This window comes from Janthinobacterium aestuarii, assembly GCF_046113285.1.
GTDB lineage: Bacteria > Pseudomonadota > Gammaproteobacteria > Burkholderiales > Burkholderiaceae_D > Janthinobacterium.
On sequence record NZ_CP142524.1, the window covers coordinates 4,524,121 to 4,639,463 of the forward strand.

Consider the following 115,343-nt stretch of genomic DNA (forward strand, 5'->3'; position numbering starts at 1 on the left):
GGACGGCTTCGGCGATGCCACCCTGTCTTCCCTGCTGCAGCGCGCCGCCGGCGCCAACCTCGACGTGCGGGCGGCCGGCAGCCGGCTGGAACAAAGCCGCGCCGCGCGCGGCGTGGCGGGCGCCGCGCAAGGCCCGTCCCTGGGCGCAAATGGCAGCTACGGCCGCGCGCGCAACAGCGAGCAGGGTTTGAGCGACCCGTCGCGCAACAACGGCCAGTCAGCCTACAACCTGTGGCAAGGCAACCTCGACGCCGCCTGGGAGCTGGACCTGTGGGGCCGCGTGCGCCGTGAAGTGGAAGCGGCTGACGCGCGCGTCGACGTGGCGCTGGAAACGCAGCGCGGCGTGCTGCTGGCCGTGCTGGCCGAGACGGCGCGCGACTACATCGAGCTGCGCGGCGCGCAGCAGACGCTGGCCATCACGCAACAGCTGCTCGATATCGCCCGCCATACCCTGGACCTGACCCGCATCCGCCTGCGCGAAGGCGTGGCGACGCAACTCGACGAAGCCGAGGCGGCGGCCCACGTGGCCGCCATCGAAGCACGCCTGCCGCCGCTGCAGCAGCGCGAAGCGCGCCTGGGCAACGCCCTCGCCCTCTTGCTGGCGCTGCCGCCGCAAGCCTTGCAGGCGGAACTGGCGGCGGGCAAGGACATTCCGGCCGTGGCCATGCAGGTGCAACTGGGCGTGCCGAGCGGCCTGGCCGAGCGCCGTCCCGACATCCGCCGTGCCGAAGCGCAGCTGCACGCGGCCACGGCCGCCATCGGCGTAGCGCAAGGCGATTTTTATCCGCGCATCACGCTGTCGGGCAGCATCGGCCTGCAAGCGATGCAGCTGTCCGACATCGGCTGGGACGCCAAACGCTTTGCCTTCGGCCCCGGTTTCAGCGTGCCCCTGTTCGATGGCGGTCGCCTGCGCGGCAAACTGCAATTGCGCGAGGCGCAGCAGCAGGAAGCGGCCATCGCCTACCGCCAGACGGTGCTGGCCGCCTGGCACGAAGTGGAAGACGCGCTCTCTGGCTACCAGGCCAACGCCCGCCGCCAGGCCAGCCTCGATGAAGCCGTCAGGCAGGGACGGCGGGCGCTGGGCAGCGCGGAACTGCAGTACCGCCAGGGCGGCACGGACTTGATCAACGTGCTGCACGTGCAAAACACCTTATTGAACAACGAAGCGGCGCTGGTCGACAGCCGCGCCACCGCCTCGCTGTCGCTGGTCCAGGTCTACAAGGCGCTGGGCGGCGGCTGGCAAGCATTTTCAACCACCTCGCAAGGAAGCGCTCCATGAAACCGAATCCCGCCCATTTCTCCATCCACGACGTCAGCGACTTTCCCATCGTGCGCTTTCGCCCTGAAACGGCCGTCACCGGCTATGCCCCGCTGTGGGAAAACGACATGGACGCCCTGCTGCGCCACGGCGAACCGTTCGTCATGCTGTTCGAAGCAGAGCGCAGCGACGAAGCGCACATCGACCGCAAGCGGCGCGGCCTGTGGCTCAAGCATAACAAGGTGACGCTGGCCGCCCTTTGCCGCGGCCTCGTATCGGTCGAGGCGGACGCGGAGCAGCGTGCGCGTCTGCAGGCGCTGGCGGCCGGCGCCATGAAAGCCTTCGGCATCGTGCAGGAAGTGGCGGCCACGCGCGAACAGGCCGAAGCGCTGATGGTGTGGCTGCTGGGCAGCGGCCAGATGGCGCGGCCGCGCGCGGCGGACGTGTGGTAAGTGATTGATTGAATGAGTGAGTCAGGCGGCCCTGCGTACCGCGCTTCTGGCGGGGATGACGCACACGTCGCCGTCGCTGCTGGTCGCCGTCGTCAGGGCGATGCCGTACAGCGCGGCCAGCGCGGGCACGGCGCCGGCATCGCTGGCGATATCCGCCACCAGCTGGCCCGAACGCACCAGCAGCAAGCGCTCGAAGCCCAGCAAGGCGTGGTTGATGTCGTGCAGGATGGCGACGACGGCGTGGCCGCGCGCGGCGCAAAACTGCCGCAGGCTGTCGAGCAAATCGAATTGCAGGCCGGGATCGAGCGCCGCCAGCGGTTCGTCGACGAGTATCAAGCCATCCTGCACATCCCACATCTGCGCGAAGATGCGCGCCAGCTGCACCCTGGCCTGCTCGCCGCCGGACAGGGTGTCCAGGCGCCGCCCCAGCAGATGCGCGGCATGCGCCAGGGCGGCCGCGTCCTGCACGATCCGTCCCAGCTGCGGGTCGGCCAGGCGCGCCACCCGCCCCAGGCCGATCACCAGTTCGCACGGCAAGCCGAAGGCCACGTTCGAACCTTGCGGCAGGACGGCGCGGCGCAGCGCCAGTTCCGCCAGCGGCCACTGCGCCAGCGGCCGGCCGGCGAAGACCACCTGGCCCGACTGCGGATGCAGTTCACGCGCCATCAGTTTCAACAGGGTCGACTTGCCCGCGCCGCTGGGGCCGAGGAGGGCGACGCGCTCGCCGGGTGCCACCTGCAGATTGAACGGGCCGAAATACTGCTGGCCCAGTTGCGTGGTGGCGAAAGAGAGTTCCAGCAGGGGCGTCATGCGCATCCTTTCAGGCGGTGCCGTGGCGGAAGCGCCGCAACAGCATCAGGAAAAATGGCCCGCCCAGCAAGGCCGTGAAAATGCCGACGGGGACTTCCGCGGGAATGGCGACCGTGCGCGCCAGGGTGTCGGCCGACAGCAGCAGCAAGGCGCCCATCAGCATCGCCAGCGGCAGCACCTTGCGCTGGTCGGCGCCCAGCCAGGTGCGCACCAGGTGCGGCGCGATCAGGCCGATGAAGCCGATGCCGCCGCACCAGGCGACGGCAAACCCGGTCAGCACGGCCACCAGCACGATCACCTGCGTGCGCAGGCGGCCCACGTCGACGCCCACGTGCAGCGCCTGCGCCTCGCCCAGCGCCAGCGCGTTCAGGGGCCGCATCAGGAAGCGCGTGGTCCACAGCGCGCCCGCCAGCACCAGCAGCAGGGCAGCCACCTGGCGCCAGCTGCCGGCCGACAGCGAGCCGAGCGTCCAGAAAGTCAGGGTGCGCAACTGGTCGTCGCTGGCCAGGTAGATGCACAGGCCCATGACGGCCACCGTGATGGCGTTCAGCGCCACGCCCGTCAGCAGCAGGCCGACGATGGAACCGGGCGTGGCCCAGCGGGCGACCCGGTCGAGCAGCACGCAAATGAGCATGGCGCCGGCAAACGCGGCGGCAGGCAGCAGCCACACGCGCAGTTCGGGCGCCACGTGCAGGCTGGCCGTGAAAACGATGGTGGCCGCGCCCGCGCAGGCGGCGCCGCTGCTCACGCCCAGCAGTCCCGGGTCGGCCAGCGGATTGCGGAACAGCCCTTGCGTCAGGCCGCCGGCCAGCGCCAGCGCGGCGCCGATCAGGGCGGCGAACAGCGCGCGCGGCAAACGGATATGCCACAGCACGTACGCGCCGCCGGACAGCCCCTCGTCGCCCGCTTGAAACGGCGCCAGCCAGTCGGCCAGGGTCACGGGCACGGCGCCCGCCTGCACGGCGACGAGCAAGCCGCCAGCGAGTGCGGCGGCCAGCAGCCCGCCGGCGCCCCAGCGTGGCCAGCACCAGGGCGCGGCGGAGACCAGGGAGGCCACGTTCATGCGGCCATGGCTTTGGCGAAAGCGGCGTCGAGTTCCGCCAGCGCCTGCGGCATGCGCGGGCCAAAGCCCAGCAGCAGCATGGCTTCCTGCGAGACGATGCGGTGCTTGCGCCCGGCCGGCGTCTGCGCCAGGCCTGGCAGTTTCAGGATGCCGTCCACGCCGCCCGAAGCCTTCAAGCCCTGGTCGGTGACGAGCACGATGTCGGGCCGCGCGGCGATCACGGCTTCCGGCGTCAGCGGCTTGTAGCCGGCGAATCCGCCCTGCCCGCCCATCACGTTGACGGCGCCCGCATACGCGAGCATGGCGTCGGCGCCCGTCTCGCGCCCGCCCACCATCACCTGGTTCGGCGCATGGGCGAGGATGAACAGCACGCGCACGGGCGCATGCTGGCGCTGCTGCACCTTGGCCAGGGCGCCGCTCCACTGCTGCTGCAGGCTTTGCGCCAGGCGCGCGGCGGGTTCGGGGCGGCCCGTGATCCGGCCCACCTGCTTTACCCGTTCGAGCAAGCCTTCGAATTGGTTGTTCGCGCTGAGCACCGCCACCGGCACGCCCGCCTCGCGCACCTGGCGCAGCACCGCTTGCGGCCCCGCTTCCTCGGTGGCGATCAGCTGCGTGGGCGCCAGCGACAGCACGCCCTCGGCCGACAGGGTGCGCGCATAGCCGACCTGCGGCAGCTGCTGCGCCACGGCCGGATACAGCGACGTCGTATCGACGCCCACCAGTTCGCCCTGCGCCTCGAGCGCGTAGACGATTTCCGTCAGCGCGCCGCCCACGCTGACGATGCGCCGCGCCTTGGCCAGCGGCTTGGCCGCATCGGTCACTGCCGCCAGCACCTGCATCGGCGCGGCCAGGGCCAGCGCTCCCGCCCCCATTTTTTTCAGCGCGATGCGGCGCGCCACGCTGGCGGCGATCATGCGGCGCATAGTTCGCCCTCCCGCGCCACCCTGTCGACGATATGGCGCCATTCACACAATTCATGCACGCCTGGCTTGCGTTCGCCGAAGAACATGACGATGGTGTCGCCCTTCGCGTCGAACAGTTCCACGGACGTCACCAGACCGTCAACGGTCGGCTTTTTCACCACCCAGGCGCTGGCGATATGGTCTTCGCGCAAATGCAGGTTGAAGCGCTGGTCGAGCACATTGATCCACGGCCCCATCACGGCGATCTTGTGCACGGGACCCGAGTGGATCTGGATCATGCCCGCATTGCCGACGAAGGCCATGATGGACACTTTTTCCAGCGCGGCATCGTTGAGCAGGTCGAGCACGCAGGATTTGTCGATCTGCTGCACGAAGCGCGCTTCGGCCAGGCGCAGGCCCTGCAGACGCGAGACCGCATATTTTTTCAGCAAGGTGAAAAATTCATGCGTGTCGCGCAAGTCGGCCCAGGCGGCGCGAAAGCCGGCCACGTCGATCTGCGCATCGGGCAGTTCCGCCGGCGCCGGCGGCGGCGCCGTCACGGCGATGCCGGCCGCCTGGTCCGCGTCGGCAAACTGCGTCACCAGCGCGTCGTAGGCGGCCAGGTCGCTTTGCGGCTTGAGGAAAATCTTGTGCACGGCGTGGCCGGCCGCATCGAAAAATTGCAGGCTGCGCTGCACCTCGTGCTCGCCCATCTCGCGAACGGCAAAGCCATGCGCCCACTGGCGGTAAAACACGCGCAGGTCGATGTCGCCACCGAGCACCAGGCCCACATGGTTGTTGTGACTGGCTTTTCGGTAGACGCCCGTCTTTTCATGCACGCACGAGGCGTTGCGCGTCAGCGCCATGACTTCGCCCAGCGGCTCCAGCGCGGCGACGATGGCGGGCCAGTCGGCCTGCAGGCGCTCGGCGCCCAGCAAGGCGCCATCTGCCAGCGACAGGCCCGCATGCGCGGCGATCAGCTCGCCTTCGGCTATGCCCAGTTCCTCGGCGATGTCGCGGTGGCGGGCCTTCTTTTCGCGGCGCAGGCGGGCAAATTCACTGGTGACCAGCTCGATATTGCAAATGGGGAACGTGCTCGACACGGTGTCTCCTTTCAAGGCGAACACTGGCTGGCATGGGCTGGCTGGTGGTGGGGAAATTGACGTTAATTATAAATGAGAATCATTCGCAATCAAGTCTTATTTGTGTGCGCATAAAAAAAGCGCCGCGACAGGAAACCCGTCGCGGCGCCAAAGGAGACCGATCGAGACAACCGATCAGTTCGGGAAAAACAGGATCAGGCGCTGGCCTGCACGCCCGGCATGGAAACCGGCTTGGCAGCGGGCCGCTGCGCCAGCAAGACCACGGCGGCCAGCACCATGGCGCCGCCCAGCAATTGCGTGCCGCTGACGGATTCCTTCAGCAAGGTCACGCCGAACGCCATTGTGATGACGGGTTCAAACGTGGAAATGATCGACGCCTTGGCCGCGCCGATCTGCGCCACGCCGGCAAAGAAGGCGGCGATCGCGATGGCCGTCGAGAACAGGGCGATGGCGCTGACGGCCAGCCAGCCCGTCGCCGTGCCCGGCAAGGACACGCCCTGCCACAAGGCAATCGCGCTGTTCGACAGGCCCGCCGTGCCCAGAATCACGACGCAAGCGGCCAATGGGTGAATATTCTCGCGGCTTTTCGACAGACTGTTGCCAAACAGGATGTACACGGCGTACACGCCGGCCGCCATCAAGGCCAGGGCGATGCCGATGGGCTGGCCCTGCAGCTTGCCGCCCAGGGTGATGGCCATGCCGGCAATGGCCAGCGCCATCAGCACCAGCATGCGCCGGTCCAGCTTTTCCCAGCCCAGCGCCAGCGCGAGGATGGTGACCAGCACGGGATACACGTACAGCAGCATGCCGCACAGGCCGCTGCTGGCATACATGAGGGCATTGAAATAGCCTTGCGACTGGGCCGTGTACATCAGGCCCATCAGCATGTAGCCGGCCAGCAGGCGGCCACGCGGCAAGCGCCAGCCGCCCAGCCACACGAGCGGCAGCAAGAGCATGGCGGCGATGACGAAACGCAAGGCCAGCATGGTCGACGGGTTGACCCCGGACGCATAGGCCGCCTTGGCAAACACTGCGGAACTGCCGAAACCGGCGGCCGACAGCAACACCAGCGCAACGGCGCGGCGATCAGACATGACTAAACCTCTTTGAGTACGCCAGGGCAAACCTGCTGCGCGTCGCGCTTTGCGGCCGGCGATGCTCACCGTACTGAAGTACGGTTGCGCTTCTCAGCCACAAATCACTGCCGCTCGCGACGGTTTTCCCAGGCGTTGTAAATATTAATGCCAAGCAAGGCTGGAAGATGATGCATGCGTGAATCCTGTTGCGGGTCGTTTCACGCATGAGCGGCATCATATTCGCTTGCGCAAAATGAAACAAACCAATATTCTTCACGGATAGGCCGAATATTACTGAGGCTCAATTCTATTAAGAACGCCATGTCACGTCCCTTGCCACCGCTCGCCGCCCTGCACGCCTTCGAGGCGGCCGCCCGCCATGAAGGTTTCCAGCGCGCGGGCGAAGAATTGCACGTCTCGGCCGGCGCCATCGGCCACCACGTCAAACAGCTGGAAGCGTGGCTCGGCATCGTGCTGTTCCAGCGTCTGCCGCGCGGCGTGGTGCTCACCAGCGCCGGCCAGCGCTATGCGGCTTCGCTGGGGCCGATACTCAACCAGCTGGCCGACGTCTCCGAGCAGGCGCGGCGCCAGGGCGACGACAAGGTCGTCACGGTGACGGCCACCAGCTCGCTCGTCTCGCGCTGGCTGATGCCGCGCCTGGGCCGGCTGCGCGACCGCTACCCGCAGATCGAACTGCGCGTGCTGGCGTCCATGCACCCGGTCGACCTGGCGCGCGATGGCGTGGACGTGGCCATCCGCCTGGGACCAGGCCGCTATCCGGGCCTCAAAGTGGATTTATTGATGGAAGAATGGTTTTCCGCCGTCTGCAGCCCCGGTTTCCGCGCCAACGCGGCCAGCCTGCGCCAGCCGGCCGACCTGCTGCGCTATCCGCTGCTGCACGACGAGCCGGAAGTGCACCTGCCCGGCGAAATCGACTGGACGCGCTGGCTGCACAGCTGCGGCGTGCATTACAGCGGCAATAGCGGCAACAGCGGCGCGCGCTTTTCGCACACGTATCTATGCCTGGACGCAGCCGCCAGCGGCCAGGGCGTGGCCATTGCCGCCAGTCCCCTGATCGGCGACGACCTGCGCTCGGGCCGCCTGGTGCGCGTGTTCGAACACGCGGTGCGCGGCCCCCACTGCTATTATCTGCTGCGTTCGCCCCAGGCGGAAACGCGGCCCCTCGTGCACGCGTTTTGCGAATGGCTGATCGCCGAAGCGCGCGCCGACCAGGAAACCGTCTGGCCTACCGTGGAGACAGCATGACGACACACGAACTGGCGCGCAGCGCCGACTATATTGTCCAGCACGAATACGAACATGCCAGGGTGACGGCCGCCGATGGGCGTCACGCCAGCCTGGGCGAATTCTATGGCGACCCGGCCGTGGCCTTGATCGATGACCATGAGCAATGGTGCGCCGTGGCGGGCGAAGGATTGGTGATTTGCCGGCTGGAACAGGGGTTCGGCCAGTGCGCGGAATACTACCGCCAGCCTGGCGAAGTGCGCTGGATTACGGACTTGCGGCAAACGGGAGCGTTTGCGCTGGAGTGGCGGGGTGAGGATGGGGTTTGGCACAGCCTTGCCTTTGAGGCGGCTGTGTCGGGTTACGCGCCAAGGCGCTAACCCGACCTACGCCGACCTGCGCCAGCGGTTGCAATGCCCCGTAGCTGTGTCGGGTTACGCGCCAAGGCGCTAACCCGACCTACGCCAGAGGTTGCAATGCCCCGTAGGTCGGCTTAGCGCGCAGCGCCTAAGCCGACAACCCCATTACAATTTAATGAAATGCTCGCGGTAGTACTTCAATTCTTCGATCGACTCGAGGATATCGGCCAGCGCCGTGTGCTTCTGGTGTTTCTTGAAACCGGTGGCGATTTCCGGCTTCCAGCGCTTGCACAGCTCTTTCAATGTCGATACGTCAACATTGCGATAGTGGAAGAACGCTTCCAGCTTCGGCATGCCGCGCACCATGAAACGGCGGTCCTGGCCGATGGTGTTGCCGCACATGGGCGACTTGCCAGCAGGCACGTATTTCTTCAGGAATGCGATCAGTTCCGCTTCCGCCTGGGCTTCCGTCACGGTCGACGCCTTGACCTTGTCGATCAGGCCCGAGCGGCCGTGCGTGCCCTTGTTCCAGGCATCCATCTTGTTCAGGGTTTCATCCGACTGGTGAATCACGAACACGGGGCCTTCGGCCAGCAGGTTCAAGTGCATGTCCGTCACCACCACCGCCACCTCGATGATGCGGTCGGTATCAGGCTCCAGGCCCGTCATTTCCATGTCGACCCAGACCAGGTTCATCTCGTTGGGACGTGCTGGCACGACGGGTGCGGGGGTGGATGCGGTTAAGTCGGTCGCTTGTGACATAATTCTCTCTTGGCCTAATCAAACTAAATAATCAGCCATTTTCTCACAGGCACAGAATGTATTCACTCGCGTTTTCGATTTTGTTTGTATCCATCCTCGTTTTGACCCTGGCCGTGCGCTTCTGGCTCGCTTCGCGGCAGATCCGCCACGTGCTGGCGCACCGCGCGGCAGTCCCGCCCGAATTCGCGGAAAAAATCCCCTTGGCGGCGCACCAGAAGGCGGCCGACTATACTGTGGCGAAGACCAAGTTCGGCCTGCTGACCCTGCTGGTCAACTATGCCGTGCTGATCGGTTTTACCCTGCTGGGCGGCCTGCAATGGCTGGCGCTGCACCTGAATGACTGGATGGGTGCGGGTTCGCCCATGCTGTACCAGATCGGCCTGATCGCCGCCTTTGCCGTCATTTCGGGCCTGATCGACCTGCCCTTCGATTACTACCGCCAGTTTGTGCTGGAACAACGCTTCGGCTTCAATACCATGGCGCGCAAGCTGTTCTTCACGGACATGCTCAAGGGCGTGGGCCTGGGCGCGGCCATCGGCTTGCCGCTGATCTGGGTCGTGCTGACCCTGATGGCCAAGTCGGGCGGCCTGTGGTGGCTGTACGCGTGGTTCGTCTGGAGCGGCTTCCAGCTGCTGATGATGGTGCTGTTTCCCACCGTCATCGCGCCCCTGTTCAACAAATTCACGCCGCTGGCCGACGAAGCGCTGAAAAGCCGCATCGAAGGCTTGATGCAACGCGTCGGTTTCGCTTCGAAAGGCTTGTTCGTCATGGACGGCTCGAAGCGCAGCGCCCACGGCAATGCGTATTTCTCGGGCTTTGGCGCCAACAAGCGCATCGTCTTCTTCGACACACTGCTGTCGCGCCTGGCGCCGCAGGAGATCGAAGCCGTGCTGGCGCATGAACTGGGCCACTTCAAGCTCAAGCACATCGTCAAGCGCATCGCCATGATGTTCGTCATCTCGCTGGGCTTTCTGGCGCTGCTGGGCTTCCTGAAAACGCAGCCATGGTTCTATGCGGGCCTGGGCGTCGACCCTGTCGCGCTGGCCTTGACGGGCCAGCCGACGGACGCGCTGGCCCTGCTGCTGTTCATGCTGGCCTTGCCCGTCTTCACCTTCCTGCTGGGACCGTTGACCTCGCTCAGCTCGCGCAAGCACGAATTCGAAGCCGACGCCTTTGCCGCCACGCACACGCAGGCGGACGACCTGGTCTCGGCCCTCGTGAAAATGTATGAAGACAATGCGTCGACCCTGACGCCCGACCCGCTGCACTCGGCCTTTTACGATAGCCACCCGCCGGCCAGCGTGCGCATCCGCCACCTGAAAGGGGCTACGACATGAATACGCCATCCACACTGCAAGAGCTGGCCCAACTGTCCTGCGCGCCGCGCCAGCACGCGCTGGGCGACACCGGCGTCGCCACCCTGCACGCGCTGCTGCCGCAATGGACAGTACAAAATGGCAAGCTGTGCCGCGACTTCGGCTTCAAGAATTACTACCAGACCCTGGCGTTCGTGAACGCCCTGGCCTATATGACCCATACGCAAGACCACCATCCGGAGCTCATCATTACTTACAAAACCTGCGCCGTGCGCTACGACACGCACTCGGTCAACCAGGGCGCCGGCGGCCTGTCCGAAAACGACTTCATCTGCGCCGCCAAGGCCGACCTCATTTACCAGAGCAGCCAGGTGGCCCCATGAGCGAAGGCAAGTTGACGGGCGTCATCATTGCCGCCCACGGCCGCCATTACCTGGCCGACGTGGACGGCGCCAAGCTGCAATGCGTAACGCGCGGCAAGAAAACCAATGTGGCCGTGGGCGACATCGTGCACCTGACGCGCACCTCGAACGACCAGGCCGTCATCGACCGCATCGAGGAACGCAAGACCCTGCTGTACCGCTCGGATCAGTACAAATCGAAGCTGCTGGCCGCCAATTTGACGCAGCTGTTCATCGTCGTGGCGACGGAACCGGGCTTTGCCGATGACCTGATCTCGCGCTCGCTGGTGGCGGCCGACGCGGCCGGCATCGAGGCGCGCATCATCCTGAATAAAACGGACGTGACCGCTTCGCTGGAACGGGCCCGCGAGCGCCTGCTGCCGTATTCCTCGATGGGCTATCCCGTCGATGAAGTGTCGGCGCGCGCCGAGCCCGAGCACGCCGTGGCCACCCTGGCGCCGCTGCTGGCGGGCCAGTCGTCGATCCTGATCGGCCAGTCGGGCATGGGCAAGTCATCCTTGATCAACCTGCTGGTGCCGGACGCGGACATCGCCGTGCGCGAAATCTCGGCCGCGCTCGACACGGGCAAACACACGACGACCTTTACGCGGCTGTACAAGCTCGATGAACTGGGCGCCAACAGTTCCATCATCGACTCGCCCGGCTTCCAGGAATTCGGTCTGTATCACCTGTCCGAAGGCATGCTCGAGCGGGCTTTCCGCGAGTTCCAGCCCTACCTGGGCGGCTGCAAGTTCTATAACTGCCGCCACCTGATCGAGCCGCAATGCGCCATCCTGCAAGCCTTGTCGGAAGGCAAGATCGCCAAGATGCGCCATACCCTGTATGGCCAGCTGCTGCACGAATCGGCGCAGACACTGTATTAAGAAAATGCCGCAGCACGAATAAAGCCACAACAAAACCTCGGCCGGCAAAATTTAATTTTGCGGCCGAGCTTGCTTTTCGACTTTAATCCCAAAACCGTTCATCCGCCGTTTTAGGCATTTCAGCGCGTCAAACCTGCCGCCCGTCGCCTGCCGCTGGCGATGGCCAGGCGCGTTTGCTAACTTGACACCAGTCGCTGCCGGAAACCCGTCAGCGACCACACGATCTAACTACTCTCCATCCTGCCATCCTGATCGAAGGTGAATGTCATGCTGACCAAACGCTTACTCCCCCTCCTCGTCGCTATCTTTGCCCTTGCCGGCGGCACGGCCCAGGCCCAAACCGCGATGACGCCGCAAGCCGCAGACAGCGTGCGCGTCACCTCTGGCACCTACTATCACGTCACGGCACAGGAAGCCTTAGACATCGAGCAGCAATACCGCCTGTCGAATGGACAACGGCTGGAAGTCCAGCAGCAGGACACCCATTTCTTTGGCCGCCTGATCGACGACAGGGAATTGCATGCAAAGCCCAGCGTGGAAATCTATCCCACCGGGCCGGGCCAGTTTGTCAGCAAAAAGGGCTCGACCTTCGTTTTCAGCAATACGGGCGAGCGCGTGGTGATCGACGACGCCCAGTTCCTGCCCGGCTTGCGCATGCCTGCCGACATGCGCAGCGCCAGCACCATGGACGGCAGCGCCCGCATCCGCCTCGTGTCACGCTAGACGCCTGCGGCCGGCCGTAGCACGGCCGGGGAAACGCCCTGCCGTGGCGGCCGGGCGGGACGCACAATTCTGCCCTGCGGACTGAACAATTCCCCTGAATGCAGCTTACAATGCGATGACGCATGGCCTGTGCGGTCGCAGGCTGGCGCCACTGTTTGCGGGGAGAATGCTTGAATGGAAATGTTCGCGCTCGAACATGACGTAGCGCAGTGGGAAAGCGCATTGCTGCCGTTGCGCGGTGCCGGGCGCGTACCGCTGCTGCTGTTGCTGGCATGGCATTTGCGCCAGCGCAACTGCGCACAGGCTCTGCACCATGCAGCCGAAGCGGCAGCCTTGTTGCCCCACGCCCAACTGCCGCCCCCCGCCTTGGCCAGCGCCCAAGCGCGTCTGCAACTGGTGCAGGCGGAAGTGGCATGGCTGCAAGGCGCACTCGATGCGGCCGAAAGCCTGGCCATGGCGGCGCACGCCATCCTGTGCGCGCATGGCGACGGCGCCGGCTGCGCCGACGCCCACTGGCTGCTGTCCTCGATCGCCGTCGACCGGGGCGACCATGCCCGCTGCGACGCCGAACTGCTGGCCGCGGCGCAGCAAGCGCGTAGCGCCGGCGATGCGATGCGCGCCGGCCTGGCCGACGCGGCCACGGCGCGCTGGGCCGTCTTGCACGACGCGCCGGCCGCCCAGGTCCGATGGGGCGGCCACTTCCAGACCGACGGCGCCAGCGGCAAGCTGCCCGCGCCGCTGGCCGCCTGGGTGCACGACTTTCGCGGCTTGCTGGCGCACACCTCGCGCGACCTGGGCACGGCCGCCGGCCACTACATGCAAAGCTATGAGGCGGCCCTGGAAAGCGGCCAGCTGCGCGGCGCGATCACGGCCGCCATCAATATCGGCGACTGTTTCTCCAGCCTCAACGACAACGAATCGGCCCTCGAATGGATGCAGTGCGCGCTGGACCTGGCGCGCCCCACCGGCTGGCCGCGCAGCATCGGCGCCTGCCAGACGCATACGGCCGAAACCATGCGCAAGCTGGGGCGCCTGGCCGACGCCGAAACACTGCTGCGCGAAGCGCTGCACATCCTGGCCCCCGTGGCGGGCGCGCGCACCTATGCCAACGCCCTGTTCCACCTGGGCGAACTGAGCCTGGACAAGGGCGACTACGACACGGCGCTCGACGCCTTCAGCCGGCTGGCGCAGCGCGCCGAAGCGCTGGGCCAGGCCGATTTCCGCAGCATGGCGCAGCGCGGCAGCGCCCACGCGCTGTCCTACCTGGACCGTCCGGACGAGGCGCTGCAGGCGGCCGAACGGGCTTGCCAGCTTGCCACCGCGCAGGGCGACGCCATGCACCAGGTGGCGGCGCTGCGCGTTTTGTCCATGCTGCATGCGCGCCACGACTTGCCGCCGCCCGCAGGCATGCAGGAACGCAATCCCGCCCTGCATTTCCTGCACCAGGCACTGCAGGTGGCCGACTCCATCGAAGGCTATGTGCCGCCGGGCGAACTGCTCGATGCGCTGGCGCGCGAGTACGCGCATGCGGGCGACTATGCGCGCGCCTACGATATCGCCCTCGATGCGGGCGTGGCGCGCGAAAAAAGCCACACCCAGCAGGCGAGCAACCGCGCCACCGCCATGCAGGTTTACCACCAGACGGAACATGCGCGCTCGGAAGGCTATCACCACCGCGAACTGGCCGCCTCCGAAGCGCGCCGCGCCGAAGTATTGCAGCAGACCAGCGAGACCCTGGAGCGGCTGTCGGCCATCGGCCAGGAAATCACCACCCACCTCGACGCCAGCGCCGTGTTCCAGGTACTGGATCGACACGTGCATGCCTTGCTGCCAGTCAACACCTTCGCCGTCTACATGCTCGATGCGGCGGGCACGGCGCTGCGCCGCGCGCACGGCATGGAAGCGGGCCGCCCCCTGTCCGACAACGCCATTCCACTGAGCAACCCACGCGCCTATTCCGTGCGCTGCCTGCTGGGCCGGCGCGAAGTGTATATCGACCAGGTACCGCCCAAGCGCCACGCCTACACCGTGCCCGGCACGCTGCATAACCAGAGCGTGCTGTACGTGCCCTTGACGGTGGGCGAACGCGTGCTGGGCGTGATGACGGTGCAGGCTTGCCATGCCCATGCCTACGGCGAACGCGAACGCCTGATCTTCCGCACCCTGTGCGCGTATGGCGCCATCGCGCTCGACAATGCCAGCGCCTACCGGCAACTGCAAGACGCCCAGGCGCAACTGGTATCGCAGGAAAAACTGGCCGCCCTCGGTTCGCTGATGGCCGGCGTGGCGCATGAACTCAACACCCCGATCGGCAACAGCCTGCTGATCGCCAGCACCATGCTGCAAAAGACGGAAGACGTGGAACGCCTGATGAACGGTCCCGGCCTGCGACGCTCGGACCTGGCCGCCTACATCGACGATGCGGGCAAGGCATCGGCGCTGGTCATGCGCGGCCTGCACAGCGCGGCCGACCTGGTCAACAGCTTCAAGCAGGTGGCCGTCGACCGCACCACCGAACAACGGCGCCAGTTCGACCTGCAGCAGGTGAGCAATGAAATCATCGCCACCGTCATGAACCGCATCCGCAGCTCGGGCCACCGCATCGAGACGGATATCGCGTTCGGCATCTCGCTGGACAGCTATCCGGGCCCCTTCGGCCAGGTGATCACCAATCTGATCAACAACGCCCTGCTGCACGCCTTCGCTCCCGCGCCCAATGACGGCGCCGCCGGCAAGGGCTGCATGCGTTTGTCCGCCACGCCCGATGGCGCGCGCGTGCGGATCGTCTTCGCCGACAATGGCGGCGGCATCGCCGAACAGCATTTGTCGCGCATCTTCGACCCGTTCTTTACCACCAAGCTGGGCCAGGGCGGCAGCGGCCTCGGTTTGTCGATCAGCTACAACATCGTCACGGCCCTGCTGGGCGGCACCATCCAGGTGGCCAGCAGCCCCGCCGGCACGCATTTCACGCTGGACTTGCCCCTGGTGGCGCCGCAGATCGATGCGGCCAGTCCGGCCAGCATCTATTGATGCCGGCAAGACCATGGCTGGACGCGGATACTTGTCTACACAAGTACCCGTCCGGCCAGTCTTTCCAATCTAAAAGCAAAACCCTTATAATTGAATGGCTGAAGTCCCTGCCATTGCATGATTTACAACTTGGCAAACCGCATCGACCCGCGCGACAAACAGGCGCGGGCACCGATCAACACAGCAGCGCGCCGGGCGAGGCAGTCATCAGACGAGATGTTGTACGCTGATGCAACCCGGCGGGAAAGGCACGCCGCCGGCGGCCTGCGCATCTTCAAGTGGTCATTATGTCGACAAAAAAACCGATCAAGCACTACCTCCAGTTCTCCGATTTCACGTTGGAAGAGTATGAATATGTGATCGAACGCGCCCATCTGATCAAGCGCAAGTTCAAGAATTACGAAATCTACCATCCACTGATCGACCGCACCCTGGTGATGGTCTTTGAAAAGAACTCCACCCGCACGCGATTGTCGTTCGAAGCCGGCATGCACCAGCTGGGCGGCGCCGCCATCTACCTGAACACGCGCGACTCCCAGCTGGGCCGCGGCGAGCCGGTGGAAGACGCGGGCCAGGTCATGTCGCGCATGTGCGACATCATCATGGTGCGCACCTTCGGCCAGGAAATCATCGAGCGTTTCGCCGCCAATTCGCGCGTGCCGGTGATCAATGGCCTGACCAATGAACACCACCCGTGCCAGGTCTTTGCCGACATCTTTACCTACATCGAACACCGCGGCTCGATCGCCGGCAAGGTCGTCGCCTGGATCGGCGACGCCAACAACATGCTGTACTCGTGGCTGCAGGCGGCCGAAGTGTTCGGCTTCCACGTCAACGTATCGACGCCGAAGGGCTACGACATCGACCTGTCGCAAGTCAAGACGGAGCGCTACACCTTCTTCGCCAACCCGTCCGACGCTTGCGAAGGCGCGCACCTGGTCAACACGGACGTGTGGACCAGCATGGGTTACGAAGCGGAAAACGCGGCCCGTATCGCCGCCTTCGACGGCTGGATCGTCGATGGCGCGAAGATGGCCCGCGCCGCGCCCGACGCGCTGTTCATGCACTGCCTGCCCGCCCACCGCGGTGAGGAAGTGGCCGCCGAAGTGATCGACGGCCCGCAATCGGTGGTGTGGGACGAGGCGGAAAACCGCTTGCACGTGCAAAAAGCGCTGATCGAATACCTGTTACTCGGTAAAATCCAATAATTCGCCCGGCACTGCATAAAAAAAACCTGGCAGCATCGCAATACATACATCGACAACGACAACTGGAAGCAATATGAGCGACATTAAAAAAGTAGTCCTGGCCTATTCCGGCGGACTCGACACCTCCGTCATCCTGAAATGGCTGCAAGATAACTACCAGTGCGAAATCGTCACCTTCACGGCCGACCTGGGCCAGGGCGAAGAACTGGAACCGGCGCGCGCCAAGGCCATCAAATTCGGCATCAAGCCGGAAAACATCCATATCGAAGACGTGCGCGAAGAATTCGTGCGCGATTTCGTCTTCCCGATGTTCCGCGCCAACACCGTGTATGAAGGCGAATACCTGCTGGGCACCTCGATCGCCCGTCCGCTGATCGCCAAGCGCCTGATCGAAATCGCCAACGCCACGGGCGCCGACGCCATCTCGCACGGCGCGACCGGCAAGGGCAATGACCAGGTGCGTTTCGAACTGGGCGCCTACGCCCTGAAGCCAGGCGTGAAGATCATCGCCCCATGGCGCGAGTGGGATCTGCTGTCGCGCGAAAAACTGCTGAAGTACGCGGAAGACGCCGGCATCGAAATCGACATGAAGCACAAGAACGGCGGCGCGCCGTACTCGATGGATGCCAACTTGCTGCACATCAGCTTTGAAGGCCGCCACCTGGAAAACCCGAGCGCCGAAGCGGAAGAAACCATGTGGCGCTGGACCGTCAGCCCTGAAAAGGCGCCGGACGAAGCGGAATACCTGGACATCGAATACGAAAAAGGCGACATCGTCGCCATCAACGGCGTGCGCATGTCGCCGGCGACCGTGCTGGCCGAACTGAACAAGGTTGGCGGCAAGCATGGCGTGGGACGCCTGGACCTGGTGGAAAACCGCTACGTCGGCATGAAGTCGCGCGGCTGCTATGAAACCCCGGGCGGCACCATCATGCTCAAGGCCCACCGCGCCATCGAATCGATCACCCTGGACCGCGAAGTGGCCCACCTGAAAGATGACCTGATGCCGCGCTACGCGTCGATGATCTACAACGGCTACTGGTGGGCGCCCGAGCGCGTTGCCCTGCAAACCCTGATCGACCACACGCAGGAAACCGTGAACGGCTGGGTACGCATCAAGCTGTACAAGGGCAATGTCATCGTTGTGTCCCGCGATTCGAAGACGGATTCGCTGTTCGACATGAACATCGCCACCTTCGACGAAGACGGCGGCGCCTACAACCAGGCCGATGCCGGCGGCTTCATCAAGCTGAACGCCTTGCGCATGCGCATCGCCGCCATCGCCCGCGAAAAACGGGGCCAGAAGTAATTAGTTAGCCAGGGGGCACCTGCTCCCGCGCCAGCTCAAGCCGCCCACGGGCGGCTTTTTTGCGTTTGAAACGCACTCGTCCGCGATTTACGGCCCTGCGCGCACCCGGATCACCCCCATTTTGCTGTCCCCGTGGCAAAATGCTACAGTGCAATTTAGAGCACCTAACATAACCTACTGCGCGGCGCGATTTGCGGCCTGCGATGCTCACTGTGCATGCGCACAGTTGCGCTTCTCAGCCGCAACTCGCTGCCGCTCGCTACGGTTCTGTTAGGCGACTCTTAGTCGAAAACTTCCCGCTTCCGGAGCCACCATGTTCAAAGACCTGAGTATCAAGAATAAACTGTACCTGGGCTTCGGCTCCATCGTGGCCATCATCCTGATCCTGCTGGGCGTGGCCTACAACAGCTTTTCGCGGCTGTCCGAGGCTAATGCATGGGACCGCCATACGATGGAAGTGCTGGTCGAGATCGACAAGATCCACAATTCCATCCTGCAAATCCAGGTGGAAGCGCGCGGTTTCATCCTGACCGGCAACGAAGCCTCGCTGACGCCGGAAACCGATGAAACGGCAATGCTGAGCCAACACACGCAAAAAGCCATCGCCATGACGGTCGACAACAAGCTGCAGTCGGAACGCTTCCGCAAGATCGACCAGCTGACCACCACCTGGGTCAAGGAATGGATCACTCCGCTGATCGAGAAGCGCCGCGCGCTGGGCAATGCGCCGGGCGCCACGGAAGCGGTGGCGCGCTCCATGCCGCCAAGCGGCTACCCGGCTGTCGCGCAAGCGAACAAGCTGCTCGACGAAGTGGCCGCCGAGGAAACCCGCTTGCTGGCCGAACGCACGGCCACCACGGCAAAATTGCAGGAAACCATGATGTTGACCCTGGCCCTGGGCGGCCTGCTGTGCGTGGTGCTGGCGCTGGGCATTTCCTACCTGCTGGGCCGTGCCATCCTCGGCCCGCTGAACAGCCTGACGGACGCCGTCGGGCGCATCGCCGGCGGCGAGCAAGGCGCGCGCGCCGCCATCCTCTCGCGCGACGAACTGGGCAAGGTAACGGAAGAGTTCAACCGCATGGCGCAAACCATCCAGGACAACCAGGCCAACGAATTGGCCGCCACCAACACTTTGCGGGCCAAGGTCGATTCCCTGCTGGAAGTGGTGTCCAAGGCAGCCTCGGGCGACCTGACGGGCAAGGTCGGCATCACGGGCAGCGATGCCATCGGCCAGCTGGGCAATGGCCTGGCGAAGATGTTCGAAAACCTGCGCAGCCTGCTCAACAATGTGCAAAAGGCCGGCATCCAGGTGACGACATCCGCCACCGAAATCGCCGCCTCGGCGCGCCAGCAGGAAGCCACGGGGATTGAACAAGCGCAAACGAGCGTGGAAATTCTCAGCACCACCAAGGAAATCTCGGCCAACACGAGCCAGTTGCTCAAAACCATGGAAGACGCTACCGCCGTGGCCGACTACACGACGAATGCGACGGCCGAAGCGCAGAACAACCTCAAACGCATGGATTCGACCATGCAGCACATGGTCTCGGCCACCGATTCCATCAACGCCAAGCTGGCCGCCCTGTCGGAAAAAGCCAGCAATATCAATAGCGTGCTGATCACCATCACGAAGGTGGCCGACCAGACCAACATCCTGTCGCTGAACGCCGCCATCGAGGCGGAAAAGGCGGGCGAGGCGGGCCGCGGCTTTTCCGTGGTGGCGACGGAAATCCGCCGCCTGGCCGACCAGACCTCGGTGTCCACCTGGGATATCGAGCAAATGCTCAAGGAAATGCAGTCGGCCGTGTCCGCCAGCGTGATGGGCATGGATAAATTCTCGGAAGAAATTCGCCGCAGCGTGGGCGAAGTGCGGCAAGTGGCCGAGCAGCTGTCGTCCGTCATGGACCAGGTGCAGAAACTCACGCCGCAGTTCGACGCCGTGCTGCAAGGCATGCAGTCGCAGGCGATCGGCGCGTCGCAGATTTCCGACACCATGATGCAGCTCAACGACGCCACCCAGCAAACGGTGGAGTCATTAAAAGCCACCAGCGAGGCGGTGCACCAGTTGCAATATGCGGCGGGCGACCTGCAGTCGAGCGTGTCGACCTTCGCCGTCACCATCTGATCCCATGAAAGTGCTGCTCTTTCACATCGGACGCGACCGCTACGGCCTGCCCCTGGCCGGCATCGTGCGCGTGCTGCCGCTGCTGGAGCTGAAGCAGTTGCCGCTCACGCCAGACTACGTGGCCGGCCTGATGGACTTGCACGGCACGCCCGTGCCCGTGATCGACCTGTCGCGCCTGGCCGGGCTGCCGCCCGCCGCCGCGCAGTTCGACACGCGCATCGTCATCGTCGACTACCGCGCGCCGGACGGCGCCATGCATGCGCTGGGCCTGCTGGCCTCGCAGGTGCGCGGCATCGCCGATATCGACCCGCAAGGGCTTGAGGACAGCGGCGTGGCGACGGCGCCCTTCCTGGGCCAGGTGGCCAGCGACGCCGACGGCATCGTGCAGCTGGTCGAGCTGGAACACCTGCTGCCGCCGGACATGCGCGCGCTGCTGTTTCAAGACGCGAGCGCGGCATGACGGCGCAAGCCCTGCTGCGCCGCGCGACCGGCCTGTCGGTGTCCAAATCCGTGGCCGAGCGGGCCGTCAATCAGCGCATGGAGCGGACGGGCTTTGCCGATAGCCAGGCTTACCTGCAGGCGCTCACGCCGGCCGAAATGACGCAATTGATCGAACTGGTGGTGGTGCCCGAATCGTGGCTGTTCCGCGATCCGCAAGCGTTCTACGCCACCGTCGAACTGGTGCAGGAGCGCTGGGCGCGCGGACGCGCCACGCGCATCCTGTCGATCCCGTGCGCGGGCGGCGAGGAACCGTATTCGATGGCCATGGCGCTGCGCGACGGCGGTGTGCCGAAACAGGCGTTCAGCATCGACGCGTATGACTTGAGCCCCGGCTGCATCGAGCGGGCGCAGGCCGGCGTGTATGGCCGCAACGCCTTCCGCGCGCAGGACGTGGCCTTCCGAGAACGCTATTTCACGCACGTGGCCGACGACGCCTACCGCATCATCGACGCCCTGCGCGACCAGGTGACCTTCAGGCAGGGCAATCTGCTGCAGTTCGATACCGCCAGCTGCAACAAACATTACGACGTCATCTTCTGCCGCAACCTGCTGATTTACTTCGACAAACCGACCACGCGCGCCGCCATCGCCAACCTGTCCGCCCTGCTGGCCGACGACGGCATGCTGCTGGCCGGTTATGCGGAAGTGCCGTCGTTCTGCCAGAACGGCTTTGCGCCGCTGCAGTTCCGCCAGGCTTTCGCCCTGAAGAAGGAAACAGCGGCGCCGGCCAGCCCCGTGCTAGTGGCGCCGCTGCCTGTCGCGCGTCCCCTGCGCAGCGTGCCGCCCGCGCCAGGGCGCGCTGCAGTAGCAGCCCCCTCTTCCGCCGCGTCGGCGGTGCCGCGCACGCGCCCCGTGTCCGTGCCATCGCCCGCGCCGGCAGCGCAAGCCGATTTGCTGGCAGAGGCGCGCCTGCTGGCCGACCGCGGCCAGTTGCGCGAGGCCGGCGACAAATGCCACGCGCACCTGGCGAAAGTGCCCGAGGCGGCGGAAGCGTATTTCATGCTGGGCATCATCAACGAACTGGCCGGCAAGATGGACCTGGCCGACGACTACTGGCGCCGCTGCATCTACCTGCAGCCCGACCATTACGAGGCGCTGTGCCATCTGGCCCTGCTGGCCGAACGCAATGGCAACCAAACGGCCGCCGCCACCCTGAAGGCGCGCGCGGCACGCATTTACGAGCGCCGCCAGGCGTCCAACTAAGGGGCAAGCATGACAAATCTCATCGCCACCGAGTCCCCCGCCACCATCGACGACTGCTGGAACCATATCGGCGTGGTCGGCGACCAGAGCTGCCCCAAGCTGCCAGCCAACGTGCATTGCCGCAACTGCGACGTGTACGCGGGCGCCGCCCGGCGCAACCTGCAGCGGCCCGTGGACGAACACTACCGGCGCGACTGGGCCAGCCACTTCCGCCAGATCGATACGGGCGGCGAAGTGCGCGACAGTTCCGCGCTGGTGTTTCGCATCGGCCGCGAATGGCTGGCGCTGCCCACGCGCGTGTTCGACGCCGTGGCGCCGCAGGCCAAGCCGCATGTGCTGCCGCACCGCAGCGGGCGCGGTCTGGCGGGCATCGTCAATATCGGCGGCAAGCTGTATCCGTGCATGTCGCTGGCCAGTTTGCTGGGCATCGACGAACAGGGTGCGCCAGCGGCCCGCGGCCGCCACACGTTTGCACGCCTGCTGCTGCTGCGCTGGGAAGAGCAGGCTTACGCGCTGCCCGTGGCCGACCTGCACGGCATCGTGCGCTATGCGTCGGGCGCCGTGCAGGCGCCGGCGGCGACCATCAACAAGGGCCTGTCGCGCTTTTTGTCCGGCGTCATCACCGAGGGCGACATGCGCATCGGCTGCCTCGACACGGCGCTGATCGGCTTTCAACTTGCGAGACTATTACGATGAGCCAGGACCAGCACGGCGACCTGAGTGCCTTTTCCATGCTGGACCTGTTCCGCATGGAGGCGGACAGCCAGACCCAGATTCTCACCGACGGCTTGCTGGCCATGGAGCGCCATGCGGGCGACGCGGCGGCCGTCGAGGCGATGATGCGCGCGGCGCACTCGATCAAGGGTGCCGCCGCCATCGTCGGGCTGCAGGTGGTGGTGCAGCTGGCGCACGGCATGGAAGACAGCTTTGTCGCCGCCCAGCACGGCCGCTTGAAGCTGACGCCGGAACGGGTCGACGTGCTGCTGTCGGGCGTCGACCTGATCGTGCAGCTGTCGCGACTGGACGACGCGGGCGCCGAAGCGTGGCTGGCCGCGAATGCGGCGCAAATCGACCAGACCCTGAACGCCATCGCCGGCATCGCCGACCTGCCCGAATTGCCGGCCCTGCCCTCGTTGCCTGCCTCCGCTCCCGCCCCCTTGCCGCAGGAAACGCCCAACCCGACCGAACTGCAGGCTCCCGTGGCCAGCGGCCTGGCAGGCGAAGAGCCTGAATCGGCGGCCGCGCCTGCCCCGCGTGCGGGTGCCGCACCGGCCAAGGCTGTGGCGCAAAACTTCGACAAGCTGCTGTCGCTGGCCAGCGAATCGCGCATCAATGCGCACCAGATGCACCCGTTCGTCGGTGCCCTGCAGCGTTTCAAGCGCAACCAGAGCAGCCTGTTTTCCGCCATCGAGCACCTGCACGAAGCCATTGCCCGCTTGGCCGACCCGGGCCTGATGGAAAAGTCCCTGCTGGCGCTGCAAAAGACGCAACCGCTGAAGCAGTTCATGCTCGAGCACATCGCCGACATCGAAACCTATGAGCGGCGCCTGCTGGCCGTCTCGCAAGGCATGGTCGACGAAGTGCTGGCCCTGCGCATGCGCCCTTTCCGCGACGGCATCCATGCGTTTCCGCGCATGGTGCGCGACCTGGCGCGCAGCCTGGGCAAGGAAGTGCAGCTGGAGATCGAAGGGGAAGACACCCTGGTCGACCGCGACATCCTGGCGAAGATCGAAAGCCCGCTGAACCACATGCTCAGGAATGCCATCGACCATGGCATGGAAGGCCCGTACGAGCGCATCGACGCGGGCAAGGAAGCGATGGGCACGATACGCATGGAAGCGCGCCACCGCGCCGGCATGCTGAGCATCGAGATCAGCGACGACGGGCGCGGCGTCGACCTGGAAAAAATCCGCCAGTCCGTCATCGAGCGCAAGATGGCCAGCCCCGCCATGGCCGCCGCGCTGTCGCCGGGCGAGCTGCTGGAGTTTTTGTTCCTGCCCGCCTTCAGCCTGAAGGCGACGGCCAATCAATTGTCCGGACGCGGCGTGGGCCTCGACATCGTGCACGAGACGATACGCCAGCAAAACGGCACGGTGCGCCTGGAATCGGAGCCGGGCCGCGGCTTCCGCGCCCTGATCACCCTGCCGCTGACGCAATCGATCGTGCGCGCGCTGGTGGTCGACGTGCACGGCGAAGCCTATGCCATCCCCATCGTCAAGGTGGAAAGCGTGGTGCGCGTGCCGCAAGCGGCCATCCATACCCTGGAAAACAAGCAGTTCTTCGAACTCAAGGGCGAGCATCTGGGCCTGGTGTCGGCCGCGCAGGTGCTGGAACTGGGCGAAGCGGCCAGCCAGGCCGAGGACTTGCCGGTGGTGGTAATCGGCCGCGGCAAGCAAAGCTATGCGCTGGTGGTCGACGCCATCCGCGGCGAGCAAAGTCTGGCGGTGCAGGCCATCGATCCGATCTTCGGCAAGATGCGCGACATTTCCGCCGCCGCCCTGCTCGACGACGGCGAGCCGGTGCTGATCCTCGACGTGCCCGATTTGCTGCTGTCGATCGACAAGCTGCTGCACGAAGGCGGCCTGCACCAGCTGGCGCAGGCCGGCCACGCGCAGCAGCGCCGCGCCAAGCGCATCCTTGTCGTCGACGATTCGCTGACGGTGCGCGAGATGGAGCGCAAGCTGCTGCTGGCGCGCGGTTTCGAGGTCGACGTGGCCATTGACGGCATCGACGGCTGGAACGTGGTGCGCAGCGGCGAGTACGACCTGGTGATCACCGACGTCGACATGCCGCGCATGGATGGCATCGAACTGGTCTCGCTGATCAAGAAGGACCTGCACCTGCACAAGCTGCCGGTGATGATCGTCTCGTACAAGGACCGCCCGGAAGACCGCGCGCGCGGCCTGTCCGCCGGCGCCGATTATTATCTGACCAAAGGCAGCTTCCACGACGAGACCTTGCTCGACGCGGTGGCCGACCTGATAGGAGATGCCCGCTTATGAGCCGTCATTCATGAAAATTGCCATTGCCAACGATGTCGCCATGGCCGCCGAGGCCCTGCGCCGGGTGGTCGCCAGTACGCAGGAACACCAGGTGCTGTGGATCGCCCGCACGGGGCTCGAGGCCGTGCGCATGTGCGAGGGCAACCGCCCCGACCTGATCCTGATGGACCTGAACATGCCGGAGATGGATGGCGTGGAAGCGACGCGCCTGATCATGGAGCAAAGCCCGTGCGCCATCCTCGTCGTCACGGGCCGCCCGCAGGACAATGTCAACCAGGTCTTCCGCGCGCTGGGCGCGGGCGCGCTCGACGTCACGGCCACGCCGGTGCTGCAGGGGGAAGTGGGCGGCGACAGCGAACTGCTGGCCAAGATCAAGACCATCGGCAAGCTGATACGCCACAGCGCCGAAGCACCGCCGCCGCGCCCGGCGAACGGCAATAACGGCGAACGGGGCGACGGCCAGGTATCGACCCTGGTGGCCATCGGCGCCTCGACGGGTGGCCCCTCGGCCGTGGCCAAGGTGCTGGCCGGCTGGACGGCGCCGCCCGGCTGCGCCATCGTGGTGGTGCAGCACATCGATGAAACCTTCGCCTCGCACTTCGCCAAATGGCTCGATGACCAGCTCAGCATGCCCGTGCGCGTGATCGCCGAAGGCGATGAACTGGTGTCCGGCACGGTACTGATCGCCAAGACCAATGACCACTTGCTGCTAGATCAAAATTATCGTTTGGGTTACGATGCAGCACCGCGCGACTATGTTTACCGCCCGTCCGTCGATGTCTTCTTCAACTGCGTGGCGCAGCACTGGCGCGGCGACGCCATCGGCGTATTGCTCACAGGCATGGGGCGCGATGGCGGCGACGGCTTGCTGGCCATGCGCCGCGCAGGCAAGACGACGATCGCGCAAGACCAGGCCAGCAGCGCCGTGTATGGCATGCCGCGTGCGGCGGCTGAACTCGATGCGGCGCAGCAAATCCTGCCATTGGATAGAATAGGCGCCAGCCTGCGCGGCCGCCTGGGCGCCAAACTCAACAATGGGTGGGAGCCCTCCCCTAACATCTGAAAAGAATGCAATGCCAGAATTCTCCTCCAGCTTCACCCAGCATGAACCCGCATTGACCGAATTCAAGGTCAGCGTGCTGCTGGTGGACGACCAGTTGATCATTGCCGAGGCAGTCCGCCGCATGCTCAGCGACCAGCAGGATATCGAATTTCATTATGTGACCGACGCCACGCAGGCGCTGGACACGGCGCAGCGTTTGCAACCGACCGTCATCCTGCAAGACCTGGTGATGCCGGGCATCGACGGCTTCGCCTTGATCCAGCAGTACCGCGAAAACGAGGCGCTCGCGCACGTGCCGGTGATCGTGATGTCGGCCAAGGACGACCCGAAACTGAAGGCCCACAGCTTTGCCGTCGGCGCCAACGATTATGTGGTGAAACTGCCGGACCGCCTGGAGCTGCTGGCGCGCATACGCTACCATTCCAACGCGCACATCAGCCGCCTGCAGCGCGACCAGGCTTTTCGTTTCCTGCGTGAAAGCCAAAAGAACCTGGCGGACGCGAACATTGAATTGCAGAAACTGGCCGCCCTCGATGGCTTGACGGGCATCGCCAACCGCCGCCGTTTCGATGAAACCCTGCATTTTGAATGGCAGCGGGGCCAGCGCGACAAAGCACCGTTGAGCCTGCTGTTCTGCGATATCGACCATTTCAAGAGCTATAACGACCATTTCGGCCACCTGGCGGGCGACCTGTGCCTGAAAAAAGTTGCCGCCGTGCTCACGGAACATTTGAAACGCCCGGCCGACCTGGCCGCCCGTTACGGGGGCGAGGAGTTCGCCCTGATCCTGCCGGAAACGGAAGCGGCCGGCGCGCTGCTGATCGCCCAAGCATGCCGGCGCCATCTGGAAGGCTTGCAGATCGAGAACCCGGCGGCAGGCACGGGCATCGTCACCATCTCGATCGGCGTGGCCACCGTCGTGCCTTCGCCCGACTCGACGGTCGAGCAACTGATCAACCGCGCCGACCAGGCCCTGTACGCGGCCAAGCGCGGCGGACGCAACAGCGTGCTGAGCGCCGATGACGTCCAGGACTGATTTTTAACAGCAAGGAAAGTGAAGCATGAGCACACAACTGGACAATGTCAGCGTCGTCAAGAAGTCGAATATCTACTTTGACGGCAAATGCGTCTCGCACAACGTCATCCTCGCCGATGGCACGAAGAAAAGCGTGGGTGTGATTTTCGCGTCATCGCTGCGCTTCAACACGGGCGCGCCGGAAACGATGGAAATCGTCGGCGGCCTGTGCAAGGTGCGCCTGGCCGACGCGACGGAGTGGAACAGCTATGGCGCGGGCACGGAATTCAAAATCCCGGGCAATAGCTATTTTGATATTGAAACGGTGGAAACACTCGATTACGTCTGCCACTTCGGCTAATCCACGCAGAAAAAACGTCCATGGCTGCGTTGCACTGCCTCGCCGTACTATGCGTACTGTCTTCGGCAATGCGCCTTGCCCTGAACATTTTTTCAAGCGCGGATTGACTATTTAGATAAACACAGGCTCGGGCGACAGGCGCACGCCGTATTTCGCCTCTACATCATCCTGTATCGCTTCCGCCAGCCGGGTAATGTCCGCGCCACGAGCGCCGCCATTATTCACCAGAACCAGCGCCTGCTTGGGATACACTCCCGCGGGCCCCAGGTTTTTCCCCTTCCAGCCACACTGATCGATCAGCCAGCCGGCCGCCAGCTTTTCCGTGCCATCGGGCTGCGCATGGTGCACCAAGGCGGGGAAACGTTCCAGCAAGGCAAGACATTGCTCGCGTGACACCACGGGATTCTTGAAGAAGCTGCCCGCATTGCCGATCACGGCCGGGTCCGGCAATTTTCTCCGGCGGATCGCCATCACCGTGTCGGCCACCTGTTGCGGCGTCGGTTCGGCAAGATGGCGCTCGGCCACGGCCTGCGCCAGTTCCGCGTAGCGCAAGTTCGGCTGCCACTCGGCGGGCAAGGCAAACGTCACTTCCAGCACGATCAGCTCGCGCCCGTCCGCCTGCTTGAAGATGCTGTCGCGATAGGCGAAACGGCAGGCGTCGCGGTCCATGTCGAAGACGATGCCACTGGCGCTGTGCATGACGCTCACCTTATGCAGATAATCCTTGATTTCCACGCCATACGCGCCGATATTCTGGATAGGCGCCGCACCCACCGTGCCGGGGATCAAGGACAGGTTTTCCAGTCCGCCCACGCCTTGTGCCAGGGTCCACTGCACGAAGTCGTGCCAGTTTTCACCGGCCGCGGCCGTGACGAGTATCGTCTCGAAGTCCGCCTGCGCCAGGCGCATGCCGCGCGTGGCCATGTGCAGCACGGCGCCGGGAAAATCACCCGTCAGCACGATGTTGCTGCCGCCGCCCAATATCAGGCGCGGCATGGCGGACAGGGCGGGATCTTGCAGTGCGGCCTGCAGCTGGGCCTGCGAAGTAATGCGTACGTAGGCGGCCGCATGGGCCGCGATGCCGAAGGTATTCAGGCGCTGGAGGTTGTAATTGTGTTCGATGGTGAGCTCTGGATGCATGGGATAGGGAAATTTTGCTCGATTATAGAGCGAAAGCGACAAAAAACCACCTCAGGACAAGGGCGACTTGCCCGTTGTCCGTTAAAATGTCGCATCTTTAACAGGGCCGTCCCATGGCGCAGAATCAGCCGCCAAGGCCCAGCGCGCCGAGCGCGCGCTCGCTTTAACAAGAAAAGGAACAGACCATGCCGTCATTTGATGTAGTCTCCGAAGCCGATATGATCGAAGTCAAGAATGCCGTCGAGCAATCCAACAAGGAAATCACGACCCGCTTCGACTTCAAGGGCAGCGATGCCCGCGTCGAACACAAGGAAAACGAATTGACCGCATTCGCGGATTCGGAATTCCAGCTCAGCCAGGTGCGCGACGTGCTGACCAATAAATTGACCAAACGCAAGGTCGATGTGCGCTTCCTCGACGAAGGCGACATCAAGAAGATCGGCGGCGACAAGGTCAAGCAGATTATCAAGATCAAGAATGGCATCGAATCGGATGATGCCAAGAAAATCGTGCGCGTCATCAAGGACAGCAAGATGAAAGTGCAAGCGAGCATCCAGGGTGAAGCCGTGCGCGTCACGGGCGCCAAGCGCGACGACCTGCAAGCGGCCATGGCCATGCTGCGCAAGGACGTGCCCGACATGCCGCTGGAATTTAACAATTTCCGCGATTAATTTCGATGATGCGCACGCTCCGGCCTGCGCTTGCACCGGCATGGCGGCAAGCTGCCTCGGAGCACCTGCCCGCTTGGGGTAGAATTGAAGCTGCGCACAGCTACATGCGCCCGCGCGCCTGACCGGCAGCGGGCTTGACCGTACATCTGGCTCAGTGATAACCACGGTAGTCTAAGGATAGCAATGAAACGTGTTGATGATTTCCGCCTGCGATTTGGCAAAAAAGAATATGTGCCCATCATGATAGGCGGAATGGGTGTGGATATTTCCACGTCGGAGCTGGCCCTGGAAGCGGCACGGCTGAACGGTATCGGGCATATCTCCGATGCCATGGTGGAAGACGTGTCGGATCGCCGTTTCGACACCACCTTCGTCAAAGACAAGACGAAACTGTACAAGTTCAACATCAATAACAGCGACAAGGCCGTGGTGCAGTTCGACTTGGGCCGCCTGGCGGAAGCGCAGCGCCTGCATATCGGCCGCACCATGGAAGCGAAAAAAGGCGATGGTTTGATCTTCGTCAATTGCATGGAAAAGCTGACCATGAACGGCCCCCGTGAAACCTTGCGCGTGCGCCTGAATGCGGCGCTGGACGCGGGCATCGACGGCATCACCCTGTCGGCCGGTCTGCACTTCGGTTCGTTTGCCTTGATGGCCGACCATCCGCGTTTCCGTGACGCCAAGCTGGGCATCATCGTCTCGTCCGTGCGCGCCTTGCAGATTTTCCTGCGCAAGAACGCCAAGCTGGACCGCTTGCCCGACTTCATCATCGTCGAAGGACCCTTGGCCGGCGGCCACCTGGGTTTCGGCATGGACTGGGCCAATTACGACCTGCACACGATCACGGCGGAACTGCTGGCCTACCTGAAAGCGGAACAGCTGGACATCCCGCTGATCGCCGCCGGCGGCATCTTCACGGGCAGCGATGCCGTCTCCTTCCTGGAAGCGGGCGCGGCCGGCGTGCAAGTGGCGACGCGCTTTACCGTCACCGAGGAATGCGGCTTGCCAAACAAGGTCAAGCAGGAATACTACAAGGCCTCGGAAGAAGACATCATCGTCAACGGCGTCTCGCCGACCGGTTACCCGATGCGCATGCTGAAAAACACGCCCGCCATCGGCGCCGGCATCCGTCCAGGCTGCGAATCGTATGGCTACCTGCTCGATGCGACGGGCAACTGCGCGTACATCAACTCGTACAACCGCGAAGTGGCGGCCCATCCGGAACAAAAAACCGTCGTCGTGATGGACAAGACTTGCCTGTGCACGCACATGCGCAACTTCAACTGCTGGACCTGCGGCCATTACACGTATCGCCTGAAGGACACCACGCATAAGCTCGACAACGGCGAATACCAGATCCTGACGGCCGAACACGTCTTCAAGGATTACCAGTTCAGCGTCGACAACCAGATCGCCCTGCCGGAAAAAGAAATCCTGGTAGCGGGCTGAATCTTGTCAGCCTGACATGAAAATGGCGCAGCCTGCGAAGGCTGCGCCATTTTTTTATGCGGGGAGCATCTGCCGCAATGCCCGTTCGATCACGTCGAACTTGGGCCGTCGCAATACTTCTTCCTGCAGGCAAGCATCCATCATGGCCTGCAGGCTGGGCATCGACGTCGCGCAATGCGCGATCAACTCGCCCAGCAGCACGCCAAAGGCGCGCGCCTCCATGCCTTGCAGTACCTCCCCTTGCGGCGTGCATGGCGCAAACATGGACGCCGCGCCGAAGTCGCCCAGCAGGCAGGCGCCACCGTCCGCATACAGGATATTGTGTGCATACAAGTCGCCATGCACGATGCCGTGCGCATGCAGCTGGCACACGGCCGAGGCGATGCCGTGGGCAATGGCCAGGGCTTGCGGTGCCTCAAAGCGCACGCCTTCGGCATACACATCACGCGTGCATGATGACAGGCTGGGCGGCCCGGCGAGGTTGCGGTAGGCAACATCGATCAGCGGCATGACCAGTCCCAGCGCCCCTTGCGGATGCGCATCGAGCGTCCCGAGGATGGGGATCAGGCCCGGATGGGCGCCGGCGCCGACACAGGCAGCCATTTCGCTGCGCGGCAAGCCGTCGCTGGTTATCGCCGCCTTGAACACTTTGACGGCAACATCCTCGATACCATCGAGGCGGGCGCGGTAAATCACGCCCGATGCCCCCTCGCCCAGCGGCTGCGCCAGTTGCAGGCGCGGCCAGGCCAGGCCCGCCGTCCCGGCGCCGCTCAGGGCCGCCAGTTCACGCGCTTCCGTAAAGGGATTGCCCGCATATGAGAGCCAGCTCAGGCGTGGCAAGGCCAGCAGGCAATCGGGGAGCGCCGTGAAGCGGTTGGCGGCGATGCGCACCAGTTCCAGCTTGCGGCAGTTCACCAGCGATACCGGCAAACTGCTCAGGCAATTTCCCGCCAGCATGAGTTTCTGCAATTGCCCGCACTTGCCGAGTTCATCAGGCAAGACTTCGATGGCATTGTCGGTCAGCGTCAGCCAGCGCAGAGCCAATGGCAAGGCTGCGGCCGGCACGTGGCCGATCCGGTTCGCCTTAAAACCGATCATTTCCAGCCCAGGACAGGAACCGAGCACGGCTGGCAAGGTGGTGAACAGATTATCCGAGCAAAATATGATGCGCAGCTTGTGCAGGCGCGGCAGATCGTCGGGCAGCGAGGACAGCGCATTGCCGGACAGGTCGAGGATTTCCAGGCTGTCGGCCAGGTCGAATATCTCGCGTGGGAAATCCGTCAAGCCGCACGACAGCTTCAGGCGGCGCAGGCCGGCCAGTTGGCCGGCGCGTAATTGCTCCAGTGTAAGCAAGGCAGACAAGATATTCCTTTCAAGGTGGCACCCGGTCGATGCCATGCATAAATCATTGGACGTAAAAAAACCCCAACCGGGTCACCGGAAGGGGTTTTTTCGAATAACAAGCCTGACGATAACCTACTTTCACACTGGTTGCAGCACTATCATCGGCGCAAAGTTGTTTCACGGTCCTGTTCGGGATGGGAAGGGGTGGGACCAACTTGCTATGGTCATCAGGCATAACTTGTACCGGCGTTTGTCTCCTGTTGGACGACAAAGCCTGAATCTGGAAGAAGCAAAGATTGGGGTAATGAATTGGTGTATCAACACACACGCAACGTTGTACCGTCTTATCCTCTGTACCTGCTAAGGTTATAGGGACAAGCCGTACGGGCAATTAGTACTGGTTAGCTTAATGCATTACTGCACTTCCACACCCAGCCTATCAACGTCCTGGTCTCGAACGACCCTTCAAAGAGCTCAAGGCTCTGGGAAATCTCATCTCAAGGCAAGTTTCCCGCTTAGATGCTTTCAGCGGTTATCTCTTCCGAACTTAGCTACCCGGCAATGCCACTGGCGTGACAACCGGTACACCAGAGGTTCGTCCACTCCGGTCCTCTCGTACTAGGAGCAGCCCCCTTCAAATTTCCAACGCCCACGGCAGATAGGGACCAAACTGTCTCACGACGTTTTAAACCCAGCTCACGTACCACTTTAAATGGCGAACAGCCATACCCTTGGGACCGGCTACAGCCCCAGGATGTGATGAGCCGACATCGAGGTGCCAAACTCCCCCGTCGATATGAACTCTTGGGAGGAATCAGCCTGTTATCCCCAGAGTACCTTTTATCCGTTGAGCGATGGCCCTTCCATACAGAACCACCGGATCACTATGTCCTACTTTCGTACCTGCTCGACTTGTCAGTCTCGCAGTTAAGCACGCTTATGCCATTGCACTATCAACACGATGTCCGACCGTATCTAGCGTACCTTCGAACTCCTCCGTTACACTTTAGGAGGAGACCGCCCCAGTCAAACTGCCTACCATGCACTGTCCCCGATCCGGATAACGGACCAAGGTTAGAACCTCAAACAAACCAGGGTGGTATTTCAAGGTTGGCTCCACGAGAACTAGCGTCCCCGCTTCAAAGCCTCCCACCTATCCTACACAGATTGGTTCAAAGTCCAATGCAAAGCTACAGTAAAGGTTCATGGGGTCTTTCCGTCTAGCCGCGGGTAGATTGCATCATCACAAACATTTCAACTTCGCTGAGTCTCGGGAGGAGACAGTGTGGCCATCGTTACGCCATTCGTGCAGGTCGGAACTTACCCGACAAGGAATTTCGCTACCTTAGGACCGTTATAGTTACGGCCGCCGTTTACTGGGACTTCAATCAAGAGCTTGCACCCCATCATTTAATCTTCCAGCACCGGGCAGGCGTCACACCCTATACGTCCACTTTCGTGTTTGCAGAGTGCTGTGTTTTTATTAAACAGTCGCAGCCACCAGTTTATTGCAACCCTTTCACCCTTCTGGAGTAAACCAGTCAAGCTACCGGGGCGTACCTTTTCCCGAAGTTACGGTACCAATTTGCCGAGTTCCTTCTCCCGAGTTCTCTCAAGCGCCTTAGAATACTCATCTCGCCCACCTGTGTCGGTTTGCGGTACGGTCTCGTATGACTGAAGCTTAGAGGCTTTTCTTGGAACCACTTCCGATTGCTTCGTGCACAAGTGCACTCGTCCCACTCCCTTGAATTCCGCGCCCGGATTTGCCTAAGCGCCTTCTATGAAGCAGAAACTGACTATTCCAACAGTCAGACAACCTTCCGCGATCCGTCCCCCCATCGCATCATACGACGGTGCAGGAATATTAACCTGCTTCCCATCAGCTACGCATCTCTGCCTCGCCTTAGGGGCCGACTCACCCTGCTCCGATGAACGTTGAACAGGAAACCTTGGGCTTACGGCGTGGAGGCTTTTCACCCCCATTATCGCTACTCATGTCAGCATTCGCACTTCTGATACCTCCAGCATCCTTTACAAGACACCTTCGCAGGCTTACAGAACGCTCTCCTACCATATGCTTACGCATATCCGCAGCTTCGGTGACTGGCTTAGCCCCGTTACATCTTCCGCGCAGGACGACTCGATCAGTGAGCTATTACGCTTTCTTTAAATGATGGCTGCTTCTAAGCCAACATCCTGACTGTTTTAGCCTTCCCACTTCGTTTTCCACTTAGCCAATCTTTGGGACCTTAGCTGGCGGTCTGGGTTGTTTCCCTCTTGACGCCGGACGTTAGCACCCGACGTCTGTCTCCCAAGCTCGCACTCATCGGTATTCGGAGTTTGCAATGGTTTGGTAAGTCGCAATGACCCCCTAGCCATAACAGTGCTCTACCCCCGATGGTGATACTTGAGGCACTACCTAAATAGTTTTCGGAGAGAACCAGCTATTTCCAAGTTTGTTTAGCCTTTCACCCCTACCCACAGCTCATCCCCTAATTTTTCAACATTAGTGGGTTCGGACCTCCAGGGCGTGTTACCGCACCTTCATCCTGGCCATGAGTAGATCACTTGGTTTCGGGTCTACACCCAGCGACTGATCGCCCTATTCGGACTCGATTTCTCTACGGCTTCCCTATCTGGTTAACCTTGCCACTGAATGTAAGTCGCTGACCCATTATACAAAAGGTACGCAGTCACGGAACAAGTCCGCTCCTACTGTTTGTATGCACACGGTTTCAGGATCTATTTCACTCCCCTTCCGGGGTTCTTTTCGCCTTTCCCTCACGGTACTGGTTCACTATCGGTCGATTACGAGTATTTAGCCTTGGAGGATGGTCCCCCCATATTCAGACAGGATGTCACGTGTCCCGCCCTACTTGTCGTACGCTTAGTACCACCGGTCCGATTTCACATACGGGGCTATCACCCGCTATGGCTCCTATTTCCAGAGGATTCTGTTATCGGTCCGACTATCACGTACAGGCTCTTCCCATTTCGCTCGCCGCTACTTTGGGAATCTCGGTTGATTTCTTTTCCTGCAGCTACTTAGATGTTTCAGTTCGCCGCGTTCGCCTTGCATACCTATGTATTCAGTATGCAATACCCTAAAAGGGTGGGTTGCCCCATTCGGAAATCTGCGGATCAAAGTGTGTTTGCTCACTCCCCGCAGCTTATCGCAAGCTACTACGTCCTTCATCGCCTGTAATCGCCAAGGCATCCACCATGTGCACTTATTCGCTTGTCCCTATAACGTTAGCCTCTTCATTCTTTCAAACGAAAAGAGCGCTACAGGGATAAGAAAGTACAACGTTGTTGCTTGTTTGTTGATACATACAATCATTACCCATCGATTTGCGTTTTACGGCAAACCGATCAATAAATAATCTTTACTTCTTCCAGATTGTTAAAGAACATACAGCACTTGATCTCGAAAAGACCAAACCTAAATCCCGGCGCCATCTGCGCTGATTTACGTTTGAACTTTTGGTGGAGGATGACGGGATCGAACCGACGACCCCCTGCTTGCAAAGCAGGTGCTCTCCCAGCTGAGCTAATCCCCCTATGGGTATTTCCAGACTACAGAAACTGGTAGGGCTGGTTGGACTCGAACCAACGACCCCCGCGTTATCAACACGGTGCTCTAACCAGCTGAGCTACAGCCCCAAATGCTGTTCTTCTTTATTAACAGCCGATAAGTGTGAACATTTGATGCGTGAATCATTACTGATTCGTGCAAACTCTAGAAAGGAGGTGATCCAGCCGCACCTTCCGATACGGCTACCTTGTTACGACTTCACCCCAGTCACGAATCCTACCGTGGTAAGCGCCCTCCTTACGGTTAAGCTACCTACTTCTGGTAAAACCCGCTCCCATGGTGTGACGGGCGGTGTGTACAAGACCCGGGAACGTATTCACCGCGACATGCTGATCCGCGATTACTAGCGATTCCAACTTCATGCAGTCGAGTTGCAGACTACAATCCGGACTACGATACACTTTCTGCGATTAGCTCCCCCTCGCGGGTTGGCGGCGCTCTGTATGTACCATTGTATGACGTGTGAAGCCCTACCCATAAGGGCCATGAGGACTTGACGTCATCCCCACCTTCCTCCGGTTTGTCACCGGCAGTCTCATTAGAGTGCCCTTTCGTAGCAACTAATGACAAGGGTTGCGCTCGTTGCGGGACTTAACCCAACATCTCACGACACGAGCTGACGACAGCCATGCAGCACCTGTGTACTGGTTCTCTTTCGAGCACTCCCCAATCTCTCGGGGATTCCAGCCATGTCAAGGGTAGGTAAGGTTTTTCGCGTTGCATCGAATTAATCCACATCATCCACCGCTTGTGCGGGTCCCCGTCAATTCCTTTGAGTTTTAATCTTGCGACCGTACTCCCCAGGCGGTCTACTTCACGCGTTAGCTGCGTTACCAAGTCAATTAAGACCCGACAACTAGTAGACATCGTTTAGGGCGTGGACTACCAGGGTATCTAATCCTGTTTGCTCCCCACGCTTTCGTGCATGAGCGTCAATCTTGACCCAGGGGGCTGCCTTCGCCATCGGTGTTCCTCCACATATCTACGCATTTCACTGCTACACGTGGAATTCTACCCCCCTCTGCCAGATTCTAGCCTTGCAGTCTCCAATGCAATTCCCAGGTTGAGCCCGGGGATTTCACATCAGACTTACAAAACCGCCTGCGCACGCTTTACGCCCAGTAATTCCGATTAACGCTTGCACCCTACGTATTACCGCGGCTGCTGGCACGTAGTTAGCCGGTGCTTATTCTTCAGGTACCGTCATTAGCAAGAGATATTAGCTCTCACCGTTTCTTCCCTGACAAAAGAGCTTTACAACCCGAAGGCCTTCTTCACTCACGCGGCATTGCTGGATCAGGCTTTCGCCCATTGTCCAAAATTCCCCACTGCTGCCTCCCGTAGGAGTCTGGACCGTGTCTCAGTTCCAGTGTGGCTGGTCGTCCTCTCAGACCAGCTACTGATCGATGCCTTGGTAGGCTTTTACCCTACCAACTAGCTAATCAGATATCGGCCGCTCCACGAGCATGAGGTCTTGCGATCCCCCACTTTCATCCGTAGATCGTATGCGGTATTAGCGTAACTTTCGCTACGTTATCCCCCACTCTAGGGTACGTTCCGATATATTACTCACCCGTTCGCCACTCGCCACCAGAGCAAGCTCCGTGCTGCCGTTCGACTTGCATGTGTAAGGCATGCCGCCAGCGTTCAATCTGAGCCAGGATCAAACTCTTCAGTTTAATCTCTGTTACTTTGCCGTTTTACCGGCACCGTCATTGCTGACGGGTCGCTCACTCAAAAAACTGACAGGCCACTACTTTCGTAGCGCCTATTTCATTATTTCTTGTGAACATTTGATATTTTAAGTTTTACGCTGCTTGCGCAGCGCTGCACTTACATCAAATGCCCACACTTATCGACTGTTAATTGTTAAAGAACGGTATTCGGTACTGCTTTCGCGCCCTCGACAAAGCGTTGTGTTTGTCAGCTGCGAAGAAGGAAGAGTATGAAGCATTTTACTACATCCGTCAACTCCTTCTTTTTCTCACCGTACTCAGCATTTGCATGCGTCGTTCAGCGAGGGGGCGAATTATAGCCCTGCGCCGCGCGCGCCGCAAGCGCTATTTTCACGCGCTCACCGCCCAGCAAGCCTTGTCTTCACTTCAAGCGCCTTTTTGTGCAGCCTGTCGCAATCGGCTGGCGTAGTTCGTGGTCTTTAGGCACAGTGGCAATATCAGACTCTGACGCTACTCAACAAGGGGTTAAACTTGCCCGCTGCGTCGATTAAACTCTAGTACTTGAAAGTGCCCCCTCATGCTTCCGATTTCCAGCCTGCCCCAATTGTTGAAAACCATCCTCGCTTGGTTACAACGGGCATTCGACGCGACGACGACCTGGGTCACCCAACTGTCTTGGTGGAAATTCTTCCTGTTCGCTGCGCTGGCTCTGATCGCCGGCTCCATTTTGCAAGATGAGCTGTTCTCGTCCAGCCCGGACGAAGAAGTGGTCATCAAGTCGCATAAACGCAGCAGCAAGGGTTCGGGGGAAACCAATATCCTGATCGACGATACGGGCATCCATTTCAATCCCCGCAACGGCAAGAATCGCCGCAGCAGCGCGGCCGAGGCGGCCAGCGATCCAGCCGATGCCGCCGAGGCGGACGCAAAAGCCAGCGCCGTGCCGCCGGAACCGCCGCAGCCACCAGCCGCCCCCGCCAAGCCCAACTATCCGGTGACCACCAATGCTTCAGGGGAAGAAGTCCATATCGAATTGCCGCCGCAAATCGGCGAAGAGCTGTCGAATGCCATCGAAGAAGCGGTCGATGATGCCGCCGAGCAAAAAGTGTCGCGCTACCACCAGCAAGCCTCGACCTGGTTCAAGAGTTTTGTGTCCTTGCTGGTACTGGCCCTGTTCGCCATGAAGGCCCTGGTCGGCGGCAAGAAACGCGCCGAAGCGGAAACCGTCACGGCCAACGAAGCGGCTGAACGGGAATCCATGCAGCGCCAGCTCAGCGAAGCGAAGATGCAGATGATGCAGGCGCAAGTCGAGCCGCACTTCCTGTTCAACACGCTGGCCTCCGTCGAACACCTGATCCAGGTCGATCCGCCGCGCGCAGCCAAGATGCAGCGCAGCCTGATCCAGTATCTGCGCGCCGTGCTGCCGCAAATGCGCGACAACGCCCTGATTACCAACCTGGGCCGTGAAGCGGACATGGTGCAAGCGTACTTGAACCTGCTGAAAATGCGGATGGAAGAACGCCTGACCGTCGACTTCCAGATTCCCGACGGCCTGCGCAGCGCCGCCTTCCCGCCCATGATGCTGCAATCGATGGTGGAAAATGCCATCAAGCACGGCCTGGAAGTCAAACCGGAAGGCGGCACCCTGCGCATCGTGGCCGAAGTGGCGCACAGCAAGCTGCGCGTGACCGTCACCGATGACGGCCTGGGCTTTGGCGTAGTGCCCAGCGATGGTACGGGACTGGGTTTGCCCACCATACGCGAACGCCTGAAGCTGCTGCATGGCGACGAGGGCAGCCTGACCATTACGCCAAATCAACCGTCCGGCGTGTGCGCCGTGATCGAAGTGCCATATCAATTGTCCAAGTAAGACAGAGTAGTTGATAAAAACGCTAAATCATTGAATAATCAATCTTCGCCTGTTCACACTTGAGACCTATGCCTACCGCTATTATTGCCGACGACGAAAGACTGATGCGCGACCAGCTACGCCTGCGCCTGGGCCAGGCCTGGCCTGAACTGGAAATCATCGGCGAAGCCAAGAATGGCGACGAGGCGATCGAACTGGTGGAACAACTCAAGCCCGATTTTGCCTTCCTCGATATCCGCATGCCAGGCAAGACGGGCATGGAGGCGGCGCAAGCAATAGGCAGCAAGACGCATATCGTCTTCGTCACGGCCTATGACAGTCACGCCGTCGAAGCCTTCGAGCGGGGCGCCGTCGACTACGTGCTCAAGCCGCCCGAGCATGAGCGTCTGCTGGTGACGGTGGAGCGCCTGAAAACGCACTTGAACAAGCCGGCCCTGGACGTCAACAGCAGCGTCACGGCCATGCTGTCGCAACTGGCGGAAAAAATCACGGCCAAGCCCACCTACCTGCAATGGATACAGGCCAGCATCGGCCAGGACTTGCGCATGATCCCCGTGGAAGAGATCCTGTTCTTCCGTTCTGACGAGAAATACACTTGCGTGCAGACGGCCAAGTATGAAGCGCTGATCCGCAAGCCCGTGCGCGACCTGGCCGAAGAGCTCGACCCTTCGCTGTTCTGGCAAATCCACCGCGCCACCCTGGTCAACGTGAATGCCATCGAAGGCGTGACGCGCGACATCCGCGGCCGTCACCTGGTACTCATCAAAGGCAAATCCGACAAGCTCGAAGTGAGCCGCAGTTTCCTGCACCTGTTCAAGCAAATGTAAGACTCCGCCGCCGCCCGGCCCAGGCCGGTGCGGCGCCTTGATCTCTTCCTTTCCCCTTCCTGCGCCACATCAAGCCGCGCCGCACCAGCAGGCATAGGCTAGATAAAGTCCAACTCTCCATCGCTGTCCTGTCTGCCTTCGTACACGTTCGCAAGGAGAAGCCCCATGCCCGACCGAGGCAGTCCTGCACTGCTGCGCATCTTGCCGCTGGGTATGGCGGCAGCGCTTTTGCTGTGCCTGTTTCCGCCACTGAAAGCCCGCCGGCAGCAGCAGGCGCGCGGACAAGCCATCATCGACAGCGCCAGCGACGCCATCATCAGCATCGACAGCCAGCAAATCATCCTGCATGCAAACGCGGCAGCGGCCAGATTGTTCGACGACACGCCGGCCGGCATGCGCGGCATGCGCCTGGGTCACTACATCCTGCGCGACTTGCGCACCCTCGGCGGCCTGGGCCAGCACGATGGCGAGCCGCCGTTTGGCGATATCAGCCAGGAACTGCGCCTGACGGGCCGGCGCGCCACCGATTACACCTTGACGGGACGGCGCAGCGATGGCGTCATGTTTCCCCTCGAAGGATCGCTCTCGGCCATGCAGGAAGACGGCCACAGCGTCTTTACCATCATCGTGCGCGACATTACGGCGCGTCAGCAGATGCATGAACAGCTGGCCCGCTCCTTTTCGCAATTGCGTGAATTGTCGAGCGCGCTGCAAACCATCCGCGAAGAAGAACGCAAGCATATCGCGCGCGAACTGCATGATGACCTGGGGCAATTGCTGGCCACCTTGCGCGTCGACCTGACCCTGGTGCGCCAGCACACGGACACCACCGCGCCCCTGCATGCCCTGCTGCAAAGCATGGACGGCTTGCTGGTGACGGCCATTACCTCGCTGCGGCGCATCGCCAGCAACCTGCGCCCGCGCGCGCTCGATGAAGGGGGATTGTATTTTGCGCTGCAAAAACTGCGCCACGACTTCCTGCTGCGCCGCGCCATCCATTTCGACTTGCTGGCCGACGAGGCTGACCTCGTGCTCGACGACGCGCGCAGCACGGCCATCTACCGCATCGTGCAGGAAGCACTGACGAATATCGCGCGCCATGCCGAAGCGAACCACATCACCATCGCCCTGCACCGCATCGATTCCTCGCTGGCCATCACCATCCAGGATGACGGCCGCGGCATTGCCGAACACGACCTGGAAAAAGCCACGGCACTGGGGCTGCTGGGCATGCGCGAGCGGGTCTGGGGCTTGAACGGCAGCATCCATATCGGCGCCGATAGCGAGCTGGGCGGCACACGCATCGACATCTCGCTGCCCATGAATGCCGAGGCGGCATCCGCAGCGATGCAATAAAAAAAGGCGCCCGCAGGCGCCTTTGCTTCGTCACATCGACTGATGCTTAGAATTTGTGTGCCAGACCGATCTGGTACGAAGTCAGCGACTTGACGCGCTCGCGGCCAGCGTAAGCGTACACGTCGGTGCGCTTCGACAGGTGGTAGTCGTAACCGACGCCGAATTCCTTGATGGTGTCCTGATCCTTGAACTTGTTGTTGCTTTGCTCTTGCTTGCCATACGACACTTTGGCATCGCCGCCGCCCACCGTGTAGTTCAGGCCGATCAAGTAGGACTTGAATTCGCCAGTCGTCGCAACCTTGGTGTCGCCTTTCGAGTAGGCGGCCGTGATCTTGGCCGGGCCGAATTTATAGCCACCACCGATGGACCACAGGTCAGGCTTGGCGGCCGTTGCCGTTGCTTGCACGGCTTTTTCGTAGCCGGCGTGCAGGCTGATCGGGCCATTGTCGTAGGTTGCCAGGCCGATCACACCCGCGTCAGCGCTGTTGACTTCGCTCAGCACGTATTGCAGGCTGCCCACGAAACCTTCAAAGCTTGGGCTGTTGTAGGTTACGGCATTGTTGACGCGCGACGTGCCGACGCCCGAACGCAGCAGGGTTTCATTGTTCTTGCCGACCACGCCGTAGGTGTTGAATGGGTCGACGCGGGCGATGGTGCCATCGACCAGATTCTTGGTGCGGCCCAGGATGGCGGTACCGAAAGCGCCTTTCAAACCCACGTACGCTTGACGGTCGAATAACACGCCTTTTTGCGCACCGGTGTCAGCCAGGAATTCACTTTCCAGGTTGAAAATTGCGGACAGGCCGCCACCCAGATCTTCCGTACCCTTGAAACCGAGGCGCGACGCATTGTTTTCGCGTTGTACCGTCGGCTGGCCAGTGGTCTTGGCAATACCGAGGTCAACCAGGCCGTACACGGTGACGTTCGATTGTGCTTGCGCCGTAGCTGCTGCGAAGGTGCCGATGATCAATGCTGCCAGAGTAATTTTTTTCACTTGAGATTCTCTACATTAGGTTGGACAAGAATGGTGCTGCTTAGCTGCTGAACCGAATCATGCCCACGAAATACTTCAACAATATGACATCGACAAGATGTTGTTTTTTGGAACAACATCTTGTCAGATAAAAACAACAGGCGAAAAAAAACCGCCCGGAGGCGGTTCATGCGGCGGCAAGGCCTATTTACCGTAGGTCGGATTAGCGGGGCAAGGCCACGCGTAATCCGACTAGCACCTTTGGCAACGCCTGTCGGATTACGCCCTACGGGCTAATCCGACCTACCGCTACCATATAGACAGATCAGCCTTACTTCAGACGGCAGCTCAACAGCCAGTAGTATTCCAGGCGCTTCATGCGGATTTCGCGGGCCGAGTGGGCAAACTTCTTGCGCAGATGGCTATCCGATGGGAAATTCTTCAGCACTTCATAGCGCTCGCCCGCCTCCGTCGTGCGGAACTGGTGCGTATTGCCTTCCAGGTCGGTGCGCGCGATCACGGTGCTGCTGCCATCGACATACGAGTTGTCGATCAACACCAGCAGGATGTCCTTGCCCAGCTTCGTGCGCAATTGCTTCAGGTATTTGTCCTGGTCTTCGCGCTTGACGTGCGACCACCAGAAACCCGCGAACACGGCCGTGAACTTGCCCAGCATGTCGTCGGGCAAATTGAAGGCATCGAGCTTGGCGAAGGTGACGTTGTCGGGCAAGCCGCGCTTTTGTGCCAGCGCCAGCATTTCATCGTTGATATCGGTGGCCAGTACGGACTCGGCCGACTCGGCGACCACTTCCGTCCAGTAGCCGGTGCCGCAAGCCAGTTCCAGTACGGTGTGGCCTTCCAGCACGTCGGCGACCTTGTCGCGCAACACTTCCAGGTCTTCCTGGCGTTCGGGCTTGTCATAGACGCGCTCGTACTGCTGCGCGATGGTGGCGTAATATTTGGCAAGCTGATCGGTAATCATTGTTTCTTCTCTTCTTAAATAATCTTGGCCAGGCACCTCGCCCGGCCGACTTCCTGCATTGTTATAGTTCGTAGTGCTCTTTATCACCGCTCATCGCCTGCTCGATGAGCTTGCGGTTCAAGGTCGGCGTCAGCAACTCGATAAAGGTATAAATATAGCTGCGCAAATACGCGCCCTGCTTGACGGCCACGCGCGACACATTCATGCCGAACAGGTGCCCGACAGGGATGGCGCGCAAGCCTTTGTCGCGCTCGGCATCGAAGGCCATACCCGCTATGATACCAATCCCCATGCCCAACTCGACATAAGTCTTGATCACGTCCGCGTCGATGGCCTCGAGCAGGATGTCCGGCTTCAGGCCGCGCAGCACGAAAGCGTGGTCGATCTTGTTGCGTCCGGCGAACGCGCTGTCATAGGTAATCAGGGGGAAGGCGGCGATTTCTTCCAGGGTCACGGACTTCGATTTGAGCAGCGGATGGTCGACGGGCACCACCACCACGTGTTCCCATTGATAGCATGGCAAGGTGATCAGGCCATCGATGGCGGCGATCGATTCCGTGGCGATGGCGAGATCCGCCTGGTCGCGCTGCACCATCTCGGCGATCTGGCGCGGATTTCCTTGCAGTAAAGATAATCGCACCTTGGGGAACTTCAGCATGAAGGCTTGCACCACCTTGGGCAAGGTGTAGCGCGCCTGCGTATGCGTAGTGGCAATGGTAAAGCTGCCGCTGTCCTGCGCCGCGAATTCCTTGCCGATGCGCTTCATGCTGTCGATTTCCTGCATAATCAGCTCGACGGACTCCAGCACCAGGCGGCCCGGCTCCGTCAAGCCGCGGATGCGCTTGCCGTGGCGCGTAAAAATATCCACGCCCAGCTCTTCCTCCAGCTCGATGATGGCTTTCGATACGCCCGGTTGCGACGTGAACAAGGCCTTGGCGGCGTCCGTCAGGTTGTAGTTCTGCCGGACCGCTTCGCGCACGAAGCGCAGTTGATGGAGATTCATTGCTGGTTTGCCCTAGATTGCCGTGATTTGCCGAGTTTCCGCCCCACCCATGATTTTGCATGCATGCATATACGCATATCGCATATAAGCAAATGCGTACTTAGTAGTTTGGAATAAACACTAAGTTTATTACTATTGCGAGTACTTTGGGGGTGCAAGCATGACTTTGTCTTATATAGTCTCAGGATTTGCCGTAGGATTACTCGTAGGAATGACCGGCGTGGGCGGCGGCTCGCTGATGACGCCGCTGTTAACCCTGCTGTTTGGCGTACCGCCTTCCGTGGCGGTGGGTACCGACCTGGCCTTCGCCTCGATCACCAAGAGCGCCGGCACCCTGACGCACCGCCTGCGCGGCACCATCCGCTGGGATATCGTCAAGCGCCTGTGCATCGGCGCCCTGCCCGCCGCCGTCATCGCGACCCTGGCGCTCAAATCGTTCGGCACCCTGTCGCCGCAAATCGGCCAGATCATCCGTTACTCGATCGCCGGCTCCGTGCTGCTGACCGTCGTGGCACTCATTTTCAAGGGCCGCATGCTGGCCTGGATCAATGCCCACCCTGAGAAACAATTGCAAGGCAGCAAGCTTGCCGCCGCAACCATCATTGCCGGCGCCGTGCTGGGCGTGCTGGTGACGGTCTCGTCGATCGGCGCCGGCGCCATCGGCGCGACCTTGCTGGTGATGCTGTATCCACGCATGAGCTCGGCCGAAGTGGCGGGCACCGACATCGCCTACGCCGTGCCCCTGACGGCCATCGCCGCGCTGGGCCACTGGTGGCTCGGCTCCATCCACTGGGAATTGCTGGCCTCCTTGCTGGTCGGCTCCCTGCCCGGCATCACGCTCGGCTCCTGGGTCGCGCGATCCGTGCCGGAACAGTTTTTAAGAGTCTTACTGGCGATGACCTTGACCGGCGTGGCAGTGAAGCTAATCTATTAATGACCGAACAAGTGACAAGAGCAGTATCAAGAACATCATCCCAGGCAATCTTCAAGCACCCCGGCTTTTTTAGGAATTGATATGTACCATTACGATCAGTACGACCACCTCATCATCAAAGAACGCATCGCCCAGTACCGAGACCAGGTTGCGCGCCGTATCGCCAATGAACTGACGGAAGAGGAATTCATTCCGCTGCGCCTGCAAAACGGCCTGTACATGCAACGCCACGCCTACATGCTGCGCATCGCCGTGCCGTACGGCTTGCTGTCGTCCAAGCAGATGCGCATGTTCGCGCACATCGCGCGCAAGTATGACCGCGGCTATGGCCACTTCACGACGCGCCAGAACATCCAGTTCAACTGGATTGAGCTGGAACAGACGCCCGATATCCTGACGGACCTCGCTTCCGTGGAAATGCACGCGATCCAGACGTCCGGCAACTGTATCCGTAATACAACATCGGACCCGTTTGCGGGCGTCGCCGCCGATGAAATCATCGATCCGCGCCCGTACGCGGAAGTATTGCGCCAGTGGAGCACCTTCCACCCCGAGTTCATCGCCCTGCCCCGCAAATTCAAGGTCGCCATCAATGGTGCCGAGGAAGACCGCGCCGCCATCGCCGTGCACGACATCGGCTTGACGGCCGTGCGCAACGAAGCTGGCGAAGTGGGCTTCAAGGTGATGGCCGGCGGCGGCATGGGCCGCACGCCGATCCTGGGCAGCGTCGTGCGCGACTTCCTGCCGTGGCAGCACTTGCTCACGTATATCCAGGCGATCATGCGCGTGTACAACCTGCACGGCCGCCGCGACAACAAATACAAGGCGCGCATCAAGATTTTGCTGAAAGCCATCGGCGTGGAAGAATTCACGCGCCAGGTGGAAGCGGAATGGGTCGATTTGAAGGATGGTCCGGAAACCTTGACGGCCGAGGAAATGCGGCGCGTGGCGGACTTCTTCAATCCGCCCGCCTACCTTGCCCTGCCAGAACTCGACTACCAGGCCGAACACGCGGACAACAAGGCGTATGTGAACTGGCTGGCGCGCAACGTCAAGCCGCACCAACGCCCAGGCTACGTGGCCGTGGTACTGTCCCTGAAGAAAACGGGCGTGCCGCCAGGCGACGCGACGGCCGAGCAGATCGACTTCGTGGCCGATCTGGCCGACCGCTACAGCTTTGGCGAACTGCGCGTGACGCATGAACAAAACCTGGTGCTGGCCGACGTGGAACAGTCGAAACTGTTCGCACTGTGGCAGGAAGCCAAGGCGCACGGCCTGGCCACGCCGAACATCGGCTTGCTGACGGACATGATCTGCTGCCCGGGCGGCGATTTCTGCTCGCTGGCGAACGCCAAGTCGCTGCCGATCGCGGCCGCCATCGCGGAACGCTTCGACAGCATCGACTTCCAGCACGACATCGGCGAGATCGAACTGAATATTTCCGGCTGCATCAATGCCTGCGGCCACCATCACGTGGGCAGCATCGGCATCCTCGGCGTCGACAAGGATGGCAGCGAATGGTATCAAGTGTCGATCGGCGGCGCGCAAGGCAACAACGCGGCCATCGGCAAGATTATCGGACCATCGTTCTCTTCCCTGCAGATGCCTGAAGTCATCGGCCGCCTGCTGCACGTCTACGTGCGCGACCGCCATGAAGGCGAGCGCTTCGTCGATACGGCCCAGCGCCTGGGCCTGGCGCCGTTCAAGGAACACGTATATGCAACGCCGATCACGGTCGGCAACCTGGTGGGAGAAGACGAATATGTTTGAAGTACGCGAAGAAATCATCAAGAACGCCGCCGTGGTGCCGAATACCTGGGGCTTGCTGCGCCTCGATGAGACCGACACGCCGGAAACGGTGGTTGTGCCTGCCGGCAAGGTCATCGTCCCCCTGCCCGTGTGGCAAGCCCAGCGCGAAACCCTGACGGCGCGCCTGCCCGACATCGGCGTGTGGCTGGCCAGCGACGAACGGCCGGAAGAACTGGCGGCCGACGTGGCGCAACTGCCCGTCATCGGCGTGGACTTTCCGAAATTCACGGATGGCCGCGGCTATTCCATCGCGTTCAATTTGCGCGCCCGCCTGGGTTTCCAGGGTGAATTGCGCGCCATCGGCGACGTGCTGCGCGACCAGCTGTTTTCCATGCACCGCGTCGGCTTCGATGCCTATGCGACGCGTCCGGACCGCAGCATCCATGACGCCCTGAAAGGTTTGTCGGTCTTTTCGGAAACCTACCAGGCCTCGTGGGATCAGAAATCGCCGCTGTTCCGCCGCCACCACCGCGAAGGCCAGAATCCTGACCTCGACAACGCGGCCGGCATCTGAGGACCCATCATGAGCGATCTGACTTCTTTGATTCACGCCACCGAGCAAACGCTGACACGCATCGCCGCGGATTTTTCGCCGGCCGTGTTCGCGTCCAGCCTGGCAGCCGAAGACATGGTGCTGACCGACATGATTCTCAAGGCAAAGCTGCCGATCGGCATCTTTTCCCTGGAAACAGGCCGGCTGCACCAGGAAACCCTGGCCGTGCTCGACAAGGTGAAAACCCGCTACGGCCACGACATCACCCTGTACCGCCCGCAGCCGGAGCTTGTCGCTGCCTACGTGGAACAGAACGGCCTCAACGCCTTCTACAACAGCGTCGAGATGCGCCGCGAATGCTGCCGTATCCGCAAGGTCGAACCGCTGGGCCGCGCCCTGGCCGGCAACAAGGCCTGGGTCACGGGACAGCGCCGCGCCCAGTCCACCACGCGCGCAGAATTGCACGTGCAGGAAGACGACGCGGCACACGCGATGACGAAATTCAATCCGCTGGCCGACTGGTCCGAGCAGGATGTGTGGGACTATATCCGCGCGAACGACGTGCCGTACAACGCGCTGCACGACCAGGGCTACCCGTCCATCGGCTGCGAACCGTGCACGCGTGCCGTGCAGCCGGGCGAAGACGTGCGCGCCGGGCGCTGGTGGTGGGAAAACCCGGATTCCAAGGAATGCGGCCTGCACATGGTGGACGGCAAACTGATCCGCATCAAATCCGTGGCAGCCTGAACAGACACACAGAACAAGAAAGCATCCTATATGAGCAATATTTTGAACCAGCGTCACCTCGACAGCCTTGAATCGGAAGCCATCCACATCATGCGCGAAGTGGCGGCCGAATCGGCCAATCCCGCCCTGCTGTTTTCCGGTGGCAAGGATTCCGTCGTCCTGCTGCGCCTGGCCGAGAAAGCCTTCCGCCCGGGCAAGTTCCCGTTTCCCCTCGTGCATATCGACACGGGCCATAACTTCCCGGAAGTCATCACTTTCCGCGACAAAAAAGTGGCCGAGCTGGGCGAGCGCCTGATCGTCGGCTCCGTCGAAGACTCGATCCAGCGCGGCACCGTGCGCCTGCGCAACCCGGCCACGGATTCGCGCAACGCGGCCCAAGCCGTGACCTTGCTGGAAACCATCGCCGAACATGGCTTTGACGCCTGCATCGGCGGCGCGCGCCGCGATGAAGAGAAGGCCCGCGCCAAGGAACGCATTTTTTCGTTCCGCGACGAATTCGGCGCCTGGGACCCGAAAGCCCAGCGTCCGGAACTGTGGGACTTGTATAACACGCGCGTGCATCCCGGTGAAAACATGCGTGTCTTCCCCATCTCGAACTGGACGGAGCTGGACGTGTGGCAATACATCGCCCGCGAAAAACTGGAATTGCCGCCGATCTACTTCGCGCACGAGCGCCAGGTGATCCCGCGCAACGGCCTGCTGGTGCCGCTGACGGATCTGACGCCGCCGCGCGAAGGCGAAACGGTGGAAACGCAAGTCGTGCGCTTCCGCACGGTGGGCGATATCTCGTGCACCTGCCCCGTGTCGTCCGATGCGGCCACCGTCGACGCCATCATCGCCGAGACGGCAATCACGCAAATCACGGAACGTGGCGCTACCCGCATGGATGACCAGACTTCCGAAGCCTCGATGGAAAAACGCAAGAAAGCAGGGTATTTCTAATGAACGCAGCAATCCAGAACACCACTCTCACCGACAGCCTGGAGCGCGGCATGTTGCGCTTTATTACAGCCGGTTCCGTCGATGACGGCAAGAGCACCCTGATCGGCCGTTTGCTGTTCGACAGCAAGGGCATCTTCGCCGACCAGCTCGACGCCATGTCGCGCTCCAAGCACAAGCGCACGGTGGGCGACACGGTCGACCTGTCCTTGCTGACGGACGGCCTGGAAGCGGAACGCGAACAAGGCATCACCATCGACGTGGCCTACCGCTACTTTGCCACGCCGAAGCGCAAGTTCATCATCGCCGACACGCCGGGCCACGAGCAGTACACGCGCAACATGGTCACAGGCGCCTCCACGGCCGACGCCGTCATCATCCTGATCGACGTGTCGAAAGTCAAACTTGGTGACGACGGCAGTGTGGAACTGCTGATCCAGACCAAACGTCATTCGACGATTGCCCATTTGCTGCAGATCGAGCACGTGGTCGTGGCCGTCAACAAGATGGACTTGGTCGATTATGATGAAACGGTGTACAACCGCATCGTCGCCGCCTACCGCGAATTTGCCCAGTCGCTGGGCCTGAAGGACATCACGCCGATTCCATTGTCCGCATTAACGGGCGACAATGTCGTCGAGCGCGGCGACAAGCTGGGCTGGTACACGGGCCCGACCCTGATCGAGCTGCTTGAGTCCTTGTCCGTCTACGACGAATCGCACGACACGCCATTCCGCTTCCCCGTGCAGCTGGTGGCGCGCCACAACGGCCACGAAGCGAACGACTTCCGCGGCTACATGGGCCGCATCGAGGCGGGCAAGGTCAGCATCGGCGACACCCTGGTGGTGCAGCCATCGGGCCAGACGGCGACAGTGAAAGACATCGTCACCCTCGACGGTTCGCTGCCGACGGCCGTGGTGGGCCAGTCCGTGACCCTGCTGCTCAATGAATATCTGGACATTTCGCGTGGCGACTTGCTGGCCAGCAGCGAGCGCCCCGCCACCTTGCTGAAACAGGTAGTGGCCGACGTGTGCTGGCTGTCGGAAGACGCGCTGGACCTGCGCCGCAAGTACTGGATCAAGCACGGCACCAAGCAGACGGCGGCCAAGGTGACGGCGATCGAGTCGATTCTCGACATCAATACGCAGCAGCGCCATCCTGCCGAAGGCTTGAAGCTCAACGACATTGCCCGCATCAGCCTGAACGTGCAGCAGGCGCTGGCGGCCGATGCGTATGCCGATATCCGCGCCACGGGGGCATTCATCCTGATCGATGAAGTCACCCACCAGACCGTGGCCGCGGGCATGGTTCGGCTGTAACCCGTATCTCGACTGAAGAAGGCTAGCATGAACAACTCCGCATCTCTCCCCGGCAAGGTCTACCTGATCGGCGCAGGCCCCGGCGCGCAAGACCTGATGACCTTGCGTGGCGCCCGCCTGCTGGCGCAGGCCGACGTCGTGCTGCACGACGCGCTGGTCACCGAAGAGATGCTGGAGCTGTGCCCGCAGGCGCAAAAAATCCTGGTAGGCAAGCGCTGCGGCCAGTTGTCGACGGCGCAGGCCTTTATTAACAAGCAACTGGTCGACAACGCGCGCAAGCACGCCGTCGTCGTGCGCCTGAAAGGGGGCGATCCCATGCTGTTCGGCCGTGCCGACGAGGAATTGCGGGCGCTGGAAGAAGCGGGCATCGCCGTCGAAGTGGTGCCCGGCATTACCACGGCGCTGGCGGCGGCGGCCGCAACACAGCAGCCGCTGACCAAGCGGGGCGTGTCGCGCAGCGTGGCCTTTTTCACGTCCAGCACGGCACCGGGCGAACCGGACCAGACGCGCATTCCCGACTGCGACACCCTGGTGCAATACATGGGTGGCCGCGAAGCCATTGCCACGGCGCAGCGCTTGCTGGCCCTGGGCCGCCGGGCCGATACCCCCGTGGTGGTGATAGAAAACTGCAGCCGCCCGGACCAGCGCATCGTGCGCCTGACGCTGAGCGCCCTGGCGCACGGCCTGGGTGACACCCACGGCCCCGTGCTGGTGATGCTGGGCGACGCCATGGCCGCGCGCACGCACCAGGCCATCGAAGAAACGGCCGCCATTCTGGCGCGCCATGCTTGAATAAACACAGCGTATTTTACCGACTTTAAAGTCAGTAACCGACGTCTTCCAGGGAAACATGATACGATGCTCACGCATCTTTTCTCGAGAAGTTGTTGCGTGATAGCAATAAATTCACGCTTCGCCCCGCCATAGCGCTTGCCGTGCGGTATCCCGGCTGACCCTCCCCGAAAAAAGCTGCGCCCGCAGGCTGCAATACCGCGCCGCGCAACTTTAGCCTTACGACCACACATGAATTTCACCTCCATGCGCGAAGCCCTGACTTCGCTCAGCCGCAGCAATGTCGGCGTCGCCAGCGCCGTGCTGCTCAGCATGCTCGCCTCCATCGCCCTGTGGACGGTGTTCCCGAATATCGACGACGAAAACCATTTGCTGGAATGGCTGCAGGCGCTGTTCCTGGCCCTGGCTTGCACCGTGCACGGCGTGCGCGCCTGGCAAGAGACTGACCGCCAGTCCCTGCGCTTCCTCATGCATGCGGGCCTGTGCGCGCTGCTGTTCGGCTTCCTGCTGCGCGAACTCGATATCGATCAGTTCGGCACGGCGCCCGCCTGGGCGCAGCTGGAAAAAGCCCTGCGTCTGGTGGAGTTGCTGATCCTGATACGCTTGCTGATCTTCTTCGCGCCGCGCGCGCGCAAGGTGTTTGCCCATGCGCCGCAGATTTTCAGCATGCGCATCACCATCCTGACGGCCATCGGCGGCTTGCTGATGGTCGCTGGCTGGCCTTTCGACAAGAAGGTCTTTCATGGCATGCCGGACGCCTACGCGCTGCTCGGTGAGGAAGTGCTCGAATTGGGCGCCTATTTGCTGCTGTTCCTCGCTTCGCTGTCCGACAGCACGGCCGCCGCCCGCATCAGCCTGGCGCCGAAGAAGAAAGCGGCTTAAGCAACTTCAAACGATGACGGCAGCGGCAGCAGCCGCTGCAAGGTAGCGGCCACGCGCAGCAGGCGCGGGTCGTCGTCCCCGGCCTCGTCGCAGGTATCGTTGATGCAGAAAAACGGCAAGCTGCCGAAACGCGCCGCCAGTTCCTCAAGCTGCTGCGGCGCCTGCGCATCGCCGCTGGCGATATGCAGCGGGTCGAGCATGCGCGAGCGCGCAATCCCCTGATGCACCATCCAGCGCGGCACCAGGTCGGGCAGCAATGCCGGCACCTGCCACGAACGGAACACCGTCTCGCGCACAGCGGCAAACATGGCCGGCGCCAGCCCTTCCAGCGCATGCAGCGCGCTTTTCAGCATGGGCCGCGGCGCATGCGCATACAGGCGCGGTTCATGCAGGTAAGCGGGGTACTGCGACGACAGCCATTGCCGCGACAAGGTCGCGCAATTGACGGGCGCAGCCACGTCGGCGCGCAAGCCCGGCACATCATCGTGCAGCGCGCTCTCCGTGAAAACACTCAAACGCCGGTCCCCTTCTCCGCCAAACCAGAATGCAGGCTCGAACGGCGCGCCGAAAAATACGTCGTCGTTCAGATACAGGAAGCGTTCGGACAATCCCGGAATATGGTGCAGGTACGATTCGATATGACCGGAGTCGAACACCGGCAGGGAGGCATCGGGCATCAGGCTCGCATGGTCGATCACCGTCAGGCGCTTTGATGCGCGCAGCCAGTGGGGCACTTGCCGGTCCGTCAGCAGGTAGATGTGGCCATGGCCGGGAAAGAAGCGCTCGAGCGCGCGCAGGTTGTAGCGCAGTTCGCCGTTGTCGCGGTAGCGCCCCGCCACGTTGCCGTGCAGGGCCAGCTGGCCAGGATGCGCCTGCGCCCAGGCGGCATAGGCGTGTCGCCGGCGCGCGCGCCAGGCGGGATCGGCGCCGTCTACCCACAGGTAGACGATGTCGATGCCGCTCAAGGCAAAGGGCTGGAACCTGGCGCCGCCACGCAGTAATCGGCGATGGCGGCGAGCACGCTGGCGTTCTCGCCCACCGCCTCGACCACCTTCAGGCGCAGTGCCGGATGCTGCTGGCGCAGTTCTTCCAGCAGCAACGGCAAGTCGCGCAGCACATGCCCGCCCTGCCCCAGGAACACGGGTACCACGGTGACGTCGAGGATGGCGCCGGCGGGCAGCTCGGCCAGCAGGCTCGCCACCAGCTCGGGCAGGCGTGGCGTCATCAGTTCCAGGAAGGCCAGGTGCACGCTGGCGCCGGGCATGCGCGCCTGGGTCAGGTCGCGCAGCCGCTCGAAGGGGGCGGCCCACGATGCGGCGCGCGCGCCATGGGCAAACAAGATCAATGCCTGTTTCACGTTCGTCTCCATCAGTGCCGCTCCACCCACCACAGGGCGCCCAGCGCCAGCAGCAGATACAGGGCGCTCGGCGCCACCGCCGTCAGGAAGGCGGGCCAGGTGCTGAGCAAGCCAAGATGCGAGAACAGGGTGTTGACCAGCATGAAGCTCACGCCGATCATGATGCCGATGAAGATCTTCAGGCTGATGCCGCCGCTGCGCGTATGCATGTAGGCGAACGGCAGCGCCAGCGCCATCAGCACGAAGATGGCCAGCGGATCGATCAGTTTTTTCCAGAAAGCGATGCGGAAACGCTCGGTTTCCTGCTTGTTCTCGGCCAGGTGGCGCGTGTACACGGCCAGTTCGCTGGCCGACATGCGCTCGGGGTCGGACGCCGACACCGTCAGGATCTTCGGCGTCACCTCCGACGTCATGTCCTTGCTGGCGCTCTGCACCGTGCGCACCAGGCTCGTTTCCTGCCCATAGTAGTTCGCCAGCTTTGGCTCGAAGCCGGGCGAGGTGGCCGCGCTGTTCGAGAACGAGGTTTCCGTCACATCGGTCAGACGCCAGATATTATTGCCCTGATACGTCGCGCCTTTGGCCACGGTCAGGGTGCGCAAACGCATATCGGTGTCGAATTCATACAGCTTGACGTTTTTCAGCTGGCCGTCCGCACGCGCTTCGCCCACATTGAAAAAGCGCGAGCCGGTGACGGTACCCGTCAGGCCGTCGCTCTTGACCATGTCCTTGGTCCACAGGCCCGAGCGAAACTCGCTCGACACGGCCGCGCCGCGCGAGGTCAGCTTGAGGCGTTCGGCCAGCGGCTCCGTGCGCGGCGTGATCACCTCGCCGAAGATGAAGGTGATGACGACGAAGACGATACCGATGCGGAACAGGAAACCGGCGGCCATCGCCGTCGACATGCTCGATGCGCGCATGATGGTAAATTCGGAACTGGCGGCAAACTGCGCCATCGTGTAGATGGTGCCGATCAGCGCCGCGATCGGCATCACCTCGTACACGTGCCCCGGCACCAGCACCAGCACATACAGGAAGGCATACTGGATGGTGTAGCCGTTGCGGCCCACCTTGGGCAACTCGCCCGTCAGGTCGATGAAGGCTTGCAAAGCCAGAAAGGCCAGCAGCACGAACAGCACCGCCTGGAATATCGAGACCGCAAAATAGCGCTGTAAAATCTTCATTTCGATACCGCTTTACTTGGTTTGCCGGCGCGGCGCGCGCGCTTGAACGCCGCCAGCAGGACCAGCGGATGATAGCGGTGGTTCACATTCAGGCGCCACGCAAACAGCGCCACCACGGCCAGCGCCGCCAGCAGGTGCAGCGGCCACCAGGCCAGACCGAAGGTCAGGCGCCCCTGTTTCACGCTCGCTTCGACGACCTTGATCAGATTGCTGTAGGTGAAGAAAATCAGCAGGGCGATGATCAGATTGGCCGAACTGCCGGCACGCGGATTGACAAAGCCCAGCGGAATGGCCAGCAGGATCAGCATCAGGCCGATCAACGGCGCACTGACCCGCCACAGCAACTCGGCCATGGTGTAGGGATTCGGATCGGCGACCAGGGCCATGGTGCTCATGGCGCGCACGCCCAGTTCCGCGCCCAGTTCCTGCTGCTTGCTCTCGATGCGCATGATGTACTGCTCGAATTCCATGGTCTGGAAGTCCGCCTGTGTCGGCACGCCCTGGTAGCGGCGGCCGCTCTTGAGCACCAGGAAGCGTTCGCCCTTGGCGTCGGTATTGATCACGCCTTCCTTCGCGACGACGACGACGGCGCTGCCTTTTTCATCGACGGTATTGACGAAGACGTTCTGCACCACGTTCTTTTCGCCGCTGGCGCCCTCGACGAAAAAGATGCGGTTGCTGCCGGCCGATTCGCGGAACTGGCCCGGCGTGACTTTCTGCAGGTCTTCGCGCTTTTCAAAGCGCGCCACATATTCATCGCTTTTCTTTTGCGCCCACGGCGTGGCGTACAAACTCAGGACGCCGGTGGCCAGCACCAGCGGCAGGCCGAAGCTGAGCACGGGCCAGATCCAGCGCGACAGGCTCAGGCCCGAGGCGAACCACACCACCATCTCCGACTCCTTGTAGCTGCGCGTGACGACCATCAGCACCGAAATGAATCCGGTGAGGATGATGATGGTGGGCAGCTGCATCAGGGCGGAAAAGACCATCAGGGACATGACGTCGGCCGACGCGATCTTGCCGCCCGCCGCCTTGCCGAGAATACCGATCAGCATCCAGGTGAGCAGGATGCTGAACAAAACAGTGAAGGTGGCCCCGGCGGCACTAGCCAATTCACGTCGAAGGGCGCGTTGAAAGATCATTCGGAGTTTATAATTCGGGTCAGTTAGTTGAGTAACACGTTACTAGTAAATGAAAACGGAGAACCAAATGGACTTTAGCATAAAAGCATTCGATACCAAGAGCACCCTCGGCACGGCCAAAAGCGGATGCATCGCGGTTGCGGTATTCGAAAACAAAAAACTGTCGCCAGCGGCAAAATCGCTGGACAGCAAGGGTGCGATTTCGGCTGCGCTGAAGTCCGGCGACATCAGCGGCAAGCCTGGCAGCACCTTGCTGCTGCGCGCAGTCGATGGCGTCGCCGCCGAACGTGTTCTGCTGGTAGGCATGGGCAGCGATGACACTGTCAGCGAAAAAAGCTTCGCAACCGGCGTACAAGCCGCGCTGAAGGCCTTCGGCTCGCTGGGCGCTGCGGACGCCATTATCGCATTACCGCTGGCTGAAGTGAAAGAGCGCGACGTAAATTGGGCAATCCGTTGCGTGGTGCAAGCAGCACATGACAGCGAATACCGCTGCGACTCGCAAAAAAGCAAAAAAGATCCGGCGCCGGCAGGCGTGCGCAAGATCGTCCTGGCAGCGCCAGCAACGGCAGGCACGCGCGGCGCGCTGGCACAAGCCATCGCCATCGCCAACGGTTCCGACCTGACGCGCAAGCTGGGCGACCTGCCGGCGAACATCGCCAATCCGACCTACCTGGCCAGCACGGCCAAGCAGCTGGCCAAGGATTACAAGTTCGAAGTCGAAGTACTGGACCGCAAACAGCTCGAAGCGCTGAAAATGGGCAGCTTCCTGTCCGTCACCAACGGCAGCGAGCAGCCGCCGAAATTCATCGTCCTGAAACACATGGGCGGCAAGGCCAAGGATGCGCCGGTGGTCCTGGTCGGCAAGGGCATCACCTTCGACACGGGCGGCATTTCGATCAAGGCCGGTCCTGGCATGGATGAAATGAAGTACGACATGTGCGGCGCCGCCTCGGTACTGGGCACCTTCCGCGCCATCGGCGAAATGAACCTGAAGCTGAACGTCATCGGCGTCATCGCCGCGTGCGAAAACATGCCGTCGGGCCGCGCCACCAAGCCGGGCGACATCGTCACCTCCATGAACGGCCTGACCATCGAAGTGCTGAACACGGACGCCGAAGGCCGTCTGGTGCTGTGCGACGCGCTGACCTACGCCGAACGCTTCAAGCCGGCAGCCGTGGTCGATATCGCCACCCTGACGGGCGCTTGCGTCGTCGCCCTGGGCCACCACAACAGCGGCCTGTTTACGCGCAGCGATGTGGCGCATGACCAGCTGGCCAATGAACTGCTGGCAGCGGGCAAGCAATCGAGCGACACGGCATGGCGCATGCCGATCGAAGAGGCGTACAACGAACAGCTGAAGTCGAACTTCGCCGACCTGGCCAACATCGGCACGCCAGGCGGCGGCTCGGTGACGGCAGCGGCCTTCCTGGAAAACTTCACCAAGAAGTACACCTGGGCGCATCTGGACATCGCCGGCACGGCATGGAAATCGGGCGGATCGAAGGGCGCGACCGGCCGTCCAGTACCACTCTTGACCACGTTCCTGATCAACCGCGTCTAAGTTGACGCCGGCCGGTAGCGCCCAGCGCTACCGGCGTCGCGAAGCAGCCGCCACGGTCACTGACCCTGGCGGTTTTTTCATGCGTGGGATATTAATCAGTAGACGACGGGATTGGGCAACGGCGACGGTGCCACCTTGGGCTGCACCACCGTTTCCGGCACGGCGGCCGGCGGCGGCTTCACGGCGATGGGTGCGGGCGGCGGCGCCAGACGGGCCGGGTCTTGCATGACGATGGTCAGGATCGATGGGTAGTCGAAGCCGGCGCCCGTGTTGCGGTCGACGAAATAGCCGACGCCCAGGGTCAGGATGACATTGCCCCATACGCTGCCATTGAGCTTGGGATCGATGTGGTCGTCCGTCGCGATGGCGGGAGAGCCATGCTTGCGGCAATCGACTTTCAACGGTTCCTGGCTCTTGCGGATGGTGATGCGTCCCGGCGTGGTGACGAACCACTTGCCCACGTCGTTGCTGAGGATGCAACCGGCGCCAGTCAGCTCGCGGTTGTCCTGGATGGTTTGCACCAGCACCATCTGGTCCGTGTTGCCCGTCAGGGTAGCGCAGCCGCCCAGACCAAACAGCAGCGTCCCGGCGGCAAAGGCGGCAAGGGCGGCAGACGATGGCACGCGCATGGGAAGCTCGCTTAACGGACGGGAATCGGCTGGTCGCCAGGCACGGCGACGGCGGTGACGCTGTTTTTCGGGCTGCCCTCGATCAGGCGGTCGGAATACACGAGGTAGACCAGCGCATTGCGCTTGCTGTCGACCATGCGCACGACGCGCACGTGCTTGAAGAAGATCGAGGCGCGCTCGGTGAACACTTCTTCCTGGCGCGGCAGCTTGCCCTTGAATTGCAGCGGCCCCACCTGGCGGCAAGCCACGGCCGCATCGGCCTTGTCTTCGGCCAGGCCGACAGCGCCCTTGATGCCGCCCGTCTTGGCGCGCGACAGATAGCAGCTGACGCCGGCGACGCGCGGATCATCATACGCTTCAACGACGATTTTATGGTCAGGGCCGATCAGTTTGAAGACCGTATCGACCGAACCGATGGTTTCGGCATGCGCCGCGGCGCAGGCAAAGCCCAGCACCAAAGCGGCAGGCAGCAATTTACGCATTAAATAATCCCGGGCACGCACGCAGGCGGCCATCAGTTGATGGGAGCGAAACGCTGGACCATGACGCCTTCGACTTCGATCAGTTGAAAAAACACGTCTTTCGGACGGGTCCAGATGGAACCGTCGGCGGCGCGATAGACGATCATCGGCGTCAGATCCGCTTCCAGCGTGGCTTCGCACACGAGTTCGTAAATGCCGCCCTTATAGTGCCGATAACGCATCGCCGTCCCCTCAAGCCGTTGAATCTTCGCTCTTGTCGTCGGCCAGCGCCTTCTGCTTCTGCTTCAGGCCCTGGATCACTTTCAGTATGCCTTCCATGCCGGCCGCGCCATCGGCGCCGCTGAAGGCGTCGAGCACCTCATTGAGCACCTTGTTGCGTACGGTCGCTTCATCGGAGGACATTTCCAGCGCGCGCTGGGCTTTCGCCGCCTTTTCGGCCGCGCTCACGCGCGGCTTGGCCGCCGTCTTGCCATGCGTCAGAGCTGCCTGCCAGATAACCCAGCGGCGCTGGGTCTCGAAAATCAGGTACTCATCCGGTTTGTCTTCTCTTCGCCGCACAATGTGGCCGTCACGCTGCGCCCACGCTTCAAATGCAGTTCGCATTTTCTTCCTTTGCAAATGCTACGCGCAAGTCTCACTATTAAAACTGCAACATTTCAAAATAGTACCATCTATTGATGTCGTAAAACAGTCTCATAGATACAGTACTGCAATTTATATAACAAGTCTGGCGGCGCCAGGGACGGAATTAACGTTCCGTCCCCGGCACAGTGGTCATGTAATCGGAATAGCAATTACAACTAATTACAACTGCTTCCTGTTCGGTTCTTAACTTGGCTGTAACAAAGCCGTGTGACACAGTTGTTACATTGTGCCATTTTAGTAGTTTTTATCGCGTTTTAGCGAGAAACTTTACACCTTTGTCGCGCCCAACGGCAAGACGCAGCCTGCCATGCCAGCCACTTATGCCAAATCAAACATAGGGGTTGATCAATGATACACAAAAACATAATATTCATGCGCCACGATTGGTTAAATGCAAATACTTTGTTAACACCGCTTTTTCCCCGCCCGTCAATCAAGCCCATGCCCGACAAGCGGGGCAGGACGCCATCGACACGCATGCGGTAAGATTCGCGCCTATCGACACCCAATCGTCACCTACTCAAGCAAGGATTTTTCCCATGAAACTCGCCACCTGGAACGTCAACTCGCTCAAAGTGCGCCTGCCGCAAGTGCTGCAGTGGCTGACCGACAACCCGGTCGACATACTGTGCCTGCAAGAAACCAAGCTCACGGATGACAAGTTCCCCGTCGCCGAGATCGAGGCGGCCGGCTACCAGGTGGTCTTCAGCGGCCAGAAGACTTACAACGGCGTGGCCATCCTGTCGAAGCTGCCGATTACCGACGTGGTAAAGAACAACCCGCGCTATGACGATGCGCAGCAGCGCATCCTGGCCGCCACCATAGGCGGCGTGCGGGTCGTCTGCGCCTACGTGCCGAACGGCCAGAGCGTCGACTCGGACAAATACGGATACAAGCTGGGCTGGCTGTCCGCCCTGCACGACTGGCTGGCCGAAGAAGCGCAGCAGCACCCGCAGCTGGCCGTCGTCGGCGACTACAATATCGCGCCCGACGACCGCGACGTGCACGACCCCGTCGCCTGGGCAGGCCAGGTGCTGGTCTCGGACAAGGAACGCGCCGCCCTGCAGCGCCTGTTCGACATCGGCTTGACGGACGCTTTCCGCCTGTTCGAACAGGCGGAAAAATCGTTCAGCTGGTGGGATTACCGCCAGCTGGGCTTCCGCCTGAACAAGGGCCTGCGCATCGACCACATCCTGCTCTCGCCCGCTCTCGCAGCCCGTTGCACGGCCTGCGTGATCGACCGCGTGCCGCGCAAGTGGGAACAGCCGTCCGATCATGCGCCGGTGGTGGCGACGATTGATTGAGCACCTAACATAACCTACTGCGCGTCGCGATTTGCGGCCTCCGATGCTCACTGTGCATTCGCACAGCTCCGCTTCTCAGCCACAACTCACTGCCGCTCGCTACGGTTCTGTTAGGCGCTCGAAGTCTTAACAACGCGTTCCAGCAAGGCCTGCGCATTGACCGCCGGCACGGGCGCGGAAAACAGATAGCCCTGCGCATAGCGGCAGCCGTTCGCCTGCAGCAGCGCGAACTGCTCCTCCGTTTCCACGCCCTCGGCCACGGCCGACAATTGCAGGCTGTCGGCCAGCGCGATGATGGCCGACACGATGGCGCGGTCTTCCGCGCTGTGCTCGAGGTCCTTGATGAAGGCGCGGTCGATCTTGACCTTCTTCACGGGGAAGCGCTTCAGGTAGGCCAGGCTGGAATAACCGGTGCCGAAATCGTCGATCGACAGGCGCAGGCCCATGCCATTGATCTGCCGCAGGATCTCCAGGGTATGCTCGCCGTGCTGCATCAGCGCCGTCTCGGTGATCTCGAATTCCAGCAGCGACGGATCGATCCCCGTTTCCCGCACCACGGCGCCAATCGCCGCCACCAGGCCCTTGTGCATGAACTGGCGCGGCGACAAATTCACGGCCAGCGGCACCGGCTGCAAGCCCTGGCGTTGCCAGGCCATGCTTTGCTCGCACGCCTGGCGCATCACCCACTCGCCCACCGGCACGATCAAGCCGTTTTCCTCCATGATGGGAATGAAGCGGTCCGGCAGCACCAGGCCGTGGCCCGGACGGCGCCAGCGCAGCAGCACTTCCATGCCGTGCAGGCGGCGCGTGGCGATATCGATGACCGGCTGGTAAAACAGTTCGAACTGCTGCAGCGCCAGCGCCGTGCGCAAGCTGCTTTCCAGATCGAAGTGCAGGGCCGCCGCCTGGTTCATCGTCTGCGTGAAGAACTGGTAGTTGTTGCGGCCGTTGCCCTTGGCGTGGTACATGGCCGCATCGGCATGGCGCATCAGGGCATCGACATCGCCGCCATCGTCCGGATACACGCAGATGCCGATCGACGGCGTCACGTGCAGCACGTGGCCGTCGAGCGGAAAGGCGGGCGTCAGCGCCTCGATGATCTTCTCCGCCACGCGCGCCGCTTCCTCGCCGCCACGAATGCCCGGCACCAGCACGACGAATTCATCGCCGCCCAGGCGCGCCACCGTGTCGCTGGCGCGCACGGCGCCGCACAGCCGCGCGGCCACTTCCTTGAGCAGCAGATCGCCCGTCATGTGGCCCAGCGAATCGTTGATGGTCTTGAAACGATCGAGGTCGATGAACATCACGGCCAGCTTGCGCTCCGAGCGCTGCGAGGCCAGCATGGCCCGTTCCAGCCGGTCCGACAGCAGCGCGCGGTTCGGCAAGCCCGTCAGGTTGTCGTGGTAAGCCATGTGGTGCACCCGCGCCTCGGCCTGGCGCCGCTCGACGATTTCGCCCTGCAGCAGCAGGTTGGCACCGGCCAGTTCGGCCGTGCGTTCCTGCACGCGCAATTCCAGTTCGTCGCGCGCGCGGCGCACCGCCTCGGCCGCCTCGCGGCGCGCCGTCACGTCGTCGACCAGCCACACGGAACGGCCATGCGCATGCGCCAGGTCGAACGGCCGGCCGGACAGGCGCGCCCAGAAACGGCTGCCATCCTTGCGCACCAGCTGGTATTCCGACATGTGCACCCTGCCCGCATCGAAATCGCGCGCCGTCTCGCCGCGCGCCACCTTCCACGCGGCCACGTCCGGATACAGCGCCTGCACCGACAGGCCGTTGATCTCGCCGGGTCCATAGCCGAACAGCTCTTCCATCTTGCTGTTGGCGCGCAAATTGTAGCCCCCCTCTATCACCGAGATGCCCAGCACGGCGCTGTCGAGGATGGCCTGGTTTTCCAGCAGCGCGTTGCGCAGCGATTCTTCGGCGCGCTTGGCTTCCGTGCGGTCCTCGATGATCCAGATGGTGCCGGCCGCGGGATCGTCGGGATTGACGACGTAGGCGATCAGTTGCGCCCACAAGGTCGTGCCGTCGCGGCGCATCATTTCCACTTCCGTCTGGAAGGGCTTGCCCACCGACAGGAAGGGAAAGGCTGCCGCGCCCAGCAGGTCGTAGGATTGCTGCGACACGTACAGGGCGCGCCCGGGCAAGCCCAGCGCCTCGTCGCCGCTGTAGCCGAACATCGCGGCAAAGCCCAGGTTGTAGCGCGTGATCTGGCGGTTCTTGGTGTACAGGATGCTGACCGAGGCATTCGTCATGATGGCCGCCACCTCCATCTGCGCCTGGCGGCTGGCCGTGATGTCTTCGAGGATCCAGATGGCGCCCTGCTCGCTGTGCGCCTGGTCAACGGCCTTGGCGCGGATGCGGCACCAGAACAGGCTGCCATCGCGGCGGCGGAACAGCGATTCGTCCTGCTCGTACGGCAAGCCCTGTCCCAGCAGCGGCGTCGCTTGCACGCCGAATGCCTCGTAGGCGGCCGGCGAGGGAAACAGTTCGGCGGCGGGCATGCCCGTCATCTCTTCCTGCGCATAGCCGAACATTTCGGCGAAGCGGGGATTGCAGCGCAGGATCAGGCGCGAGCGCGAAAACAGGATGCCGACGGAGGCGTTGTCGAGGATGGCCTGCTGCTCGAGCATCAGCTGGCGCGTCGCCTCTTCGGCCGCCTTTTGCGCGCTGCGGTCGTCGAACAGCCAGATCGTGTCGCGCAGCGCGCGGTCGGACTGGCTTTCGGGATTCAGCACATAGCCATACGCCAGCGCCCAGAACGTGGAGCCGTCGCGGCGGCGCATCTCCATCTCGCCCTGAAACGGCAGGCCGCGCCGCAGCAGAGGCGCAGCCTGCCGCACGACGTTCTCGTAGGCCGCGCGCGACGGATACAGGTCGGCGACGGCCAGGCCCACGCCGCTGTCGCCATCGAAGCCGAAGCATTCGGCGAAGCGCCGGTTGTAGCGCAGCACGCCCTTGTCGCGCTGGAAGCCGATGGCCAGCGGCGCGTTGTCCATCACGGCCTGCATTTCCAGCATGGCACGGCGCAGCTGGTCTTCATCGCGCCGGTGGTCGCTGATATCCTCGATGATCCAGACCGTGCCGTCATGCGTATTCAAGGGATCGACGGCGCGCCCGTGCAGGCGGCTCCAGAACAGGGTGCCGTCCTGGCGCCGCAATTCCAGCTCCGTACGGTACGGCTTGCCCTTCGACAGCAGCGGCGCCGCTTCCAGTCCCAGCGCGCGGCAATGCTCGGCGGAGCGGTACAGCACCGCGCCCGGCATGCCCGTCAGCTGGTGGCGCGCATAGCCGAGCATCTCGGCGGCGCGGATATTGCATTCCTCGATAAAGCCGCCCTTGGAAAAGATGATGCCGACGGCCGCGCTTTCCAGGATGGCCTGCTGTTCCAGCAAGGTCTTGCGCAGGGCTTGCTGGTCGCGCTGCTGCACGCGGATGTCGGCAAACACGAGGGTCGCGCCCGGCAAGCCATCGTCCACCAGCAGCGGCCTCGACCATACCTGCACGGCGATGGCGCCCGCCTCCCCTTGCAGGCTGCTGTCCCACTGTCGCTCGCGCCCGGCCGCGCCGAGCGCGCCGCGCAGCATGCTGGTGCTCGACGCGCGGTAGGCGTCCGTAAAACAGTCGGCCAGCAACCAGCCCGATATATCCCTGCCCAGCAAGGACTGCAAGGCGCCATTCGCGGCCACCACCATGCCGCAGGCATCGCAGGCGCAAGCAGGCAAGGCGATCAGCTGCAAGGCATCGGCGATGAAATCGGGACTGGTCGGTACGCGGTTCATGGACACCATGGTTCGGTTGTTGGCGGTCGAAATGCACCTGGGCAATATATTCATCAGGCATCATAGTGCTGTTAGATCATAAACCAGTTTCCCGGGGTTTTTTCATATTCCTTATTGGCAATATCTGAAACGCCACAGACCACTTGCAACACGCTTGTTGCAACGCCGTTGCACAGCAAAAATATGAAACAAATCGTTTAGAATAAAGCATGCGCCGCCCTCCCCAACCTCCGCTCGACCACCGCGACAAACCCGTCATCTGGACCGTCTCCGTCTCGCGGCTGTTCGACCTGTTCCGCGACATCACGCTCGAATACGACGACCTGGCGACGATCGAGCCGATCAACCTGGGCTTCGACGACGCCGTGCGCCACATCCGCGAACGCATGGCCACGGAGCGCTGCGACGCCGTCATTGCGGCCGGTTCCAACGGCGCCTACCTGAAAGGCCGGCTGTCGGTACCCGTCATCATCGCCAAGGCCAGCGGCTACGACGTGATGCAGGCGCTGGCGCGCGCGCGGCGCATCTCGCCGCACATCGGCGTCGTCACCTACCAGGATCCGATGCCGGAACTGGGCGAATTTGCCGCCACCTTCGGCTTCCAGATCGCGCAGCGCACCTACGCCACCGAGGAAGACGCGCGCGCGCAGATCAATGAACTGAAGGCCGAGGGCGTCAAAGCCGTCGTCGGCGCGGGCCTCGTCACCGACCTGGCCGAGGAAGCGGGCCTGGCCGCCGTCTTCGTGTATTCGGCCACGGCCATCCGGCGCGCCTTCGACGACGCGCTGGAACTGGCGCGCCTGACCCAGATCGAATCGAACCGGGGGCGGCGCGCGGTGGTGGCCGACACCCTGCGCGCGCGCCACGGCCTGCACGATTTGCGCGGCGAATCGGAGGCGATGGAAGCGCTGCGCCAGTCGGTGGTGCTGTATGCGCGCTCGCCGGCGACGGTGCTGATCCAGGGCGAGACGGGCAGCGGCAAGGAACTGGTGGCGCAGGCCATCCACCGCGAAAGCCCGCGCAGCCTGGGCGCGAACCGGCCCTTTATTGCCATCAATTGCGGCGCCATCGCCGAGTCCTTGCTGGAATCGGAACTGTTCGGCCACGAGGACGGGGCGTTCACGGGCGCGCGCCGGGGCGGCCATGCGGGGCTGTTCGAGGCGGCCAACCACGGCACCCTGTTCCTCGACGAAATCGGCGAAATGCCGCTGGCCCTGCAAACGCGCTTGCTGCGCGTGCTGGAAGAGCGCGAAGTGGTGCGCGTGGGCGGCACGCGGCCCATCGCCATCAATGTGCGCATCATCAGCGCCACGCACTGCGACCTGGAGCAGCGCATCCGCGAAGGACGCTTCCGCGCCGACCTGTTCTACCGCCTGGCCGTGCTGCGCCTGCATTTGCCCGCCTTGCGCGAACGCGCCAGCGACATTCCCGGCCTGGCCGAATGGTCGCTGAAAAACGCGCTGGCCGCGCTGGGCGCCCGCCCGCACCCCAACCTGCACGCGGAAATCCAGGCTTGCGCGCCGCTGCTGCGCCGCTACGGCTGGCCCGGCAACGTGCGCGAACTGCGCAACCTGGCCGAGCGCCTGGCCCTGTTCCTGGCAGCCGAACCGCTGCAGGCGCTCACGCCCGCCTTCGTGCTGGGCGTGGCGCCGGAACTGGGCAATGCTGCCGGCACGGCCGCGCCGCAGCCGGCACCGGCCGCCACCGCGCCGCCGCGCCTGGAAGACGAAAGCGCCAGCGCCGTACTGGCGCGCTTCGGCGGGCGCCGCGACGCCGCCGCCCAATACCTCGGCATCAGCCGCACCACGCTGTGGCGCCGCCTGCGCGCCGGCTGATTTTTCGGCCATACAAAAAAACCGTGGACGGCAGGCCTCACCCGCACGATCTATGGCAGCGCGGCACGGGACACGGCGGCGCGGGCGGCACCAGCGGACTGCCTTGCACCAGGACGTGCCGTCCACCGCCGACCTGCGCCATCACGAGCAGTACGGCTATCTGGTGCCACGCGTCAAGACCGCCTGCAGCCTGTAACGGAATTACTTCAGCGCGGGGATCGGCTGCGCCTGGAACGCGGGGCGCGGCTGTTCCTTGAGCTTTTTCGCCAGCATGTCGAGCGCCACATCCAGCTGGCGGTCGGCGCCATTGAAGGTGGCGTGCGGCGGATTTTCCACCTCGACGTCCGGCACCACGCCCACGCCTTCGATCAGCCACTGGCCGTCGATGCCGAACTGGCCGTTTTCCGCCACGCGCGCCATGCCGTTATCGGCCAGGCGCGTATTGTCGCTCAGCCAGACGCCGGCGCCGGCCGTGCGCTTGCCCACCAGCGGCGCCAGTTTCAATGCCTTGATGCCTGCGGCGAAGGTCTCGCCATCGGAATACGTGAGTTCATCGACCAGCACGACCAGATGGCCGCGGAAGGTGTTCTGCATGTTCGACGACGGCTGCACGCCCGGCGGCGCCCAGTAGGCCCAGGCCTTGCGCAGCAGTTTTTCGATGATCCAGCTGTCGATATTGCCGCCGTTATTGCGCCGCACATCGATGATCAGGCCTTCGCGGTTGATGTTGGCGTAAAAATCGCGCGCGAACGAGGCGATGTCGTTGGCGCCCATGGCGCGCAGGTGCAGGTAGCCGATGCGCCCCTGCGAGGCGGCGGCCACCTGCTCGGCGCGGCTCAATTCCCAGTCGCCATAACGCAGCGCCGTCTGTTTCGCCATGTTGACGGGCGTGACGATGACGGCGCGCGGCGCGCCCTTGCCATGACCGCGTTTGACCTGCAGCAGCACCTGCTTGTCGGCCTGGTTCAGCAGCAGGTCGCTGATGTCGCGCACGCCCAGGACGTCCTTGCCGTTGACGGCCGTGATCACGTCGCCCTCCTTCACATCCACTTCGGGCCGCGACAGCGGTGCGCGCGCCGAGGGCAGTTCCGCCTCGCTGCGGTAGACATGCTCGACCCGGTAGCCCTCGCTGGTGCGCGCCAGCACGGCGCCCAGGCCGGCCGGCGCGCCTTCCTGCTCCGTGCGGCGCAATTCGCCGGGACGGATCTGCGAATGCAGGGCGCCCACTTCGGCCACCATCATGCCCAGCACGTCATTGAGCTCGGCCCGGTCCGTGACCCGCTCGACCAGCGGCGCATACTTGTCGCGCGCCGCCTTCCAGTCCACGCCGCGCATCTTCGCGTCGTACAGGAAATCGCGGTGCAAGCGCCAGGCATCGTTGAACATCTGCTTCCATTCCAGGCGCGGGTTCGACACAAACGTCCAGTCGTCGACTTTTACTTTCGCCTTCGACAGGTCGGCCGGCAGCTTGGCGCCCGCCTCGATCACCAGCATCTCGCCCGGGCCTGTGGCTGCCGCGCTGGTTGCTGTCCTGTAGTACAAATGCTTTTTATCTTGCGCCAGGTCGAATTCGCGCACATTGGCCACCAGCAGTTCCGGCTTGGAGCCGGTATTGCCAATCGCTAAGGTCTTCAGGCTGGACTTGTTCTCGCCGCTGTCGCGCTCGAGGAAATACAGGCGCTTGTCATCGATGGCCAGCGCACTGTAATTGCCGGCCGCTAGCGGCACTTCGTACAGGCGCTCGGCCAGTCCCTTGAAGACGACGTCCGGCAGGGCGGCCGGCGTTTTCTTCACGGCCGACTTGCCGCTGGCCTTTTCCAATGCCTTTTCCGCCGCCGATTCGGCCGCCTTTTCATCGTCCGTTTCGGCCGGTTTCACTCCCGGACGGCTCAGTTCATCGTCGGGCTGGAACGGGAAACGGTTGCCCGGCTGCAGCGCCAGCGCATACACGCCGATGCGCTTGTCGAACACGGGGCCCATGTTGCGATCGCCCCAGGGCGAGCCATTGGCCAGCTGAAAATTGCGCGCCGACATGAAATACAGCCAGCGCCCGTCCGGCGAAAACACGGGCGAGCCGGAGGTATAGCGGTCGCTGGTGACGAACTGCAGCTGCTTCGATGCCAGGTTGTACAAGCCGATCTGCTCGCGCTGCTCGTTGCTTGCCACGCGCACGATGGCCAGGTTGCGGCTGTCGGGCGACCATTGCACTTCGTCGTGCTTGTCCACGCCCGCCTTGCCCGCATCGTCGATCAGCTGATTGCCCCTGGTCGCCAGGTCCAGCAACCAGAAACGGCCCTTCTTGTCCGTGTGCGCCAGCCAACGCCCGTCCGGCGACGGATACAGCTTCCAGCGGTGATTATCTCCCTGCGTCGTCAGCTGCTCGCCCTTGCCCGAGCCGTCGGCCGCGTACTTCCAGATTTCGTTTTCTCCGCTCGTGTCGACGATGGCGAACACGGATTTCTCGTCGCTGGAAAAGACGGCATCGCGCGCCCGCGCTCCATCGGGAATGGCGATGTCGACCCGGCGCAGGCTGCCCGTGCCGGCGATGCTGACCTTGCCGCGCGCCGTCAGGATGATGCGCTCGTCCTTGCCCGATAGCTGCACGTTCGAGAGGGTGTCGAGCGGCGAGCGGATCTGGCGCGCGCGCTGCTGGTCGAAGTCGGAGACAAGGCTGATCGGCAATGGCGATGAATCCGTCCCTGCGACCAGGTCCAGCACCCGCAGGTCTGCGCCCAATTGATACACAATCTTGCCGTCGCCCAGCTGCGCGTTGCGCACGTCCCACTGCGTGTGGCTGGTCAAGGCACGGCGGTCGGAGCCGTCGGGCAGCATGCTCCACAGATTGTCGCTGCCGCCCTCGTCGCTGATGTAATACACGCGGCCCTGCCACCACATGGGGCGCTTGTTGTTGCCTGCCAAAACGCCGGCATCCGTGTGCATGCGCACGGCCTCGCCCTTGCCGTCGAGCTCATAGCGCCACAAGGTGGCATGCGCGCCGCCCCGGTAGTTGCGCACATTGTCATTCGTCATGGCCAGGCCGAAACGCGTGAAGAACAGGGTCTTGCCCGCGTCGTCGAGCACGGCGTCGTTGGCGTCGGCCACGGGAAACACGCGCCGCGTCTGTTTCACGGGATCGATGGCGGCGACGATGCGGCGCGAGGCGGGACCGTCCGTATTTTGCGTGCTGACCAGCACCTCGCCCTGCGCCGTCCAGCCCAGCACCAGCACGCCGCCATTGTCAAAGGAAATACGGCGCGGCAAGCCGCCGGCCAGCGGCATCACATACGCTTCCTGCGCCCCTTCATAAGCGGCGGAAAACGCCAGCCACTGGCCGTCGCGAGAAATCGCCGCGTTCGTTTCATAGCCGGGATGCGTGGTCAGACGCTGGGCCGCGCCACCGCGCAGATTGCTTTTCCACAAATCGCCTTCGGCCGTGAAGACGACGGTATCGCCGCGCACGGCGGGAAAGCGGAAATAACTGCCGGCGGGCGCGGCAGCGGCGGCGTTGCCCAGCAAGCCGGCGGACAACAGGAGCAAGGAGAGATTGCGGGAAATTTTCATGTGGCATCCAGATAGCGGTCAGGTGGCATGGACATCATGTCGATACCGGACAGCAATTCTGGCATAACTACGACCAAAGAAAACCTTCTTAAAACCTTCTTTATTGCCCATAAAAACGTAAAAAAACCCGCGCCACTTGCGTGGGCGGGTTTTTCGTTGACGGCAGGAAGCTTACTCGACTTCCACCGTTTCCGGTGCTGCCGTCGGCGCCGCGTCTGGCGGTTCCGGGAATTCCAGCAAGACCTGGTCCTTGTCGTCGAGGTCGACGGTGACCCGTCCGCCAGTGACCAGGCGGCCGAACAGCAGTTCGTCGGCCAGCGCCTTGCGGATCATGTCCTGGATCAAACGCGCCATCGGCCGCGCGCCCATCAGCGGATCGAAACCTTTCTTGCCGAGGAAAGCACGCAGCTTCTCGGTAAATACGGCTTCGACCTTTTTCTCGTGCAACTGCTCTTCCAGTTGCATGAGGAACTTGTCGACCACGCGCAGGATGATTTCCTGGTCCAGCGCGCGGAAACTGATGGTCGCGTCGATGCGGTTGCGGAACTCCGGCGTGAACATGCGCTTGATGTCGGCCATCTCGTCGCCGGCCTGCTTCGAATTGGTGAAGCCGATCGACGTCTTTTGCAAGCTTTCCGCGCCCGCATTCGTCGTCATGATGATGATCACGTTGCGGAAATCGGCTTTGCGGCCATTGTTGTCCGTCAAGGTGCCATGGTCCATGACTTGCAGCAGGATATTGAAAATGTCCGGATGGGCTTTTTCAATTTCATCGAGCAGCAAGACCGCATGCGGCTTCTTGGTGATCGCTTCCGTCAGCAAGCCGCCCTGGTCGAAACCGACATAGCCCGGCGGCGCGCCGATCAGGCGGCTGACGGCGTGGCGCTCCATGTATTCGGACATGTCGAAACGGATCAGCTCGATACCGAGGATGAAGGCCAGCTGTTTCGCCACCTCGGTCTTGCCGACGCCGGTCGGACCGGAGAACAGGAAGGAGCCGATCGGCTTGTCCGTCTTGCCCAGGCCGGCACGGGCCATCTTGATGGCCGAGGCCAGCGCATCGATGGCGGGATCTTGCCCAAACACGACATTGCGCAAGTCGCGGTCGATCGTCTGCAGCTTGCTGCGGTCGTCCTGGTTGACCGTTTGCGGCGGAATGCGGGCGATCTTGGCGATGATGTCCTCGATCTCGGCCTTGCCGATGGTTTTCTTTTGCTTCGACTTCGGCAGGATGCGCTGCGCCGCGCCCGCTTCATCGATGACGTCGATCGCCTTGTCGGGCAGATGGCGGTCGTTGATGAAGCGCGCCGCCAGTTCGGCCGCCGTCGACAGGGCCGAAGCCGAGTATTTCACGCCATGGTGCTCTTCGAAGCGCGATTTGAGGCCGCGCAAGATCTGCACGGTTTGCTCGACGGTCGGCTCGTTGACGTCCACTTTCTGGAAGCGGCGGGAGAGCGCATGGTCCTTCTCGAACACGCCGCGGAATTCCGTGTACGTGGTCGCGCCGATGCACTTCAATTGACCGTTGGCCAGTGCCGGTTTCAGCAGGTTGGACGCATCAAGGGTACCGCCCGACGCCGAGCCCGCACCGATGATGGTGTGGATCTCGTCGATGAACAGGATGCCGTTCGGATTGTCCTTCAACTGTTTCAGCACGGCTTTCAGGCGCTGCTCGAAGTCGCCGCGGTATTTGGTACCGGCCAGCAAGGCGCCCATGTCCAGCGAATACACGACGGCATTCTGCAGGATTTCCGGCACATCGCTTTGCGTGATGCGGTAAGCGAGGCCTTCGGCGATGGCCGTCTTGCCCACGCCCGCCTCGCCGACCAGCAGCGGATTGTTCTTGCGGCGGCGGCACAGGATCTGGATCACGCGGTCGACTTCTTCCTCGCGCCCGATCAGCGGGTCGATCTTGCCTTCGGCAGCGGCCTTGTTCAGGTTTTGCGTGAACTGGTCGAGCGGGCTTTCCTTCGGCTGGCCGTCGACGGGCGCTTCTTCCACGCCTTCGGAGGCTTTCGCGCTTTCCGTCGACTGGTCCTTGCGCACGCCGTGCGAGATGAAATTGACCACGTCCAGGCGTGTCACGCCCTGCTGGTGCAGGTAGTAGACCGCATGCGAATCCTTTTCGCCGAAGATGGCCACCAGCACATTGGCGCCCGTGACTTCCTTCTTGCCGTTCGAGGCGGACTGCACGTGCATGATGGCGCGCTGAATCACGCGCTGGAAACCAAGCGTCGGCTGGGTGTCGACTTCGCCCGTGCCAGGCACGGTCGGCGTGTTATCGCCGATGAAATTGGTGAGGGTCTTGCGCAGGTCTTCTATATTGACCGCGCAGGCACGCAATACCTCGGCAGCGGAGGGATTGTCCAGCAGTGCCAGCAGTAAATGCTCAACCGTGATGAATTCGTGCCGTGCCTGCCGAGCTTCGACAAACGCCATGTGCAAACTTACTTCTAATTCCTGCGCAATCATACTTCCTCCATCACGCACTGCAGGGGGTGCCCCGCCTTGCGCGCATGCGTTAAAACGAACTCCACTTTGGTACACGCTATATCTTTAGAGAACACGCCGCACACTCCTTTGCCGTAGCGATGAACACTGAGCATGATTTGCGTCGCCGTTTCACGGTCCTTGTTGAAATACTCCTGAATGATGGCCACCACAAATTCCATCGGGGTGTAGTCGTCATTGAGCAAGGCTACCTGATAGAGCGGCGGCGGCTTCAGCACTTGCCGCTCCAGCAGGGTTTCTGAGTCGTGCTTGGTTGCCATACGCTTATTCTAATGCTTTCACAGTGGTTGTCATGCGCAATATCTACGCCTTTCCAATTGTTTTCAATCTTACGCGTTTTCTTAATAGTGCGCAGATGGCGACCTTGCTGTCAAAATCAAGAGTTGCTTTTTTGGTCGTCGTGAAGAATTTGTCAATATCGATGGAAAAGCGCTTGACTTCATTATTTATTCCGCCAACAATGCTGTATCGACTGTTGCAGTAATGTACAGCTTGATAAGAAGTGAGACGTCGAGGAGGGGGCAAGAAGCTTCTTGCTTTTATGGCTCGTGTGATTTGTTTTAATTTTGAAAGTTCTTTTTATGGCAACAGGTACAGTTAAGTGGTTCAATGATTCCAAAGGTTTTGGCTTCATCACTCCAGATGATGGCGGCGAAGATTTGTTTGCTCATTTCTCCGCAATCAACATGAACGGTTTCAAGACCCTCAAAGAAGGTCAAAAAGTTCAATTCGAAGTCACGCAAGGCCCTAAAGGCAAGCAAGCTTCCAACATCCAAGCAGCCTAAGCATCGCCGGCCCTCAGATGTGAAAAGCCCCGTTGTCAAACGGGGTTTTTTTTCGTCCGCAGGGTGCGCAGCACCCTGCCCCCGCTTATTACATGTGCTCGATCATCACGTCGCCGAAACCGGAACACGACACTTGCGTCGCGCCTTCCATCAGGCGGGCGAAATCGTAGGTGACGCGCTTCGAGGCGATCGACTTTTGCATCGAAGAAATGATCAGGTCGGCCGCTTCCAGCCAGCCCATGTGGCGCAGCATCATTTCCGCCGACAGGATCAGCGAACCGGGGTTCACGTAATCCTTGCCCGCGTACTTCGGCGCCGTGCCGTGCGTCGCCTCGAACATGGCGACGGAATCGGACAGGTTGGCGCCCGGCGCGATGCCGATGCCGCCCACTTGCGCCGCCAGCGCGTCGGAAATGTAATCGCCGTTCAGATTCAGGGTGGCGATGACGCTGTATTCGGCCGGACGCAGCAAAATCTGTTGCAGGAACGCGTCAGCGATCGAATCCTTGACGATGATGTCGCGGCCCGTCTTCGGATTCTTGAACTTGCACCATGGGCCGCCATCGATCAGCTCGGCGCCGAATTCCTTTTGCGCAAGCGCATACGCCCAGTCGCGGAAACCGCCTTCCGTGTATTTCATGATGTTACCTTTGTGCACGATCGTCACGGAAGGCTTGTCATTGTCGATCGCGTACTGGATGGCCTTGCGCACGAGGCGCTCCGTGCCTTCGATGGACACGGGCTTGATGCCCAGGCCCGACGTGGCCGGGAAGCGGATTTTCGTCACGCCCATTTCATTGACGAGGAAATCCATCAGTTTCTTCGCTTCGGGCGAACCCTGCTGGTATTCGATGCCGGCGTAGATATCTTCCGAGTTTTCGCGGAAAATCACCATGTCCGTCTTTTCCGGCTCTTTCACGGGCGACGGCACGCCTGTGAAGTAGCGCACGGGACGCAGGCAGACGTACAGGTCGAGCTGCTGGCGCAGGGCCACGTTCAGCGAGCGGATGCCGCCGCCGACGGGCGTCGTCAGCGGGCCCTTGATGGAGACCACGTAATCTTTCAGCACTTGCAAGGTTTCTTCCGGCAGCCACACATCGGGGCCGTACACATTCGTCGATTTCTCGCCCGCGTAGATTTCCATCCAGCTGATCTTGCGCGCGCCGCCGTAGGCCTTGGCCACGGCAGCGTCGATCACCTTGATCATGACCGGGCTGATATCGATGCCCGTGCCATCGCCTTCAATGAAGGGAACGATGGGATTATCTGGTACATTCAGCGAAAAATCGGCGTTGACGGTGATTTTTTGGCCGTCAGCAGGTACAGTGATATGTTGATACATCGTGATCTCCGAAGTGGGACACACCGCTGGCGGGTAACACTGGCCGGCGACGCGCTCTGCGGTTGCAGAGTTTACAAAAACAAGTCCGAACAGGGCGGCAATAACGCACTTTAGCAGGGAAAGAACAGCCGGGCCATCTGCGGCGCCAAAGAACTTCGTTGCCATATCGCCCATGTCTTCTATAAGACATAAGACTAACGTTTCACATTATGCACCAGTATCTTACAGGGCGCCACGCTTTTGCGGCGCCGACCAGCAGCCACCCTCGTTTGCATCAATTTATCCAGCATGCCACTCATTCTCTTCAATAAACCATTCCAGGTCCTGTGCCAGTTTTCGCCGCAGGAAGGCCGCGCCACCCTGGCCGACCACCTCACCATTCCCGGCATCTATCCGGCCGGCCGGCTCGACGCCGACAGCGAAGGCTTGCTGCTGCTGACGGACGACGGCCGCCTGCAGCACGAGATCAGCCACCCGGACCGCAAGGAAGCGAAAACCTATCTGGTGCAGGTCGATGGCGTGCCCGACGCGGCCAGCCTGGCGCGCCTGCAGGCGCCGCTGGACCTGGGCGACTTCATCACCAAGCCGTGCAAGGCCGTGCGCATCGCCGAGCCCGACTGGCTGTGGCCGCGCAACCCGCCGATCCGCGCGCGCGCCGACAAGCCCACCTCCTGGCTGGCGATCACTTTAAAAGAAGGAAAAAACCGGCAAGTGCGGCGCATGACGGCGGCCGTCGGCCTGCCCACCCTGCGCCTGGTGCGCAGCGCCATCGGCCCGTTTTCTCTGGCCAGCCACCCGCTGATGCCCGGCGAATGGTGCGAAGTGCCGGCCGAGAACATTGGGAAAACGTGAACGGCACAAGAAAAACGGTTTTCCTTGCTAAAATTTTGCCAATAAGCACTATTTATTTTTAGATAATGCATTAAAATCATCTGACCTTCACATGACGGAAAGGAAAGATGATGACAAAAGTAATATTCACGCTGGCCGCCTCCCTGCTTGCCGGCGCCGCACTGGCCCAGTCGGGCGCCCAGGTGCACGCTTCCGCCGCGACCGATGCCGTCAAGCCGCCACCCGCATCGGCAGCCAGCCAGGCTTCGGCCGCCACCGATGCCAGCAAGCCCGTGCCGCCGGCGTCGGCTTCCGTCAACGCGTCCGCCGCGACGGACGCGTCGCGCCTGATTCCCCAGGCGCGCAAGACGAAGCAGCCGGCCGCTGAAACAGGCAAGCCGGTGAAATAACGGTCGTTCCCGGGGTGACGGCAGCGACTATGTTGCTGTCACCCCACGCTTTTGGCGCGGCCAGACCGCATGCTTGACCAGGCGGCCGCCAGCATGGCTTAATCGCCGCTTCGCAGTCATCCATCCCGTCCCATGAAAAATCCCCTTCGCCGTCTCTGCCTGTCCATCGCCCTGCTGTCTTGCGCCAGCATGGTCCAGGCGCAAACAAAAAGCGTGCAGCTGTCGGCCGGCATGCATTTGATCCAGGCGGAAGTGGCGGCGACAGAAGAGCAACGCGAACAGGGATTGATGTACCGTGAAAAAATGCCGGCGAATGCGGGCATGCTGTTTGTCTTTGGCAATCCCTCGACGCAATGCATGTGGATGAAAAACACGCCGCTGCCCCTGTCGGTGGCCTTTCTCGATGCCAGCGGCAAGATCGTCAACATCGAAGACATGCAGCCGCATACGCTCGACAGCCATTGCTCCACGAAGACCGTGCCCGTGCGCTATGCGCTGGAAATGCACCTGGGCTGGTTCAAGCAAAAGAACATCAAGCCGGGCATGAGCATCGGCAACTTGCCAGCGCTGCGCTAGCCCGTGGCGGCCGGCAGCAAGGCGCTGCCGGAAAACGACTGCCGCGGATGGCTGAAAAAGCATGCGCGCACGGGAAAAAACCCGCCAGAACGAATCTGCGGGTTTTTGCTTTTCAACCAGTGCCAGCGTACCGGCACAGGCAAGGCCACCGTGGTGGCTTGCCTGCTGGCGAATATTAAGCGGACAGTGCTTTCAAAGCAGCTGCCAGACGGCTCTTATGGCGAGCTGCCTTATTTTTGTGGATGATCTTCTTGTCAGCGATACGGTCGATGGTCGACACGGATGCCTGGAAGATTGCAGCAGCAGCTGCCTTGTCGCCGCCCTGAATCGCTTTGCGAGCAGCTTTGATAGCCGTGCGCAAGGTCGAACGTTGGGACGAATTGTGTGCGTTTTGCTTAACTGCTTGACGAGCGCGTTTGCGCGCTTGTGCGGTATTTGCCATGGAATTTCCTAAAACAGGGTCAAAGTGCGTTTGCAAACATTAGTGTTTGCCAACCGGTGCGTTCTGTGCGTCTGCCGAACCATGTGTGCCAAACCAGTGCCTGTCAAACATTAGTGTCTGCGTAACAGAATTCTGTACAGCCTTCGATTATAGCGATATTTTCAAGCGGGGGCAAATCAAAAAACCGTGTATCACGCCAAAAACACCTGAAAATGGGGCTGGCAAGGGCGAATGCGCAGCGAATCGGCAGCGTTTGTTACCATATTTTAAGCGTTTAACGGTACCGCGCCCGGCTATAATCTGCCCCCATGAACTTGCTTAAAACCCTCGCCGCCATTTCCAGCATGACCATGCTGTCCCGTGTAACCGGATTATTGCGCGAAAGCCTGTTCGCGCGCGCCTTTGGCGCCGGCGCCTACACGGACGCTTTCATTGTTGCCTTCCGCATCCCCAACCTGTTGCGCCGATTGTTTGCCGAGGGGGCGTTCTCGCAAGCGTTCGTGCCGATCTTGTCTGAATACAAGAACCAGCACGGCCAGGAAGCGAGCAAGCAATTGGCCGACCATGTGGCCACGACCCTCGTCTGGGCCACCCTGCTCGTGTCCGCCATCGGCATCGTCGGCGCGCCGTGGTTCGTCTACGTGATCGCCACGGGCCTGTCCAAGGACCCGGGCGCTTTTGACGCGGCCGTGTGGATGACGCGGCTGATGTTCCCTTATATTACCTGCATGTCGTTCGTGGCCCTGGCCGGCGGCATCTTGAATACCTGGCGCGAATTCAAGATTCCCGCGTTCACGCCAGTGCTGCTGAACCTGTCCTTCATCGCCGCCTCGCTGTTCCTCGCGCCATACTTGAAACAGCCGATCTACGCCATGGCCATCGCCGTGTTCGCCGGCGGCCTGCTGCAGGTGGCCATCCAGATTCCCGCGCTGATCAAGATCGGCATGCTGCCGCGGCTGTCGATCAATCCCGCCATCGGCCTGGCCGACGGCGGCGTGCGCCGCGTGCTGAAAAAGATGGGCCCGGCCGTGTTCGCCGTGTCTGCTGCGCAGATCAGCCTGATGATCAACACGAGCATCGCCTCGCGCCTGGCCGAAGGCAGTATTTCCTGGCTGTCGTATGCGGACCGCCTGATGGAGTTCCCGACCGCCATGCTGGGCGTGGCCCTGGGCACCATCTTGCTGCCCAGCCTGTCGAAAGCGAACGTGGACGGCGACAAGACGGAATACTCGGCCTTGCTGGACTGGGGCTTGCGTTTGACTTTCCTGCTGGCCCTGCCCGCCGCCGTCGGCATGGCGACCCTGGCCACGCCGCTGATCGCCACTCTCTTCCACTACGGCAAGTTCACGGCCGAATCCGTCACCATGTCGACGCAGCCGCTGGTGGCCTACAGCCTGGGCCTGATCGGCATCATCCTCGTCAAAACCCTGGCGCCCGCCTTCTATGCGCGCCAGGACATCCGCACGCCCGTGAAAATCGCCATCGGCGTGCTGATCGCCACGCAGCTGATGAATCTGCTGTTCGTGCCCTACATCGCCGTGGCCGGCCTGGCCCTGTCGATCGGCCTGGGCGCCTGCCTGAATGCCAGTTTCCTGTACTGGGGCTTGCGCAAGCGCGGCATCTACCAGCCGAAACCGGGCTGGGCCAAATTCTTCGCGCGCCTGCTGCCGGCACTCATTGTGATGGGCGGCGTGGCGTATGCTGGCGCCATGCGCATCGACTGGATCGCCATGCAAGCCCATCCGCTGCTGCGGGCCGGTGCGCTGGCCCTGGTGGTGGCCCTGTGCGGCGTGGCGTACTTTGCCACCTTGTTCCTCGTTGGCTTCCGCTTCCGCGACTTCAAGCGCCACGCGTGACAAGCTGCGCAGGACGTTGTTGCCGGCGTCTCGCCGTACTGGCGTACTGTCTTCGACTTGGCGCCTAGTCCTGCGCAGCTTGTCCAGATTGCGCAGGACGTTGATGCCGGCGTCTCGCGTACTCGCGTACTGTCTTCGACTTGGCGCCTGGGCCTGCGCAGCTTTTCCCGATTGCGCAGGACGTTGATGCCGGCGTCTCGCCGTACTCGCGTACTGTCTTCGACTTGGCACCTGGTCCTGCGCAGCTTGTCCAGATTGCGCAGGATGTTGTTGCCGGCGTACTGCCTTGCACAAATGATCCAGACGAAAAAAAACCCGCCGGAGCGGGTTTTTTTCATTGCAGCGAAAGCTTAAGCAGCTTTCTTGGCGCGGCGGCGTGCCACGGCGCCAACCAATGCCAGGCCGCCCAGCAGCATGCCATAGGTTTCTGGTTCTGGTACTGGCAGGGCCGAAACCGTGCCTACGTACTGCACATTTTTCACCAGGGTCAGACCCGTGACTTGCACCGTGTAGGTGCCAGCGGCCAATTCGCCTGCCCAGCTCAGATTCTGGATACCGCTAGCCGTGCTCTTGGCCAGGTCGCCATAGCCGACCAGGGTAGCGGCGAAATCCTTGATCGCGCCGTTAGCAACGGAGAACGTTTGCAGTGCACCGAACGAAGTCGACGATGGAGCCAGCAACTGGAAGGTCCACGAATCATTGATCTGCGAATTGATCGCGAACTTGGTCGTGAAAGCCGACAGGGTATCGGAACCGGCTGGGTCCAGAATGCCCAGGTCGTAGGTTGCTGCCGACGCGCTGAACGATGCTGCTGCCATGATGCCTGCAGCGATAAATTTCAATTTCATAGCTTATCCCTTAAAAAGTAATCTATGGCTGCAATGCGCAGGCCACCAATAGTTTATTAGTACCGGAAGTACTGAACAGAATGGTAACATAATTGCATTGAATTACTTATAAATTTTTTATCTAAGTTTCACCAAGGATAACTATTTTCGAAATGAACTATTTGCCAGTATCTATGAATTTCCAGGGAAAAATAGTTACCGAGGCATACATTTATTTTTTCCATGTTTTAAGGTAAAACCGTCTATTCGGCAGTGTTTTCGGCGGAATTTTGCGGTTCAAGCTGTTCATTTGGCTCTGGTGGCGTTTGTTCTTGCGGTGGGGTAACAGGGCGAAAAAACAACGGTGACGCGGGCAAGGCGGGCGCGATGCTGTCCTCATCACTCGCTGGCACAGCTGCCGGTCCCGCAGACGGCACGGATGACACCCGTGCATCGACCATGAAGCGCCATTCCGAGAAATGCGCCTTGCCTTCGAAGCCGGCGAACCGGGCCTCGAAGTTGCCAACCTTTAATGGCGCAGCCTGGGACAGGCTGTACACGCCGATGATGCCGTTGCTGCCCGGCTGATACAGCAAGCCCCACTCGGCGCGGCCCGTGATGGGATCGACAAACAACTTGCGCAGGTGCCGGCGCAGCTGGGGCGTACGGGGATCGCGCAGCAAGGCGGCCAGGGTCGGCGGCTGTTGCGGCTGGCCCGGCGGCGTGGCCGCCGCATAACTGTACAGGGCGTCTGAAAACTGCGCGCCGATATCGAGCAATTCCTGCTCGGCCGCCTGGCGCTGCAGCAAGGAGCCCATCTTCAGCCCGGCCGCCCCTACCAGGCCCAGAATAGCCACCAGAATGATCAGGCCCAGGTAAGTAAAACCGCACTGGCGGCGCGCAGAACGGTACATGGCCGCTACCAGTCGGCGAACGGCGTGCCGCTGCGGTCCTTGCCGGGCGCGCCGCTTTTCACGTCATACACCTGGCCCGGCGTGTCGTCCGGTGGCGGCACGATCAGCCAGCTGCTGTCGCTGTCCGTGATGGGATCGATGGGCATGGCGCGCAGGTATTTCTTTTCCACCAGTTGCTCCAGCGAATCGGGGTAGCGCCCCGTATCGCCGTGGAACTGGTCGATGGTGGTGCGCAGGTTGCGCAAGTTATCGGCCAGCACGGTTTCCTTCGCCTTGTCGAGACTGGGAAAGTAGCGCGGCACGGCCAGGGTCAGCAGCAGCGCCACGATGCCGAGCACCACCAGCAATTCGATCAGGGTAAAGCCGCGCCTGCGGCGTGGGGCGTTTTCAGCGGGCATGGTTCACCATAAACGGTAAGGCACGTTGTTCAAGCCCGTCTTGCCGGATGTGCAATACACATCGTAGACATCGTCGCCCTCGCGCGGCTCGGCCGCTTCGCTGGCGTAGCTGCGCTTGCCCCACGTTTGCGCGTCGCTCAGACCAGCGTCGCCGTTGAACGGGTCGCGCGGCACGCGGCGCAGGAAAAACAGTTTGCTGCGCTTCGGGTTGCGCTGGTCCGGCACGCCCTCGACCAGCAGTTCCAGGCTTTTCGGATAACCGCTGGCGTCGGGCGCGCGCAGGATGCGGCCCTCGTCGCCAGCCCGTTTATAGGCGTCGAGCCCCTGGCGGATGTCGCGCAGCGCGCGCCGCAATTCCTGCTCCTGGCGCCGCTGCACCGTCACCTGCGTGACGGGGATCACCAGGGTGGCCAGCACGCCCAGGATGGCCAGGGTCACCAGCAGTTCGATCAGGGTGAATCCGCCGTGCGCGCGCGTCACGCTCATTTGGCGGGCGGCGGCACCACCGGCACCGGCTGGCTCGACGACAGCGGCAAGGGTGCCGCCTGCAGCGGTACGGGCTGGCCCGACGATATCGGCAAAGGCGACGCGACCGGCTCGGGCGACGACGCCACTTCCGGCGCCGCCACGCTCTGCGGCAAGGTCGATGGCACCTGGCCCGGCGTCATCATCGGCTGCGCCGGCGCTGGCTGCATGCCGACGGCCGACGGGCCGGAACGCACGATGACCGTGCCCGGCATCTGCGTGGGCGCCTTGGCCGCCATGTCGGGACGGCGGCGGAAGCTGCCTTCCGTGCCGGCCGAGAATTCCGATTCCTTCGCTTCCGGACGCTGCACGGTGCGCACCAGGTGCGGCGTGATCGACAGCACGATTTCCGTCTTCTGGCTGTCGTCCTTGCTGCTGCCGAACAGCCGTCCCAGCACGGGGATGTCGCCCAGGCCCGGCACCTTGTTGCCCGAGCTGCGCTCCTCATTGTTGATCAGGCCCGCCAGCACCTGGTTTTCGCCATCCTTCAATTGCAGCATGGTCGAGGCCTGGCGCGTGCCGATCTGATACAGGGTCGAGCCGCTGCGGGTGGTGGTGGCCGCCCCCAGGTTGCTCACTTCGAGCGAAATGCGGATGCCCACTTCATTGTTCAAATAGATGGTCGGCTCGGCGTTCACCGTCAAGCCCACGTCCAGGTAACTGATCGACTCGGAAGCGAAGCCGCCCGTGCCCGGCGAAATGGTGGTGGTCACCACGGGCACCCTGTCGCCGATGACGAACTTCGCCTTTTCCCGGTTGCGCACGCGGATGCGCGGATTGGCCAGGATATTCGCGTCGCCATCCGTCTTCTTGGCATTCGCCGTCACGGACAGGTCGCTCACGCCGATGGTGCGCTGGTTCAGGTTATTCAGGTCGTTGATGGTCAGCCCCACGCCGCCCGAGGTGGAAAGTGGCGTCAGGGTCAGGCTCGATGGCCAGGCCACGCCCAGTTCCATCAGGCGGCTGCGCTTGACTTCGAGGATTTCCAGCTCCAGCACCACTTCCGCCTCGGGTACGTCCTGCAGCGCGATCAGGCGCTCGGCCAGGCGGATCGCCTCGGGCGTGTCGCGCACGATGACGAGGTTGAGCTTTTCATCGGCCACCACGTCGCGCGTCTTCAAAATCGTCTTGAGCGTGTTGGCCACCTGCTTGGCGTCCGCGTTCGCCAGGAAGAAGGTCTTTACCAGCACTTCCTGGTACTCCTTCAATTTTGCCGCCACGTTCGGGTAGATCAAAATCGTGTTCGCATCCATCACCTGCTGCTCCAGCTGATTCGTCACCAGCAGGAAGTAGACGGCCGATTCCACCGTACTGTTTTTCAGGAAGATCGAGGTTTTCGCGTCCGCCTTGACGTCCTTGTCGAAGACGAAATTGAGTCCCGAGCGGCGCGCGATCAGCTCGAACACCTGTTTTAACGGCGCGTCGCGGAACTCGATCGTGATCGGCTGCTTGTACGATTTGGCCAGGCCCGATTCGACCACGGGCGGCGCCGTTTTTTCATCGACCTCGCGCAGCAGCGCGCGCGCGCCGGCGTGATTCGGCTGCTCCGTGAGGATGGCGTTCAGGCGCTGGCGCGCGGGGTCGTAGCGCTTGGCGTCAAGATCCTTCTGCGCTTCGGCCAGCAGCTTGCCCTGGCGCTGCTCGCGTTCGAGCGCGCGCAAGCCGCTGCTGGCGCGTTCGTTCTGCGCATCGATTTCCAGCACGCTCATGAAGGAGGTGCGCGCCAGGTCGCCCTGTCCCGCCTGCGCCTGGCGCTCGGCCTGCTGCAAGCGGCTGCTGGTGGCCCGTTCGCGCGCCTGCAGATACGCGCTGCGGTATTGCGCGTTGCCGGGGTCCTGCTGCAGCGCCTCCTGCAGTTTTTGCAGGCCGGCCGGGATCTGATCTTGCGCAATCAGCTCGCGCCCGTCGCGGTAAGCTTGCTGCCCCGCGCAGCCGGACAGCAGCACCAGCAACGCCAGCAAAGGCGCCGGTGAAAAGGAACGAGACATCACTCGAGTACTCCAATGTTGAGCTGCTGAACCTGGTTCAACGGCAGATAGGTGAGCGTCATGACGGGCGGCGCGATCGTCACGACCTTGTAGGCGCCATCGATGACGGTATTGGCGCGCACGATATACGTCTTGTCGGCGCGCGACAAAAACACTTCCCAGGCACCGTCGGCGGCCGCCTTGCCCAGGTAGACGAAGGGCAGCGGCGGCGCCGTCGGCGGCGGTGGCGGCGGCGCAGCCGTCACCGCCGTTTTCGGCGGCGGCGGATTCCAGTTCTGGCTCTGGAAGACAGCGCCGGCGCCGCCAAAGGTGTCGCCATCCTCGCCCGCCACTTCGCTGCGCGGCAGCAGGGCCAGGATGGCCGGCTGCGCTGCCTCCGCTTTGCCGGCCGGCTTACGCGCGGGCGCGACGGCCCGCTCCACCGCCTCGGCCACGTCGGCCACGGGCTGGCGCTCGCCGAACAGCAGCAAGGCGCCCGCGCCCAGCACGCCGGCCAGCATGAGCCAATGGCGCAGGGTCATGGTGTTTCTCCCGCAACGCCAGGCGTATCGGTCAGATAGAAGGTCAGGCGCAGGCGCGCCTCGAGTTGCGTATCGGCGATCTGCTCGCGGCGAAAACTCAGTTCGTCGAGCGAGGCAAAGGGGACGGCGCGCAGCGCTTGCAGCGCGAACTGCCATACGGCCGCATAACTGCCCTTCAGCGGCAAGGTCACCTGCCAGGTGGCGACACGGCTGGCCTTGTCGTAGCCGCTCTTGTATTCGCCCTGCGTTAGCAGCAAGCCGTTTTTCGCGGCCAGGTCGAACAGCTGCTTGACCTGCTGCTCCGCGTGGCGCTGCTGTCCCAGGATGGCATAAAAGCGGGCCAGGTTCTCGCTGGCCGTCGCCGGCGGCGCCAAGGCCGCCACGGCCAGCGCCGGCTGCGGCAAGGGCCGCGCTTCCAGCTGCGCCGCCACGGCGCGCTGCTGCCAGGCCCATGCCCAGGCGGCGATCCCCAGTGCGAGCAAAAGCACGGCCAGGCAGGCGGGCACGCCCAGGCGACGCAGCAGCAGTTGCGCGCGCAGGCGCAAGATATTGATATCGATGGCCGTCATGGCGTACCCCAGCGCGCTTCGAGCTGGAAGCGCAAGGGCTTGTTCGGATCGAGCGCGTTGATTTCATGGCGCAGCAGCTGCACGCGGGAGCCGAACAGCTCCTGCTGCTTCAATTGCGCGATGTAGGCCACCATGGCGTCGCTGCCGGTCGTTTCGGCCGTGATCTTCAGCACACGCTTGCGCGCGTCCGGCTCCAGCGCCAGCAGCGCGATGGCGGGCGGCGTGGCGCTGGCCAGCGCATCCTGCAGGTCGCGCCACGGCAGGTTCAATTGCAGGATGGCCGCATTCACGGCCGCCGCCTGCGCCGGTGCGATGGCCATTTGCGGCGCAGGCGCCGGGCCCAGCGTGGCGGCCAGCACGCGTTGCTGCGCGCGCTGCAACTGCCCCTCGCGCAGCTGCTGGCGCTGCAGCGCAGCGCTGCCGCTGTACGCCGCCGTGACGACCAGCACCATGCCCAGCGCCCCCGCGCCCCATGCCCAGGCGGGCACGCGGTGCAGGCTGCGGCGCCAGCCGGGCGGCGCGAAATCGATATCGAGGCGCGTCATGCCACGCCTCCGCTACGCGCCAGCCGGGCGGCCGGCGACAAGGCGCCTTCCGCGTCCGGCGTGGAAAAAACCTGGCAGTGGAACTCTTGTGTCGGCGTCAGCCATGCGGGCGGCGGCGTGCCGCACAGCTGCAGCAGCGCCGGTGCGGTCACGCCTTGCAGCAGCGCCTCGCGCGCCAGCGTCTGCACCAGCCAGTCCCTGCCGGCACCAGCCGGCACGGGCAGCGCGCGCACGGCGCACAGGCGGCCATCGTGCCGCACGCCCAGGGTCAAGGCGTTTTCCTGCAACTGGCCGAACCAGGCGCCCGGTTTCAATGCGCCGTGCCAGCGGTTCCAGTGGCGCGCGAATTGCGGCGTAATAAAAATCAGAGCCAGCTTGCGTTCGGCCGCCACGCGCGTCAGCTGCGCCAGCAGCGCACGCGGCACGGCGCAGAAAAACGGCATGCGCGCATCCCAGGCACTGCTGCTGTGCCACAGGCCGGGCGCATCGCCATACAGCGACTGGAAGCGCAGCGCGGCGGCCGCCTCGATGTCGGCCAGACGCGCGGCGCCCTGCGGCAGGTCCACCTGCCACAGGCGCGCCAAAGCGTCGTCGAGCACCACGGACAGGGGCCAGCCCGCGTATTGGTCCGCCGGCAGCAGCCGCTCCAGCAACTGCGCCAGCGCCTGGCCCAGGGCGGAAAAATCGCCATGCAGGCCATGAGCGGCGTCCGGCACATACGCGGCTTCGCCCAACGGCGTCCAGGCGGGCGCGCGCCAGCGGCTGCCGCGCCACAAGCTCAAGCCATCCGCCGCCACGCCCAGGCGCAATCCCTGTCCAAATCTCCCAAATCTCAACTTCGCAAAACCGCTACGCATGCAGGGTGACCCTCTTGATTTCCGTGATGGTGGTGGCGCCCCGCTTGACCAGTTCCAGCGCCGCCAGGCGCAGGCTGCGCGTGCCGTTCGCATACGCGGCCGCCTTGATCTGGCGGATCGGTTTTTTATCGACGATCAGTTCGCGGATTTCATCGGTCAGCACGAGAATCTCGGCGATCGAGCGGCGTCCCTTGTAGCCCGTTCCGCGGCAGTCGCCGCAGCCCTTGCCCTGCTTGAATTCATAGCCTGCCACGTCGGCGCGCGCCAGGCCCACGCTGGCCAGCTCCGCGTCGTCGGGCGTGTACTCCGCCGCGCAATGGGGGCAGTTGGTGCGGATCAGGCGCTGTGCCCAGATGCCATTCAGGGCCGAGACGAAGGCATACGGATCGATGCCCATGTGGGTAAAGCGGCCAAAAACGTCGAACACATTATTCGCATGCACGGTGGTGAGCACCAGATGGCCCGTGAGGGCCGATTGCACGGCGATTTCCGCCGTCTCGCGGTCGCGGATCTCGCCCACCATGATTTTATCGGGGTCGTGGCGCAGGATCGAGCGCAAGCCCTTGGCAAAGGTCAGCCCCTTCTTTTCATTCACGGGGATTTGCAGGATGCCGGGCAGCTGGTATTCGACGGGGTCCTCGATGGTGATGATCTTTTCGCGCCCGTTATGGATTTCCGTCAGCGCCGCGTACAAGGTCGTCGTCTTGCCCGACCCCGTGGGGCCGGTGACGAGCAGCATGCCGTAGGCTTCCTGGGCCAGCGCGCGCAGGGCTTCGAGCGACGGCGCGTCAAAGCCCAGCGCTTCCAGGGTCAGCGCGCCGTAGGCCTCGATCATGGCGCGCTTGTCGAGGATGCGGATGACGGCGTCCTCGCCATGGATGCTGGGCATGATGGAGACGCGCAAATCGATTTCGCGCCCGCCCGCCTCGACGCGGAAGCTGCCGTCCTGCGGCACGCGGCGCTCGGCGATATCGAGTTCGGCCAGCACTTTCAGGCGCGAGATGATGTGCTCGGCCACTTCGATGCCGTTGACGGACGTGGCGTGATCGAGCACGCCGTCGACGCGGTATTTGACGGCCAGGCCGCCGGCCGTGCTTTCCAGGTGGATGTCCGAGGCGCCCGCCTTCAGGGCGTCATACAGGGTCGAGTTGACCAGCTTGACGGCGGGGCTGGCCGCTTCCGACACGCTGGCGAAGGACAGCACGGCCGCCGTCTTGCCATCGCGCCGCGCGTCGGTGGCGGCGCCGGGCAGCAGGCTGTCGACGGCGCGCGCCGATTCTTCCTGCTTCGACAGGTAGGCGCCGATGTCGGCCTGCAGCGCCAGGCGCACGTGCAACACGCCCTGCCCCGCGCGCGCGCTCAGCCAGGTTTGCAGGTCGAGGTCGAAGGGGTCGGCGATCACACCCAGCAGCTGTCCGTCGGCGCCGCGCAGCAGCACGCTGTGGCGCGCCAGTGCCTGCGACAGGGGCAGCACATCGAAGGCGGGAGACAAGGCCAGCATGTCGGCCGTTTCCAGCACGTCCAGGCCGAACGGGCGCGCCAGTGCGCGCACCACGGCGCGCGCCTCGATGCCGCTCAGCTCCTGCAATTCCTCGACCAGGCTGCGCTTCGATTGCCGGCTCAGGATGCGCGCATGCTGCAGCAGCGCGGGGTCGATGGCCGCGATGGCCGCGGTGGATTCGGCTGCGGATGGCATCATGAAATGTCGCCGGCAAGGTCAAAGATGGGCATGTACAGCAGGATCACGATGGCGCCCACGACGAGGCCGATGGCGGCCATCAGCAAGGGTTCGAAGGTGCGCGTAAACCGGTCGATCCAGCGGCTGATTTCACCGTCATAAAAGGCGGCCGACTGCGTCAGCATGGGCCCCATGTCGCCCGTGCGCTCGCCCACGCGCAGCATGCGCAGGGAAATCGGCGTCGTCAATTGATGTTGCTCAAACGCTGACGACAGCGGCTGGCCCGCCTCGATGGCGCCGCGCGCGCCTTGCAAGGAGGCCTGCATGCCCGGCGAGACCATCGCTTGCACGGTGGCAATCGCCTGCACGATGGTAATGCCCCCTTCGGCCAGCATGCCCAGGGTCAGGTACAGACGCGACAGTTCATAGATGCGCACGCGCTCGCCGATGCCCGGCAACTTCGCCAGCAGGCGCGCCACGCCGCCATGGCGCAGCGCGCGCCGCACGGCAGTGAACACGCCGCTGCCGGTGATCAGCAGCCCGAGCAACAGCAGCACGCCATGCTGCGTGACGAATTGCCCCCAGCTGAGCATCACTTGCGACATCCACGGCAGATTGCGCCCGGCGCCCTGGTAGACCTCGGCGAAACGGGGCACCACATAGCTGATCAGAAAGGCGCTGACGCCGCCGCCCACGGCCAGCAAAATAGTCGGATAGATGGCGGCGCTGACGATTTTACTGCGCACCGTATCGATGCGCTGCTGGTAGTCGATGTAGCGCGACAGCGCGCGCGGCAAGTCGCTCGTGCCCTCGGCCGCCTTGACGATGCCGATATACAAGGGGGGAAACAGTTCGGCCTGCTCTGCCAGCACGGCGGAAAAGCGTTTGCCTTCGCGCAAGCCTTCCAGCAGACGCGTGAGCACGCTGCGCGTGGCCGGCGACGCTTCCTTTTCCAGCAAGGCTTCCAGCGCTTCGACGATGCCCAGGCCCGCTTGCAGCAGCGCCAGCAATTCCTGGCTGAACAGCAGCAGGGGCAAGGCCCGCGCGCGCTGGCGCCCGGCCGCGCTGAACGGCGTGGCGCGCACGGGGCGGATGGCGCTGACGAACAGGCCGCGCGCCTCGGCCTGGCGGCGCGCGTCCGCCTCGTCGCGGCCGTCGATCACGCACGTCGTCAGGGTAGCAACGGCCTGGTCCGTGGAAAGCGCGCGTACTTCAAACTGCATGATGGCTTGTCCGTAGGAAAAAGAATGGCGCTGGCGTTATTGCGAGCTGATGTCGGCGTTTTCGCCGCTGCCGCCGGGCTGGCCATCCTTGCCCATCGAGACGATGTCGTACTCGCCCTTGCTGCCGGGCGCGCGGTATTGATACGCATGGCCCCAGGGGTCGAGCGGCACGGCTTTTTTCAGATAGGGGCCATTCCAGCGCGTGCCGGCGGCGGGCGGCGCGGCCAGCAGCGCGGCCAGGCCTTCTTCCGTGGTCGGATAGCGGCCCACGTCGAGGCGGTAGGTGTCGAGCGATTTTTCAAACGCCTCGATCTGCGCCTTGGCCACCGTCACTTCGGATTTGCCCAGCTGGGCGAAATACTTGGGGCCGACATACGCGGCCAGCAAGCCGATGATCACGATGACCACCAGCAGTTCGAGCAAGGTAAAGCCGCGCGCATGGCGCGTTGCCGCAAGGTTCTGCCTGTGTGCTGCATGCATCCGGTAACTCCTTATTGCCTACCTTCAATACATTGCGTCGCTGTGCGCGGCGGATGGCCACGCACGGGCGACACGCGCTTGCCTGATGCTTATCAGCCTACCATGCCGGTTATGGTTAATACAATCTTTTCTTTGCTCTGTGAACAACAAATTCCTGCGGAAACCATCCAGTGTGTACGAAAGGGCCACGGCGCCGCGCGCGCCTGACTGGCTAGTCAATTATTCAACTATTTTCAATGCGGAAACTATCTACTTTTGGTTGTCAAACCATAGTAAATGATGAATTTTATTCATTCATTATTTGTAACTTTCAAATTAAATTTGAAAGAATATCAAACAATGTAATTGCCTCTTTTGCTATAGTAAAAATCAATTTTCTACGCATGGGTCCGCATTGATCCTATCCGGCCGCGCAGGAGAGAGCATCCAAGACAGCATCCAAGACGCAAAACATATTGCATCCGACATAATCACCAAGGGAAAATTCATGACTCGTATTGTGCATCCGAAGGCAACTGCCGCAGCAAGTCCTTTCTCGGCCAAGCAGTGGACCGGCGCCGCCATCCTGGCCCTGTCCGCCGCCTGGGCTCCCGCCGCCGTCGCGGACGTGATCAACTTCGATAATCTCGACAGCCAGTTCGTCGGCCACGGCGACTCGCTGGAATTCAAAAATTTCCTGCTGACGGGCCTCTCAAATGCCGACGGCGCCAGTAATGGCGACCTGGTCGGCGCAGTCTTCGACGGCACGGACCCGGCCGCCTGCGGCATGGCGTGCCCGACCAACAATACGAGCAATTACTATGCGGCCCTCAACGACGGCATCGTCTACCTGGACCCGCTGAAGACGGGCGGCAGCGTCAGCCTGCAAGGTTTCGATGCCAGCTTCATCGGCTATGCCCAGGGCGTCACCTATCCGGCCGTGGCCGGCCTGCTGCGCGTGCAAGGCTTCTATGCGGACGGCTCTTACATGTATGAAACGTACCAGCTGGGCGGCCCGCTCGGCGGCAACTTCCAGTTCCAGCGCTACAACACCAGCGCCAACTTCGGCAGCCAGCAGTTCGCGTCGCTGGCCTTCTTCGGTTTCACTTGCAACACGGCCGGCAGTTGCAACGCCTTCAACAGCAACAAGGGCCAGTTTGCGCTCGACAATATCGTCGCCTCGGTACCGGAGCCATCGACCTACGCGATGCTGCTGCTGGGCCTGGCAGGCATCGGTTTCGCGGCGCGCCGTCGCCAGCAAGCCTGATTTATCCCTTTCGATTCCCGCTACCGTCACCAGGAAACCCGACATGACATTCCGTCCCGCCTTGCGTCCCATTTCGCTCGCCGTGCTGAGCCTGTTTGCCAGCCTCAGCTTCCAGGCCCACGCCGACGACCTGCGCCGCCCCTACATCGTGCAACTGACCGACAAACCGATCGCCTCCTACACCGGCTCGGTGGAAGGCCTGGGCGCCACCCAGCCTGCCGCCGGCGGCCGCCTCGACTTGGCCAGCGCGCAAGTGCAGCTGTATGGCGACTACCTTGAGCAGAAACAGGCCCGGGTACAAGCCCTCGTCGCCGCCGCGCCCGTGCAATACCAGTACAAGATCGTCCTCAACGGTTTCTCCGCCCTGCTGACGGACGCCGAAGTGCGCCAGCTGCAAGCGAGCGGCGAGGTGGCCAGCATCGCTCCCGACGAGCCGCGCGCCCTGCAGACGAACTATACGCCCACCTTCCTGGGCCTGGACCAGCCGGGCGGCCTGTGGAGCCAGCTGGGCGGCAAGCAGCATGCGGGCGAAGACATCATCATCGGCATCGTCGATGGCGGCGTGTGGCCGGAAAACCTGTCGTATGCGGACAAGGTCGACGCCAACGGCGCACCGACCTTCGATCCGAACGCCACCCTGGCCTACGGCGCTCCGCCAGCCGCCTGGAAAGGCAGCTGCCAGACGGGCGAAGGCTTTACGCAAGACCATTGCAACAACAAGCTGCTCGGCGCGCAGTATTTCAACGCCGTGCGCCTGACCGAGACGGACAAAATCCAGCACTGGAGCGAATACACCTCGCCGCGCGATTCCATCGGCGACCCGAATGGCGAAGGCGGCCACGGCACGCATACCTCATCCACCGCGGGCGGCAACGCGGGCGTGCCCGTCACCGTCGGCGGTTCGCCGCTGGGCGCCATTTCCGGCGTGGCGCCGCGCGCCCGCCTGTCCGTCTACAAGGTGTGCTGGTCGTACAACCTGGCCACCCAGCCGACCGGCGCGAAAAACGGCTGCTACGGCGGCGACAGCGTGGCGGCGATCGAAAAAGCCGTGCAGGACGGCGTACACGTGATCAATTACTCGATCAGCGGCGGCGGCACCGTCAACGACCCGGTCGAGCAAGCGTTCCTGCACGCGTCGAACGCGGGCGTCTTCGTTGCCGCGTCCGCCGGCAATGCGGGGCCAGCCAATACCGTGGCCCACGTCAGCCCATGGATCACCACCGTGGCCGCTTCGACGCACAACCGCGCCAACCAGGCCAAAGTGACTCTCAGCAACGGCGCCAGCTACACGGGCGCCTCGCTCAACTACAACCCGCTGCCCGCCACCACCCTGATCCGTGCCCAGGATGCGGGCTTGCCCGGCGCCGATGCGCAAAAACTGGCCCTGTGCTACCGCGCCGGCGACAACGGCGGCGTGGCCCTGCTGGACCCGGCCAAGGTGGCCGGCAAGGTCGTCAGCTGCCTGCGCGGCACCACGGCGCGTACCGACAAGGGCGTCGCCGTGCTCGAAGCGGGCGGCGCCGGCATGGTGCTGGTCGATACGGGCATCGGTCTGGTATCCGACCCGCACGTGCTGCCGGCCCTGCACGTGAGCGCCGCCGATGGCGCGCTGATCAATGCCCAGGCGCAAACGGGCACGGCCACGGCCGCCATCTCGCGTTTCGTCACCAACGGCAACGGCCCCGCCGCCCCCGTGGTGGCCGACTTCTCGTCGCGCGGCCCGAACCTGTACGACGCCAACCTGCTCAAGCCGGACGTCACGGCCCCTGGCGTGGACATTCTGGCCGGCGGCACGCCTGCCCTGTCGCGCGCCCAGCGCGACGCCGTGCAGGATGGCAGCCTGGTGCCGCCGCAAGCCTACATCTTCCTGCAAGGCACTTCGATGGCCAGCCCGCACGTGGCCGGCCTGGCCGCCCTGCTGCGCCAGCAGCACCCGGACTGGAGCCCGGCCGCCATCAAATCGGCCCTGATGACGACCGGCAGCACCACCCTGCCCGACGTTCAGGCGGGCGACGCGCGCGGCATCCTGCCTTGGGGCCAGGGCGCCGGCCACGTGACGCCGAACAAGGCGACCGATCCCGGCCTCGTGTATGACGCCAGCCTGGCCGACTACAAGAAATACATGTGCGGCGTCGGCATGACGGCCGAATGCGCGGGCGGCACCCTGGCCGGCTACAACCTGAACATGCCGTCCATCACCATCGGCAACGTGCTGGGCACGCAAACGGTGACGCGCCGCGTCACCAACGTGGGCAGCAGCAGCGCCACCTACACGGCCAGCGCTTCGGTCAGCGGCTACAGCGTGGCGGTTTCGCCTGCCACCCTGCTGCTCGCGCCCGGCGAAACCAAGTCCTTCACCGTGACCCTGACGCGCACCACGGCGCCGGACAATGCCTGGCAGTACGGCGCCCTCGTGTGGAGCGACGGCGTGCACACGGTGCGCAGCCCCGTCACGGCCCGCTCGGGCCGCGCGGTACAGTCGCCGGCATTGCTGCAGGCCGACAAGGTCAGCGGCCTGCGTTCGCTGACGCTGTCCACCGGCTTTGCCGGCAAGGTGGGCGCGGCGACGGGCGGCCTGAAGGAAGTGGCGCGCAGCGAGCAAACCATCAGCCAGGCCGCGCCGGGCAGCGTCGACACGCTGGAACAGATGGCTGCCGCGTGCAAGGCGGGCGGCAGCGGCGTGCGCGCGGTCAATGTCAGCATTCCCGCCAGCACCGTCGTGGCGCGCTTCGAAATATTCGACCGCGACACGACCGAGGGCGCCGGCAATGACCTCGACCTGCTGCTGCTCAACAGTACCGGCGCAACCGTCGCCACCTCGGCCACGGCCGGTTCGAACGAGTCCATCACCTTGACCACCCCGGCGGCGGGCAGCTACAAGGTGTGCGTGATCGGCTACGAAGTGGCAAATGGCGTGTCGACCGGCTTCGGCCTGTCGTCGGCCGTCGTCACGACAGCCGACAAGGGCGGCAACCTGAAAGCCACCCTGCCCAGCAAGGTGTACGTGGGCGGCAGCGCCACGGCCGGCGTCAGCTGGTCGGGACTGGAAACGGGCAAGCGCTACCTGGGCGGCGTAGTCTTCCTTGATGGCAACAATGCGGCCGCGTCCACCACCGTGCTGTCGGTGGAGACCAACAACCCGCTGCCGCTGGCCGTTCCCAGCCAGCGCAACGTGAAGGTGGATGCCAAGCTGTAACGGTGTCGCTCCAGGCAATAACACGGCGCGCCCTGCGGGGCGCGTTTTTTATACGCGACGCGCGTACAATCGGCGCATGGGCGCCATGCGCCAAGGGAGCTTGCATGTCCGCATTTCGCCTCAGTATTGCCATCCTGGCCAGCGTCCATGCGCTGCCTGTCGCGGCGCAGGCCGCCGCGGCGCGGCTATCGTATCTGGTGCAATTGCGCGCCCCGCCGCTGGCCTCGCAGGCGGACGGCATGCATGGGCTCGATACGAACAGCGACGCCGCGCGGCGCTACACGGCCCAGCTCGAAGCGCAGCAGCGCGCCGTGCTGGCGCTGGTACCCGATGCTCCCGTGCAATATCGCTATACGACGGCCTTCAATGGTTTTGCCGCCATGCTGACGCTGGACGAAGTGGCGCGCCTGCAAGCGAGCCCCGACGTGGCGCGGGTGTCGCCCGGCAGCATCGAACACACGCAGGATGGCGGCGGCAACGGCAAGAATACAATACAGGATCAGCGTTAATGGCTGAGCAGACGCAGCGCGATGCCGCGCAAGACGGCTTGCGTGCGGTTGCTCACGCCCAATAATTTATAGATGCGCTGCAAATGGCTTTTCACGGTGGTGCCGCTGATGCCGAGGATTTGCCCCACCTCGTCATTGCTCTTCCCCTCGCGCACCCAATGCAGTACTTCCAGCTCGCGCGCACTGGCCGCGCGCGTGGCGCCCGGCCCGGCCAGGGGCGCACGTGTACTGCCTGGCAGCGCCAGCCAGTGCAGGTGCAGGTAGGGCAGCAGCAATTCCAGCGCGTATGCCTGGCGTGCCGCGTCCACGGTTCCCATGGCGAACAGGGCAAAAAAGCTGCCGCCCCCCTCACCCACGCTGCCGTGCACCAGCACGCCGTCGATGACGCCCGCCCTTTGTCCGCCCGCGCGCCAGACCAGCGCCAGGCGCGCCAGCTGGCCGTGGCGCTCGCGCAGCTGCGCGTGATCAGGCACGATGCTGTGCCAGGCTTCGCTGCGCAGCACGGCCCCGTCGGCGCCCAGCTGCGCGCACATTAATAAGTCGTGCGGCAACAGCGTTTGCAACGGCCCCTGGCTCCACAGAAAGAAATCGCCGGACTCGGCGATGCCATGCGCGCCGAGTATGGCGTGCAGCAGGTATTCCTGCTCCCGCCCCGTCAGCAGCATCATGCGCGCACGGCGGCGTTGGCGGCATCGGCGGCCAGGTAACGGTAGCCGCTGCCGCGCACGGTTTCGATGCGGTGGCCGCAGCCGCCCGGCTGCAGCGCGTGGCGCAAGCGCCCAACGTGGGCATCGACCGTGCGTTCGTCAAGATACGCCGCATGGCCCCACACCTGGTCCAGCAGGTGCGCGCGGCTATGCACGCGTCCGGGATGGTCCATGAGGAAATGCAGCAGCTTGAATTCCACGCGGCCCAGGCTGACGGGCACGCTGCCGGCCGTCACGCGCTGGGTATGCGGGTCGAGCCGCAAGACGCTGGCGCCGGCCGTGTTTGCGCCTGGGCGCCAGGCCGATGGGGTGCGCCGGCGCAGCAGCGCGTGCACGCGGGCCAGCATTTCACGGGGACCGAAAGGCTTGCACAGATAGTCGTCGGCGCCGCTTTCCAGCGCCAGCACCTTGTCCTGTTCGCTGTCGCGCGCGCTCACCATGATGATGGGCAGGTCGCACAGCTGGCCATCCTGGCGCACCTGGCGCAGCAGCGCGATGCCGGACGCATCCGGCAGCTCCCATTCCAGCAGCAGCACGTCGGGCGCATCCACGGCCATCAGCGCCTGCGCGCCGCGCGCGTCCGGGGCGCAGCTGACCCGGTAGCCGGCACCTTCAAGGTTATGCAGCAACAAGGCTTGCATGGCGGGCGCGGGATCGAGCAGCAAAATATGACGGCGCATGATGCATCCTTCCGAAAAAGTTGGCGGCCCTCCATGAAAAACTAGACGGCCCGACAAGTTTTTGACTATGCATCAAGCGTAAAACGCTGACCAATACAATTTAGTTTCCTGATTTATAGCTATTGCGACTAAATAGGCGAAGCACAGCGGCCCGCAGGCGCGCTGTGTTCCGACTGGAAAAACTAGGCGCGCGTGACAGGCTGGCGGCGGCGCAAGGCAAAACCGATCAGTGCCAGGCCGCCCGTCAGCATCATCCACTCCGACGCTTCCGGCACGGCCGAGATCGACGCGATGCTCGCATACGTGCTGCCGGCGATGCTCGCCGGAATGCCCCCATTGAGCGGCGTCAATTCGAATTGCACGAGGTTGCCGTTCGCATTGCCCAGGTAGGACGTGCCGGTGTAGTCGAGCAAGCCCACGCCAAACGTCGTGCCCGCGTTGCCGGCCGTGTTCAGGAAGTCGCCGCCGAAAACGACGTTGAAACCGAATTTGCCGCCCAGGGTCACGTTGTGAAACCAGTCGTTGTAGGCGCCACTATTGCCGAAGGTCAAGGTGCCGGGCAAGCTGCCGCTGACGTTGCCTTCCTGCGATGCCAGCGCGCCGAACGCGCCCGAGAAATTGCTGAGGGTGGCTGTCGCGCCCGGCGCCGGGCTGTTGCCGGCGATAAAGGCGAAGTCGAGGAAACCGGCGCCCGAGAACTGGCTCGTGTCGATTTCCACGCGGTAGGCTAGCGGGTCCGCCAGCGCCAGGCTGCTGCTGCCAGCGAGCAAGGCGGCCAGCACGGCACGGCGCAGGGTAAGATTGAATTTCGTTGTCAACATGGTCAAGTCCTTAGAAGTTGCCGGCAAAAATGCTGGCCGAGTAATTGATCGTCACTTTCGACGGATTGGTGAAACTGACGGCGAACGAGGCCGTCGCACCGGGCGCCAGGCTGGCCGCGTTGACGGTGACATAGGCGGCGCCCGCATGGCTGCCCGTGGCATTGGCCAGGGTCACGCCGGCCGGCAAGCCGCCGAACACCACCTGGAACGGGCCGCTGATGGCCGCCGTGCCCGTGTTGGTGAACGAGAACGTGCCCGCGTACTTTTGCGTCGCGCGGTTGAACGTCAGTCCCGAGCTGGCTTGCGCCACGCCGGCCGTGATGTCGCGGTAGGCGGGCTGCAAGTCCAGGCTGATGACGACGGGGTCGTGGTCCGAGGCGCGGTAGGGCAAGGCGTTGTACAGGTCTTGCGGCTTGGCCGAGTCGATGTTGTAGTCGATCACTTCCGGCTCATCCGCATTCACATGCCACTCGGCCACGCCGGCCACTTGCGGACTCAGCGAAGCGCTGGCCAGGGCATGGTCGAGGTAGCCGCTCTGGCCGCCGAATACGTACGAGTACGGCATGCCGGACGGCCGCACGAAACGCTCGAGTTCATTGACGAATCCGGCGCCCGTGATGACCTGGATCGGGTCTTCCGCGCCATACGAATTCAAGTCGCCGATGACCAGCACGTCCGCGTCGCCGGCGGCGGCCGCCACCTGCGGCACGAAGCTGCCCACCAGGCGCTGGGCCTGCTGCACGCGGGTGGCGTTCCAGCAGCTCTGGCTATCGTTCTGGTCCGCGTCCAGCCCGCTCGACGGGCAGCTGCCCTTCGATTTCAGGTGGTTGACGACCAGCGAGAATTTCTCGCCGTTGGCGGCCTTGAACGTTTGCGCCATCGGCGGACGGTTGTTGATGGCGTTGGCGTCCGACAGGGCGCCGCCCACCAGGCCCAGCTTGGCAGGCTTGTAGATCATGGCCACGCGGATGGCGTCCGTACCCGTGGCGGCCGGCTTCGGCACCACGGCGTAGGTGACGCCGCCGATGGCCGCGTTCAGCTGCTCGACCAGGTAAGTGACGGCCGTTTCGCCATTGTTCTGGATTTCCATCAAGCCCACCACGTCCGCATCGATGGCTTTCAGTTCGGCCACGATCTTGTCGCGCTGGCGCACGAATTCGGCCAGGTTGTCGGCGCCGCGGCAGTTCGACTTGGTGGTCGACGCACCCACGGTGCAGCCCTGCCCCGTCTGGCCAAACACGTTATTGCCATTGGTAAAGGTCGTAAAGAAATTGAGCACGTTGGCGCTGGCCACCTTGACGTTACCGGATGGCAGTTCCGGGCTGCCCGTGCGCGGGTTGTCGCGCGAGAATTGCGGCGTCTGCGTCGGCTGCAATTTGTAGGCGGCGCCGCCACCGCCGATGGCACCGAAATCCACCACGCCCGTCAGGTCGGCCACCGTGTCGCCGCTGCGCACGGTGTTGTCCTGGCCGATATACGGTATCGTCGGCGGCGTGACGAAAATGCCATCATCGAGCACGATCAGGTTGTTCGCATTGGCGGCGATCAAGGCTTGCGCTTCGGCGGAGCCTGCCGGATAGCGGTTGGTCGGCACTTCGCGCCGTCCCGCCGACAGGGTCAGTTCGCCGCGCGCGCCCAGGTAGGCGTTTTGCGAGACGGTCAGCGGTTGCGTGAAACGCACCAGCATGCCTTCCACGGCAGCCAGGTTGTCGTTCGGCAAGGTCACATTCACCGGCACGATGCCGTGGCCCGCGCTTTGCGTGAGGATGGCCGTCACGTCCTTCAGTTCCGTATAGGAATTTTTCGCGCCCGACGGCGTGTATTCGAACACCGTGCCCGTCACGCGTACCAGCTCGCCCGGCTGCACGGTGATAACGGCCGCGCCCGTGTACACGAAGATGCCGTCCGAGGTCGACGGGTCGCCGTCGCCGGCCGCGTCCTGCATGAAGAAACCCGTGCCTACTTTCAGGGTGACGACGCCCTCGGTCGTCTGCACGGAATTGGCGTAGGGGCTGGCCGCACCGCTGCCCTGGATTTGCGGGATCGTGTGGCTGACGGCGGCCAGGCCTTGCACGGCCACGTCGACCTTGCATGACGCCGTTTGCTGCTGGTCGTTGCCGAACTGGACGACGACGGGATAATTGCCCACCGGCACGCCAGCGGCCACCAGCAGGTTCACGCTGGCGCTCTCGCCCGCCACGCCGGCCGCGCTGAAGTTGGCCAGGCTGATGCCGGCCACGGCCGGCGAGCTCAAGATAGCAGCATTCACCACGCCATCCACGTCGGACGCGCGCAGCACGGCGCTGCCGCCATTGCCCAGCGCCAGCGCCAGGCTGGCCGGGCAGCTGGTGATGATCTGGTGCACGACGGGGCCGCCGCAGACGTGGCGCTCGAAAGCCGTGTTGCGCGGCGTCACGCTGCCGGCGGTAAAGTCCACGCTGTTATCGTCCGTGTCGCCGCAGCCGCCATTCGCGCGCGCAATCGACAGGGTATTCGATGGCGCGGGCGCGACGGCGCCCTCAAAACCGTTGGCCGTGCCGAAACCGACGAGGTCGACGACGGCGGCGCCCGTGGGGCTGGTGCCCGTCTGGGCCGTCTTGTTATTACTCAGCAACACCTTGCCGGCCGTGCCGGACATGGCCAGGCTGCCCGAGGCATCCGGCGCGGGCAAGTCCTGCGTGCCGCCCGTCCCCTTGGCTTGCTGGACCAGCAAATACTGGCCCGGTTGCAAATCGATAGCCGGCAAGGCCGTCACGGCCCAGCTCGAACCGGCGGCGGACGCGTATTGCACGCTCCAGTTACTCAGGTTCACGGGGCTGGCGCCGCGGTTGAACAGTTCGATAAAATCGTTGCGATACAGCGCGCCGTTGTTGCCGCCACCGCCATACACCTGGCTGATGACAATATCGGAAGCCGCCAGGGCCGGCACGGACAGGCTGGCCAGCAGGGTAGCCATGACGGTCAGGCGCAGCGGCGTGCGCAAGGGGGAAAACGAGGTGTGCATGAGGATCCCGGTCGGTAAATAAGTGACGCCGGTCCCGCATGATGGGCCGGCGCGCCACAATTAACAAAAGTATTTCAGACTTGTTATTTGCATATTAAAGGCCGGGGATGACGACTTGATGACATTTGATTAAGCCGAATGGAGTAAAGCCTCGTCCGTCAGCTATTTCCGATGCCTGCTGAAACGTATTTTATGAACAACATATGGCACCGTGTGGCAAGTCAAAAAGACGCCGCCAGGAAAAATGTGATATATTTCAGGCAAATAAATTTTGTTCCTGACAACAACAACCAGCTTCGCAACAATGAGAGCAGGCCCCAGCCTCGCTTGCCTCTTGGGATGCACATCCGGCCATGCACACAAAGGTCGCATTACCGGTAGCAATATTAATCGCATCACGAACGGACAGCGCACGGCGCGACGCTCGCATGCATTCTGAAGAGATAGACCATGTTAAAACCACGCAAGCAATACTCCGTTTTCTGCGCCGCCATGGCGGCAGCCCTGTTCATGACGGCCGGATTGGCGCAGGCACAGACAGTTGCGGCACAGGCCAATGCGGACAGCAAGCGCTGCGAAGCGGGCAATGCGGATGGCGGCGGCAAGGGCGCCGAATTCAACCCCGACAGTTCAAGCAGCGCCTGCAGCCTGGCGAATGGTTTCGTCAACTTTGGCGCGCGCAGCAATGACGGCGTTGGCTCGACGCCCGAATTTGGTACCGGCGAGTCAGACCAGGTATTGCGCACGCCTGCATTTTCCGGCAATGGCCATCGTCTGGCCAACGCTCTGGGACAGCCTGCCGATGCAGGATACGGCGCCAATGCCAGCCTGCTGGCCAGCACCGGCCAGCACCATTTCGGCAGCCGCGATTTCGTGTATGCGCAGGAAGAACCAGCCATCGAGGGCCGTGGCTATCAAGCTGGCCGCAGCCTGCGTGCCGGCGACGTGTATGAACCGCTGCTGGTCTCGTCTGGCGGCGGCATCGCGCCGCCGGCCGGTGGCGGCGGTGTCGGCGGCGGAGGCGCCAGCGGCGGTTTCGACCGCAGCGGCGGCGGCGCGATCGGCACGGGCGGCAGTGGCGTCGTAGTGCCGCCGATTCCTCCCGTACCGGAACCGGAAACCTATGTGATGTTGCTGGCAGGCCTGGGACTGCTGAGCTGGATCGGCCGCCGCCGCAACGGCAAGGCATAAAAAAAATGGCTCATACGAGCCATTTTTTTTGCCTTCAATCACGCCAGCATGCCGTCAGCGGCGGAAGCTGGCGTAGGGCGCCGCCAGAGGATCGCCGATGAACAGCCCCTGCGCCGGCCAGGCGACGCTGCCCCAGTACGCTTCAAGCGCCGTCATGCCGCTCAGGTAGCGGCGCAGCAGCACCGTGGGGTTAGGAAATTTCTGCCAATAATTACAGGGCTCGCTGACGGTGCCGTAACTGGCGGTCGCGCCCGCTTCCAGCCAACGCTGGCTGCTCATCTGCGCCGTGCCCTGCAAATCGCCGCCAAACGACGTCAGGTGGTCGGCCAGAGCGCCCGGCAGAAAACGCAAGGTATCGAGCTTGTCCACCTTCGCCATGCCCGTCTGGTACACCATGATGTCCTGTGCGCCTTCCAGCACATCGGCCTTCATGTTCTTGATCGTCAGCTTGCGTTGGCGCACCACTCCGGCCGGTGGAAAAAATGCCGCGCGGCTGTTGCGCGCGCCTTCGCTCGTGTTCAGGTAATAGGCACTGGCGGCCGGCACGGCAAAACCGCTGGCCGTGCCGCGATCGACGACCGCCTTGGCCTCTTCGACAAAATCGATGGGCAGCAACATCGACAGACGCATGCCCAGCTGGCTGAATGGCTGGGCCGTATCGCTGTTGAAATAGGTACTGGGCTTGCCGGCGCCGCAGCTCTTCGAACACTGCCCGGCGTCATATCCCAAGGTAAAGGCCGAGGTGATGGAATTGCATTCGACCGCATACGGCGCGCTCCATACCATCAGCACCGCCTGGATACCTGGCTTCAGCTGGCCGTCGATGCGCTCCTTCAGTTGAGCGAACTGGTCCATGCTCAGCTTGCGCGGCCGGTTTGGAATATGCACATGCACGATATTGGCGGCAGGAATGGCATGCGCCTGGCGGTAATACTCCCCCACCTCGATACTGTTCGGTTCAGCATCATTGATGACGATGGCCAATTGTGACGGCTGCAAGCCGGGTGCGGCGCCATGGGCGCTACTGGCCAGCAATGCCAGCGACAGACAGAATGAAATACGCAATGGGGTACCGGGAAAAAATACACGTGCGATTGATCAAAACGGCCGTTTGCCGGCCGCCCATGGTGCCAACAATTATAGCCTTGAAAATAGCCGCGGAAGCGCTGCAAAAAAAAACGGAGGCCGAGGCCTCCGCTTTTCCGTTCACGCCACGGCCATCACGCCTGCTGCTTGCGGCGGCGCGCCATGAAACCCACAAGGCCCAGACCTGCCAGCAACATGGCATAGGTTTCCGGTTCCGGCACGGGATTGACGGACACGTTGCCGCTATAGCTGCCGCCGGCCGCCGAGGCCACGTAGCCATTCACTTCCAGGAAGTAGTCGCCGGCGCCCAGCGGCGCTGTGTTCGACGACAGGACCCAGGCCTGGTCCGCCGCCGTGAAGTTCAACAGGTCCAGCGTTCCTTGCAAGACGACGCCGCCGGCATTCTTCAGACTGAAACCCGTCAAGGTCAGGCCCGAGTTCAGGCTGGGCTTCAGGGAAGTGGCCAGGCCGCTAAAATCATTACTACCGGTCAAGGTGAACAGGAATTTGTCGCTGAAGAAATTGTGCTCGACGCCGGCCAACTGGCCCGGTGCCAGCGTAAACGAGCCGAACAGGTTGCTGCCCGAATAATCGAGCAAGTCCTGCGTCAGGTCGACAGGCGCGTGGCTGATGTCGACGGGGGCGGCTTGCGCGCCCAGGCTGCTGCCGGCCAGCATGATCGCCAGGAACAGGGATTTGAGAATTTTGTTCATACTTTTCACCAAGGAAACAGCGGCCGGCACAGGCTGGCCGCAAGATAAAAATGCGGAAGGAAAGCGGTGCAGCGGTGCTCAGGCAGACTTCTGGCGGCGGCGCGCCAGGAAGCCCAGCAGACCCAGGCCACCCAGCAGCATGCCGTAGCTTGCCGGTTCCGGCACAGCCGACACCAGACTGCCGTTGCCGCTGAAGGTGGCGCCCGCGCCCGAAACGAGGTTGCCGCTAACCTTGACGTAATAGGAACCGGCCGCCAGGTTGGCAAAAGACAAGGTCCACTTGTCATCCTTGCCCGTCAATACCTGCGCGCCCTGCAACAGGCTGTGATTGGCGCTGTCGTACAGGCCCAGGCCCGTCAGGTTCAAGCCATTCGCCGCGCTCGTGCTGGTCGACGTGACCACCAGGCTCACATTGCTGAACTGTGCCACGTTGAACGTGAAGTGGTCGTTGAAAAAGTTGTCTTTATTGCCGGATTTAAACTTGTCGCCAAAGGTCAGCGATCCGCCATTCGCCAGCGTCACGGCCGTCGGCACGGAGCTGATGTCGACAACGGCGGCGGCTGCTGCCTGGGAAAACAGGGCGGCACCGGCAAATGCCACGGTGGCCACAGCTGAGCAAATATGTTTCTTCATGCGATTCCACCAAACGTAATTGCAGACAATAAATTGCCTACGGGAATTGAATTAATTTAACCAAGGAGAATAGTATCATAAAGCAATTTATTTGATTATTCTTTTTTTAATAAATAGTTTCTTTATAGCATCAAATTCGGATGCCGGCTTGTTACCGTGGCGTGCGCAAACATAGTAAAGATATAATCAGTACCAACGACAACAGGAGGGGAAGACGTGGTGAATGTATGACAACCTGGACAGCATTAAAGGCAGACACGTATCGGCTATTCGGTCGCAGCAGCTGGCCCTTGACCTTCAAGGAAATCTTGCGCAGTAGAACCTTCCGTGTCGTCGCCACCGCCCGCCTCTGCCAGGCGGTATCGCAGGCGCGCGGCCTGTGGCCCGTATTTCTTCCATTCTGCAAGCTCGTGCATCGTTATGCGGCCAGCCAGGCGGGGGTGGATTTCCCTTGGAGGGCGCAGATAGGCCCCGGATTTGCCCTCACGCATGGCTGGGGCATGGTGATGAGCCCGGGTGCCGTCATCGGCCGCAATGTCACGCTGTTCCATGGTGTCACGCTGGGCCGTCGCGACCGCATTGCCAGGGATGGCCAGCGCGTCACCGGCTACCCGACCCTGGAAGATGAGGTGTGGGTCGGCCCGCACGCCATCATCACGGGCGGCATCACCATCGGGCGCGGCAGCCGCATCGGAGGCGGCGCCGTCGTCACGGAAGACATCCCGCCGTATTCCATCGTGGTGGGCAACCCTGGCAAGGTCGTCAAGAGCGGCTGCACGCCGGACGTAATGCACCGCGTGCCCTGAGCCTCAGGCGCGCTGGTAGGCATCGGCATAGCGCACGATATCGTCCTCTCCCAGATAACTGCCGGTCTGCACCTCGATCAGGTGCAGCGGCAGCTTGCCGGGGTTTTCCAGGCGATGCGTCATACCGATGGGAATGTAGGTGGATTCGTTTTCCGTCAGTAATTTGACAGTCTCGCCACAGGTGACCCGGGCCGTGCCGCGCACGACTACCCAATGCTCGGCGCGGTGATGGTGCATCTGCAGCGACAGTTGCCCGCCGGGATTGACGACGATGCGCTTGACCTGGAAGCGCTCGCCCATATCGATGCCTTCGTAGCTGCCCCAGGGCCGGTACACGAGGCGGTGCTGGACGTGTTCCGTGCGCGCATGCCGCTCCAGGTGCTCGACCACCTGCCGCACGCGCTGCACCTGGTCGCGGTGCGCCACCAGCACGGCGTCATCGGTCTCGACGATCACCAGGTCATCCACCCCGAGTACCGCCAGCATGCGGCTGCCGGCACGCACCAGGCAATTGTGCACGCCATCGAGATAGGTATCGCCGCGCACGACATTGCCATGCTCGTCGCCGGGCAAGGCTTGCCACAAGGCCGACCAGGAACCGATATCGCTCCAGCCGATGGCGGCCGGCACGACCACGGCCCGCTGCGTGTGTTCCATCACTGCATGGTCGATCGAAACGCTGCGGCAGCGGGCAAAGGCGGCAGGATCGAGGCGAAAAAAGTCGAGGTCGCGGCAGCCGTGCGCGACGGCCAGCTCGCAGTCCCCCAGCATGGCAGGTTCCAGCATCCGCAACTCGCCGAGACAGGCGGCGGCGCGCAACAGGAACATGCCGCTGTTCCACAGGTAACGGTCATCGGAAAGAAATGCGCGGGCTGTGGGCAAGTCCGGTTTTTCCACGAAGCGCTCGACCTGCCGTCCTTGCGCCGAACCAGGCAGGGAGGCGCCGGCAAGGATATAGCCGTAGCCCGTCTCGGCGGCGGTCGGCAAGATGCCGAAGGTGGCCAGCGCGCCCGCGTCGGCCAGCGGCGCGGCTTGCGCGATCGCCTGGTGAAACGCGGCCACGTCGCCGACCAGATGGTCGGCCGGCATGATCAGCATCAGGGCATCGGCATCGTGCGCCAGCAGATATTGCGCGGCGACCGCCATGGCCGGTGCCGTGTTGCGTCCCAGCGGCTCCAGCAGAATGGCCAGCGGCGCGACGCCGACCTGGCGCAGCTGTTCAGCCACCATGAAACGGTGCTCATTGCCGCACACCAGCAGCGGCGGCATGACCGCCAGCCCGACATCGCCCAGGTCCCGCACGCGCAACACGGTTTCCTGCAGCAGCGTCTGGCTTGATACCAGCGGCAACAATTGCTTGGGCAGCGCCTGGCGCGACAGCGGCCATAGACGGCTACCGGAGCCTCCCGACAAGATCACTGGATAGATGTTCATGTCGGGGCTCCTGGTTATTTGACTGCGCGCAGTTGCGTGGACATCTCGGCACGCCGGCGGTTGCGCCGGTCGCGCGCATTGGCCCAGGCATCGGGCTCATACTGCGATGCGTGCCGCATCTCGCCGGCCCGGTCGACGCTGTAATCCTTGAAGACGATCATTTCATCGAGCACCACGCCGGGCAGCACGCGCGTGTACTCGAACAGCACGCTGCGCACCACTTCGGCGCCCGCGCACACGTGACTGCCGTGGCCGATCCACGTCGGCCCGATGATCGTCGCGCCCGCCTCGATGCGGCTGCCCGAACCGATGTAGACGGGGCCTTCGATGCGCGTGCCGCCACTCCAGTCGATGCTGGTATTCAAGCCGACCCACAGGCCGTCGTCGATCTGGATACCGGGCACGTCCAGCTGGGCCACTTCCCCCATCAGCACGCTTTGCAGCACTTCCCAGTAATCCTTGACGCTGCCGATATCGATCCAGTTGTAGTTGCGTTTTTGCGCATAGAAAGGCAATCCCTTCTCGACCAGCAAGGGGAACAGTTCCGAGCCGATATCGAACGGCCGGTCACTGGGAATCAGTTCCAGCACTTCGGGTTCGAAAATATAGATGCCCGTGCTGACGCAATTGGACAACGCATCGGCCTGCGCCGGTTTTTCCTGGAAGGCGCGGATACGGCCGTCGGCATCGCTGACCACCACGCCATAGCTCGACACCTTGTCCCACGGCACTTCGAGCGTGATGACGGACGCCAGCGCGCCCTTGCGGCGGTGTTCGAACAGGGCAGACTTGATGTCGAGGTCGATCAAGGCATCGCCGCACAGCACGATGGTGGTTTCATCGAAAAAGTTACCGAATTCCTGGATCTTCTTCATGCCGCCTGCCGACCCCAGCGGCTCGGGCACGACTTCGCCTGCGTCATTCGTGTAACCTTCGAAGGAATAGCCGATCTGCACGCCGAACTGGTGCCCCTCGCCGAAATACTCCTCGATTTTTTCATGCAGATAGCTGACATTGACCATGATTTCGGTAATGCCGTAACGGGACAGATGCTCGACCAGGTAAGCCATCACCGGCTTGCCCAGGATGGGTATCATCGGTTTCGGTAAATCATAGGTCAGAGGGCGCACGCGAGTGCCCTTGCCTGCAGCCAGTATCATTGCTTTCATCGTCGATCGCTTTCCATCGTTGTTTGGGGTGGATGCGGCGCCCGGCCGGCGTATCGCCAGCCATCGGCCATCTTGCAAGCGCATGGGCGGCGCTATCCATGTCCGCCCTGTGCGCCCGTCCAATCCTCTTTCAGCCTATCCCTTGCCTGCCGCTGCCTATGCCAGTTCCTGGTCCAGTTGCGCCACGATGCGCTGCGCGGCCTGTCCATCCCACAGATACGGACGGCGGCCCTGCTTGCCTTCGCCGCGCAGCACCTTGCGCGCCTCGGCCACGATGCGCAGCGGATCCGTGCCAGCCAGGACATTGCTGCCCTCGTCGACGGTGACGGGACGCTCCGTGGTCTCGCGTATCGTGATGCAGGGCACGCCCAGCGCCGTGGTTTCTTCCTGCAAGCCGCCGCTGTCGGTCAACACCAGCGCCGCATCCTTCCACAGGTCGAGGAAGGCCATGTAGCTTTGCGGCCCCACCAGCGTGATGTTCGGCCCCAGGTCGATGCCAAACTTGTCGAGGTTGGCGCGCGTACGCGGATGCACGGGAAAGATCAGGGGTAGTTCTGCGGCGATCTCGACCAGCGCGCCAGCCACCTTGCGCATGTCTTCGGCGCTGTCGACATTGCTCGGACGATGCAGGGTCACCACGCCATAGCGGGCTCCAGCGCCGCTGTGCGCCGCCTTGAAGGCCGACGCCTCGAATTGCCGCGGCGATTCGCGGCCCAGCTTTTCAGCCTGGTACAGCACGTTGTCGACCATTACGTGACCCACGTAATGCACGGCGGCATCCGGCTTGCCTTCGCGCCGCAAATGCTCGACGGCGCTCGGCTCGGTAACGAAGAACCAGTCCGAGATACTGTCCGTCACGAGACGGTTGATCTCTTCCGGCATGCCCATGTCGCCGCTGCGCAGGCCGGCCTCCACGTGTGCCACGGGAATGCCGAGCTTTTTCGCCGCGATGGAGCAAGCCAGCGTGGAATTGACGTCGCCCACCACCAGCACGGCGGCAGGCCGTTCGGCCTTGCATAGCTGTTCGAAGGCCAGCATGATCTTTCCCGTCTGTTCCGCGTGCGTGCCGCCGCCTGCCGCCATGAAGACGTCCGGTTCGGGAATGCCCAACTCTTCGAAAAACACGTCGTTCATCTCGCGGTCATAGTGCTGGCCCGTGTGGATGATCTTGAATGCCAGGCGCGCATGGCCTTGCAACGCGCGCACGATAGGCGCGATCTTCATGAAATTGGGCCGTGCGCCGGCCACCAGGTAGACCGTCTTCATGATGCCTCCCCCTGTGCCACTGGCCAGTAGCGGTCCACCAGTTCGCGCGTATTGCGGATATTGCCGCGGCTGGAGGCGCCAAAGACGATGGATTCGATGTTCGGCTGCTGGCACACCCATTCGATCGCTTCTTCGGGAGCGATCGCGCCCGAGGCGAAGACGGACATGGCGATCGCGCGGAACTTGCGGTCGCGCAAGGCGCTCTGGTAGGCATCGAAGCCGCCGGACATGCGGAAGCCCACCTTGTTGATGTTCGAGCAGACGATGGGGTTGTCGATGCCCTGCTCTTCGAGCACGTCGAGCAGCATCGGCAGGTTCATCGTGATGAAGCCGGGCTCGGCGTTGTAGCGCTTGCGCACGTGGTTGGCGAAGATCGAGAAGGCGTCCTTGAAGCCCAGGCCCAGCAGCAGGTCGACCACCACGTTCTGCAGGAAGATCACGGGCGTATTCAGGCCGGCAAACATCTTCATTTCCGCATCCACCAGCAGGGTAATGATGCCTTCGATATCCTTGGTCGCCAATGCCTTGCCGCCACGCAGGGCGGCATTCAGGAAGCCTTCATCGGGCGTAAAACGCTTGAGCGCGCCCATGATGCCGTCTTCCGTGACGGCATTCGCATATTTGTGGGCATACGGCATGCAAGGCATGAATTTGAAGTCCTTGTAGCGCACCGGGTCGGCACGCATGTGATCGCACACCTGTGCGATACGGTCATGGGTCGTGCACATGAAGGATTTCACCCCTTCATCGTAGGCATTATCGAGCACCTTGATAACGGCCTTGATATCCTGGAAACGCATGGCCTGGGCCCGCGCTTTTTCCTCCGACATATGATTCACACCGAAGAACTGATTATCACCAAATAACAAACGATCGAGTTGATCCATTTCCTGCTCCATTCATATTTCGTATCGAAATCCTGCTGCGCGGCATGTCAGCGGCCAAAAAAGAAACCTTTTTTCTTTTTCGACTGTTCTGGCAAGGCATCGCCGGACAGCACGCCAGGACCTTTTTCCGCGTCGGCGATCAGCATCGAGATCACGCGGTCGGTCGCCAGCGCCGAGGCGAACGAGTTGACATTGTCGTCCGCGCGCTTGTCGACGATGCAACGGACGAAGTAATCGAGCTGGGCCGAGTATTCCTCGCCGCGCAGGTAAAAGTCGACCGGTTCCGTCAATTCCGTGGTATTGCGCACGGTCCAGCCTTCGCCATAGCCTTCCGGTGCGCCGCTGGCGTCGCGCAGGTAGACCTGGACTTCCTGGCGGTCGGCGGTGATGCGGCCATTCTTGCCCCACACGCTGATCTTCGTCGACATCTTGCGGTAGGATTCGTCGCTCCAGTTGACGGACAGCTGGGCGCTCTTGCCATCGGCGTAATACAGGGTGGAAAACACTTCATCGTCCGTGTCAGCGGAGAAAATCTTGTTGAGTACGGAGCCGCCCACGCCGCGCGGCGCGCCGAAATACCAGTTCAGCAGGTTCAGCGGATGGGCCGCATAGTCATACAGGCAACCGCCGCCTTCCGAACGCTGGGTACGCCAGGTGGAGCCTTTCGGCTTCAGCACTACCGGGCCATAGGCCTCGGCCAGCATATGCGTCACTTCACCGATCACACCCAGGTCCAGCAGGCGCTTGACCTCCTGGAAGGCGCCGACGAAGCGGTAGTGGTAGCCGACCTGGTTGACCAGGCCTTTTTCCGCCGCCAGGCGGGTCGCCTGCTCGCCTTCCTCGGTATCGAGGCAGAAAGGCTTTTCGCAAAACACATGAATATTCTTGTTCAGCGCGGCCAGCACCATCTTGCCGTGCATGCTGGACGGCGTCGCGATGATCACGGCATCGAGTTCCTGTTCATTGAGCATGAGGTCGAAGTCCGTATAGGTCTTGACGCCCGTATATTTACCCAGGATGTCGAGCATGTAGCCGGTGGCGTCGCAGACGGCCGCCAGCGTGACACCGGGATGTGCATTGATCATCGAGTGATGGGACAAGCCCATCTTGCCCAAGCCTACTACTGCGAGGCGTATCATATTGTCCTGTCCTTTAGCGCTGCCGGGACGCTGACGGCCCGTGCCGCCATCGTCCCGTATGTTGTTAATCAAATTTAGCCGTTGACGAGCTGCCGCTTGACCAGGTCATACGCGGCGCGGCCCTTTTCCAGCAAGCTGCGATTCGGTGGTTGCTGCGTGGCGCTGTCCAGGTAGGCCAGCGCCTGCGCAGCCGTCAGGTCGGGCCGGTGTTCGAAGGCACCTACCTCCAGCAGGTGGCGGTCGACGTCGAGCAAGGCATCCTGGTAAACGGAGATGGTGGGAATGCCCAGCACGGCCATCTCGCGCGTCATGGTGCCACCGGCGCCGATGAACAGGTCGCAATCGGGCGCGATATCGGCGATGTCGAGGGCAGTGGTGACCACGCGCACGCCAGCAAACTTGGGATCCTGGTAATGCACGCCCTGCTCTTTTCCTCGCGGCAATAACACGATATCGACCCGGTCTTTCATACCCAACAGCAACTCATCAAGGAAGTTGCGGCTGCCCTTGTAATATTGGGCCGTCCATGGTTCCGGACGGATATACACCACGTGCCGCGCGCGCCCTGCCCGCTGCTGCACTCCCTTGGCGCCGAGGCGCTGATCAAGTTCCCACAGGTAAATCCCTTCCTTGACGCCCGGATAATGCAAGACCTTGCGCGGATTGGCCCACTGCTTCTTGAGTTTTTCCATACCGAGAAACTCCGGCACCATGATGCGGTTGGCAAACAAGAACGCCGGGATATTGCCTGCCGCATGCTCGTTATCGTTCATGTAGATGGAGCGGATGCCCATCAGGCGTGCCGCCACCGGCGAATGGAAAGAGCTCTGCGAGATCGCCACGTCAATTTTCTTGCCGCTCAAAAAGCGGCACAGCTGGTAGACGCGCACGGGGAAACCAAACAGCTTGGCCGACAGCTGGCCGCCGTAATGCTTGCCCACCACCGTGTACTTAAAGCCATGCAAGTCGAGCAGCTCGACCGTATTGGCCAGCGGCCGGCACGTGATCACGACCTCGTGTTCGCGTTCCAGTTCGCGGATCATGGCCGCAAACATATTGATGTGCGGCGAGTTGGTCAGTTCAAACCAGATACGCATGAATTACCCTTGCAACAATGAAAAAAGATGCCGCGCTGCTGCGCGGCGCCGGCCCTTACAGGCGCCAGACCTTGATGCCTGCCTCTTCCAGCGCCTGCTGGTCGAAACACGCCTTGACGTCGATGAAGCAGCCGCTCTTGATCAGCTTGCGTTGCAACTCTTCCACCGGCAGGTCGAGCAATTGCTGATGCGATACGGCCGCCACGATCGCGTCGGCGCGCGGCAGTTCTTCCCAGCTGAACAGGCGCACGCCATACTCGTGCATCGCCTCTTCCTGTTCCGCATATGGATCGTGCACGAATACTTCCACGCCGTAGGTTTTCAGTTCGCGGATGACGTCGCCCACCTTGGAATTGCGCAGGTCGGCGCAGTTTTCCTTGAACGTCAGGCCCAGCACGTTGACGCGGGCGCCCTTGATGTAGCTGCCCGAGGCGATCATGTTCTTGATGGTCTGCTCGGCGATATACTTGCCCATGCCATCGTTGATGCGGCGCCCGGCCAGAATCACCTGCGGGTGATAGCCGAGCATTTCCGCCTTGTGCGTCAGGTAGTACGGGTCGACCCCGATGCAATGGCCACCCACGAGGCCCGGCGAGAACTTCAGGAAATTCCACTTGGTGCCGGCCGCCTTCAGCACTTCCGACGTATCGATGCCGATTTTGTCAAAAATGATCGCCAACTCGTTCATCAGCGCGATATTCAGATCGCGCTGGGTGTTTTCGATCACCTTGCAGGCCTCCGCCGCCTTGATGCTGGAGCAGCGGTGCACACCCGGCTCGACGATGCTTTCATACATGGTGGCAACGCGTTCGAGCGTCTGCGGCGTATCGCCCGAGACCACTTTGATGACATTCGTCAACATATGCTTGCGGTCGCCCGGATTGATACGCTCGGGGGAATAGCCGACAAAAAAGTCCTGCTTCCACTTCAAGCCGGAGACCTCTTCCAGCACGGGGATGCACACCTCTTCGGTCGCGCCCGGATACACGGTCGATTCATAGACGACGATGGCGCCCTTTTTCAGGTACTGGCCCACCGTGCGGCTGGCGCCGATCAAGGGCGAGAAGTCCGGATTATGGGCCTGGTCGACGGGGGTCGGCACGGCCACGATGATAATATCGGCCTCGGCCAGTATTTGCGGCTCGGACGAATACTCGGCCTGCACGGCCGCGGCCATTTGCTGGTCGCTCAGTTCGCGCGAGGGATCCGTGCCGCGCTGGCAAGACTGAACTTTCTCGACGGAAATATCAAAGCCAATGGTACGCCCCAGCTTGCCAAACTCCACGACCAAGGGCAGGCCTACGTAGCCCAGGCCAATCACTGCAATTGTTGTCATAACAAAACCTTCAAAAAATTCAATATTTGCCAGGCAGATACCTGGCCATCCTGACAGCGGCATTACGCTCCAGCAGCAAGCCTATCCATCACCTGGCTACGGCGCCGCCGGTCCTTCCAGCTCCCGGTAAAGGCTGGCCAGCTGAGCCATTACCACTTGCGTACTAAAACGCTCGGCGACGGTGGCACGCGCCTGCTCTCCGATGCGGCGGCGCAGCGTGATATCCGTCAATAAACGGCTAAATGCCGCGGCAAGCGCCTCAACATCGCCCGGCGGCACCAGCAAGCCATTGACCTGGTCATAGACGGCTTCGGGAATTCCACCGACCGGTGTCACGACTATCGCCTTGCCAGTGGCCATCGCTTCCAACATCGACATAGGCAAGCCCTCGTCGTGCGATGGCAGGGTAAATACCGCCGCGCGGGCCAATTGCTCGTCGCGTTCCTGCGTGCCAATCCAGCCGAGAATGCTCACATGCGCGCCGATCTGCAAGCGCTCTACCGTCAGCGCGATCTCCTGGAGGTCGCCGTCACCGCCGATCACCAGCATGACTTCAGGATACTCCTGCTTCAGCAGCGCAATAGCGTCGAGCAATTCAAAGATGCCTTTGCGCTTTTCGGCCCTTCCCAGAAACAGAATGCGTCCCGCCTCTTCCCGCGCCGGCTCCTGCAGCACCGGCATGGAGACCGAATTGGCCACCACCCGCAGGCGGGCCGTCGGCGCCAGTTCACGCAAGAAACCGCTCCAGCTTTCCGACAGGGTCACCACCATGGAACTGCTGGCCAGAGTGCGGCGTATCCACCAGCGGGCCAGCGGGCCCGATTCGACATTCGCAAACTGCCGAAATTCGGCGCCATGCAAATGAAAGATCGTCTTGCGGCCCAACAGCCTCGCCGTGAGCAATATCAATGATTTCCGGTAAAAGCTGGCGCGCGACGCAGAATGCACATGCACGATGGCCGGACGCTGCGTCAGACACAGCCAGGCTACCGTGCACACGGCGCCAATGGCCGTGCCCAGCTTGCGCACGCCCCCCCCTTGCGCATGCGTGGCGATATAGCGCACCGCGTTCTCTTTAAAAAAACCTTGTTGTTGCAGCACAGCGACAACGGTGGCGATGCCGCCCTTTCCGCCAGGATGGGTGCCTACCATCAGTACCTTGCATCCAGCCTTCATCCAGCCCCCAAATTTTTTATCCAGTACATGTCGGACTACGACAACCATTGCATTTTTTTTATTCTCACATATTCCCGTAGCGCGCACGCGATACATTTTGCACCACAGCAAAACTGTTATTGTTGTGCTTATAAAGAGTGACTATTGTACAACAAAAATACTTCTTTAAAATTAACTTTTTCAATCGAATCGCGGAACGCGACATCTTTGCCTGGATACGTCAGAATGCGTACAGCAGTCAAAAAAATATTGTATTATGAATAATTGTCATGCCATGCACGGAAGAATCACAGGTTCGGCGTGCAGACTAGCAACACCCGACCCGAGACACGCAATTAGCTGCACATACGGGGACAGCGTTCCCGTGCGGCGCAAGAATAGAGAGTACAAGAATGACTTTAGCGTTGCGCTACAAATTGATCGACCTTGCACGCGGCACCGATTCGATCGGCTTGCTCAAGACACTGCGCCACTGGCAATACGATGACCATACCACCATGCAGGCCAGGGAGCGCAGTCAGCTCAATGACTACTTTGATGCAATGCGGCACGCCCTGCCCCTATTCCGCGACGTCAGCCATTTTGAAGCGCTGCCCGTGCTGGACAAGCGTTTTATCAATACCCATCGCGAACAACTGATCAACCCCCACTACAAGGGCAAGGTCGTGCGCAAGAAAACAGGTGGCTCCACGGGCGAACCGCTGGTGTACTACACAGGCAATGAAGCCCAGTCCTACCTGTGGGCCGGCATTTTCCTCGCCTGGGAAGCGGCCGGCTACCAGTTGGGCGACAAGGTGGCTTTTCTTGCCGGCTCCTCCCTGTTTGGCACCGGTTACAAACAGCGCATCTACTACCGCTTGCTGAATGTCAGCGTCCTGTCCGCGTTCGACATGTCGCCAGCACGCATGGATGAATATGATGCTAACCTGAGCCAGGGCGGCTTCCGGCTGCTGTACGGCTATGCCTCGGCCGTCCACCGGTTGGCCCGGCACAGGCTGGCATCTGGCCAGCGCCTGCACCACGTGCTACGCGGCATTGTGTGTACGGCAGAAGTACTGACGCCGGCCATGCGGGCCGATATCGAAGCCGCCTTTGGCGTGCCATGCTACAGCCAGTATGGCTGCAACGAAGCTGGGGTTTCAGCCTTCGAATGCGAGCACCGTGACGGCTTCCACCTAATCTCGTCGCGTAGCCACGCGGAAATCTTGCCTGATGGGCGGCTGATCTCGACGGACATGGCAAATCGCGCGATGTTTCTGCCGCGCTGCGATACGGGGGATCTGGTGCGCATGTCAAGCCGGCTGTGCGCGTGCGGCCGCAGCCTGCCACTGATCGATGAAGTCGGCGGGCGGCAGAACGACATGGTGGTCGACCCGCACGGCGCGGCCGTCCATTCAGAATTTTTCACCCACCTTTTCCGCGAAGACCCCCATATTCACGCGTTTCAAGTGGTGTTCGACGAGCAGCGCCTGGAAATCAACCTGCATGGCACAGCGAATGGCAGGCAGGCGCTCGACGACGAGTATCGCCGACGCATCGGCGCATCGCTGGCATTTGAGCAGCTGGACTTCATTCACAACGCGCCCTTCCTGGTGCAGGCGAACGGCAAGCACCGCTTCGTGATCCGGCGTCCCGCTGCCTGAAGTAACGCTAGCGGCGCACCAGGCGCCGGTACTGTGCGGCAACGGCCGACGCGATCACGCGATAGCTGCGCGTCGCCTCGATATACCCCGGGCCGCTGGCCGCGCGGGCACGCGCCGCTGCCGGATCGGCCAGGATGTCGAGTAGTCCCTGCGCCATCGCCGGCGTCGAACTGTCGACCAGCCAGCCAGCGCCACTCTCCTTGAGAACGCGTACCTGATCGGGGTTGTCGTTGGCCACCACCGGCATTCCCAGCGCCATGTATTCCAGCAACTTGGTGGGCGAACAGGTGTCATGGATCAAGCCACGGGGAAAATAGGATACGGCGGCATCGGCGCTGGCCAGCAAGGCCCAGGCTTGCCGCGATGGCAGCCAGCCGGTAATGCGCACGGCGGCGCCCAAGCCGGAAGCGTCCACCTGTGCCTGCAGCGCAGCCGTTTCCGCTGGCGAACCGGCGCTGCCGATCAGTAGCAGGCGCGCATCAGGATAGGTGCCGCGCACGCTGGCCAGCGCCTCGATCATGCGTCCGATCTGGCGACTGGGATCAAGCGTCCCAAGATAGGCGATCAACGGTCCATGCTGCCACCCTTGCGGACGCTCCGCCTGCACAGGCGCAGCGGCCAGCACCTGCGTGTCGACGCCCATGGGTACCGCGCTCAGGCGCGATTTCGGGATGCCCTTCTCCAGCATCATCTCCAGCATCGCCCCGCTTTGCACGAAGACGTGTTGCGCCCTTGGTAACACGACGCGGTACAGCAGACACTCCTCCAACAAACCTTTAAGTAATATCAAGCGATTGCGCAAGCCGCCATGCGCCGCCAATTGTGCCCGCGCCCTGGCAATGCGCGCCTCGCACATGAGGAAGGAAACCCAGAAG

General features: G+C 62.4%; 99 protein-coding genes, 2 tRNA genes and 3 rRNA genes (2 of these 104 only partly in view). 46 read left to right on the forward strand and 58 right to left on the reverse strand.

Annotated features, from left to right (window positions below):
* Both OX462_RS20270 and OX462_RS20275 read left to right on the forward strand, forming a co-directional pair.
* Window positions 1–1,279 carry the 3' portion of an efflux transporter outer membrane subunit gene (locus OX462_RS20270; RefSeq protein ID WP_409026923.1) on the forward strand. 161 nt of this gene lie to the left of the window's left edge, so only the last 1,279 of its 1,440 coding nucleotides appear in the window; its start codon lies beyond the left edge, outside the window; it ends in the stop codon at window positions 1,277–1,279.
* Window positions 1,276–1,710: a hypothetical protein gene (locus OX462_RS20275; RefSeq protein WP_409026924.1), complete on the forward strand. Its 435-nt coding sequence runs from the start codon at window positions 1,276–1,278 to the stop codon at window positions 1,708–1,710. The genes OX462_RS20270 and OX462_RS20275 overlap by 4 nt, the downstream gene beginning before the upstream one ends.
* Before the next feature lie 21 nt (window positions 1,711–1,731).
* On the opposite strand, the gene OX462_RS20280 is transcribed toward OX462_RS20275, so the two are convergent.
* The 5 genes from OX462_RS20280 to OX462_RS20300 all read right to left on the reverse strand — a co-directional run bounded on the left by OX462_RS20280 (window position 1,732) and on the right by OX462_RS20300 (window position 6,682).
* Window positions 1,732–2,520, reverse strand: coding sequence for an ATP-binding cassette domain-containing protein (locus OX462_RS20280; RefSeq protein ID WP_409026925.1), 789 nt, complete (start codon window positions 2,518–2,520; stop codon window positions 1,732–1,734).
* A 10-nt stretch (window positions 2,521–2,530) separates the two neighbouring features.
* A complete protein-coding gene (locus tag OX462_RS20285; RefSeq protein WP_409026926.1) occupies window positions 2,531–3,583 on the reverse strand; it encodes a FecCD family ABC transporter permease in 1,053 nt (350 codons plus the stop codon).
* The gene (locus OX462_RS20290; protein WP_099411858.1) at window positions 3,580–4,506 is read right to left on the reverse strand and encodes a heme/hemin ABC transporter substrate-binding protein; all 927 of its coding nucleotides are present in this window, start codon (window positions 4,504–4,506) and stop codon (window positions 3,580–3,582) included. The genes OX462_RS20285 and OX462_RS20290 overlap by 4 nt, the downstream gene beginning before the upstream one ends.
* Entirely contained in the window at window positions 4,494–5,588 is a 1,095-nt protein-coding gene (locus tag OX462_RS20295; RefSeq protein ID WP_409026927.1) for a hemin-degrading factor, read from the reverse strand. The genes OX462_RS20290 and OX462_RS20295 overlap by 13 nt, the downstream gene beginning before the upstream one ends.
* A gap of 194 nt (window positions 5,589–5,782) precedes the next feature.
* Complete coding sequence (locus OX462_RS20300; RefSeq protein ID WP_326459501.1) at window positions 5,783–6,682, reverse strand: DMT family transporter; 900 nt, start codon at window positions 6,680–6,682, stop codon at window positions 5,783–5,785.
* A 303-nt stretch (window positions 6,683–6,985) separates the two neighbouring features.
* Here OX462_RS20300 and gcvA point away from each other — a divergent pair, with 303 nt between their 5' ends.
* Window positions 6,986–7,930 (forward strand): transcriptional regulator GcvA, encoded by a 945-nt coding sequence (gene gcvA / locus OX462_RS20305; protein ID WP_070220093.1) that lies wholly within the window; start codon window positions 6,986–6,988, stop codon window positions 7,928–7,930.
* On the forward strand, window positions 7,927–8,289 hold the full coding sequence (locus OX462_RS20310) for a hypothetical protein (protein WP_409026928.1): 363 nt from the start codon (window positions 7,927–7,929) through the stop codon (window positions 8,287–8,289). Before gcvA ends, OX462_RS20310 begins: the two co-directional genes overlap by 4 nt.
* Window positions 8,290–8,433: 144 nt before the next feature.
* On the opposite strand, the gene orn is transcribed toward OX462_RS20310, so the two are convergent.
* The gene (gene orn / locus OX462_RS20315; RefSeq protein WP_170840539.1) at window positions 8,434–9,030 is read right to left on the reverse strand and encodes an oligoribonuclease; all 597 of its coding nucleotides are present in this window, start codon (window positions 9,028–9,030) and stop codon (window positions 8,434–8,436) included.
* A gap of 56 nt (window positions 9,031–9,086) precedes the next feature.
* Here orn and OX462_RS20320 point away from each other — a divergent pair, with 56 nt between their 5' ends.
* The 15 genes from OX462_RS20320 (at window position 9,087) to OX462_RS20390 (ending at window position 27,171) form a co-directional block, all read left to right on the forward strand.
* Window positions 9,087–10,367: a M48 family metallopeptidase gene (locus tag OX462_RS20320; protein WP_409026929.1), complete on the forward strand. Its 1,281-nt coding sequence runs from the start codon at window positions 9,087–9,089 to the stop codon at window positions 10,365–10,367.
* Window positions 10,364–10,729 carry a 4a-hydroxytetrahydrobiopterin dehydratase gene (locus OX462_RS20325; protein WP_070220087.1) on the forward strand — a complete coding sequence of 122 codons (366 nt, stop codon included), beginning with the start codon at window positions 10,364–10,366 and terminating at the stop codon, window positions 10,727–10,729. Before OX462_RS20320 ends, OX462_RS20325 begins: the two co-directional genes overlap by 4 nt.
* Entirely contained in the window at window positions 10,726–11,631 is a 906-nt protein-coding gene (rsgA, locus tag OX462_RS20330; protein WP_034785059.1) for a ribosome small subunit-dependent GTPase A, read from the forward strand. The genes OX462_RS20325 and rsgA overlap by 4 nt, the downstream gene beginning before the upstream one ends.
* A gap of 267 nt (window positions 11,632–11,898) precedes the next feature.
* Window positions 11,899–12,354: a hypothetical protein gene (locus OX462_RS20335; protein WP_070220085.1), complete on the forward strand. Its 456-nt coding sequence runs from the start codon at window positions 11,899–11,901 to the stop codon at window positions 12,352–12,354.
* Between the two features lie 180 nt (window positions 12,355–12,534).
* Window positions 12,535–15,384 carry an ATP-binding protein gene (locus OX462_RS20340; protein WP_254670509.1) on the forward strand — a complete coding sequence of 950 codons (2,850 nt, stop codon included), beginning with the start codon at window positions 12,535–12,537 and terminating at the stop codon, window positions 15,382–15,384.
* Window positions 15,385–15,671: 287 nt separating this feature from the next.
* Window positions 15,672–16,592, forward strand: coding sequence for an ornithine carbamoyltransferase (argF, locus tag OX462_RS20345; RefSeq protein ID WP_070290636.1), 921 nt, complete (start codon window positions 15,672–15,674; stop codon window positions 16,590–16,592).
* A gap of 73 nt (window positions 16,593–16,665) precedes the next feature.
* Window positions 16,666–17,901, forward strand: coding sequence for an argininosuccinate synthase (locus tag OX462_RS20350; protein ID WP_034759383.1), 1,236 nt, complete (start codon window positions 16,666–16,668; stop codon window positions 17,899–17,901).
* A gap of 313 nt (window positions 17,902–18,214) precedes the next feature.
* Window positions 18,215–20,026, forward strand: coding sequence for a methyl-accepting chemotaxis protein (locus OX462_RS20355; protein WP_121668798.1), 1,812 nt, complete (start codon window positions 18,215–18,217; stop codon window positions 20,024–20,026).
* A 4-nt stretch (window positions 20,027–20,030) separates the two neighbouring features.
* Window positions 20,031–20,486: a chemotaxis protein CheW gene (locus OX462_RS20360; protein WP_409026930.1), complete on the forward strand. Its 456-nt coding sequence runs from the start codon at window positions 20,031–20,033 to the stop codon at window positions 20,484–20,486.
* Window positions 20,483–21,730, forward strand: coding sequence for a CheR family methyltransferase (locus OX462_RS20365; protein ID WP_409026931.1), 1,248 nt, complete (start codon window positions 20,483–20,485; stop codon window positions 21,728–21,730). The genes OX462_RS20360 and OX462_RS20365 overlap by 4 nt, the downstream gene beginning before the upstream one ends.
* Before the next feature lie 9 nt (window positions 21,731–21,739).
* Window positions 21,740–22,426, forward strand: coding sequence for a chemotaxis protein CheW (locus tag OX462_RS20370; RefSeq protein WP_409026932.1), 687 nt, complete (start codon window positions 21,740–21,742; stop codon window positions 22,424–22,426).
* A complete protein-coding gene (locus tag OX462_RS20375) occupies window positions 22,423–24,732 on the forward strand; it encodes a hybrid sensor histidine kinase/response regulator (protein WP_409026933.1) in 2,310 nt (769 codons plus the stop codon). Before OX462_RS20370 ends, OX462_RS20375 begins: the two co-directional genes overlap by 4 nt.
* A gap of 10 nt (window positions 24,733–24,742) precedes the next feature.
* Window positions 24,743–25,795 carry a chemotaxis-specific protein-glutamate methyltransferase CheB gene (cheB, locus tag OX462_RS20380; protein ID WP_070220069.1) on the forward strand — a complete coding sequence of 351 codons (1,053 nt, stop codon included), beginning with the start codon at window positions 24,743–24,745 and terminating at the stop codon, window positions 25,793–25,795.
* 10 nt (window positions 25,796–25,805) lie between these two features.
* Window positions 25,806–26,831: a diguanylate cyclase gene (locus OX462_RS20385; protein WP_070290630.1), complete on the forward strand. Its 1,026-nt coding sequence runs from the start codon at window positions 25,806–25,808 to the stop codon at window positions 26,829–26,831.
* 25 nt (window positions 26,832–26,856) lie between these two features.
* The gene (locus OX462_RS20390; RefSeq protein ID WP_409026934.1) at window positions 26,857–27,171 is read left to right on the forward strand and encodes a pyrimidine/purine nucleoside phosphorylase; all 315 of its coding nucleotides are present in this window, start codon (window positions 26,857–26,859) and stop codon (window positions 27,169–27,171) included.
* 111 nt (window positions 27,172–27,282) lie between these two features.
* Here OX462_RS20390 and murB read toward each other — a convergent pair whose 3' ends face one another.
* Window positions 27,283–28,311 carry a UDP-N-acetylmuramate dehydrogenase gene (murB, locus tag OX462_RS20395; protein WP_070220062.1) on the reverse strand — a complete coding sequence of 343 codons (1,029 nt, stop codon included), beginning with the start codon at window positions 28,309–28,311 and terminating at the stop codon, window positions 27,283–27,285.
* 185 nt (window positions 28,312–28,496) lie between these two features.
* Here murB and OX462_RS20400 point away from each other — a divergent pair, with 185 nt between their 5' ends.
* Together OX462_RS20400 and OX462_RS20405 are read left to right on the forward strand one after the other, a co-directional pair.
* Window positions 28,497–28,982 (forward strand): YajQ family cyclic di-GMP-binding protein, encoded by a 486-nt coding sequence (locus tag OX462_RS20400; RefSeq protein ID WP_034759416.1) that lies wholly within the window; start codon window positions 28,497–28,499, stop codon window positions 28,980–28,982.
* 183 nt (window positions 28,983–29,165) lie between these two features.
* Window positions 29,166–30,431 carry a nitronate monooxygenase gene (locus OX462_RS20405; RefSeq protein WP_070220060.1) on the forward strand — a complete coding sequence of 422 codons (1,266 nt, stop codon included), beginning with the start codon at window positions 29,166–29,168 and terminating at the stop codon, window positions 30,429–30,431.
* Between the two features lie 54 nt (window positions 30,432–30,485).
* Here the strand turns inward: OX462_RS20405 and OX462_RS20410 are convergent, their stop codons facing one another.
* The 6 genes from OX462_RS20410 to OX462_RS20435 all read right to left on the reverse strand — a co-directional run bounded on the left by OX462_RS20410 (window position 30,486) and on the right by OX462_RS20435 (window position 37,049).
* The gene (locus OX462_RS20410; RefSeq protein ID WP_409028770.1) at window positions 30,486–31,784 is read right to left on the reverse strand and encodes a leucine-rich repeat-containing protein kinase family protein; all 1,299 of its coding nucleotides are present in this window, start codon (window positions 31,782–31,784) and stop codon (window positions 30,486–30,488) included.
* A gap of 110 nt (window positions 31,785–31,894) precedes the next feature.
* Window positions 31,895–32,007 (reverse strand): 5S ribosomal RNA (gene rrf, locus OX462_RS20415).
* Between the two features lie 138 nt (window positions 32,008–32,145).
* Window positions 32,146–35,019: ribosomal RNA gene (locus OX462_RS20420) — 23S ribosomal RNA — on the reverse strand.
* A 240-nt stretch (window positions 35,020–35,259) separates the two neighbouring features.
* Window positions 35,260–35,335: transfer RNA gene (locus tag OX462_RS20425), tRNA-Ala, on the reverse strand.
* Window positions 35,336–35,361: 26 nt separating this feature from the next.
* A tRNA-Ile gene (locus OX462_RS20430) sits at window positions 35,362–35,438 on the reverse strand.
* Window positions 35,439–35,518: 80 nt separating this feature from the next.
* A 16S ribosomal RNA gene (locus OX462_RS20435) occupies window positions 35,519–37,049 on the reverse strand.
* Together the 16S, 23S and 5S rRNA genes with 2 tRNA genes alongside form the textbook arrangement of a ribosomal RNA operon.
* 574 nt (window positions 37,050–37,623) lie before the next feature.
* Between OX462_RS20435 and OX462_RS20440 the strand changes: the two genes are divergently transcribed.
* From OX462_RS20440 to OX462_RS20450, 3 genes are all read left to right on the forward strand, one after another.
* Entirely contained in the window at window positions 37,624–38,916 is a 1,293-nt protein-coding gene (locus tag OX462_RS20440; protein ID WP_070219461.1) for a sensor histidine kinase, read from the forward strand.
* A gap of 68 nt (window positions 38,917–38,984) precedes the next feature.
* A complete protein-coding gene (locus OX462_RS20445; RefSeq protein ID WP_070290528.1) occupies window positions 38,985–39,743 on the forward strand; it encodes a LytR/AlgR family response regulator transcription factor in 759 nt (252 codons plus the stop codon).
* A 165-nt stretch (window positions 39,744–39,908) separates the two neighbouring features.
* The gene (locus OX462_RS20450; RefSeq protein WP_409026935.1) at window positions 39,909–41,099 is read left to right on the forward strand and encodes a PAS domain-containing sensor histidine kinase; all 1,191 of its coding nucleotides are present in this window, start codon (window positions 39,909–39,911) and stop codon (window positions 41,097–41,099) included.
* Window positions 41,100–41,145: 46 nt separating this feature from the next.
* On the opposite strand, the gene OX462_RS20455 is transcribed toward OX462_RS20450, so the two are convergent.
* The 3 genes from OX462_RS20455 to OX462_RS20465 all read right to left on the reverse strand — a co-directional run bounded on the left by OX462_RS20455 (window position 41,146) and on the right by OX462_RS20465 (window position 44,057).
* Window positions 41,146–42,093, reverse strand: a complete 948-nt coding sequence (locus OX462_RS20455; RefSeq protein WP_052140115.1) for a porin — start codon at window positions 42,091–42,093, stop codon at window positions 41,146–41,148.
* A 310-nt stretch (window positions 42,094–42,403) separates the two neighbouring features.
* A complete protein-coding gene (locus OX462_RS20460) occupies window positions 42,404–43,054 on the reverse strand; it encodes a class I SAM-dependent methyltransferase (protein WP_070312126.1) in 651 nt (216 codons plus the stop codon).
* Window positions 43,055–43,115: 61 nt separating this feature from the next.
* Entirely contained in the window at window positions 43,116–44,057 is a 942-nt protein-coding gene (locus OX462_RS20465; RefSeq protein ID WP_034751505.1) for a CysB family HTH-type transcriptional regulator, read from the reverse strand.
* 160 nt (window positions 44,058–44,217) lie between these two features.
* Here OX462_RS20465 and OX462_RS20470 point away from each other — a divergent pair, with 160 nt between their 5' ends.
* The 8 genes from OX462_RS20470 to OX462_RS20505 all read left to right on the forward strand — a co-directional run bounded on the left by OX462_RS20470 (window position 44,218) and on the right by OX462_RS20505 (window position 51,972).
* Window positions 44,218–44,991: a sulfite exporter TauE/SafE family protein gene (locus OX462_RS20470; protein ID WP_121668792.1), complete on the forward strand. Its 774-nt coding sequence runs from the start codon at window positions 44,218–44,220 to the stop codon at window positions 44,989–44,991.
* An 81-nt stretch (window positions 44,992–45,072) separates the two neighbouring features.
* Window positions 45,073–46,761 (forward strand): nitrite/sulfite reductase, encoded by a 1,689-nt coding sequence (locus OX462_RS20475; protein WP_409026936.1) that lies wholly within the window; start codon window positions 45,073–45,075, stop codon window positions 46,759–46,761.
* The gene (locus tag OX462_RS20480) at window positions 46,754–47,314 is read left to right on the forward strand and encodes a DUF934 domain-containing protein (protein WP_409026937.1); all 561 of its coding nucleotides are present in this window, start codon (window positions 46,754–46,756) and stop codon (window positions 47,312–47,314) included. The genes OX462_RS20475 and OX462_RS20480 overlap by 8 nt, the downstream gene beginning before the upstream one ends.
* A 9-nt stretch (window positions 47,315–47,323) precedes the next feature.
* Entirely contained in the window at window positions 47,324–48,040 is a 717-nt protein-coding gene (locus tag OX462_RS20485; RefSeq protein WP_070290524.1) for a phosphoadenylyl-sulfate reductase, read from the forward strand.
* Window positions 48,041–48,070: 30 nt separating this feature from the next.
* Window positions 48,071–48,982: a sulfate adenylyltransferase subunit CysD gene (gene cysD / locus OX462_RS20490; protein ID WP_121668791.1), complete on the forward strand. Its 912-nt coding sequence runs from the start codon at window positions 48,071–48,073 to the stop codon at window positions 48,980–48,982.
* Window positions 48,982–50,298, forward strand: a complete 1,317-nt coding sequence (locus OX462_RS20495) for a sulfate adenylyltransferase subunit CysN (protein ID WP_409026938.1) — start codon at window positions 48,982–48,984, stop codon at window positions 50,296–50,298. The genes cysD and OX462_RS20495 overlap by 1 nt, the downstream gene beginning before the upstream one ends.
* Before the next feature lie 27 nt (window positions 50,299–50,325).
* A complete protein-coding gene (gene cobA / locus OX462_RS20500; RefSeq protein ID WP_409026939.1) occupies window positions 50,326–51,090 on the forward strand; it encodes a uroporphyrinogen-III C-methyltransferase in 765 nt (254 codons plus the stop codon).
* A 231-nt stretch (window positions 51,091–51,321) separates the two neighbouring features.
* Complete coding sequence (locus OX462_RS20505; protein WP_139143061.1) at window positions 51,322–51,972, forward strand: hypothetical protein; 651 nt, start codon at window positions 51,322–51,324, stop codon at window positions 51,970–51,972.
* Here the strand turns inward: OX462_RS20505 and OX462_RS20510 are convergent.
* The 4 genes from OX462_RS20510 to lptF are packed head-to-tail and all read right to left on the reverse strand — an operon-like array spanning window position 51,969 to window position 55,652.
* Window positions 51,969–52,937 carry a stealth family protein gene (locus OX462_RS20510; RefSeq protein ID WP_409026940.1) on the reverse strand — a complete coding sequence of 323 codons (969 nt, stop codon included), beginning with the start codon at window positions 52,935–52,937 and terminating at the stop codon, window positions 51,969–51,971. The two genes, OX462_RS20505 and OX462_RS20510, sit on opposite strands and share 4 nt — an antisense overlap.
* Window positions 52,934–53,341, reverse strand: a complete 408-nt coding sequence (locus OX462_RS20515; RefSeq protein WP_070219474.1) for a sirohydrochlorin chelatase — start codon at window positions 53,339–53,341, stop codon at window positions 52,934–52,936. Before OX462_RS20515 ends, OX462_RS20510 begins: the two co-directional genes overlap by 4 nt.
* Window positions 53,341–54,510, reverse strand: a complete 1,170-nt coding sequence (gene lptG / locus OX462_RS20520) for an LPS export ABC transporter permease LptG (RefSeq protein WP_070219475.1) — start codon at window positions 54,508–54,510, stop codon at window positions 53,341–53,343. Before lptG ends, OX462_RS20515 begins: the two co-directional genes overlap by 1 nt.
* The gene (gene lptF / locus OX462_RS20525; RefSeq protein ID WP_070219476.1) at window positions 54,507–55,652 is read right to left on the reverse strand and encodes an LPS export ABC transporter permease LptF; all 1,146 of its coding nucleotides are present in this window, start codon (window positions 55,650–55,652) and stop codon (window positions 54,507–54,509) included. The genes lptG and lptF overlap by 4 nt, the downstream gene beginning before the upstream one ends.
* A gap of 67 nt (window positions 55,653–55,719) precedes the next feature.
* Here lptF and OX462_RS20530 point away from each other — a divergent pair, with 67 nt between their 5' ends.
* Window positions 55,720–57,213 (forward strand): leucyl aminopeptidase, encoded by a 1,494-nt coding sequence (locus OX462_RS20530; protein ID WP_409026941.1) that lies wholly within the window; start codon window positions 55,720–55,722, stop codon window positions 57,211–57,213.
* 95 nt (window positions 57,214–57,308) lie between these two features.
* Here OX462_RS20530 and OX462_RS20535 read toward each other — a convergent pair whose 3' ends face one another.
* Genes OX462_RS20535 through OX462_RS20550 form a run of 4 tightly spaced genes read right to left on the reverse strand, consistent with a single transcriptional unit; the run spans window position 57,309 to window position 58,927 of the window.
* Window positions 57,309–57,842, reverse strand: a complete 534-nt coding sequence (locus tag OX462_RS20535) for a hypothetical protein (protein WP_409026942.1) — start codon at window positions 57,840–57,842, stop codon at window positions 57,309–57,311.
* Window positions 57,843–57,853: 11 nt separating this feature from the next.
* Entirely contained in the window at window positions 57,854–58,324 is a 471-nt protein-coding gene (locus OX462_RS20540; protein ID WP_070219479.1) for a CreA family protein, read from the reverse strand.
* Window positions 58,325–58,356: 32 nt separating this feature from the next.
* Window positions 58,357–58,545, reverse strand: coding sequence for a DUF1653 domain-containing protein (locus OX462_RS20545; protein ID WP_034782199.1), 189 nt, complete (start codon window positions 58,543–58,545; stop codon window positions 58,357–58,359).
* A 10-nt stretch (window positions 58,546–58,555) separates the two neighbouring features.
* Window positions 58,556–58,927 (reverse strand): phiTE_015 family protein, encoded by a 372-nt coding sequence (locus tag OX462_RS20550; RefSeq protein WP_034751548.1) that lies wholly within the window; start codon window positions 58,925–58,927, stop codon window positions 58,556–58,558.
* A gap of 581 nt (window positions 58,928–59,508) precedes the next feature.
* Here OX462_RS20550 and xth point away from each other — a divergent pair.
* On the forward strand, window positions 59,509–60,273 hold the full coding sequence (gene xth / locus OX462_RS20555) for an exodeoxyribonuclease III (RefSeq protein ID WP_409026943.1): 765 nt from the start codon (window positions 59,509–59,511) through the stop codon (window positions 60,271–60,273).
* 110 nt (window positions 60,274–60,383) lie between these two features.
* Here the strand turns inward: xth and OX462_RS20560 are convergent, their stop codons facing one another.
* Window positions 60,384–64,055: a sensor domain-containing protein gene (locus tag OX462_RS20560; RefSeq protein ID WP_409026944.1), complete on the reverse strand. Its 3,672-nt coding sequence runs from the start codon at window positions 64,053–64,055 to the stop codon at window positions 60,384–60,386.
* Window positions 64,056–64,264: 209 nt separating this feature from the next.
* Between OX462_RS20560 and prpR the strand changes: the two genes are divergently transcribed.
* The gene (prpR, locus tag OX462_RS20565; RefSeq protein ID WP_409026945.1) at window positions 64,265–65,890 is read left to right on the forward strand and encodes a propionate catabolism operon regulatory protein PrpR; all 1,626 of its coding nucleotides are present in this window, start codon (window positions 64,265–64,267) and stop codon (window positions 65,888–65,890) included.
* A gap of 201 nt (window positions 65,891–66,091) precedes the next feature.
* Here prpR and OX462_RS20570 read toward each other — a convergent pair whose 3' ends face one another.
* The 3 genes from OX462_RS20570 to clpS all read right to left on the reverse strand — a co-directional run bounded on the left by OX462_RS20570 (window position 66,092) and on the right by clpS (window position 72,222).
* Window positions 66,092–69,451 carry a S41 family peptidase gene (locus OX462_RS20570; protein WP_409026946.1) on the reverse strand — a complete coding sequence of 1,120 codons (3,360 nt, stop codon included), beginning with the start codon at window positions 69,449–69,451 and terminating at the stop codon, window positions 66,092–66,094.
* Between the two features lie 171 nt (window positions 69,452–69,622).
* On the reverse strand, window positions 69,623–71,923 hold the full coding sequence (gene clpA / locus OX462_RS20575) for an ATP-dependent Clp protease ATP-binding subunit ClpA (RefSeq protein ID WP_034751575.1): 2,301 nt from the start codon (window positions 71,921–71,923) through the stop codon (window positions 69,623–69,625).
* Window positions 71,920–72,222 (reverse strand): ATP-dependent Clp protease adapter ClpS, encoded by a 303-nt coding sequence (gene clpS / locus OX462_RS20580; protein ID WP_070221390.1) that lies wholly within the window; start codon window positions 72,220–72,222, stop codon window positions 71,920–71,922. The genes clpA and clpS overlap by 4 nt, the downstream gene beginning before the upstream one ends.
* A 321-nt stretch (window positions 72,223–72,543) precedes the next feature.
* Between clpS and OX462_RS20585 the strand changes: the two genes are divergently transcribed.
* Window positions 72,544–72,747 (forward strand): transcription antiterminator/RNA stability regulator CspE, encoded by a 204-nt coding sequence (locus OX462_RS20585; protein ID WP_010395943.1) that lies wholly within the window; start codon window positions 72,544–72,546, stop codon window positions 72,745–72,747.
* 88 nt (window positions 72,748–72,835) lie between these two features.
* Here OX462_RS20585 and icd read toward each other — a convergent pair whose 3' ends face one another.
* Complete coding sequence (icd, locus tag OX462_RS20590; RefSeq protein WP_070221389.1) at window positions 72,836–74,089, reverse strand: NADP-dependent isocitrate dehydrogenase; 1,254 nt, start codon at window positions 74,087–74,089, stop codon at window positions 72,836–72,838.
* Between the two features lie 288 nt (window positions 74,090–74,377).
* Here icd and OX462_RS20595 point away from each other — a divergent pair, with 288 nt between their 5' ends.
* From OX462_RS20595 to OX462_RS20605, 3 genes are all read left to right on the forward strand, one after another.
* A complete protein-coding gene (locus tag OX462_RS20595; RefSeq protein WP_070312115.1) occupies window positions 74,378–74,941 on the forward strand; it encodes a pseudouridine synthase in 564 nt (187 codons plus the stop codon).
* A gap of 107 nt (window positions 74,942–75,048) precedes the next feature.
* The gene (locus tag OX462_RS20600; RefSeq protein WP_139143060.1) at window positions 75,049–75,330 is read left to right on the forward strand and encodes a hypothetical protein; all 282 of its coding nucleotides are present in this window, start codon (window positions 75,049–75,051) and stop codon (window positions 75,328–75,330) included.
* A gap of 132 nt (window positions 75,331–75,462) precedes the next feature.
* Window positions 75,463–75,906, forward strand: coding sequence for a DUF192 domain-containing protein (locus OX462_RS20605; RefSeq protein WP_070221386.1), 444 nt, complete (start codon window positions 75,463–75,465; stop codon window positions 75,904–75,906).
* A 175-nt stretch (window positions 75,907–76,081) separates the two neighbouring features.
* On the opposite strand, the gene rpsT is transcribed toward OX462_RS20605, so the two are convergent.
* On the reverse strand, window positions 76,082–76,348 hold the full coding sequence (rpsT, locus tag OX462_RS20610) for a 30S ribosomal protein S20 (RefSeq protein WP_010395935.1): 267 nt from the start codon (window positions 76,346–76,348) through the stop codon (window positions 76,082–76,084).
* A gap of 308 nt (window positions 76,349–76,656) precedes the next feature.
* Here rpsT and murJ point away from each other — a divergent pair, with 308 nt between their 5' ends.
* Complete coding sequence (murJ, locus tag OX462_RS20615) at window positions 76,657–78,204, forward strand: murein biosynthesis integral membrane protein MurJ (protein ID WP_409026947.1); 1,548 nt, start codon at window positions 76,657–76,659, stop codon at window positions 78,202–78,204.
* 350 nt (window positions 78,205–78,554) lie between these two features.
* Here the strand turns inward: murJ and OX462_RS20620 are convergent, their stop codons facing one another.
* From OX462_RS20620 to gspG, 12 genes are all read right to left on the reverse strand, one after another.
* Window positions 78,555–79,052 carry an FxDxF family PEP-CTERM protein gene (locus OX462_RS20620; protein ID WP_070221384.1) on the reverse strand — a complete coding sequence of 166 codons (498 nt, stop codon included), beginning with the start codon at window positions 79,050–79,052 and terminating at the stop codon, window positions 78,555–78,557.
* A 242-nt stretch (window positions 79,053–79,294) separates the two neighbouring features.
* On the reverse strand, window positions 79,295–79,945 hold the full coding sequence (locus OX462_RS20625; protein WP_409026948.1) for a type II secretion system protein: 651 nt from the start codon (window positions 79,943–79,945) through the stop codon (window positions 79,295–79,297).
* Window positions 79,946–79,950: 5 nt separating this feature from the next.
* Window positions 79,951–80,343, reverse strand: a complete 393-nt coding sequence (locus OX462_RS20630; protein WP_230504027.1) for a type II secretion system protein — start codon at window positions 80,341–80,343, stop codon at window positions 79,951–79,953.
* A gap of 3 nt (window positions 80,344–80,346) precedes the next feature.
* Window positions 80,347–80,829: a type II secretion system protein gene (locus OX462_RS20635; protein ID WP_409026949.1), complete on the reverse strand. Its 483-nt coding sequence runs from the start codon at window positions 80,827–80,829 to the stop codon at window positions 80,347–80,349.
* The gene (locus OX462_RS20640; RefSeq protein ID WP_409028771.1) at window positions 80,826–82,856 is read right to left on the reverse strand and encodes a secretin GspD/PilQ domain-containing protein; all 2,031 of its coding nucleotides are present in this window, start codon (window positions 82,854–82,856) and stop codon (window positions 80,826–80,828) included. Before OX462_RS20640 ends, OX462_RS20635 begins: the two co-directional genes overlap by 4 nt.
* Window positions 82,856–83,377, reverse strand: coding sequence for a hypothetical protein (locus tag OX462_RS20645; protein ID WP_409026950.1), 522 nt, complete (start codon window positions 83,375–83,377; stop codon window positions 82,856–82,858). The genes OX462_RS20640 and OX462_RS20645 overlap by 1 nt, the downstream gene beginning before the upstream one ends.
* A complete protein-coding gene (locus OX462_RS20650) occupies window positions 83,374–83,946 on the reverse strand; it encodes a hypothetical protein (protein ID WP_409026951.1) in 573 nt (190 codons plus the stop codon). Before OX462_RS20650 ends, OX462_RS20645 begins: the two co-directional genes overlap by 4 nt.
* The gene (locus OX462_RS20655) at window positions 83,943–84,491 is read right to left on the reverse strand and encodes a ubiquitin family protein (RefSeq protein ID WP_409026952.1); all 549 of its coding nucleotides are present in this window, start codon (window positions 84,489–84,491) and stop codon (window positions 83,943–83,945) included. Before OX462_RS20655 ends, OX462_RS20650 begins: the two co-directional genes overlap by 4 nt.
* Complete coding sequence (locus OX462_RS20660; RefSeq protein ID WP_409026953.1) at window positions 84,488–85,273, reverse strand: hypothetical protein; 786 nt, start codon at window positions 85,271–85,273, stop codon at window positions 84,488–84,490. The genes OX462_RS20655 and OX462_RS20660 overlap by 4 nt, the downstream gene beginning before the upstream one ends.
* Before the next feature lie 67 nt (window positions 85,274–85,340).
* On the reverse strand, window positions 85,341–87,047 hold the full coding sequence (locus OX462_RS20665; RefSeq protein ID WP_409026954.1) for a GspE/PulE family protein: 1,707 nt from the start codon (window positions 87,045–87,047) through the stop codon (window positions 85,341–85,343).
* Window positions 87,044–88,249, reverse strand: a complete 1,206-nt coding sequence (locus tag OX462_RS20670) for a type II secretion system F family protein (RefSeq protein WP_409026955.1) — start codon at window positions 88,247–88,249, stop codon at window positions 87,044–87,046. Before OX462_RS20670 ends, OX462_RS20665 begins: the two co-directional genes overlap by 4 nt.
* A 36-nt stretch (window positions 88,250–88,285) precedes the next feature.
* Complete coding sequence (gene gspG / locus OX462_RS20675; protein WP_034782166.1) at window positions 88,286–88,729, reverse strand: type II secretion system major pseudopilin GspG; 444 nt, start codon at window positions 88,727–88,729, stop codon at window positions 88,286–88,288.
* A gap of 487 nt (window positions 88,730–89,216) precedes the next feature.
* Between gspG and OX462_RS20680 the strand changes: the two genes are divergently transcribed.
* From OX462_RS20680 to OX462_RS20690, 3 genes are all read left to right on the forward strand, one after another.
* Window positions 89,217–89,975 (forward strand): NF038120 family PEP-CTERM protein, encoded by a 759-nt coding sequence (locus OX462_RS20680; protein WP_409026956.1) that lies wholly within the window; start codon window positions 89,217–89,219, stop codon window positions 89,973–89,975.
* Window positions 89,976–90,018: 43 nt separating this feature from the next.
* Window positions 90,019–93,171 (forward strand): S8 family peptidase, encoded by a 3,153-nt coding sequence (locus OX462_RS20685; RefSeq protein WP_409026957.1) that lies wholly within the window; start codon window positions 90,019–90,021, stop codon window positions 93,169–93,171.
* Between the two features lie 104 nt (window positions 93,172–93,275).
* Window positions 93,276–93,680, forward strand: a complete 405-nt coding sequence (locus OX462_RS20690; RefSeq protein WP_121668781.1) for a protease inhibitor I9 family protein — start codon at window positions 93,276–93,278, stop codon at window positions 93,678–93,680.
* On the opposite strand, the gene OX462_RS20695 is transcribed toward OX462_RS20690, so the two are convergent.
* The 4 genes from OX462_RS20695 to OX462_RS20710 form a co-directional block, all read right to left on the reverse strand.
* Window positions 93,677–94,348, reverse strand: a complete 672-nt coding sequence (locus tag OX462_RS20695; RefSeq protein WP_409026958.1) for a LuxR C-terminal-related transcriptional regulator — start codon at window positions 94,346–94,348, stop codon at window positions 93,677–93,679. The two genes, OX462_RS20690 and OX462_RS20695, sit on opposite strands and share 4 nt — an antisense overlap.
* A complete protein-coding gene (locus OX462_RS20700; protein ID WP_409026959.1) occupies window positions 94,345–95,067 on the reverse strand; it encodes a winged helix-turn-helix domain-containing protein in 723 nt (240 codons plus the stop codon). The genes OX462_RS20695 and OX462_RS20700 overlap by 4 nt, the downstream gene beginning before the upstream one ends.
* A gap of 182 nt (window positions 95,068–95,249) precedes the next feature.
* Window positions 95,250–95,888, reverse strand: a complete 639-nt coding sequence (locus OX462_RS20705; protein ID WP_070223466.1) for an NF038129 family PEP-CTERM protein — start codon at window positions 95,886–95,888, stop codon at window positions 95,250–95,252.
* 10 nt (window positions 95,889–95,898) lie between these two features.
* Window positions 95,899–98,892, reverse strand: a complete 2,994-nt coding sequence (locus tag OX462_RS20710) for an ExeM/NucH family extracellular endonuclease (protein WP_409026960.1) — start codon at window positions 98,890–98,892, stop codon at window positions 95,899–95,901.
* A 450-nt stretch (window positions 98,893–99,342) separates the two neighbouring features.
* Between OX462_RS20710 and OX462_RS20715 the strand changes: the two genes are divergently transcribed.
* A complete protein-coding gene (locus tag OX462_RS20715; RefSeq protein ID WP_070289618.1) occupies window positions 99,343–100,083 on the forward strand; it encodes a PEP-CTERM sorting domain-containing protein in 741 nt (246 codons plus the stop codon).
* 54 nt (window positions 100,084–100,137) lie between these two features.
* Here the strand turns inward: OX462_RS20715 and OX462_RS20720 are convergent, their stop codons facing one another.
* The 3 genes from OX462_RS20720 to OX462_RS20730 form a co-directional block, all read right to left on the reverse strand.
* Window positions 100,138–101,148, reverse strand: a complete 1,011-nt coding sequence (locus OX462_RS20720) for a TIGR03790 family protein (protein WP_256267282.1) — start codon at window positions 101,146–101,148, stop codon at window positions 100,138–100,140.
* Between the two features lie 155 nt (window positions 101,149–101,303).
* Window positions 101,304–101,882 (reverse strand): FxDxF family PEP-CTERM protein, encoded by a 579-nt coding sequence (locus OX462_RS20725; RefSeq protein WP_070312101.1) that lies wholly within the window; start codon window positions 101,880–101,882, stop codon window positions 101,304–101,306.
* A gap of 78 nt (window positions 101,883–101,960) precedes the next feature.
* Window positions 101,961–102,515 (reverse strand): FxDxF family PEP-CTERM protein, encoded by a 555-nt coding sequence (locus tag OX462_RS20730; protein WP_070289617.1) that lies wholly within the window; start codon window positions 102,513–102,515, stop codon window positions 101,961–101,963.
* Window positions 102,516–102,742: 227 nt separating this feature from the next.
* Between OX462_RS20730 and OX462_RS20735 the strand changes: the two genes are divergently transcribed.
* Window positions 102,743–103,321, forward strand: a complete 579-nt coding sequence (locus OX462_RS20735; protein WP_070224569.1) for a serine acetyltransferase — start codon at window positions 102,743–102,745, stop codon at window positions 103,319–103,321.
* Between the two features lie 3 nt (window positions 103,322–103,324).
* Here the strand turns inward: OX462_RS20735 and OX462_RS20740 are convergent, their stop codons facing one another.
* From OX462_RS20740 to OX462_RS20775, 8 genes are all read right to left on the reverse strand, one after another.
* Entirely contained in the window at window positions 103,325–104,755 is a 1,431-nt protein-coding gene (locus tag OX462_RS20740; protein ID WP_070312100.1) for a mannose-1-phosphate guanylyltransferase/mannose-6-phosphate isomerase, read from the reverse strand.
* 14 nt (window positions 104,756–104,769) lie between these two features.
* A complete protein-coding gene (locus OX462_RS20745) occupies window positions 104,770–105,924 on the reverse strand; it encodes a nucleotidyltransferase family protein (protein WP_070224571.1) in 1,155 nt (384 codons plus the stop codon).
* Window positions 105,925–106,080: 156 nt separating this feature from the next.
* Window positions 106,081–107,190: a non-hydrolyzing UDP-N-acetylglucosamine 2-epimerase gene (gene wecB, locus OX462_RS20750; RefSeq protein ID WP_070224572.1), complete on the reverse strand. Its 1,110-nt coding sequence runs from the start codon at window positions 107,188–107,190 to the stop codon at window positions 106,081–106,083.
* A complete protein-coding gene (locus tag OX462_RS20755) occupies window positions 107,187–108,077 on the reverse strand; it encodes a hypothetical protein (RefSeq protein WP_070224573.1) in 891 nt (296 codons plus the stop codon). The genes wecB and OX462_RS20755 overlap by 4 nt, the downstream gene beginning before the upstream one ends.
* Before the next feature lie 47 nt (window positions 108,078–108,124).
* Window positions 108,125–109,216, reverse strand: a complete 1,092-nt coding sequence (locus tag OX462_RS20760) for a Gfo/Idh/MocA family protein (protein WP_409026961.1) — start codon at window positions 109,214–109,216, stop codon at window positions 108,125–108,127.
* 74 nt (window positions 109,217–109,290) lie between these two features.
* Entirely contained in the window at window positions 109,291–110,313 is a 1,023-nt protein-coding gene (locus OX462_RS20765; RefSeq protein ID WP_070224575.1) for a DUF354 domain-containing protein, read from the reverse strand.
* Between the two features lie 55 nt (window positions 110,314–110,368).
* Complete coding sequence (locus OX462_RS20770) at window positions 110,369–111,649, reverse strand: nucleotide sugar dehydrogenase (protein WP_070224576.1); 1,281 nt, start codon at window positions 111,647–111,649, stop codon at window positions 110,369–110,371.
* Between the two features lie 96 nt (window positions 111,650–111,745).
* Window positions 111,746–112,873: a glycosyltransferase family 4 protein gene (locus OX462_RS20775; protein WP_227742127.1), complete on the reverse strand. Its 1,128-nt coding sequence runs from the start codon at window positions 112,871–112,873 to the stop codon at window positions 111,746–111,748.
* Between the two features lie 356 nt (window positions 112,874–113,229).
* Between OX462_RS20775 and OX462_RS20780 the strand changes: the two genes are divergently transcribed.
* A complete protein-coding gene (locus OX462_RS20780) occupies window positions 113,230–114,468 on the forward strand; it encodes a phenylacetate--CoA ligase family protein (RefSeq protein ID WP_070224578.1) in 1,239 nt (412 codons plus the stop codon).
* Between the two features lie 7 nt (window positions 114,469–114,475).
* Here the strand turns inward: OX462_RS20780 and OX462_RS20785 are convergent, their stop codons facing one another.
* Window positions 114,476–115,343, reverse strand: partial view of a glycosyltransferase gene (locus OX462_RS20785; RefSeq protein WP_175444759.1) — the 3' portion only. It continues 386 nt past the right edge of the window; the window shows 868 of its 1,254 coding nt (coding positions 387–1,254); its start codon lies off the right edge, out of view; the stop codon is at window positions 114,476–114,478.

Excerpts from the sequence above, each read along its gene's own strand:
- OX462_RS20530 (WP_409026941.1), top strand. The coding sequence starts at position 55,720 with ATGGACTTTAGCATAAAAGCATTCGATACCAAGAGCACCCTCGGCACG.
- OX462_RS20485 (WP_070290524.1), top strand. The coding sequence starts at position 47,324 with ATGAGCGATCTGACTTCTTTGATTCACGCCACCGAGCAAACGCTGACA.
- OX462_RS20505 (WP_139143061.1), top strand. The coding sequence starts at position 51,322 with ATGAATTTCACCTCCATGCGCGAAGCCCTGACTTCGCTCAGCCGCAGC.
- OX462_RS20695 (WP_409026958.1), bottom strand. The coding sequence starts at position 94,348 with ATGATGCTGCTGACGGGGCGGGAGCAGGAATACCTGCTGCACGCCATA.
- gcvA (WP_070220093.1), top strand. The coding sequence starts at position 6,986 with ATGTCACGTCCCTTGCCACCGCTCGCCGCCCTGCACGCCTTCGAGGCG.
- OX462_RS20470 (WP_121668792.1), top strand. The coding sequence starts at position 44,218 with ATGACTTTGTCTTATATAGTCTCAGGATTTGCCGTAGGATTACTCGTA.
- lptG (WP_070219475.1), bottom strand. The coding sequence starts at position 54,510 with ATGAAGATTTTACAGCGCTATTTTGCGGTCTCGATATTCCAGGCGGTG.
- cobA (WP_409026939.1), top strand. The coding sequence starts at position 50,326 with ATGAACAACTCCGCATCTCTCCCCGGCAAGGTCTACCTGATCGGCGCA.
- OX462_RS20655 (WP_409026952.1), bottom strand. The coding sequence starts at position 84,491 with ATGACGCGCCTCGATATCGATTTCGCGCCGCCCGGCTGGCGCCGCAGC.
- lptF (WP_070219476.1), bottom strand. The coding sequence starts at position 55,652 with ATGATCTTTCAACGCGCCCTTCGACGTGAATTGGCTAGTGCCGCCGGG.
- OX462_RS20370 (WP_409026932.1), top strand. The coding sequence starts at position 21,740 with ATGACAAATCTCATCGCCACCGAGTCCCCCGCCACCATCGACGACTGC.
- OX462_RS20460 (WP_070312126.1), bottom strand. The coding sequence starts at position 43,054 with ATGATTACCGATCAGCTTGCCAAATATTACGCCACCATCGCGCAGCAG.
- clpS (WP_070221390.1), bottom strand. The coding sequence starts at position 72,222 with ATGGCAACCAAGCACGACTCAGAAACCCTGCTGGAGCGGCAAGTGCTG.
- OX462_RS20670 (WP_409026955.1), bottom strand. The coding sequence starts at position 88,249 with ATGCAGTTTGAAGTACGCGCGCTTTCCACGGACCAGGCCGTTGCTACC.
- wecB (WP_070224572.1), bottom strand. The coding sequence starts at position 107,190 with ATGAAGACGGTCTACCTGGTGGCCGGCGCACGGCCCAATTTCATGAAG.
- OX462_RS20495 (WP_409026938.1), top strand. The coding sequence starts at position 48,982 with ATGAACGCAGCAATCCAGAACACCACTCTCACCGACAGCCTGGAGCGC.
- murB (WP_070220062.1), bottom strand. The coding sequence starts at position 28,311 with ATGCATCCAGAGCTCACCATCGAACACAATTACAACCTCCAGCGCCTG.
- OX462_RS20310 (WP_409026928.1), top strand. The coding sequence starts at position 7,927 with ATGACGACACACGAACTGGCGCGCAGCGCCGACTATATTGTCCAGCAC.
- OX462_RS20285 (WP_409026926.1), bottom strand. The coding sequence starts at position 3,583 with ATGAACGTGGCCTCCCTGGTCTCCGCCGCGCCCTGGTGCTGGCCACGC.
- OX462_RS20540 (WP_070219479.1), bottom strand. The coding sequence starts at position 58,324 with ATGCGTAAATTGCTGCCTGCCGCTTTGGTGCTGGGCTTTGCCTGCGCC.
- OX462_RS20340 (WP_254670509.1), top strand. The coding sequence starts at position 12,535 with ATGTTCGCGCTCGAACATGACGTAGCGCAGTGGGAAAGCGCATTGCTG.
- OX462_RS20600 (WP_139143060.1), top strand. The coding sequence starts at position 75,049 with ATGATGACAAAAGTAATATTCACGCTGGCCGCCTCCCTGCTTGCCGGC.
- OX462_RS20690 (WP_121668781.1), top strand. The coding sequence starts at position 93,276 with ATGTCCGCATTTCGCCTCAGTATTGCCATCCTGGCCAGCGTCCATGCG.
- OX462_RS20765 (WP_070224575.1), bottom strand. The coding sequence starts at position 110,313 with ATGCGTATCTGGTTTGAACTGACCAACTCGCCGCACATCAATATGTTT.
- OX462_RS20625 (WP_409026948.1), bottom strand. The coding sequence starts at position 79,945 with ATGTACCGTTCTGCGCGCCGCCAGTGCGGTTTTACTTACCTGGGCCTG.
- gspG (WP_034782166.1), bottom strand. The coding sequence starts at position 88,729 with ATGCATGCAGCACACAGGCAGAACCTTGCGGCAACGCGCCATGCGCGC.
- OX462_RS20770 (WP_070224576.1), bottom strand. The coding sequence starts at position 111,649 with ATGACAACAATTGCAGTGATTGGCCTGGGCTACGTAGGCCTGCCCTTG.
- OX462_RS20440 (WP_070219461.1), top strand. The coding sequence starts at position 37,624 with ATGCTTCCGATTTCCAGCCTGCCCCAATTGTTGAAAACCATCCTCGCT.
- OX462_RS20560 (WP_409026944.1), bottom strand. The coding sequence starts at position 64,055 with ATGAACCGCGTACCGACCAGTCCCGATTTCATCGCCGATGCCTTGCAG.
- murJ (WP_409026947.1), top strand. The coding sequence starts at position 76,657 with ATGAACTTGCTTAAAACCCTCGCCGCCATTTCCAGCATGACCATGCTG.
- rpsT (WP_010395935.1), bottom strand. The coding sequence starts at position 76,348 with ATGGCAAATACCGCACAAGCGCGCAAACGCGCTCGTCAAGCAGTTAAG.
- OX462_RS20515 (WP_070219474.1), bottom strand. The coding sequence starts at position 53,341 with ATGGAGACGAACGTGAAACAGGCATTGATCTTGTTTGCCCATGGCGCG.
- OX462_RS20745 (WP_070224571.1), bottom strand. The coding sequence starts at position 105,924 with ATGAAAGCAATGATACTGGCTGCAGGCAAGGGCACTCGCGTGCGCCCT.
- OX462_RS20570 (WP_409026946.1), bottom strand. The coding sequence starts at position 69,451 with ATGAAAATTTCCCGCAATCTCTCCTTGCTCCTGTTGTCCGCCGGCTTG.
- OX462_RS20480 (WP_409026937.1), top strand. The coding sequence starts at position 46,754 with ATGTTTGAAGTACGCGAAGAAATCATCAAGAACGCCGCCGTGGTGCCG.
- OX462_RS20385 (WP_070290630.1), top strand. The coding sequence starts at position 25,806 with ATGCCAGAATTCTCCTCCAGCTTCACCCAGCATGAACCCGCATTGACC.
- prpR (WP_409026945.1), top strand. The coding sequence starts at position 64,265 with ATGCGCCGCCCTCCCCAACCTCCGCTCGACCACCGCGACAAACCCGTC.
- OX462_RS20635 (WP_409026949.1), bottom strand. The coding sequence starts at position 80,829 with ATGAGCGTGACGCGCGCGCACGGCGGATTCACCCTGATCGAACTGCTG.
- OX462_RS20390 (WP_409026934.1), top strand. The coding sequence starts at position 26,857 with ATGAGCACACAACTGGACAATGTCAGCGTCGTCAAGAAGTCGAATATC.
- OX462_RS20760 (WP_409026961.1), bottom strand. The coding sequence starts at position 109,216 with ATGATACGCCTCGCAGTAGTAGGCTTGGGCAAGATGGGCTTGTCCCAT.
- OX462_RS20450 (WP_409026935.1), top strand. The coding sequence starts at position 39,909 with ATGCCCGACCGAGGCAGTCCTGCACTGCTGCGCATCTTGCCGCTGGGT.
- OX462_RS20605 (WP_070221386.1), top strand. The coding sequence starts at position 75,463 with ATGAAAAATCCCCTTCGCCGTCTCTGCCTGTCCATCGCCCTGCTGTCT.
- OX462_RS20365 (WP_409026931.1), top strand. The coding sequence starts at position 20,483 with ATGACGGCGCAAGCCCTGCTGCGCCGCGCGACCGGCCTGTCGGTGTCC.
- OX462_RS20725 (WP_070312101.1), bottom strand. The coding sequence starts at position 101,882 with ATGAACAAAATTCTCAAATCCCTGTTCCTGGCGATCATGCTGGCCGGC.
- cysD (WP_121668791.1), top strand. The coding sequence starts at position 48,071 with ATGAGCAATATTTTGAACCAGCGTCACCTCGACAGCCTTGAATCGGAA.
- OX462_RS20585 (WP_010395943.1), top strand. The coding sequence starts at position 72,544 with ATGGCAACAGGTACAGTTAAGTGGTTCAATGATTCCAAAGGTTTTGGC.
- OX462_RS20535 (WP_409026942.1), bottom strand. The coding sequence starts at position 57,842 with ATGCGCGTGCCATCGTCTGCCGCCCTTGCCGCCTTTGCCGCCGGGACG.
- OX462_RS20375 (WP_409026933.1), top strand. The coding sequence starts at position 22,423 with ATGAGCCAGGACCAGCACGGCGACCTGAGTGCCTTTTCCATGCTGGAC.
- OX462_RS20335 (WP_070220085.1), top strand. The coding sequence starts at position 11,899 with ATGCTGACCAAACGCTTACTCCCCCTCCTCGTCGCTATCTTTGCCCTT.
- OX462_RS20280 (WP_409026925.1), bottom strand. The coding sequence starts at position 2,520 with ATGACGCCCCTGCTGGAACTCTCTTTCGCCACCACGCAACTGGGCCAG.
- OX462_RS20320 (WP_409026929.1), top strand. The coding sequence starts at position 9,087 with ATGTATTCACTCGCGTTTTCGATTTTGTTTGTATCCATCCTCGTTTTG.
- OX462_RS20640 (WP_409028771.1), bottom strand. The coding sequence starts at position 82,856 with ATGTCTCGTTCCTTTTCACCGGCGCCTTTGCTGGCGTTGCTGGTGCTG.
- OX462_RS20630 (WP_230504027.1), bottom strand. The coding sequence starts at position 80,343 with ATGCCCGCTGAAAACGCCCCACGCCGCAGGCGCGGCTTTACCCTGATC.
- OX462_RS20730 (WP_070289617.1), bottom strand. The coding sequence starts at position 102,515 with ATGAAGAAACATATTTGCTCAGCTGTGGCCACCGTGGCATTTGCCGGT.
- OX462_RS20355 (WP_121668798.1), top strand. The coding sequence starts at position 18,215 with ATGTTCAAAGACCTGAGTATCAAGAATAAACTGTACCTGGGCTTCGGC.
- OX462_RS20705 (WP_070223466.1), bottom strand. The coding sequence starts at position 95,888 with ATGTTGACAACGAAATTCAATCTTACCCTGCGCCGTGCCGTGCTGGCC.
- OX462_RS20405 (WP_070220060.1), top strand. The coding sequence starts at position 29,166 with ATGAAACGTGTTGATGATTTCCGCCTGCGATTTGGCAAAAAAGAATAT.
- OX462_RS20620 (WP_070221384.1), bottom strand. The coding sequence starts at position 79,052 with ATGAAATTGAAATTTATCGCTGCAGGCATCATGGCAGCAGCATCGTTC.
- OX462_RS20300 (WP_326459501.1), bottom strand. The coding sequence starts at position 6,682 with ATGTCTGATCGCCGCGCCGTTGCGCTGGTGTTGCTGTCGGCCGCCGGT.
- icd (WP_070221389.1), bottom strand. The coding sequence starts at position 74,089 with ATGTATCAACATATCACTGTACCTGCTGACGGCCAAAAAATCACCGTC.
- OX462_RS20650 (WP_409026951.1), bottom strand. The coding sequence starts at position 83,946 with ATGACGGCCATCGATATCAATATCTTGCGCCTGCGCGCGCAACTGCTG.
- OX462_RS20275 (WP_409026924.1), top strand. The coding sequence starts at position 1,276 with ATGAAACCGAATCCCGCCCATTTCTCCATCCACGACGTCAGCGACTTT.
- OX462_RS20360 (WP_409026930.1), top strand. The coding sequence starts at position 20,031 with ATGAAAGTGCTGCTCTTTCACATCGGACGCGACCGCTACGGCCTGCCC.
- OX462_RS20710 (WP_409026960.1), bottom strand. The coding sequence starts at position 98,892 with ATGCACACCTCGTTTTCCCCCTTGCGCACGCCGCTGCGCCTGACCGTC.
- OX462_RS20290 (WP_099411858.1), bottom strand. The coding sequence starts at position 4,506 with ATGCGCCGCATGATCGCCGCCAGCGTGGCGCGCCGCATCGCGCTGAAA.
- OX462_RS20735 (WP_070224569.1), top strand. The coding sequence starts at position 102,743 with ATGACAACCTGGACAGCATTAAAGGCAGACACGTATCGGCTATTCGGT.
- OX462_RS20475 (WP_409026936.1), top strand. The coding sequence starts at position 45,073 with ATGTACCATTACGATCAGTACGACCACCTCATCATCAAAGAACGCATC.
- OX462_RS20350 (WP_034759383.1), top strand. The coding sequence starts at position 16,666 with ATGAGCGACATTAAAAAAGTAGTCCTGGCCTATTCCGGCGGACTCGAC.
- rsgA (WP_034785059.1), top strand. The coding sequence starts at position 10,726 with ATGAGCGAAGGCAAGTTGACGGGCGTCATCATTGCCGCCCACGGCCGC.
- OX462_RS20665 (WP_409026954.1), bottom strand. The coding sequence starts at position 87,047 with ATGATGCCATCCGCAGCCGAATCCACCGCGGCCATCGCGGCCATCGAC.
- clpA (WP_034751575.1), bottom strand. The coding sequence starts at position 71,923 with ATGATTGCGCAGGAATTAGAAGTAAGTTTGCACATGGCGTTTGTCGAA.
- OX462_RS20465 (WP_034751505.1), bottom strand. The coding sequence starts at position 44,057 with ATGAATCTCCATCAACTGCGCTTCGTGCGCGAAGCGGTCCGGCAGAAC.
- OX462_RS20775 (WP_227742127.1), bottom strand. The coding sequence starts at position 112,873 with ATGGTTGTCGTAGTCCGACATGTACTGGATAAAAAATTTGGGGGCTGG.
- argF (WP_070290636.1), top strand. The coding sequence starts at position 15,672 with ATGTCGACAAAAAAACCGATCAAGCACTACCTCCAGTTCTCCGATTTC.
- OX462_RS20645 (WP_409026950.1), bottom strand. The coding sequence starts at position 83,377 with ATGACCCTGCGCCATTGGCTCATGCTGGCCGGCGTGCTGGGCGCGGGC.
- orn (WP_170840539.1), bottom strand. The coding sequence starts at position 9,030 with ATGTCACAAGCGACCGACTTAACCGCATCCACCCCCGCACCCGTCGTG.
- OX462_RS20400 (WP_034759416.1), top strand. The coding sequence starts at position 28,497 with ATGCCGTCATTTGATGTAGTCTCCGAAGCCGATATGATCGAAGTCAAG.
- xth (WP_409026943.1), top strand. The coding sequence starts at position 59,509 with ATGAAACTCGCCACCTGGAACGTCAACTCGCTCAAAGTGCGCCTGCCG.
- cheB (WP_070220069.1), top strand. The coding sequence starts at position 24,743 with ATGAAAATTGCCATTGCCAACGATGTCGCCATGGCCGCCGAGGCCCTG.
- OX462_RS20595 (WP_070312115.1), top strand. The coding sequence starts at position 74,378 with ATGCCACTCATTCTCTTCAATAAACCATTCCAGGTCCTGTGCCAGTTT.
- OX462_RS20445 (WP_070290528.1), top strand. The coding sequence starts at position 38,985 with ATGCCTACCGCTATTATTGCCGACGACGAAAGACTGATGCGCGACCAG.
- OX462_RS20680 (WP_409026956.1), top strand. The coding sequence starts at position 89,217 with ATGACTCGTATTGTGCATCCGAAGGCAACTGCCGCAGCAAGTCCTTTC.
- OX462_RS20325 (WP_070220087.1), top strand. The coding sequence starts at position 10,364 with ATGAATACGCCATCCACACTGCAAGAGCTGGCCCAACTGTCCTGCGCG.
- OX462_RS20715 (WP_070289618.1), top strand. The coding sequence starts at position 99,343 with ATGTTAAAACCACGCAAGCAATACTCCGTTTTCTGCGCCGCCATGGCG.
- OX462_RS20740 (WP_070312100.1), bottom strand. The coding sequence starts at position 104,755 with ATGAACATCTATCCAGTGATCTTGTCGGGAGGCTCCGGTAGCCGTCTA.
- OX462_RS20755 (WP_070224573.1), bottom strand. The coding sequence starts at position 108,077 with ATGGATCAACTCGATCGTTTGTTATTTGGTGATAATCAGTTCTTCGGT.
- OX462_RS20550 (WP_034751548.1), bottom strand. The coding sequence starts at position 58,927 with ATGCGAACTGCATTTGAAGCGTGGGCGCAGCGTGACGGCCACATTGTG.
- OX462_RS20685 (WP_409026957.1), top strand. The coding sequence starts at position 90,019 with ATGACATTCCGTCCCGCCTTGCGTCCCATTTCGCTCGCCGTGCTGAGC.
- OX462_RS20700 (WP_409026959.1), bottom strand. The coding sequence starts at position 95,067 with ATGCGCCGTCATATTTTGCTGCTCGATCCCGCGCCCGCCATGCAAGCC.
- OX462_RS20545 (WP_034782199.1), bottom strand. The coding sequence starts at position 58,545 with ATGCGTTATCGGCACTATAAGGGCGGCATTTACGAACTCGTGTGCGAA.